General features: G+C 51.0%; 111 protein-coding genes and 4 tRNA genes (3 of these 115 cut by a window edge). 68 read left to right on the forward strand and 47 right to left on the reverse strand.

All coding sequences use genetic code 11. The annotated features are described in order from the left end of the window. Positions 1-23, forward strand: partial view of an archaeosortase A gene (gene artA, locus ACZ44I_RS04245; RefSeq protein ID WP_464548454.1) — the 3' end only. It extends 808 nt beyond the left edge of the window; the window shows 23 of its 831 coding nt (coding positions 809-831); the start codon falls outside the window, past its left edge; it ends in the stop codon at positions 21-23. Here artA and ACZ44I_RS04250 read toward each other — a convergent pair. Next, positions 1-627, reverse strand: the 5' portion of a protein-coding gene (locus ACZ44I_RS04250; RefSeq protein WP_464548452.1) for a CDP-alcohol phosphatidyltransferase family protein. The gene continues 6 nt to the left of window position 1, outside the view; only the first 627 of its 633 coding nucleotides appear in the window; the start codon lies at positions 625-627; its stop codon lies off the left edge, out of view. The genes artA and ACZ44I_RS04250 overlap by 29 nt on opposite strands. A 76-nt stretch (positions 628-703) precedes the next feature. On the opposite strand from ACZ44I_RS04250, the gene ACZ44I_RS04255 reads away from it, so the two are divergent. After that, a complete protein-coding gene (locus ACZ44I_RS04255; protein WP_464548450.1) occupies positions 704-1,393 on the forward strand; it encodes a dihydrofolate reductase family protein in 690 nt (229 codons plus the stop codon). Further along, entirely contained in the window at positions 1,390-2,178 is a 789-nt protein-coding gene (gene sppA, locus ACZ44I_RS04260; protein WP_464548448.1) for a signal peptide peptidase SppA, read from the forward strand. Before ACZ44I_RS04255 ends, sppA begins: the two co-directional genes overlap by 4 nt. A 30-nt stretch (positions 2,179-2,208) precedes the next feature. Here sppA and truD read toward each other — a convergent pair whose 3' ends face one another. Next, complete coding sequence (truD, locus tag ACZ44I_RS04265) at positions 2,209-3,474, reverse strand: tRNA pseudouridine(13) synthase TruD (RefSeq protein ID WP_464548446.1); 1,266 nt, start codon at positions 3,472-3,474, stop codon at positions 2,209-2,211. Beyond that, on the reverse strand, positions 3,471-3,833 hold the full coding sequence (gene pth2 / locus ACZ44I_RS04270; protein WP_464548444.1) for a peptidyl-tRNA hydrolase Pth2: 363 nt from the start codon (positions 3,831-3,833) through the stop codon (positions 3,471-3,473). Before pth2 ends, truD begins: the two co-directional genes overlap by 4 nt. Before the next feature lie 92 nt (positions 3,834-3,925). Between pth2 and bcp the strand changes: the two genes are divergently transcribed. Next, the gene (gene bcp, locus ACZ44I_RS04275) at positions 3,926-4,408 is read left to right on the forward strand and encodes a thioredoxin-dependent thiol peroxidase (RefSeq protein WP_464548442.1); all 483 of its coding nucleotides are present in this window, start codon (positions 3,926-3,928) and stop codon (positions 4,406-4,408) included. Here bcp and ACZ44I_RS04280 read toward each other — a convergent pair. Further along, a complete protein-coding gene (locus ACZ44I_RS04280; protein WP_464548440.1) occupies positions 4,405-5,055 on the reverse strand; it encodes a hypothetical protein in 651 nt (216 codons plus the stop codon). The genes bcp and ACZ44I_RS04280 overlap by 4 nt on opposite strands. A 128-nt stretch (positions 5,056-5,183) precedes the next feature. Between ACZ44I_RS04280 and ACZ44I_RS04285 the strand changes: the two genes are divergently transcribed. Next, positions 5,184-6,488: a condensation protein gene (locus tag ACZ44I_RS04285; RefSeq protein WP_464548438.1), complete on the forward strand. Its 1,305-nt coding sequence runs from the start codon at positions 5,184-5,186 to the stop codon at positions 6,486-6,488. Positions 6,489-6,521: 33 nt separating this feature from the next. Further along, positions 6,522-6,863: an LPXTG cell wall anchor domain-containing protein gene (locus tag ACZ44I_RS04290; protein ID WP_464548437.1), complete on the forward strand. Its 342-nt coding sequence runs from the start codon at positions 6,522-6,524 to the stop codon at positions 6,861-6,863. Positions 6,864-6,882: 19 nt separating this feature from the next. Here ACZ44I_RS04290 and wtpA read toward each other — a convergent pair whose 3' ends face one another. The 6 genes from wtpA to ACZ44I_RS04320 form a co-directional block, all read right to left on the reverse strand. Continuing rightward, positions 6,883-7,812, reverse strand: a complete 930-nt coding sequence (gene wtpA, locus ACZ44I_RS04295) for a tungstate ABC transporter substrate-binding protein WtpA (protein ID WP_464548435.1) — start codon at positions 7,810-7,812, stop codon at positions 6,883-6,885. 54 nt (positions 7,813-7,866) lie between these two features. Beyond that, positions 7,867-8,361 carry a molybdopterin-dependent oxidoreductase gene (locus ACZ44I_RS04300; RefSeq protein ID WP_464548434.1) on the reverse strand — a complete coding sequence of 165 codons (495 nt, stop codon included), beginning with the start codon at positions 8,359-8,361 and terminating at the stop codon, positions 7,867-7,869. Between the two features lie 67 nt (positions 8,362-8,428). After that, positions 8,429-9,262, reverse strand: coding sequence for an argininosuccinate synthase (locus ACZ44I_RS04305; protein ID WP_464548432.1), 834 nt, complete (start codon positions 9,260-9,262; stop codon positions 8,429-8,431). A 20-nt stretch (positions 9,263-9,282) separates the two neighbouring features. Next, positions 9,283-11,583 carry a PEGA domain-containing protein gene (locus ACZ44I_RS04310; protein WP_464576591.1) on the reverse strand — a complete coding sequence of 767 codons (2,301 nt, stop codon included), beginning with the start codon at positions 11,581-11,583 and terminating at the stop codon, positions 9,283-9,285. A 59-nt stretch (positions 11,584-11,642) separates the two neighbouring features. Then, a complete protein-coding gene (locus tag ACZ44I_RS04315) occupies positions 11,643-13,007 on the reverse strand; it encodes a hypothetical protein (RefSeq protein WP_464548430.1) in 1,365 nt (454 codons plus the stop codon). 16 nt (positions 13,008-13,023) lie between these two features. Further along, complete coding sequence (locus ACZ44I_RS04320; protein WP_464548428.1) at positions 13,024-16,977, reverse strand: molybdopterin-binding protein; 3,954 nt, start codon at positions 16,975-16,977, stop codon at positions 13,024-13,026. Between the two features lie 369 nt (positions 16,978-17,346). Between ACZ44I_RS04320 and ACZ44I_RS04325 the strand changes: the two genes are divergently transcribed. The 5 genes from ACZ44I_RS04325 to ACZ44I_RS04345 all read left to right on the forward strand — a co-directional run bounded on the left by ACZ44I_RS04325 (position 17,347) and on the right by ACZ44I_RS04345 (position 20,458). Further along, a complete protein-coding gene (locus ACZ44I_RS04325; protein WP_464548426.1) occupies positions 17,347-17,487 on the forward strand; it encodes a hypothetical protein in 141 nt (46 codons plus the stop codon). Positions 17,488-17,510: 23 nt separating this feature from the next. Next, complete coding sequence (locus tag ACZ44I_RS04330; RefSeq protein WP_464548424.1) at positions 17,511-18,323, forward strand: ABC transporter permease; 813 nt, start codon at positions 17,511-17,513, stop codon at positions 18,321-18,323. Then, positions 18,310-19,386, forward strand: coding sequence for an ABC transporter ATP-binding protein (locus tag ACZ44I_RS04335; RefSeq protein WP_464548422.1), 1,077 nt, complete (start codon positions 18,310-18,312; stop codon positions 19,384-19,386). Before ACZ44I_RS04330 ends, ACZ44I_RS04335 begins: the two co-directional genes overlap by 14 nt. Before the next feature lie 93 nt (positions 19,387-19,479). Next, positions 19,480-20,085, forward strand: a complete 606-nt coding sequence (locus tag ACZ44I_RS04340) for an HD domain-containing protein (RefSeq protein WP_464548420.1) — start codon at positions 19,480-19,482, stop codon at positions 20,083-20,085. A gap of 76 nt (positions 20,086-20,161) precedes the next feature. After that, positions 20,162-20,458: a hypothetical protein gene (locus ACZ44I_RS04345; RefSeq protein ID WP_464548419.1), complete on the forward strand. Its 297-nt coding sequence runs from the start codon at positions 20,162-20,164 to the stop codon at positions 20,456-20,458. 87 nt (positions 20,459-20,545) lie between these two features. Here ACZ44I_RS04345 and ACZ44I_RS04350 read toward each other — a convergent pair whose 3' ends face one another. Then, on the reverse strand, positions 20,546-22,585 hold the full coding sequence (locus ACZ44I_RS04350; protein WP_464548417.1) for a sensor histidine kinase: 2,040 nt from the start codon (positions 22,583-22,585) through the stop codon (positions 20,546-20,548). A 272-nt stretch (positions 22,586-22,857) separates the two neighbouring features. Here ACZ44I_RS04350 and ACZ44I_RS04355 point away from each other — a divergent pair, with 272 nt between their 5' ends. Then, positions 22,858-23,499 carry a hypothetical protein gene (locus ACZ44I_RS04355; RefSeq protein ID WP_464548416.1) on the forward strand — a complete coding sequence of 214 codons (642 nt, stop codon included), beginning with the start codon at positions 22,858-22,860 and terminating at the stop codon, positions 23,497-23,499. A gap of 192 nt (positions 23,500-23,691) precedes the next feature. Here the strand turns inward: ACZ44I_RS04355 and istB are convergent, their stop codons facing one another. The 4 genes from istB to ACZ44I_RS04375 form a co-directional block, all read right to left on the reverse strand. Next, positions 23,692-24,402, reverse strand: coding sequence for an IS21-like element helper ATPase IstB (gene istB, locus ACZ44I_RS04360; protein ID WP_464548242.1), 711 nt, complete (start codon positions 24,400-24,402; stop codon positions 23,692-23,694). Continuing rightward, the gene (istA, locus tag ACZ44I_RS04365; protein WP_464576593.1) at positions 24,399-25,883 is read right to left on the reverse strand and encodes an IS21 family transposase; all 1,485 of its coding nucleotides are present in this window, start codon (positions 25,881-25,883) and stop codon (positions 24,399-24,401) included. The genes istB and istA overlap by 4 nt, the downstream gene beginning before the upstream one ends. A 129-nt stretch (positions 25,884-26,012) precedes the next feature. Further along, positions 26,013-26,375, reverse strand: coding sequence for a shikimate kinase (locus ACZ44I_RS04370; RefSeq protein WP_464548412.1), 363 nt, complete (start codon positions 26,373-26,375; stop codon positions 26,013-26,015). After that, positions 26,372-27,973: an IS1182 family transposase gene (locus ACZ44I_RS04375; RefSeq protein WP_464548410.1), complete on the reverse strand. Its 1,602-nt coding sequence runs from the start codon at positions 27,971-27,973 to the stop codon at positions 26,372-26,374. The genes ACZ44I_RS04370 and ACZ44I_RS04375 overlap by 4 nt, the downstream gene beginning before the upstream one ends. A gap of 70 nt (positions 27,974-28,043) precedes the next feature. Here ACZ44I_RS04375 and ACZ44I_RS04380 point away from each other — a divergent pair, with 70 nt between their 5' ends. The 5 genes from ACZ44I_RS04380 (at position 28,044) to ACZ44I_RS04400 (ending at position 32,934) form a co-directional block, all read left to right on the forward strand. Further along, positions 28,044-28,589 (forward strand): C39 family peptidase, encoded by a 546-nt coding sequence (locus tag ACZ44I_RS04380; RefSeq protein ID WP_464548408.1) that lies wholly within the window; start codon positions 28,044-28,046, stop codon positions 28,587-28,589. Positions 28,590-28,859: 270 nt separating this feature from the next. Further along, positions 28,860-30,566, forward strand: a complete 1,707-nt coding sequence (locus ACZ44I_RS04385; RefSeq protein ID WP_464548407.1) for an IS1634 family transposase — start codon at positions 28,860-28,862, stop codon at positions 30,564-30,566. Positions 30,567-30,584: 18 nt separating this feature from the next. Beyond that, positions 30,585-30,746, forward strand: coding sequence for a hypothetical protein (locus ACZ44I_RS04390; protein ID WP_464548406.1), 162 nt, complete (start codon positions 30,585-30,587; stop codon positions 30,744-30,746). A gap of 208 nt (positions 30,747-30,954) precedes the next feature. Then, positions 30,955-32,316: a hypothetical protein gene (locus tag ACZ44I_RS04395; RefSeq protein ID WP_464548404.1), complete on the forward strand. Its 1,362-nt coding sequence runs from the start codon at positions 30,955-30,957 to the stop codon at positions 32,314-32,316. Between the two features lie 150 nt (positions 32,317-32,466). Beyond that, a complete protein-coding gene (locus ACZ44I_RS04400; RefSeq protein ID WP_464548402.1) occupies positions 32,467-32,934 on the forward strand; it encodes a hypothetical protein in 468 nt (155 codons plus the stop codon). 687 nt (positions 32,935-33,621) lie between these two features. On the opposite strand, the gene ACZ44I_RS04405 is transcribed toward ACZ44I_RS04400, so the two are convergent. Continuing rightward, entirely contained in the window at positions 33,622-34,674 is a 1,053-nt protein-coding gene (locus ACZ44I_RS04405; RefSeq protein WP_464576426.1) for a transposase, read from the reverse strand. Further along, entirely contained in the window at positions 34,671-34,823 is a 153-nt protein-coding gene (locus ACZ44I_RS04410; protein ID WP_464548398.1) for a DUF2080 family transposase-associated protein, read from the reverse strand. Before ACZ44I_RS04410 ends, ACZ44I_RS04405 begins: the two co-directional genes overlap by 4 nt. Before the next feature lie 139 nt (positions 34,824-34,962). On the opposite strand from ACZ44I_RS04410, the gene ACZ44I_RS04415 reads away from it, so the two are divergent. From ACZ44I_RS04415 to ACZ44I_RS04430, 4 genes are all read left to right on the forward strand, one after another. Continuing rightward, positions 34,963-35,412 (forward strand): hypothetical protein, encoded by a 450-nt coding sequence (locus ACZ44I_RS04415; RefSeq protein WP_464548397.1) that lies wholly within the window; start codon positions 34,963-34,965, stop codon positions 35,410-35,412. 150 nt (positions 35,413-35,562) lie between these two features. Continuing rightward, complete coding sequence (locus ACZ44I_RS04420) at positions 35,563-35,799, forward strand: hypothetical protein (RefSeq protein ID WP_464548395.1); 237 nt, start codon at positions 35,563-35,565, stop codon at positions 35,797-35,799. A 773-nt stretch (positions 35,800-36,572) separates the two neighbouring features. Next, a complete protein-coding gene (locus tag ACZ44I_RS04425) occupies positions 36,573-37,007 on the forward strand; it encodes a pre-peptidase C-terminal domain-containing protein (RefSeq protein WP_464548393.1) in 435 nt (144 codons plus the stop codon). Between the two features lie 84 nt (positions 37,008-37,091). Beyond that, positions 37,092-37,865: a winged helix-turn-helix transcriptional regulator gene (locus ACZ44I_RS04430; RefSeq protein ID WP_464548391.1), complete on the forward strand. Its 774-nt coding sequence runs from the start codon at positions 37,092-37,094 to the stop codon at positions 37,863-37,865. Positions 37,866-37,969: 104 nt separating this feature from the next. Here the strand turns inward: ACZ44I_RS04430 and ACZ44I_RS04435 are convergent, their stop codons facing one another. Further along, positions 37,970-38,659, reverse strand: a complete 690-nt coding sequence (locus ACZ44I_RS04435; protein WP_464576595.1) for a hypothetical protein — start codon at positions 38,657-38,659, stop codon at positions 37,970-37,972. 487 nt (positions 38,660-39,146) lie between these two features. Between ACZ44I_RS04435 and ACZ44I_RS04440 the strand changes: the two genes are divergently transcribed. The 11 genes from ACZ44I_RS04440 (at position 39,147) to ACZ44I_RS04490 (ending at position 47,782) form a co-directional block, all read left to right on the forward strand. Then, the gene (locus tag ACZ44I_RS04440; RefSeq protein WP_464548387.1) at positions 39,147-39,908 is read left to right on the forward strand and encodes a hypothetical protein; all 762 of its coding nucleotides are present in this window, start codon (positions 39,147-39,149) and stop codon (positions 39,906-39,908) included. Between the two features lie 61 nt (positions 39,909-39,969). Next, positions 39,970-40,614, forward strand: a complete 645-nt coding sequence (locus ACZ44I_RS04445; protein ID WP_464548385.1) for a LolA family protein — start codon at positions 39,970-39,972, stop codon at positions 40,612-40,614. After that, a complete protein-coding gene (locus ACZ44I_RS04450) occupies positions 40,611-41,234 on the forward strand; it encodes a hypothetical protein (protein ID WP_464548383.1) in 624 nt (207 codons plus the stop codon). Before ACZ44I_RS04445 ends, ACZ44I_RS04450 begins: the two co-directional genes overlap by 4 nt. A gap of 22 nt (positions 41,235-41,256) precedes the next feature. Beyond that, positions 41,257-42,288: a hypothetical protein gene (locus tag ACZ44I_RS04455; RefSeq protein WP_464548381.1), complete on the forward strand. Its 1,032-nt coding sequence runs from the start codon at positions 41,257-41,259 to the stop codon at positions 42,286-42,288. Between the two features lie 569 nt (positions 42,289-42,857). Next, a complete protein-coding gene (locus tag ACZ44I_RS04460; protein WP_464548379.1) occupies positions 42,858-43,055 on the forward strand; it encodes a hypothetical protein in 198 nt (65 codons plus the stop codon). Beyond that, positions 43,028-43,714 (forward strand): hypothetical protein, encoded by a 687-nt coding sequence (locus ACZ44I_RS04465; RefSeq protein WP_464548377.1) that lies wholly within the window; start codon positions 43,028-43,030, stop codon positions 43,712-43,714. Before ACZ44I_RS04460 ends, ACZ44I_RS04465 begins: the two co-directional genes overlap by 28 nt. A 143-nt stretch (positions 43,715-43,857) precedes the next feature. Then, positions 43,858-44,085, forward strand: a complete 228-nt coding sequence (locus ACZ44I_RS04470; RefSeq protein ID WP_464548375.1) for a hypothetical protein — start codon at positions 43,858-43,860, stop codon at positions 44,083-44,085. Positions 44,086-44,420: 335 nt separating this feature from the next. Continuing rightward, positions 44,421-45,260 (forward strand): hypothetical protein, encoded by an 840-nt coding sequence (locus tag ACZ44I_RS04475; protein WP_464548373.1) that lies wholly within the window; start codon positions 44,421-44,423, stop codon positions 45,258-45,260. Positions 45,261-45,265: 5 nt separating this feature from the next. Continuing rightward, positions 45,266-45,706, forward strand: a complete 441-nt coding sequence (locus ACZ44I_RS04480; protein ID WP_464548371.1) for a hypothetical protein — start codon at positions 45,266-45,268, stop codon at positions 45,704-45,706. A gap of 210 nt (positions 45,707-45,916) precedes the next feature. Further along, positions 45,917-47,245: an ATP-binding protein gene (locus ACZ44I_RS04485; RefSeq protein WP_464548369.1), complete on the forward strand. Its 1,329-nt coding sequence runs from the start codon at positions 45,917-45,919 to the stop codon at positions 47,243-47,245. A gap of 330 nt (positions 47,246-47,575) precedes the next feature. Next, positions 47,576-47,782 (forward strand): hypothetical protein, encoded by a 207-nt coding sequence (locus tag ACZ44I_RS04490; protein ID WP_464548367.1) that lies wholly within the window; start codon positions 47,576-47,578, stop codon positions 47,780-47,782. Here the strand turns inward: ACZ44I_RS04490 and ACZ44I_RS04495 are convergent. After that, positions 47,779-49,467 (reverse strand): IS1634 family transposase, encoded by a 1,689-nt coding sequence (locus ACZ44I_RS04495; protein WP_464548365.1) that lies wholly within the window; start codon positions 49,465-49,467, stop codon positions 47,779-47,781. The two genes, ACZ44I_RS04490 and ACZ44I_RS04495, sit on opposite strands and share 4 nt — an antisense overlap. Before the next feature lie 117 nt (positions 49,468-49,584). Here ACZ44I_RS04495 and ACZ44I_RS04500 point away from each other — a divergent pair, with 117 nt between their 5' ends. Beyond that, positions 49,585-49,809, forward strand: coding sequence for a type II toxin-antitoxin system death-on-curing family toxin (locus ACZ44I_RS04500; protein WP_464548363.1), 225 nt, complete (start codon positions 49,585-49,587; stop codon positions 49,807-49,809). A gap of 12 nt (positions 49,810-49,821) precedes the next feature. Here ACZ44I_RS04500 and ACZ44I_RS04505 read toward each other — a convergent pair whose 3' ends face one another. From ACZ44I_RS04505 to nifB, 9 genes are all read right to left on the reverse strand, one after another. Further along, positions 49,822-50,094 carry a hypothetical protein gene (locus ACZ44I_RS04505; protein ID WP_464548361.1) on the reverse strand — a complete coding sequence of 91 codons (273 nt, stop codon included), beginning with the start codon at positions 50,092-50,094 and terminating at the stop codon, positions 49,822-49,824. A 121-nt stretch (positions 50,095-50,215) separates the two neighbouring features. Beyond that, positions 50,216-51,205 carry a DUF4367 domain-containing protein gene (locus ACZ44I_RS04510; protein ID WP_464548359.1) on the reverse strand — a complete coding sequence of 330 codons (990 nt, stop codon included), beginning with the start codon at positions 51,203-51,205 and terminating at the stop codon, positions 50,216-50,218. 554 nt (positions 51,206-51,759) lie between these two features. Further along, entirely contained in the window at positions 51,760-51,984 is a 225-nt protein-coding gene (locus ACZ44I_RS04515) for a type II toxin-antitoxin system HicA family toxin (RefSeq protein ID WP_464548357.1), read from the reverse strand. Position 51,985: 1 nt separating this feature from the next. Next, a complete protein-coding gene (locus ACZ44I_RS04520; protein WP_460373365.1) occupies positions 51,986-52,198 on the reverse strand; it encodes a type II toxin-antitoxin system HicB family antitoxin in 213 nt (70 codons plus the stop codon). A gap of 244 nt (positions 52,199-52,442) precedes the next feature. Further along, positions 52,443-52,527: transfer RNA gene (locus tag ACZ44I_RS04525), tRNA-Leu, on the reverse strand. A gap of 232 nt (positions 52,528-52,759) precedes the next feature. Beyond that, positions 52,760-56,809, reverse strand: coding sequence for an AAA family ATPase (locus tag ACZ44I_RS04530; RefSeq protein ID WP_464548355.1), 4,050 nt, complete (start codon positions 56,807-56,809; stop codon positions 52,760-52,762). After that, the gene (locus tag ACZ44I_RS04535; protein WP_464548353.1) at positions 56,806-60,426 is read right to left on the reverse strand and encodes a vWA domain-containing protein; all 3,621 of its coding nucleotides are present in this window, start codon (positions 60,424-60,426) and stop codon (positions 56,806-56,808) included. Before ACZ44I_RS04535 ends, ACZ44I_RS04530 begins: the two co-directional genes overlap by 4 nt. Before the next feature lie 111 nt (positions 60,427-60,537). After that, positions 60,538-60,708, reverse strand: a complete 171-nt coding sequence (locus ACZ44I_RS04540) for a hypothetical protein (protein ID WP_464548351.1) — start codon at positions 60,706-60,708, stop codon at positions 60,538-60,540. A 17-nt stretch (positions 60,709-60,725) separates the two neighbouring features. Beyond that, complete coding sequence (nifB, locus tag ACZ44I_RS04545) at positions 60,726-61,640, reverse strand: nitrogenase cofactor biosynthesis protein NifB (protein WP_464548349.1); 915 nt, start codon at positions 61,638-61,640, stop codon at positions 60,726-60,728. 108 nt (positions 61,641-61,748) lie between these two features. On the opposite strand from nifB, the gene ACZ44I_RS04550 reads away from it, so the two are divergent. The 4 genes from ACZ44I_RS04550 (at position 61,749) to ACZ44I_RS04565 (ending at position 68,078) form a co-directional block, all read left to right on the forward strand. Further along, positions 61,749-62,264 (forward strand): hypothetical protein, encoded by a 516-nt coding sequence (locus ACZ44I_RS04550; protein WP_464548347.1) that lies wholly within the window; start codon positions 61,749-61,751, stop codon positions 62,262-62,264. A 6-nt stretch (positions 62,265-62,270) separates the two neighbouring features. Further along, positions 62,271-63,482 (forward strand): PEGA domain-containing protein, encoded by a 1,212-nt coding sequence (locus ACZ44I_RS04555; RefSeq protein ID WP_464548345.1) that lies wholly within the window; start codon positions 62,271-62,273, stop codon positions 63,480-63,482. A gap of 138 nt (positions 63,483-63,620) precedes the next feature. Continuing rightward, positions 63,621-67,604 carry a tetratricopeptide repeat protein gene (locus ACZ44I_RS04560; RefSeq protein WP_464548343.1) on the forward strand — a complete coding sequence of 1,328 codons (3,984 nt, stop codon included), beginning with the start codon at positions 63,621-63,623 and terminating at the stop codon, positions 67,602-67,604. 3 nt (positions 67,605-67,607) lie between these two features. Beyond that, positions 67,608-68,078, forward strand: a complete 471-nt coding sequence (locus ACZ44I_RS04565; RefSeq protein ID WP_464548341.1) for a 23S rRNA (pseudouridine(1915)-N(3))-methyltransferase RlmH — start codon at positions 67,608-67,610, stop codon at positions 68,076-68,078. A 13-nt stretch (positions 68,079-68,091) separates the two neighbouring features. On the opposite strand, the gene ACZ44I_RS04570 is transcribed toward ACZ44I_RS04565, so the two are convergent. The 3 genes from ACZ44I_RS04570 to msrB form a co-directional block, all read right to left on the reverse strand. Next, positions 68,092-69,642 carry a sodium:solute symporter family protein gene (locus tag ACZ44I_RS04570; protein WP_464548339.1) on the reverse strand — a complete coding sequence of 517 codons (1,551 nt, stop codon included), beginning with the start codon at positions 69,640-69,642 and terminating at the stop codon, positions 68,092-68,094. Further along, positions 69,632-69,754: a symporter small accessory protein gene (locus ACZ44I_RS04575; RefSeq protein WP_255331701.1), complete on the reverse strand. Its 123-nt coding sequence runs from the start codon at positions 69,752-69,754 to the stop codon at positions 69,632-69,634. Before ACZ44I_RS04575 ends, ACZ44I_RS04570 begins: the two co-directional genes overlap by 11 nt. Positions 69,755-69,933: 179 nt before the next feature. Beyond that, entirely contained in the window at positions 69,934-70,368 is a 435-nt protein-coding gene (gene msrB / locus ACZ44I_RS04580) for a peptide-methionine (R)-S-oxide reductase MsrB (protein WP_464548337.1), read from the reverse strand. Between the two features lie 100 nt (positions 70,369-70,468). Here msrB and ACZ44I_RS04585 point away from each other — a divergent pair, with 100 nt between their 5' ends. The 3 genes from ACZ44I_RS04585 (at position 70,469) to ACZ44I_RS04595 (ending at position 73,041) form a co-directional block, all read left to right on the forward strand. Beyond that, positions 70,469-71,230, forward strand: a complete 762-nt coding sequence (locus tag ACZ44I_RS04585) for a V4R domain-containing protein (protein ID WP_464548335.1) — start codon at positions 70,469-70,471, stop codon at positions 71,228-71,230. 59 nt (positions 71,231-71,289) lie between these two features. Then, a complete protein-coding gene (locus ACZ44I_RS04590) occupies positions 71,290-71,715 on the forward strand; it encodes a protease inhibitor I42 family protein (protein WP_464548333.1) in 426 nt (141 codons plus the stop codon). Positions 71,716-71,877: 162 nt separating this feature from the next. Then, positions 71,878-73,041, forward strand: a complete 1,164-nt coding sequence (locus tag ACZ44I_RS04595) for a hypothetical protein (RefSeq protein ID WP_464548331.1) — start codon at positions 71,878-71,880, stop codon at positions 73,039-73,041. Here the strand turns inward: ACZ44I_RS04595 and ACZ44I_RS04600 are convergent. After that, positions 73,026-73,949, reverse strand: coding sequence for a hypothetical protein (locus tag ACZ44I_RS04600; protein ID WP_464548329.1), 924 nt, complete (start codon positions 73,947-73,949; stop codon positions 73,026-73,028). The genes ACZ44I_RS04595 and ACZ44I_RS04600 overlap by 16 nt on opposite strands. A gap of 67 nt (positions 73,950-74,016) precedes the next feature. On the opposite strand from ACZ44I_RS04600, the gene ACZ44I_RS04605 reads away from it, so the two are divergent. Then, positions 74,017-74,262, forward strand: a complete 246-nt coding sequence (locus ACZ44I_RS04605; RefSeq protein ID WP_464548327.1) for a PspC domain-containing protein — start codon at positions 74,017-74,019, stop codon at positions 74,260-74,262. A gap of 5 nt (positions 74,263-74,267) precedes the next feature. Here the strand turns inward: ACZ44I_RS04605 and uvrB are convergent, their stop codons facing one another. The 3 genes from uvrB to uvrA are packed head-to-tail and all read right to left on the reverse strand — an operon-like array spanning position 74,268 to position 80,541. Next, positions 74,268-76,193 carry an excinuclease ABC subunit UvrB gene (uvrB, locus tag ACZ44I_RS04610; RefSeq protein WP_464548325.1) on the reverse strand — a complete coding sequence of 642 codons (1,926 nt, stop codon included), beginning with the start codon at positions 76,191-76,193 and terminating at the stop codon, positions 74,268-74,270. Beyond that, on the reverse strand, positions 76,190-77,740 hold the full coding sequence (gene uvrC / locus ACZ44I_RS04615; protein WP_464576597.1) for an excinuclease ABC subunit UvrC: 1,551 nt from the start codon (positions 77,738-77,740) through the stop codon (positions 76,190-76,192). The genes uvrB and uvrC overlap by 4 nt, the downstream gene beginning before the upstream one ends. Further along, complete coding sequence (uvrA, locus tag ACZ44I_RS04620; RefSeq protein ID WP_464548321.1) at positions 77,737-80,541, reverse strand: excinuclease ABC subunit UvrA; 2,805 nt, start codon at positions 80,539-80,541, stop codon at positions 77,737-77,739. The genes uvrC and uvrA overlap by 4 nt, the downstream gene beginning before the upstream one ends. A 281-nt stretch (positions 80,542-80,822) precedes the next feature. On the opposite strand from uvrA, the gene ACZ44I_RS04625 reads away from it, so the two are divergent. After that, on the forward strand, positions 80,823-81,497 hold the full coding sequence (locus ACZ44I_RS04625) for a flavodoxin family protein (protein ID WP_464548319.1): 675 nt from the start codon (positions 80,823-80,825) through the stop codon (positions 81,495-81,497). Here the strand turns inward: ACZ44I_RS04625 and ACZ44I_RS04630 are convergent. Further along, positions 81,473-81,967 (reverse strand): Mut7-C RNAse domain-containing protein, encoded by a 495-nt coding sequence (locus tag ACZ44I_RS04630; RefSeq protein WP_464548317.1) that lies wholly within the window; start codon positions 81,965-81,967, stop codon positions 81,473-81,475. The two genes, ACZ44I_RS04625 and ACZ44I_RS04630, sit on opposite strands and share 25 nt — an antisense overlap. After that, positions 81,964-82,968 carry an AmmeMemoRadiSam system radical SAM enzyme gene (amrS, locus tag ACZ44I_RS04635; RefSeq protein WP_464548315.1) on the reverse strand — a complete coding sequence of 335 codons (1,005 nt, stop codon included), beginning with the start codon at positions 82,966-82,968 and terminating at the stop codon, positions 81,964-81,966. The genes ACZ44I_RS04630 and amrS overlap by 4 nt, the downstream gene beginning before the upstream one ends. An 86-nt stretch (positions 82,969-83,054) precedes the next feature. Between amrS and pyrH the strand changes: the two genes are divergently transcribed. The 3 genes from pyrH (at position 83,055) to nth (ending at position 84,541) form a co-directional block, all read left to right on the forward strand. Continuing rightward, a complete protein-coding gene (pyrH, locus tag ACZ44I_RS04640) occupies positions 83,055-83,759 on the forward strand; it encodes a UMP kinase (protein ID WP_464548313.1) in 705 nt (234 codons plus the stop codon). A gap of 55 nt (positions 83,760-83,814) precedes the next feature. Further along, positions 83,815-83,889: transfer RNA gene (locus tag ACZ44I_RS04645), tRNA-Pro, on the forward strand. 7 nt (positions 83,890-83,896) lie between these two features. After that, on the forward strand, positions 83,897-84,541 hold the full coding sequence (gene nth, locus ACZ44I_RS04650) for an endonuclease III (protein ID WP_464548311.1): 645 nt from the start codon (positions 83,897-83,899) through the stop codon (positions 84,539-84,541). Here the strand turns inward: nth and ACZ44I_RS04655 are convergent. The 4 genes from ACZ44I_RS04655 to ACZ44I_RS04670 all read right to left on the reverse strand — a co-directional run bounded on the left by ACZ44I_RS04655 (position 84,524) and on the right by ACZ44I_RS04670 (position 87,706). Beyond that, positions 84,524-85,702 (reverse strand): anion permease, encoded by a 1,179-nt coding sequence (locus tag ACZ44I_RS04655; RefSeq protein ID WP_464548309.1) that lies wholly within the window; start codon positions 85,700-85,702, stop codon positions 84,524-84,526. The genes nth and ACZ44I_RS04655 overlap by 18 nt on opposite strands. 6 nt (positions 85,703-85,708) lie before the next feature. Continuing rightward, on the reverse strand, positions 85,709-86,338 hold the full coding sequence (locus tag ACZ44I_RS04660; protein WP_464548307.1) for a DUF47 domain-containing protein: 630 nt from the start codon (positions 86,336-86,338) through the stop codon (positions 85,709-85,711). A 130-nt stretch (positions 86,339-86,468) separates the two neighbouring features. After that, positions 86,469-87,323: an agmatinase gene (gene speB / locus ACZ44I_RS04665; RefSeq protein WP_464548305.1), complete on the reverse strand. Its 855-nt coding sequence runs from the start codon at positions 87,321-87,323 to the stop codon at positions 86,469-86,471. 2 nt (positions 87,324-87,325) lie between these two features. After that, the gene (locus tag ACZ44I_RS04670; RefSeq protein ID WP_464548303.1) at positions 87,326-87,706 is read right to left on the reverse strand and encodes a translation initiation factor IF-5A; all 381 of its coding nucleotides are present in this window, start codon (positions 87,704-87,706) and stop codon (positions 87,326-87,328) included. 57 nt (positions 87,707-87,763) lie between these two features. Here ACZ44I_RS04670 and ACZ44I_RS04675 point away from each other — a divergent pair, with 57 nt between their 5' ends. The 6 genes from ACZ44I_RS04675 to ACZ44I_RS04700 all read left to right on the forward strand — a co-directional run bounded on the left by ACZ44I_RS04675 (position 87,764) and on the right by ACZ44I_RS04700 (position 92,789). Next, a complete protein-coding gene (locus ACZ44I_RS04675; RefSeq protein WP_464548301.1) occupies positions 87,764-88,549 on the forward strand; it encodes a bifunctional fructose-bisphosphatase/inositol-phosphate phosphatase in 786 nt (261 codons plus the stop codon). A gap of 3 nt (positions 88,550-88,552) precedes the next feature. Then, positions 88,553-89,374 carry an NAD(+)/NADH kinase gene (locus ACZ44I_RS04680; protein ID WP_464548299.1) on the forward strand — a complete coding sequence of 274 codons (822 nt, stop codon included), beginning with the start codon at positions 88,553-88,555 and terminating at the stop codon, positions 89,372-89,374. A gap of 63 nt (positions 89,375-89,437) precedes the next feature. Next, positions 89,438-90,151 (forward strand): DUF169 domain-containing protein, encoded by a 714-nt coding sequence (locus ACZ44I_RS04685; protein ID WP_464548297.1) that lies wholly within the window; start codon positions 89,438-89,440, stop codon positions 90,149-90,151. An 82-nt stretch (positions 90,152-90,233) separates the two neighbouring features. Next, complete coding sequence (locus ACZ44I_RS04690; protein WP_464548295.1) at positions 90,234-90,725, forward strand: amino acid-binding protein; 492 nt, start codon at positions 90,234-90,236, stop codon at positions 90,723-90,725. Beyond that, entirely contained in the window at positions 90,722-91,702 is a 981-nt protein-coding gene (locus ACZ44I_RS04695) for a homoserine dehydrogenase (protein WP_464548293.1), read from the forward strand. The genes ACZ44I_RS04690 and ACZ44I_RS04695 overlap by 4 nt, the downstream gene beginning before the upstream one ends. Then, positions 91,686-92,789, forward strand: a complete 1,104-nt coding sequence (locus tag ACZ44I_RS04700; RefSeq protein WP_464576599.1) for a sugar-specific transcriptional regulator TrmB — start codon at positions 91,686-91,688, stop codon at positions 92,787-92,789. Before ACZ44I_RS04695 ends, ACZ44I_RS04700 begins: the two co-directional genes overlap by 17 nt. 2 nt (positions 92,790-92,791) lie before the next feature. Here the strand turns inward: ACZ44I_RS04700 and ACZ44I_RS04705 are convergent, their stop codons facing one another. Further along, a complete protein-coding gene (locus ACZ44I_RS04705) occupies positions 92,792-93,535 on the reverse strand; it encodes a creatininase family protein (RefSeq protein WP_464548289.1) in 744 nt (247 codons plus the stop codon). A 119-nt stretch (positions 93,536-93,654) separates the two neighbouring features. Here ACZ44I_RS04705 and ACZ44I_RS04710 point away from each other — a divergent pair, with 119 nt between their 5' ends. Together ACZ44I_RS04710 and ACZ44I_RS04715 are read left to right on the forward strand one after the other, a co-directional pair. Further along, on the forward strand, positions 93,655-94,086 hold the full coding sequence (locus tag ACZ44I_RS04710) for an FKBP-type peptidyl-prolyl cis-trans isomerase (protein ID WP_464548287.1): 432 nt from the start codon (positions 93,655-93,657) through the stop codon (positions 94,084-94,086). A gap of 235 nt (positions 94,087-94,321) precedes the next feature. Continuing rightward, positions 94,322-96,124 (forward strand): IS1634 family transposase, encoded by a 1,803-nt coding sequence (locus ACZ44I_RS04715; protein ID WP_464548285.1) that lies wholly within the window; start codon positions 94,322-94,324, stop codon positions 96,122-96,124. A 209-nt stretch (positions 96,125-96,333) separates the two neighbouring features. Here the strand turns inward: ACZ44I_RS04715 and ACZ44I_RS04720 are convergent, their stop codons facing one another. After that, complete coding sequence (locus ACZ44I_RS04720; RefSeq protein WP_464548283.1) at positions 96,334-96,858, reverse strand: hypothetical protein; 525 nt, start codon at positions 96,856-96,858, stop codon at positions 96,334-96,336. Positions 96,859-96,947: 89 nt separating this feature from the next. Here ACZ44I_RS04720 and ACZ44I_RS04725 point away from each other — a divergent pair, with 89 nt between their 5' ends. Together ACZ44I_RS04725 and ACZ44I_RS04730 are read left to right on the forward strand one after the other, a co-directional pair. After that, entirely contained in the window at positions 96,948-97,448 is a 501-nt protein-coding gene (locus ACZ44I_RS04725; protein WP_464548281.1) for a hypothetical protein, read from the forward strand. Positions 97,449-97,462: 14 nt separating this feature from the next. Continuing rightward, positions 97,463-97,768, forward strand: a complete 306-nt coding sequence (locus ACZ44I_RS04730) for a DUF3467 domain-containing protein (RefSeq protein WP_464548279.1) — start codon at positions 97,463-97,465, stop codon at positions 97,766-97,768. A 275-nt stretch (positions 97,769-98,043) separates the two neighbouring features. Here ACZ44I_RS04730 and ACZ44I_RS04735 read toward each other — a convergent pair whose 3' ends face one another. Together ACZ44I_RS04735 and ACZ44I_RS04740 are read right to left on the reverse strand one after the other, a co-directional pair. Further along, positions 98,044-99,234 (reverse strand): bifunctional 5,6,7,8-tetrahydromethanopterin hydro-lyase/3-hexulose-6-phosphate synthase, encoded by a 1,191-nt coding sequence (locus ACZ44I_RS04735; protein WP_464548277.1) that lies wholly within the window; start codon positions 99,232-99,234, stop codon positions 98,044-98,046. A gap of 76 nt (positions 99,235-99,310) precedes the next feature. Further along, a tRNA-Trp gene (locus ACZ44I_RS04740) sits at positions 99,311-99,486 on the reverse strand. Between the two features lie 95 nt (positions 99,487-99,581). On the opposite strand from ACZ44I_RS04740, the gene ACZ44I_RS04745 reads away from it, so the two are divergent. The 8 genes from ACZ44I_RS04745 (at position 99,582) to ACZ44I_RS04780 (ending at position 106,872) form a co-directional block, all read left to right on the forward strand. Beyond that, positions 99,582-101,282 (forward strand): AMP-binding protein, encoded by a 1,701-nt coding sequence (locus ACZ44I_RS04745; protein ID WP_464548275.1) that lies wholly within the window; start codon positions 99,582-99,584, stop codon positions 101,280-101,282. 282 nt (positions 101,283-101,564) lie between these two features. Beyond that, a complete protein-coding gene (locus tag ACZ44I_RS04750) occupies positions 101,565-102,509 on the forward strand; it encodes an aldolase (RefSeq protein WP_464548273.1) in 945 nt (314 codons plus the stop codon). A 69-nt stretch (positions 102,510-102,578) separates the two neighbouring features. Then, complete coding sequence (locus tag ACZ44I_RS04755) at positions 102,579-103,046, forward strand: hypothetical protein (protein WP_464548271.1); 468 nt, start codon at positions 102,579-102,581, stop codon at positions 103,044-103,046. Between the two features lie 42 nt (positions 103,047-103,088). Next, positions 103,089-103,286 carry a hypothetical protein gene (locus tag ACZ44I_RS04760; RefSeq protein ID WP_464548269.1) on the forward strand — a complete coding sequence of 66 codons (198 nt, stop codon included), beginning with the start codon at positions 103,089-103,091 and terminating at the stop codon, positions 103,284-103,286. Between the two features lie 20 nt (positions 103,287-103,306). Then, positions 103,307-103,828, forward strand: coding sequence for a hypothetical protein (locus ACZ44I_RS04765; protein ID WP_464548268.1), 522 nt, complete (start codon positions 103,307-103,309; stop codon positions 103,826-103,828). A gap of 5 nt (positions 103,829-103,833) precedes the next feature. Continuing rightward, positions 103,834-104,421 carry a hypothetical protein gene (locus tag ACZ44I_RS04770; RefSeq protein WP_464548266.1) on the forward strand — a complete coding sequence of 196 codons (588 nt, stop codon included), beginning with the start codon at positions 103,834-103,836 and terminating at the stop codon, positions 104,419-104,421. A gap of 267 nt (positions 104,422-104,688) precedes the next feature. Further along, the gene (locus ACZ44I_RS04775; RefSeq protein ID WP_464548264.1) at positions 104,689-106,473 is read left to right on the forward strand and encodes an aldehyde ferredoxin oxidoreductase family protein; all 1,785 of its coding nucleotides are present in this window, start codon (positions 104,689-104,691) and stop codon (positions 106,471-106,473) included. Between the two features lie 117 nt (positions 106,474-106,590). Beyond that, positions 106,591-106,872, forward strand: coding sequence for a ubiquitin-like small modifier protein 1 (locus ACZ44I_RS04780; RefSeq protein WP_464548262.1), 282 nt, complete (start codon positions 106,591-106,593; stop codon positions 106,870-106,872). Between the two features lie 22 nt (positions 106,873-106,894). On the opposite strand, the gene ACZ44I_RS04785 is transcribed toward ACZ44I_RS04780, so the two are convergent. Next, positions 106,895-108,214: an amidohydrolase gene (locus ACZ44I_RS04785; protein ID WP_464548260.1), complete on the reverse strand. Its 1,320-nt coding sequence runs from the start codon at positions 108,212-108,214 to the stop codon at positions 106,895-106,897. A 2-nt stretch (positions 108,215-108,216) separates the two neighbouring features. Further along, positions 108,217-108,888, reverse strand: coding sequence for an MTAP family purine nucleoside phosphorylase (locus ACZ44I_RS04790; RefSeq protein WP_464576601.1), 672 nt, complete (start codon positions 108,886-108,888; stop codon positions 108,217-108,219). Between the two features lie 949 nt (positions 108,889-109,837). On the opposite strand from ACZ44I_RS04790, the gene ACZ44I_RS04795 reads away from it, so the two are divergent. The 5 genes from ACZ44I_RS04795 to ACZ44I_RS04815 form a co-directional block, all read left to right on the forward strand. Further along, positions 109,838-111,049 (forward strand): nicotinate phosphoribosyltransferase, encoded by a 1,212-nt coding sequence (locus ACZ44I_RS04795; protein WP_464548256.1) that lies wholly within the window; start codon positions 109,838-109,840, stop codon positions 111,047-111,049. A gap of 154 nt (positions 111,050-111,203) precedes the next feature. Further along, positions 111,204-111,275: transfer RNA gene (locus tag ACZ44I_RS04800), tRNA-Ala, on the forward strand. Positions 111,276-111,709: 434 nt separating this feature from the next. Then, complete coding sequence (locus ACZ44I_RS04805; RefSeq protein ID WP_464548254.1) at positions 111,710-113,512, forward strand: IS1634 family transposase; 1,803 nt, start codon at positions 111,710-111,712, stop codon at positions 113,510-113,512. Between the two features lie 321 nt (positions 113,513-113,833). Next, a complete protein-coding gene (locus tag ACZ44I_RS04810; protein ID WP_464548252.1) occupies positions 113,834-114,835 on the forward strand; it encodes an RNA-dependent RNA polymerase family protein in 1,002 nt (333 codons plus the stop codon). 116 nt (positions 114,836-114,951) lie between these two features. Then, positions 114,952-114,967, forward strand: the start of a protein-coding gene (locus ACZ44I_RS04815; RefSeq protein ID WP_464548250.1) for an IS1634 family transposase. It continues 1,565 nt past the right edge of the window; the window shows 16 of its 1,581 coding nt (coding positions 1-16); its start codon is at positions 114,952-114,954; its stop codon lies beyond the right edge, outside the window.

Here is a 114,967-nt window from a genome sequence, read left to right on the forward strand (position 1 = left end):
AAGTCTTCCTGAAAGATAGATGATCCGCTGGATTGCCGAGAGATTTGTGCAGATCGCGATGATGATCACCGAGACCCAGATGAATCCGGTGAAGCCGCCGAGGATCAGCACAAGCAGGGTCTCGGGCCTTCCAAAGAACCCGACCCCTTCAAGCGGATCATCAATTTTGCCGCAGACACGGTCTGAATAGCCGACCTCCGCATAGACGACCGGCTTGATGAAGGTGTTCATCATGGAGCCGATGATGGCGAGTGCAACAACCCCGAAATCCGCTATCGGGGGGAGCGTGGTGAACCCTGATATAATGGCAATTCCCGAGAGTCCGACACCAAGGAGTGCTAGCACATCGATATATTTGTCGACAATCCAGTCGAGAACCGCGCCGAAATTGCTGTCATGGTTGGTTTTACGCGCGACACTCCCGTCAACGAGATCGAGGATTGCGGAGATGAAGAGGAGGAGGGATCCCAGGATGAACTGCTGATTAACAAAGGAGACAGCACACCCAATACCGAAAATAAGCGAAAGTACGGTGATCTGGTTTGGAGAGAGACCCAGACGTACACAGAGGTTTGCGATCGGTTCAAGATACCGGATGCAGTGTGGACGTAATGTGGTTATGTTCATTCTTCACCAAACCCGCTTGTGATTAACCCTATATTCTTAAGGTATTCAAAGAGATATATCAATCGAGAGGATCAGTATGAGAGCGCATCCAAAAAAACCACAGGTCCTGATGATGTCCGAGATCACCGCAGATGGTAAGCTGACATTAAAAAAGGATGCATCGAGCAAGATCCTGATGAAATATATGGCAGAAGAGACAGAGACCCTTCTCCATACGACACGGGCAGAATGCGACGCGATTATGGTCGGGTCCCGCACGATCCGGATCGACAATTCTTTTCTGACGGTCCGGAAAGTTCCCGGCAAGAGCCCGATTCGCGTCATCCCAAACAGCAGGGGTGATCTGCCGCTCACTGCCAATATCTTCAAGCCGGATGCACAGACGGTGATTGCTGTCTCGGAGATTGCATCCAGCGAACGGATAGATGCGATCAGGGCAACAGGTGCCAAGGTTGTTGTCTGCGGAGAGACCGAAGTGGATCTCCCCCTTCTCCTCGAGATACTCTATGAGCAGTATGGTGTCCGGAAGATGATGGTTGAGGGTGGACCAACCCTGAACTACCATATGCTGCACAATTGCCTTGTCGATGAGATACGGCTCATCCACCTGCCCTTCATTGTCGGCGGCGATGATACGCCTTCACTTGTCGGTGGCATGCATATCGAGACCGAAGATGAGATGATCCGGCTTGAACTCCGCACCCATTATCTCTGCGGCACCAACCTCGTCACCGAATATGATGTACTCTATCCCGCTAAATCATGAATTACATTGAACGTCAGATAAAAAAGCAACAGAGGATCAGGCAGCTCAAAAAAGGAGGCCTTATTCTTCTCTTTCTTGTACTTGGCATCTTTGCCATTGTCGGTATCTTCAGCCTCATCGATCCCATTGGCGGGACCGATGTCTCGGTGGTCAGAATTGAAGGGACGATGATCACCGGAGAAGCACGAGCCGGCGGCTACACCGGGAGTGAATATGTCGGCAGCCAGATTCGAAAGGCAGCTGACGATCCCCTGATACGGGCGATCGTGCTCAGGATCGATTCGGGTGGCGGCACCCCGGCAGCAGCCCAGGAGATCATCCGGGATATCATCTATGCAAAGGAGCGGAAGCCGGTTGTCGTCTCGATGGGCGATATTGCAACCTCTGGTGCATATTATGTTGCCTCGTATGCTGACCGGATCTATTCAAGCCATGATACCATGACCGGCGGTATCGGGGTGATGTGGATCTTCTATGATACAAGCGATCAGCTCAGGAAAGAAGGGCTTGAGATCGACGTCGTAAAATCAGGTGAGATGAAGGATATGACCCATTCGTATCGCGGGCTGACAACTGAAGAGGAAGATGTCGCCCAGAGTCTCGTTGATGCGAGTTTCAACCGGCTTTTTGCGGATATCAGCAGCCAGCGGAATATCACCCGTGAATCTATCGAAGATGCACGTATGATCCGTGGCGAACAGGCCCTTGAGATCGGGCTCGTTGATGAGATCGGTAATCTCCAGGATGCGATCGCCGGGGCCCGGGAGATCGCCCGTTCCCGCTGAATTTTCTGTGAATTACCCGGGCACCGGGGTTCAGACGAGTGATATTGGATCGCTCTTCATGAACTCCCGGCAGACTGACGTTGCATAGTGGCCGGGGGGGAGTGTGAAGGTGAGCCGGGCAGTGTCACTTTCAGTTTCTGCGTGTATCTCTGTTCTGAGCACGATTGGCCTGATCGATCCCTCAAATGCGCATTCCAGGTAACCTGCCGCTTCCCTGAATGCACCTGATCCGATCACCGCCTCTTCTGAGAGCCTGAGCATATACTCCTCCATCGGGCCGGGGTTTGAAATTGATGTTCCGCCCGGCATGAATGCCGCAATCATCGCCCTACCCCGTTTGATATGCTGCCGCGCAGTCGGGAGGTTCTTCTCTGTTACACGGTCGGATCTCCCGTTTAAGTAGACAAGGGTGTCTCCCGCTTCGGGCTCATGCAGGGGGAGGCTGCGGTCGAAGCGGTCCGAGATGGCGGCATTGAAGAGGTAGGACTGCCATGCAGAGACGAACATGGTGAGCAGTTTCGGGGGGAGGGCTTTGAGTGCTCCCCTGTGATCGCCTTCATGTTTTGAGAGATGATCAAGCATCGCCCGTTCGAACCCAAGCCTGACCGGGAGCGCATGTAATGCCTCCCTTGCATCACCTGTTTCCCTGAATGCCGCCCGTGCCGCTTTTACCTCCTCGTCTTCATTTGGGAAGGGATCGCCGATGTAGATATCGACCGCCTCCCGGTACTCGCCGCGAAGGATCGCCGATCCGACCCGGTGGGTGACAGGTTTCCGGGCCCCGAACCGCTGGAGCCCGAAGTAGTTTGGGATCCCAGCTTGTACGGTCTCTGTTATTCCGGGAAGATTGGCAAGGTTCTCCCTCTCACAGCCGCGAATGCTGATGATAAACCGGTTCCCTTCAAGATCCCCAAGCGAGAGGCCGAACTGGTGCTGGCCGACCGGCTCGACTTCCATATCCTTGAAAGAGAGTCCCCTGACCTGTTCTTCTTCGACCTTGTAGAGTGATATATAGTGGGTGGCAACGGCGTTTCTGTCCTTTGTGCCGGCCCAGCCGATACGTTTCCTGCTGATCCCAAGCCGCTTTGCGATCTCCTGGATCGCATGCTGGTGTTCCCATGAACGGCGGGTGACGGTGCAGATCAGGTACGGCCCGCTCCCGGTGAATGGTTTTGGGATCTCCTCGACAACAAAGTCTTCAGGTGAGGATCTCAACTTCCCCCCGATACCAGGATGGTCGTCTCCATAGTACCTCATCTGAAGCTCATGTTCCAGGGGATAGGGACTCTTCATCATAGCAGTTTCAGATCTGAGGTGACCCGGTCGAGGAGTTCGGATTTTGCAGGTCCAAGGCCAAGGGCGGTGACGGTTCCCGGCGAAATCTCGGTCAGACCTGCATCCTGGATGATGCATGCGGGGATGCCGTTTGCCTCTGCGACCACCTTCAGTTCATAGAGCGCCCGCTCCCCGCTCACCTTCAGGGCGACCTTCTTCTGCCCCTCATCCATCCAGGCACGTTTCGAGGCGGCAGTGGCCTTTTCATAGGCGCCGACGGCGGCATGGGCAAGCTGTGCGCATTTCTTCCCGCAGCTCATCTTCACGTCGTCCCTGACGATCAGGCATTGTTTCCATGCAAATTCGGGGCTCTCTCTCATCGTGGGTATACATTGGGCTGGATGGGAGAAATATATGCTCCCGGTTACGATCCGGCGATATGCTTATCCTCTGATCGATGCCAGAGTCTCACATGTCTGAACTTACGGTTGGAATGAAGGCTCCGGATTTCTGCCTCCCTGATATCGATGAGCATATGGTATGCCTTGCAGAGGAGCGGGGTGTCTTTGTGGTCATCTACTTCTATCCAAAAGATAACTCATCAGGCTGCACCCTTGAAGCACGTTCCTTCTCGGATGCGATGGAGGAGTTTGCCCGTGATAATACGCCGGTATTTGGGATCAGCCCGGATTCGATCGAAAGCCACCGTCGTTTCGCGGAGAAACAGAAGCTTACCGTCTCCCTCCTCTCAGATCCAGAGCACCTGGTGATCGAGGCCTATGGCGCCTGGAAGCAGAAGAAGATGTACGGCAGGGAGTATATGGGGGTTGAACGGAGCACCTTCATCATCGATCCCGATGGGAAGATTGCCCATATCTGGCGGAAGGTGAGGGTGAAGGGGCATGTTGAAGAGGTGCTCGCGAAGCTTGAGGAGCTGAGAGCAGCGGGGCGTTAGGGGCAGGCGAGCTCGCATGCCCGGCAGTGGTCTATTCTCCCGCTGTCTCTGCTTTTATCTGCATCCATCCGCTGCATGCACCGCTCCCGGCTGTATGTTCCGGTCTCAAACGCCCCCATCGGGCAGGTGCTGATGCAATACCCGGGGCATTCAGGGCAGGGGTTTGTGAGATCGACTGGTCCTGGTGGATCGGATTCGATATCCGCCCAGACTGCCCGGAACCTGATACGCCCCCCAAATCCCGGCACCAGCACGAGGTTGTTTCTCCCCATGATGCCGATTCCTGCGAGTACTGCGGCATCCTTGAGATAGATCCCGCCGTCATAGAGCTGGTAGGGGATCAATTCCGCAGTGATCCCGTGTGTTTCATTCAGCCACCCGGCAATCGATCTCCCGATCGTTCCAAGCTGCCGATCCCCCGGTGTACCACGCCCCTCTTCCCAGTAATCCATCTCCGGCGTGGCGGGATCATGGAAGAGCCCGAGGATGATGTAGGTTCCCTGATCTCTCACTGATCCCTGGTTGCCGTCTGCCTCGGCTGATGGACAGTTTTTGAGCATGGCTGCCGGGATTGTGCCTGCCACGTCCGCCCCGAGCCTGAGGGCATGCCGGACAGTTTTCCGGAGAATCTCCTCGTCATCGTTCATCAGCAAATGATGGAACCGGTGAGTGAAAAAAGATCCGGTCTCTCATCCCCTCCTTCTCTCTGGTTGCATATCTTCTCCTACCCTCCCTTGAAAAGAACCATAACATCATGGGGAGAAGTATTCAGGTGATGACTCCTCCTCCCCCCCACCACCCCGCACCTGTATTTGATCTCTTCAATGTCCTCTTCGAACAGATTTATGACCCGGCGATGACCGTCGTCCTCAGCTTTGACGCACAAGTCGATGAAGATATACTGAAGACTGCGACAATGAGGCTGATCGGATCAAATCCCTATATCAGATCGAGATTTGCGGTTGTTGATGGGCAACCGGTCTGGGAGGAGATCGGGGAAGAGGAGTGGGGAGGAGCGTTTGTTCTTCATTCCGGCGGGTCCAACGCCCCTCCGCCTGCCGTTCTCCCCCAGCCTCCTGACGTCCGGGCAGGCCCGCAGATCCGGGTGACGGTGTACCGGGGAACTGGTGGCGATACCATCTGTGTTACCTGCCACCATGGGTTCTGCGATGCAAAGGGTGTCCTCACGATGGCTGAGGATCTCTGTTCGGTATACCGGAGGGTGATGCAGGATCCCGGATTTTGTCCCCCCTCCACCGGCTGCTATGACCGGACCACAGATCGCGTCCTCTCCCTCTTTACCAAAGAGGAGTGTAGGCTGGCGATTGCAGAAGAAGAGCCCTTCATTGACCGCTGGCATTTCCCGGCCGAATGGGTCGGACGGGGTACGCAGCGAGCTGCATACCGGACACTTCCGGCGGATCGCCTTGTCCGGATCAGGGCGATTGCAAAGGAGTATGGAGCCACCGTCAATGATGTCCTGATTGCTGGTTTCTTTCTGGCGTTTTTAGCGATCAGGGATGATCCAGCAGATCGCGGCGCTCCCCGTGGCATCCTGACATCAGCAGACATGCGCCGCCTCCTGCCGGGGAAGGAACGCCTCCCGCCGATGAACCTCTCGGTTGCCTTTGAGGTGACACTTGAGGTTGAAGCCGGGGCAGGGCTTCTGGATATTCTCCCCGAAGTGACAGCCCTCATGAAGAACCGGAAGGACGGCAGGATCGGGCCGGGCTGCATTTATTTCTATGACAAGATCTATGCCGGTGGGATGGATTCGGTGGAGGCGTTCTTTGACGGGATGATCGATCGATATAGAACAGATGGCGAGAAGAACCCGGTCTTTGCAAACCTGGGAATCATCAGCCCGGAGGACTATCTTCCCATGCCCGGAAAAGACGGTACTGCCCTCTCCCTTGAACGGTTCCATTTCATCCCCTGCATCTGCTGGCCCTATGGGTTCCTAGTTGTGGCCTATACCTTCAGGGGGGAGCTTACCCTGATGACGGCATATGAGGAGGGACCGTACTCAACGAAGACGGTTGAGCGGTTTCTGGAGTATATGGATGGGTATCTGGCATGAGATCCGATATGGATCAATGGAGTATGATCTGATATGATGATGCAGACAAAAAGAATCTTCTGGTTAACACTCTTTGTTTGGCTTATTGCCTGTTGTGTGGGTGCCGGCGCCTCGCAGAGTGCCAGTGAAGCAATGGAATTCGAAACCGATGGATTTGAGGGGGGAGAGGGTGTGGTGAATGAAGGTTGGGGCATCCTCGAAAAACCAGAGACCGGAGACAGTGTGGTGTATATTGGTCCTGGAGCAGGCTCCACCTTTTCAGTTGCGTATCACCCGTCTCTTCTGTATCTTATTATAGGAATTTTGTTGCTTCTTGCTGCCGGAACTCTTCTCTGGGTATTCAGGCGGAGGTGCCGGAATGGAGATGGAGAGTAGCCCGGGGAGACTCAGGTAATTACAATGGTTCAGGGCCACCATATTGCCCTTTTTGGATAGCTCCGATCATGAAATCCAGAAAATGCTCAGCCTGCTCTGGATTCTCTGCGCAATTTGGAATTGTCGCAGCATAGACGATCGGCTCCCCAACCCGGATATTTCCAATCGATTCAAAACGTTGATATCCGAGATTCACCCGGACTTTTTTATAATTATCCTGAAAGTGTGGATCCGAGAGATCGATTTCCGGAGGCAGATCTATCCAGTGAAGGCCGTGATCGCGTGCCACACTCTTGTATTCAAATGCATAATCAATACCCCCGGCATCAAGGAGTGCTAAGAGGTAGATGCTCCCTGATCGTATGCTCACTTTGTCACCTTCCGGGAGCAGGAGTTCCGGAAGTATTATGGAGATACTATCCCCGGATCTCTCTACAGTTGCCCTCGGTTTAATATGATCTCCGATCATCCTGTCAAAGAGTCCATCATCGCCATAATACTCCCCGGCAAGCGCTGTCACCATCAGCGCCCGGTATCCACACGCATCAAGCACGGGATTTGAAAAACCGATGTGAACTTCCGGTCTTGCTAGGATCTGATACCAGTTATCCGGGGTGATCTCATCAGCATACCTGCTCTTGTCCGTATAGGCGATCACGATCTGATTGGTCGCAAAAGGAACAAATGAATCTGTATAGTTACCGTTTCCCCCATCCATCGCCCGGTACATCATATCCGGAATGAGGGCCTGGTCAGCTACCAACACCAGATCAAAGCTGCGGTTCAGATCAGTGACCTGCCTGACTGCCTGGATGCTCCCATGACCTTCAACCTGAATGTCAACTTCAGGATGAAGGGTCTCGTATGCCTCTTCAATTGCCTCAAGAGGAACAAGCATACTGCCTGCTGAGACGACCCGGACTGTCACTTCCTCGTCTGATTGATCCATACATCCGGCACAAAGCAGGAGGAAAACAGTACAAAGCAGCAGGAGCCGCATTATTCACCGCCGCTTAACCTCAATGGTATCAACCCATTTTACCCACGAACTTGCTTCGACGATGGTATTCTCCTGATTCGAGATGATGATCACCCTGAGAGGCCCTCCCCATTCTTCATCAATTATGTCGCCATCCCGCTCATATGCACATATCACTGAAAGACCGGGAGACGGGATCTCTCTGAGATCTTCATTCAGTGTCATGAAACCATCTCCCTTGATCTGGTCCGCACCAAACACCCAGAGGTAGCCATCATCTGCAGAAATATAGACGAGATCTTCCGGCCCCATACCTCCGACCCTCTCGATAAGATCGCTGATCAGAACTCCACGATAAGTATTTGGACCCACTTTGATCCCAACGGTGGAGATGCCATATCCATATCCTTCGACAGAGGGAAGCGATCTGAGCTCCTGGAGAGTGAGCACCTCTTCAGTATCACCAATGAGGGTCAGATTCCAGATCCGATCATCGGTCGGTTCAACGGGAGCGTTCATACAACCACATATGGAGAGTGCTGCGATCAGTACGGTACAAATTAATAAAGTGCTATTTTGCATTGGCTCACGTCCTGCGCAATGCAATGCAGAGTCCGATACAGACTCCTCCAAAGACCACGATCATTGAGATTGGAGTCTCTGTCGGGGCGGGAGTTGCCGCTTTGGGCACCGGCTTCTCTATCAGCGATGATGCCAGGCTCCCGCGATCACCGGTGAAACCTCCCTGGTAAATCCGGATCTCATCGACCCATTTGATAGAAAGCCCACTGGTTGATGGTAGGAGATCATAGAAATGCTGTGCTGAATCAGGGAGAGTCTCATGCATATCATAATTTCCATACACATGCAGCCCATCGGCATTTGTTGAGTTATCGGCAAAGAAGACAACCCGCATACCCATATAGTAGTCAGGAACATATCCTGTCCCCTGCCTCTCACCAGCTCCGGAATCAGCTCCATTATACCAGCAGATACCAATTGGCCCCTGACGAGGATTGGGTGTATAGACGTTGACATATGGATAAACCACATGGTAACCATCAGTTGCCCGGATCATAATGTCGTCCCCGGGTTCTGCACCTCCGACAAGGTCACAGAGATCCTTGACATCGGTTCCTTTCACAGCTCCACGATCCTTGAAGTTTGTCGTCTCTTCCGGGTCCCATTTATCTCCGTCAAAGACAGGACCCTGGTGATAGTATCGTGTCTTTCCATCTCCAAGTACAGGGAGATGTGCCTCCATCCATTGGTAATCAACTGTGATGTCATCCAGTATCGTTGTCTGATCCGGTGCAATCTTTGCCACATACACGCTTGTTGTGGGTGCTGCATGAACCACTCCCGTGGTTATCAGCAGGAGCAGTATGAGCAGAGTTGCTTTGTTTAGGTGTTGAATCATAAGAATCACTCAAATTGGTTTTATACTATACATTCTGTCAATCCGTTTGGAATCACAGTCATCATTCGTGAGATTGTTTCATCAGGACCCTGAATCTTTACTTCATAGGTTCCAATCCGCATATGTTCAAAGATATGCGGGGTCGTCTCTCCGGTATATCTCTCGTAAAGATAGATTCTCTGTCCTGTTGGTGTGCTATTTATTGAGAGTGAACCGCTCTCATATGGAGTCAGGCTTGTTCTGATGGTGCCAGCAGATCCAGTTGTTTTTGGCCGAATGGTAATTTCATCGCTTGCCGGAAGATATCCTGGCTTTGAAACCACAATACGATGTTTCCCAGGGCTGAGATTTTCTATAACTGCAGGAGTTTTCTCCTCAAGAGGGAAGCCATTGATGAAGACAGAAGCCCCAGGGGGATCTGATTCAATCAGCAGATATGCCTCTGCACTCTCATCCATCTGAATTGTAAATGTCTCACTGTCCCTTATTCGATCAGGTATGGAAATGGAATAGTACGCATTATCACAATGAATGGTAATCCATCCCCCATCTCCTTCCAGCTCAATAGTTTCGGGCAGAGTATGTAAAGGATATATGCCGTTTACCGTGAATTGTTCTCCGTCTAAATCATTGGATTCTATCGTAATGCTCCTCAGATGCCTGTGTCCAATCGTATCGATCCTGACAGGCATTATGGCATCAGCGTGAACCCATACTCTCTGGTTTGGAGTGGCATCGTACTTGCTGTTTGATTCAAACCTGATGTTGTGCAATCCTTCACGGATACCATAAAGGACAATGGGCGTGTGGTATACCGTTTTCCTGTTGTCAAGTACAATCTCCCTTCCCTGAGGATACGATTCTATATAGAGACCTCCTGAACGGTTTCGATTGACTTTTTCTATGTGTTCAGATTCTGTCTCATTTTCAGTTTCGATTGTGACCTCCTCAACTTCTATCTGGGGGTTTGTAACGGTCTTTTCTTCAGTCCCTGTTTCAAAACCAATAATGGAGAGTAAGCCGCTCCATAAAGTACCAAAGAATGAGATGATCGAGCCGAAAAAACCCTGATCTTCGATCTGCTCTTCGATTATGCTATCTTCAGTCTCCTGACTGCCATCTTCCTGACTGGTAATATCAGGTTCATCGCCGGAAAGACCCGTTATAGTGGGTTTTTGGATCGCGGTTTCATTTGACGAGATGGCAGTTGCATTTTTTGTCCTTTCGGATCGCGGGATGAAGATAGCATCGATGAAAATCGTTTCATCCTCAATTACATCGATGGTGAAGGTTTCGTTTTCGTACCCCTCCTTGACAAGGGTGATGGTTCGTTCGCCAGGATCAACCAATTCCAACACAACATCTGTCAGGAGATCTGTATTTTCATCATCAAGAAAGATCTGTGCACCGGTTGGGATCGAAGATATTTCAACAGTACCGCCAATCTTTGTCAGGTTGAAAATCACCATTTCCACTTCGTTATGTTTGATCGTTATCCATTTCTCATCCGGGATCTCATATCCCTCAAGACGAACAGAGACGGTATACATTCCTGTCTCAATATCTGTCAGTGTACAGGGTGTGTATCGGCCAGTATCCTGATCATCAAGATAGACTGATGCTCCAATTGGATCACTATCAATCTGAATGGATCCGGTTGGCTCGGCTTCGCTGTTGATAATTATCTCACTGACGAACTGAACCGAAAGTCCGGTTGTTGTTGGGTACTGTCCATTATAAAAATACCAGTACTCCTGGGGAAACGTCTCTCTTTTATCAGCGACACCAAAAACATTTTTTCCTTCCGGGTTGGTTGAGGTGTCTGCAAAAAAGATGAGACGCATACCCGTCTGATAATCCGGCACATATCCATCTTCGTGGTGATACCATGTGATTCCCATCGGTCCCTGGCGGGATTCTGGATTATAGACATTTGCATAGGGAAATGTCCGTCTCATACCATCAGACGCACGTAGTGTAACCGTCTCTCCTTCAGACATCCCTCCAACGAGTTCACAGAGATCCCGGAGATCTGTTCCTTTCACGGCACCCATATCTTTCAGATTTTCGTCTTCAGCAGGATTCCAGATATCTCCTTCAAATATTGGCCCCTGATGGAAGTAGTGTGTAGATCCGTCCCCGAGAACCGGGAGATTGGATTCCATCCATTTGTAATCCACCACTCTTTCATTAAGAATTGTCATTCCATCTGCTGCATATCTGACAAGGCGAACCTCGGTTGTTGAGGCAGAACAAACCGAAATACAAAGCCCGGCTATAATAATAAGGCAAAAAAATAGTGTTTTAATGGTTTTTGTCATGAAAACACCTGTTACTTATACCAGGTATCTGGCAATGCAAAAAAAGGATGAATGAATCCCTACCTCCTCCTCACAAGAAAGAGTAATCCCAGTGCCATTATCGGGATAAGGGGAGATAGTGGCAGGTTGTTTGTGGGGGTTGGTTCAGGTGGCTGTGTCGGAGCTGCTGTTTGCTCAGGTAGTCCCGGGCTTACTTCCTCTGAGGTTTGCTCAGCCTCAGGTGTCTGGGTGCTCACCGGTTCCGTTGGTATTGGTGTGACAGGTTGTGTTTCATATACAAACCCGGATGATGGCGTTGATGAGGATCCGCCGCCACCTGGACTCCCTCCCCCTCCGGGAACGGAAAGCCCCATAAGAGCAAATGAGGAGAGACCAACCGGAGAGTTGGCTTCAAAAATGAAATCCCCGGCATTATTGGTGCCGATCATGGTGGTTGCGAGTGATGAGGTGCTTCCATCATCTGCCCGGCGCATGATAACGACACGTTCAACCCCCCCCATTGCAGTAACCCAGGCAGGACTCACCGCCATTCGTATCTTTGCGGATTGGATAAGCCCACCATCTCCGGCATTTGCTACATTGGTCTTCTGAATGTTCAGGACATATGCAACATCAAGGATTCCATGTCCTGATTGCTGGGCTGTCAGGAGAAAGCCACTTCGTGCATTTGAATCAGGCTCTTTTGTGATGGTGGATGAAATTTTTGCATCGGAAGGTGGCATTCTGCTGAGATCCATCTCGATCTCAGCTGCTCCTGTTCCGACAGTAGTATCAATCGATGCGGTGAGGGGAGTTGTTGTTGCAGTTATTCCTGCAACAAGCCCGGTGATTGATTGAGATCCGTCTGTTGGAGTGCCGTTTGTCTGGATTGTTATCTGCTCCCAGCCATTACCAACATTCTGCATTAGGATACTGTTGCCTTCTGTTGTTACAATTGCATTTGTCTGCTGCAGGTTGATGGTTACCTGCTGTGCATCCCCAATATCCTGTATCTGGATCCCTCCTGCATCAAAGGATGATTCACCTGATGCAACCGGAGTTTGATCATCCGGCTCTCCCGAACCGGAGAATGTAAGATCAAGCTCTTTTGTCGTCCCGCTCTCAAATGGTATTTCCTGTTCGGCTTTGAGGTTGCCGATCCAGAAGGTCACTATGGGATTTCCTGATGCGATATCATCTTCTGTTGCCTGAACGATAAGCCTCGAACCGGCTATCCCGGTTTCTCCATAGGCTCCATATTCTGTGAGGGTAAATGAACCGCGTTCATTGAAATTGATCTTGGCCGTGATGACAGTTCCCGGTGGTGCACCAATTCCATCGATTGTAACGCTTCCGTAAAATTCAGCTGGAAGAGGAGGAATTGCTGATGCTGCTCCGATGATGATACTGAAGAGAAGTAAAAAAATGAGTTTTCTGGATTTCATACTACACCTTAAACATTCAGAGGCTTGCAAGCTCTCCATTCCCGGTCAGGTAGACCCAGTATCCATGTGTGGGATACATCTCCTGTGTGTCACTGTAACTTCCGGATCCGCCCCGGATGATAGCAGTCTCGTACTTCTGGTTCACCGGATCATAGCCGATCGCCTGCGTCCACCCATCTCCAAGTGAAAGGAGTGTGTCCCGTGCTGATGCTGGTTCCAGACCTGAGAAGCCGATAGCATTCCATCCTTTGTAGAGCTCCCTTGTTGGGGGGGTCTGGACGGGGTTATCATCATAGAGAAGAGCGATCTCCGATTCATCAGCCGAGTAGATCCAGTATCCATTCAGTGGCGTGATCTGATCAGTAAGTTTGACTGCTTTCCAGAGCTTCAGTGCGGAATTGTATTCCCAGATACTTCTGTCCATTGTATCTACAGAAGCAAAGATCTGAGCGGTGTTGTTTCCACTCGATAGTCTCTTTGGTACTGAGATGAAGTTCCAGCCTTCTCTGAGCTGAATGAGATCATCTGCCTCAATCTGCGAAGGAAGGTCGGTCAACTCAATCTCATCGATACTGCCGACACGCTGTTTACCTGAGGTGAGTGCAGATCCAACAAGCCTGAGGGGCCACGTTGGTTTCTCTCCATCTGCCGGGAGTGGCTGGCCGTTTACTTCATCGGCGACGATGATATTGTTATTTCTTTTCACAAAGGTGCTGTGGAATGTTGCGGAGAAGTCATCTTCGGTTCCTTTGATTCCATCCGGACCATAATCGATGACGGTTACATTGTATCCTTCATCTGCAAGATCATCACGGTAAGGATCAGATCCAAAATCATGCTTGTTCTCATCATCGACCCAGCCGACCAATGTCCAGAGAGGCATTCCTGACCAGACATTCTCATCATCATCGGTGTAGATGCCGTAATGGCTGTCTCCTGCCAAGGCACATGCCTTTCCTGATTCAAAGTAGGATCGTGATATTTCGTCTGAAATCGCGCCGTTCAGGATAAGTGTCCAGTCTTCACGTGCTCCGGTATGGATCTCGATGGTTGAGATGTGTTTGTTTGAGCAACCTGCGGCTGATGGGTACTGGATGCCGTCGGACCAGTAGTAATGCCAGTACTCTTCTTTCAGCGTTGTGCGCATATCGTCTGCTCCGAAGATGCCATCAGGTGTGTTAAAGAAGAGGCGGTATCCATCTGTGTAATCAGGGACATATCCCTGGCGTTCTGTCCACCATGCGATGATGGCCTCACCCTGGCGTTCAAGTGGCGAGTTCACGTTCGTGTCATTAAGCTTCATGATATAGCCATCAGAGGCTCTTAAGATGATTTCACTGCCTTCGGGGGCTCCGCCAACCAGATCACAGAGATCTTTGATGGCTGTTCCCCGTACTACCTCATCGACTTTACCTGGGTTTTTGTCTTCGGCAGGATTCCAGAGATCATCCGGATCAAAGGTCGGACCCTGGAAACGGAGTCTTACGCCATCGTCTCCACCAATTACGGGGAGATTCTCCTTCATCCAGAGGTAATCCTTTTCCACCTCATTGATAACGGTGACCCCGTCTGGTGCATATTTTACAATGCGTACGGCTGGTGCTTCAGTTGGTGTATCAAATTCAGTCAGCTCAATCGTCTCGATATTTCCAACGCTCTTGCTCCCCTTTGCTCCATCCCCAACAAGGCGGAGTGGGAACGCATTGCCGGGTATGGCTGTTCCATTGACTGTATTCGCAACAATATAGTTGTTTTTGCTCTCTACTATCTCCTGGCTGGTGAAATCCTTGCTATAGGGTGAGTCGCCGCCGGATGAGACGATAACCGTGTACCCGGTCTCGGCAAGTTCTTCATTAAAGAAGTTTGATCCTTTCATCTTGTCATCATCGACAAGCCCTGCAAGACGCCAGAGTGGTATCCCGGTCCATACGCTGATGCCATCATCGTAGGTTACAGCATTCTGGGCAGCTTCCTCTTCAAAGAGGCTCTGGCTGATATTGGCAGTGATCTGTCTGCCTTTCAGGGTCAGGACCCATTCGCCTTCCGAAGGCTCCTCCGGAAGACCGGAGATCGAAATTGATGCAATATTGCCAACACGCTGTCCTCCGCTTGTCAGTGCAGATCCAACCAGCCTGAGTGGATAGTGTTCATCCAGTGGGGCTGCATTCACCTTGTTTGCGATGATATAATCGTTATTTCTAGCGATATCGGTACTTGCAAAGCTTTTTGAGTAACCATCATCAGCAGTGACGGTAACGGTGTACCCATCAGCTACCCGTGCGTCATTGAACTTCCAGTGATTGTCTGCATTGATATCGTCAACCACTGCGATCAGGTACCACAGTGGCATACCGGTCCAGACATTGTCGTCATTGTCTGTCCAGTGATTGGAATGACCACAACCAACCCCCTCTTCAAATTCAGATTGTGTGAAAGTCCTCCTGAACGCACCATCCAGCGTGATTGTCCATTCGGTCTGTGGTTGTGGCAGTCCAACCAGCTCAATCTTTACGATATTGCCGATCTTCTGCCCGCTGGATACATCTGCTCCAACAAGCTGGAGCGGGAAACAGGGCTTGTTCTTCTCTCCGATGGTTGCCGGCAGTGGCTCTCCGTTGAGTTTGTTTGCAACGATGATGTCGTTATTTCGAGCTACTGCCGCGCTCTGGAAATTAATGCTATACCCATCTCCGGCGATTACCTTTATCGAATATCCCTGTTCCGCAAGTGCGTCATTGAATGCTTCGCTTCCATGTTTGTTGTCGTCATCCACATAGCCGACAAGCCACCAGAGCGGCATTCCGCTCCAGACATTTCCATCTTCATCTTCATAGGTTGCACCATGTGGGAGGGTAGAACATTCAATTGCGCTCTCAAAGTAAGTTCTGTAAATCGTTTCACTGAGTTCACCTTCAAGCTCCAGTGTCCAGTCCTCGGGTGTACTGCCGCCACCAACTGAGACTTCTATTCTAACATATGCGGTTGCAGTCTCGGGGGTGACTGGTTTTACACCAAAGAAAAATTCGACGACATCTCCATCATTCAGTTGATAGATGTTGAGTCCTTCAGTTTCATAGTTGCCAAAGTCGTCAAGGGTCTGGCCATTAACATCGCAGATCCATGTTGTCCCAGCCGTTTTGTCAAAGAGATGTTCCCCGATCCCATCCAGCAGGAGGATCCCCTTTGTGCCAAATGATTTGTCATTGACAGTGAGGTCAAGACCTGTTGCATCGAGTGCACCAAGTGGGGTGAGGCGCTCAACATTGTAAACGGTTTCGGATGTTGCCTCAAGTGGGAAGGTCTCATCCTGAAGCTCAAGGGTATCATCAAAGAGCGTATCCTTATAGTCTTCAGGTGCATCTTCATTGCTCATGATAGCAATCTTTTTAACGTATTTTACTGAGAGACCTGTTGTGGTCGGGATGCCCGGTTCATAGTAGTACCAGTACTCCTCCGGGAAGGTCTCTTTCATATCATTGACGCCAAAGACACCGTCATCTGCAAAGAAGATCACTTTCATTCCGCTGGAATAGGCCGGGACATATCCATCACCATCGAGGTACCATGTGATTCCTATCGGTCCCTGTCTGGCTTCCGGATTATACACAACAGAATACGGGAATGTCTTTGAAAAACCATCGTCAGCGATGACCTTTACCGTTTCACCAGCTGACATCCCGCCGACAAGATCGCAGATATCCGCGAGATCTGTCCCTTTTACAGCACCCTGATCTTTGAGATTTACATCTTCATCGGGATTCCATGGATCTCCCTCAAAGACAGGACCCTGGTGGAAATAATGTGTTGTCCCATCTCCAAGGACGTCCAGGTTTGTTTCAAGCCAGGTATACTCTTTTGTTGTTTCATTCAGAACGGTTTCACCGTCAGAAGCATACTTTACGATATGGAGCTCAGTAGTAGCAGTGGCTCCTGCTGCTGGCATGATGAGGAGCATGAGCGCCATCAACATACACAATGATAATGCAGTCTTTTTCAATAAAGTCATAAACTATCACCATTTTCCCATTAAGCAAATATGGAATTCTATCTCCGGAAAAGACCAGATTATATGAGGTTGATTGAAAGAATTAAATAACTTATTTTAACTAAATCAACTAAATTTAATTGACTTAAAACGATGTGTCTTTATTATAAGATGGGAGCTCTTATGTATCTCCGCCCTGAAATCATTACATATATACACATGTAAAAGGTCTGTACGCCTTTTTCAGGCCTACATCATATTTATTCGATCATTGTCAACCTGATTCAATAAATCAAATTGACATTCTAATTAAAAAGGAAAATATTCATATCTACTGTCATCACTTTCACTGGTATGAAACAGAAACAGATAATTATCATCACCCTGTTGCTTGTCTACGCTGCTCTCTTCTTCAGCGGTTTTTCAGGATCAGATGAGATGGGATCATCCACGATTATTCCGGCAGAAGCAAGGGGTCTCACAGCCTCCTTCTGACCTCTTTCTTTCTTCGATATAATATGGCTCAAATCCCAGTTCTCCGTGATCGCTGCCTCATCTCCTTCTCCCTCCTCGGCGGTCTCATTCTTTCGCTTACATTGCTTGCCCTCCTGAATATGACGGTTCGGGAACTCTCGGATATTCCCCACCTGCTGCAGGTGGCAGCCGATTCAAAGGTGATTGACTCGATCATACTCACCATGGTAGCAGGTGCAAACGCCATAGTGATTCTGGTGTTTCTTGGTATCCCGCTTGCCTATGTGCTTGCCAGGACAGATTTCCGGGGAAAGAGATTTGTCGAGACGATTGTTGATATCCCTCTGATGCTTCCCCACACGGTTGCAGGAATTCTTGTGTATATCCTCTTTATGAAACGGGGATTGATCGGGGGACCTCTCTCTAATATTGGGTTTTCATTCGAGGATGCCTATCCCGGGATTGTTGTTGCGATGCTCTTTGTCTCTTCACCTTATTTCATCAATTCGGCACGGGAAGGTTTTGAGAAGGTCCCGGTGCATCTTGAGAATGTCGCAAGGACCCTTGGCGCATCCAGGTTTTCAGCATTCCTGCATGTTGTACTGCCGCTCTCTGCACGATATATCTATAATGGTGCAATATTTTCCTGGGGACGGGCGATTGGGGAATTTGCAGCCATCATCATGATCGCCTATTATCCGATGGTGATCTCAACGCTGCTCTATTACCGCTTCACAACAGGGGGTCTCAAAGAGAGCAGCACCATTGCGTTTATTATGATAATCGCATGCTTTGCGGTCTTTTTGTTACTTCGGTACCTGTCACGCTTTATCGGGAGGCACGATGATCGAGTTTAGGCATTTATCCCTTGCACTTGGAGATTTTGCACTCCGTGATGTGAGTATCAAAATCAACAGGGGAGATTATTATTTTATCATCGGTCCATCCGGTGCCGGAAAGACCGTTATCCTGGAGGCGATTGCGGGCCTTCATCTCCCTGATAAAGGAGAGGTGCTCATAAATGGCTCCAATACAACGTTGATACCCCCGGAGAAACGCCGGATTTCTCTTGTATACCAGGATTACTCGCTCTTCCCTCATATGGTGGTTGAGAAGAATATCGGGTTTGGCATGAAGATGCAGAAACGTTCCCGTGATGAGATTGATCGCCGGGTGGATGAGCTTCTCATGCAGTTTGGGATCTCTCATCTGAGAAACCGGTATCCGGGAACCCTGAGTGGAGGAGAGCAGCAACGTGTGGCGATTGCACGTGCTCTTGCCTCTGATCCAGAAATTCTCCTCCTTGACGAACCGTTCGCCGCACTTGATCCAATCACCCGCGAACAGATTATTGCAGATCTTCTCAGGATCCACCGGGAAGAGCATCTCACGATTGTCCAGGTGACACACGCAAGGGAAGAGATCCTTCGTATGGCAACCCGTTGTGCGGTGATCATCGATGGTATCCGCGTACAGGAGGGATCGGTTGATTCCGTATTTGAAACACCAAAGAGTACGGCTGTTGCCCGTTTTATTGGTATGGAGAATATTCTCTCTGGTGTTGTGGGAGCCGGAACCTCGAGTCTTGCCTCAATTGAGATCGCAGGAGTAAAGGTTAGTGCCGTTTCAAATGTCTCTCCTGGCAGTTCTGTCGAGATTGCCTTCCGGGCAGCTGATGTGTGGCTCCATGTTGGTGATAGCCATGCAAGCTCGGCGCAAAACCGGTTCAAGGGAACAATCACCGCCGTGATCCCTCTTGGCGGTCCCCTTACCCAGGTGCATCTCAATGTCGGCTTCCCAATCATTGCCCTCGTCACGAGCCGCTCGGCAGAAGATCTTGATCTGTCACCCGGTATGGATGTGATTGCCACCATCAAGGCGAGTGCTGTCCGGGTGATTGAGAGAGAATTGAGCAGATAGATCCATTTGAACACTCGGTGACTGTCTGATCGCAGGAGAAAGAATCCCTAATCCCCCTCTTTTGTATCTTGTGATCAAAAGGAGATCCTTTTCATGCAATACATTGAACTTTATTCCATGGATGGTGGGATTGACGGAATCGTAGGTCATGTCAGGACGTTTCTTCAGGCATCCGGCTCCCACGGCTTCGATCATACCGCACGGGTCACCAGTCTCTGCCGGAGTATCGGCATCCGGGAGGGTGCGGATATGGCGATTCTGATCCCGGCCGCCCTCTTCCATGATATCGCCCGCCCCCTTGAGGAGGAGAATGGTATCCCCCATGAAGAGCAGGGGGCGGAGATGGCAGAAGCGTATCTCCGGTCAATTCAGTATCCCGGTGACATGATCCATTCAATCTGCCATGCGATCCGTACCCACCGGTACAGTTCAGGGATTGCGCCGGAAACCCCCGAGGCAGAGATCCTTTCAGATGCCGACAAGCTTGATGCGATGGGTGCAGTCGGCATCGCCCGGACCTTCATGCAGGCAGGGGAGGAGAAAAGTGGCATTCCCGGTGCTGTCGCTCATTTCCATCTGAAGCTGCTGAAGCTGAAGGACCGGATGTATACAGAGACTGCCCGTGAGATGGCCGAAGAGAGGCATGCATTCCTTGTCGCATTTCTTCAGGAGCTTGAGCGTGAGGAATCCGGGGATTAGGTGGTGGGAAGGGCGACTCCTGATTCAGGCCTTGGTAAGCTTTGGTTATATATAGTTATATGACACACCATTCTGTATGTCAGCTGCCAGTACCTCGGCACACTCTCCTACTCTTGATACAATCCGGATGATCGAGGAGTTTGTTCAGGAGCATAGCGGGGAGTTCCGGCGGCGAGCTCTCTGGTCATCTCTCCCACGGAAAATGATGTACCAGACATTCAAAACCGCTATTGAGTACCTGATTGAATCAAACAAGATCGCCCTTGATGCCGATGGAAAAGTCTGCTGGATCTTTGATCCTGAACTCATCCGGTATTATATGGCGCGTGAAGACCTGCGGATCCCTCCAAAAAAGTTATGTATCTATATATAAAGGCTTTGGGGTAGTGGGATGCCGGTTTCTGCTCTCCCGATGTAGAAGAGCTGGCCGGTAGCCTGTGATGAGTGCCTCACTCCGGCTCTATCCGATCCGGTACCTGCCTTCTGGAACAAGCATCCTGAACCGGGCGCCTTCCCCGACAATTCCGTCCTCGCGTATGGAAATCCCGGTGATCTCAAGGATCTCGCGGACAAGGAATAATCCAAAACCGGTGTTTTTGCCATATCCGCGTTCGAAGATGATCTTCTTCTCATGATCCGGGATGCCGGGGCCGTCATCTTCCCAGGTGATCATAAGCCCCCCTTCTGTCTCTTCACATGAAATCTGCACACGGGTTGCCCCTTCTGCATGGCGGAGGGTGTTCTCATAGAGGTTGAAGAACGCCCTCTCGATCATCGGGTCTGCATAGATCGATATCCGGTCACAATCACAGGCGATCGGGAGTTTTGTGTCATCGATCGATTCTATCAGGCTGCTGATGGTCTTCCATGCCGGACTTTGTATCCCGAGCTGCTCATACTCGCGTGTGAACTCGATCTGTCTTTGAATATCATCAGTCGCTTTTCGTGCCTGTTTCAGGTACTCTGCCTGCCTCGCCTCATCATGTTCCTCCTCTACCAGCCCGAGGTATCCCTTCACAACCATCAACTTGTTCAGGATATCATGGCGGGTGATGGAGGAGAGGAGCTGGAGTTTTGCGTTTGTGAGGGTCAAAGCCTCCTCTCCTCTTTTCCGCTCGGTAATATCGTGGCTGATTCCCAGAATGCCAACCGGTTCACCTTTTGTATTCCTCAGAAACCGGACAGAGTTCTCAACAAGTATGGTGGATCCATTCCTGCAGTACTCTTCGCTCTCAAATGTGATGGTTCTGTTCGGATCAGCAGAACCTGAAGCTTCTTTTTCCCTCTCTTCAGCAAAGAGTGCCATGATTTCTTTAAGGGAGGCGGGAGTAATCCTCTCCTCAACCGGCATCGCAAGCGCCTCCAAAACGGTGAATCCTTTTATCTTCATCACCGAAGGGCTGGTATAAGTGAGATTGAGGTCCATATCGCAGATATAGATGATATCAGCGGTATTCTCGGCGATAAGGCGGTACTTCTCCTCGCTTTCACGGATAACCTGCTGATCTTTCTCTATGAACTCGAGCATACTGTTTATCGAGGCTGCGAGCTCTGCTACCTCATCATCACCGTCGACTCCAACTGATGCGGTGGTGGAAAGGCTGCCGGTGATATCCTGCACCTCCCGGTTCAGGCGGGTAATTCTCCTGAGGAAGAAATGGTTGATGAGCAGGTAGAAGAGCAAGGCGGAGATGCCCAAAAAGACCAGAATTGCTACCATTCCCGACTCGTAGGCGAGAATCCCCTTCCTGTATATTGTTCGCTCCTGGGTTATCGAGAGCGACATCACCGGCTCTCCGAAAATATCGGATACTATTGTTGATCCGGTGATCGTATCCGGCTCCTTTGAGATTTTAAGATATGGTTCATCTGTTGGCAGGGGCTCGTCCGGAATATTGGTGATCCGGATAGGAATGCCGGTGAGATCCGAGAGTTCTTCGATCCATCCTTCATCCATCGCACGTCCAAAGAGGAGGGTGCCCATGACAGGACCCTCTCCCCAGCTCATCCGGATCGGCCGTATTGCAACGAGCATCAGCCCGTCTTCGGTCTCAACAATCCCGGAGAGCTCTTCGGCGCCAGATAGGAGAAGGGAGTTATGGAGTGTGTAGAGTTGCGGGGGAACATCTCTCTCCTCACCGACATCCGGATCGAATCCACGCGCATATATGATATCTCCATCTGGTCCGGTGAAGATCATTGCATTGAGGTTGAAATATTGAAATACCGATTCATCAAGGTTCTTCTGCTCATACTCAGGATCCATCCCCTGCACAAACAAGTACGTGTCATCCCAGTCTGACCAGTCCAAAACACTTGTTGAGAGGAACTGTTGCTCCCTCTCAATTGACCTGATGGTTCTCTCCATCGTGTCTTCAAGTTGATTCTCCTCAAGATCGGCAAAATCATTGAGAATGAGCGTATGGGTGGCAAAACCAAGCACTGCAACCAGAGCTGCTATTACGAGGATGATGATAATTATCTGGTTCCGGACATTCACTCACTCTACCCCCTGTCTGTTCTGCGTTTACGGTTCATTGGTTGCCGATGATCCGATGCCTTGTACTGTCTGCATATCATCGTCTTCCAGGAATAATTATCTGCCTAAATGATTCCGGAGCATGTGGTAGTGCACCCGGTGATGCATCTGTTGGGTCATCTCTCACAATCGTGACTCACCCCAGATGGATCTTATTGTCATAATCCAGGAATCAATACCATTACCTGAACAATTCGAAACCGCTTTACCTCTGTGGATGAAGAGCATGTACCATGAACACGACACATTCACGCACGACAGATCGGGAGATAGTCAACAGGTGGGCGGTGGCGGAGATTAATAACGCTATCTCCGACCTTCTCTCAGGAAAGGGGCTGCTGCAGCCGGATGCTGACAGCTGCATCGGCTATTTCTATGTAGATCATGAGGAGGGGATCAACTTCCGTATCCATTCATTGTGCCGGACCCGTCCTGATGCTCTGCCGGAGATCATTCAACATTTTGAAGATCATGGCGAGGGCCTGATAATCATATCTGATGACGTGGGGTCATATACGCTGTTATCTGGTCAGGAATTACTGGCCCTCCCGATTGATGAGGAACAGAGATGGATGCTCTATTATGAGCCAGAGATGCTGCACACATTGAGAAAGAGAGTGGATATCGACAGGTTCCGTGCCCCCGTATATTTTGATGATGTAACGGTTCTGCTTTTCACCACCGACAAGGTCATCCAACCCGAACTTGTGTGGGTTCGCCTGAATAGCCAGTCAGAAGATGGCATGTCGTTTCAGGGAACGCTCCTAAATGAGCCGTATTCGGATTATGGCGTTCATGAAGGGGATATGCTAACGGTCCGCTTAGATGAACAGGAGGGGGAGTGGGTTCTGGTGGCAGAAATCGACTTTGAGTAGCGGGTTATCTTGCGGAATTCTGATCTTCTGATTCTAATCTCCAGAATATGATCGCAATTTCGCGTTATTCTTCCCCATCCTCTCTCTTTCACCGGTTACTCTATGTATTGGCCGATCCAAATTGATCCCCTAACGCCGATCCGAACTGATCCCCCCTTTAAATACTCACTCTTGGATAATCATATTTAATGATTATGCTTTCTTCTCTCTTCGGTAACTCTTCCCGTTCATGTTCAGGATAATCGCGTTCTGGGTGATCCGATCCAGAATCGCACCGGTCAGTGCCGGATCATGAAACACTTTCACCCACTCGGAAAAACTGAGATTCGAGGTGATGATCGTTGACATCGTTTCATATCGAGTTGCAAGCAGCTGAAACAACAGTTCTGCAGCAGCAAGATCAAAACTCACATACCCAAGTTCATCCAGAATCAGCAGATCAATCTTCTTGAACTGGCGGAGATAGAGTGTCAACCGGTTCTCATGCCGTGCCTCGATCATCTCGTTGATCAGTCCTGCAGCGGTCCGAAAGAGCACACGATACCCGGCTTCACAGGCCAGAACACCTGTACTGATCGCCATATGCGTCTTGCCAGTCCCGGCATTTCCAATGAGGATCACGTTCCTTCTCTCGGGGATGAAACCAAGATTCCTCAATCCAGGCACCGCATGTTTCCCATCCTCGGGAAGGTGCTCTCCAACCAGATCCTCAAATCTCTTCATCGTTGGAAATCCTGCCTGCCTCAGAGCACGCATCTGGCGATTCACCTTTCGTTTCTCCTGTTCAGCCTCGAGTGCCGAGATAAATATCTCCTCAATATCAGGTCTGTCAGGATAATTCTCCAGGATATACGAATGAACGCCACCAATACGGAGCTCTTTGCAGAGGAAATCGAGACTCATTCTCTCCGCCTCCTGAGGAGGTCGTCATAGGTATCCAGATCTGGTTTGGGTACAGAGAAGGCATCCTGAAAATCAAAAGGTTCAATCATCTGGACTTGATTCTGGAAGAGGAAGAATCTGAGTGTATCATAGGTGATGGGCATATTCTCTTCACTCAGCAGATCCAGAACTCCACAGAACGCCTCTTCTGAAGTGTCATTGACCAGATCAAGGATGGGGAGGAACTCTTTTGGATCACCTCGACACTGATGGGTGAAGAGATGCTTGAGTCGTGGATCACATTGGTTGAAGACTTTTGAATTGGCAAGCGCTCTTGGTTTTCGGTGGAACGTCTTGATGTAATGACGGATATCCGAGACCGGCTCCGGGCTGTTTGAACGGCGGGGATGAGTAGCAATGACCTGTTCACCATCGATCAGGCGAATAGTATCGACATACGCCTGCATGGTGATTGTCCTGCCACGATAGGTTGTCGGAACGGAATAGGAGGTGTTCTCGTATCGAACCATGGAATATTTGTTCAGGGTGGCTCTTCTGGTGTGACAGTTTGTATATTCAAGTGAAGGAAGGGGTTTCATGTGTGTACGTTCAACCTCCAGCCCCTCAGCCGGTGTCAGGTCACGGCGGTATGCCGGAAGATGGTTTATCTCGTCAATACAGGTGGAGAACCACTGGCACGCCTCCTGGAACGTGTCAAATGAGTCACGTTCACCGAATGCATATCTCCGGATATAGCCAACAGTCTCTTCATCTGTGCCCTTTTCCTGAGGTGAGGCAGCATTGCATACATGAGGTGTAAACCCATAATGTACTGCAAAACGAAGGAAATTGTCATTCAGCCGTTTCAACCGGGAATTATAGACGACACCGAGCCGATCATAGAAGATAGTCTCTGGAACGGCTCCAATTTCATTGAAAAAGTCGATATGGGTCTGGACTACTTCCAGATGTCCTGAATGCCGGAATAAACGGCCAAATCGATACAGAGAGGAGGGTAAGACCATTCCTCCACAGGAGAATGTGCACTCTTCACGCCCAATACACAGCACAACGTCTGCAAAGTCGAATTCGCCACGCCATCCTACGGGAGGTTCCTGTTCAATGAATGTCTCACGGAACGAGTGTTCTCTTTTCCAGCGACGGACCTCATCTTTGACGGTAGTATAGCCGATCGAGTAACCATCTCGCGTTGTGAGGAGCTGATGGATGCGTTTTGCAGTGATACGTTGTTTCCCACGATTACACTCACTCGATTCGAGGTATCCATGGATCTTCTCTTTTACCTCATCGGTGAGGACGCGGGAAGGTTGGATTACCACAGGATTGGCTGTGAGAAAGTCAGGGAGTTCTCCATTCTCCATCTGTTTCATCTGGCGAAGATAGCGTCTCACGGTATTGATGGACACATCAAGGCGTTGTGCGGTCTTTTTGATACTCCCATATTTCTCATAACAGTCGAGGATCTCTTTGATTTCTACCATTTCTTTCACCCTTTGTGCCACCTCATACCCTATTTAAAGGGAAGTGGCGGTTTTTGGCAAAAAGGGGGATCAATTTGGATCGGCGCACCTATATAAAGGGGGGATCAAAAGGAATCGGCGAAAACAACTCTACTCCTGTCTGCTGATTGTGATGATGCTACTTACAACAGATTCAGGGTCCTCACCGGAACACGGTATTGTGTAATCGGCATACTGCTCATAAAGCGGAACCCGGCTGTCAAACATTCCCCGGAGGGTCTGGTTTGGCATGAGGACGATTCCCCGTGTGGTGATGTTTCTGATCCTCTTCTCCATCTCTGAAAAGGAGATCTCCAGGTACACAATGACCCCAAGTGATTTCAGGTGCTCCATCATCGCTCTGCTCCAGACGACACTCCCGCCGGTGGCGATTACAGAATTGCGGGGGTGAAGGGAGAGGATCGCAGGCTGGGACAAAATCCAGGCTGGGACAAAATCCCCATTTTTTGTCATGAGCACATGACCCCAACAATCCATCCCGGATCACCACATTTGATCCCCCAACGCTCATATTGGTTCCATTCATCACAGGGGGAAACCCAGATACATCGTTCATCGGTAAAAAATGACGAAAACGATCCCTCATTCGAGTATTGCCGAGACGGTAGCCTCAAACCATTGACTGAGCCAAGGTTTTGCACCTTTTGAACCGGCACACGTTTGCAGATGACACCAAGATTGTGTCCAATTGCATGAAGAATGCACTCACCTGTCACCTTCTTCTTACCCCTGTGGCTCACCTGAATCCAGCGTTTATTTACCTTCATATTTCCAAACGGTGCTTCAGCCACAGTGAGTCGTTTTGCATACTCCTTCTTCCCGTCAGGTGTTGCCAACCGCGCTCTCATCTCGTCTTTCAGCATCTCCTGGGGATGTCGTGTGATTGAACGCTTAGATGCTTTTGTACAACTCAGATGGAGTGGACACCAGGCGCAATTACCACGATACAGCCGTAATGGTTGGCTTTTGCTATCCTTCTGAATCCGGACAAAATGCATTCTCCTTCCGGCAGGACAGGTATACCAGTCGTTTTCAAGGTCATACCTGAACCGCGACTTCGGATAATATTTCGGTCTCCCGTGAGTCTCAATAAAATGCATGGAATCAGGAATCAAGCTAAATAATCCATTGTCTTTCAGAAATGCATAGTTCTCAAATGTGGCATAACCGGGGTCGGCACTGATGACAGCCGGTGCACTGGATGTATTATTCATAACCTGTTCGACCATTGGAATGAGTTGGTGATAATCGGTTTCTTCGGTTGTGACATCGACGGCAACGATGATATTGGCCATATCATCCACTGCTGTCTGCATATTATATGCTGCAAGACAGGACTGTTTGTTTTTCATGAGATGTGCATCCTCATCGGTGAGATTGATGCGTTTTTCACCGGATGCAACAAGATAGTTGTATGCGGATGCAAGTTCCTCGATCTTCTTCATCAGATCAGGGTCATCTGCACATTCCTCTGGAATGGTGAATGGGGACCCGGTTCCAAATAGCTCATCCTCTTCGTTATCTGTCCTTTTCGCTTTGCCAAGGAGCTTTTTGATCCTGCGTCGGAGTTGTTCCTGTGTCACAGATTTCTTTGAAGAAGCGTTTGCTTTGATTTTTGAGCCATCAAAGGCGATATGGTTCAGACCGATTAAACCGAGATCTTTGCAGATCGAGATAATCTGTTCAAAGAGCGGGACAAGTTCATCAAAGAATCGGGTTCGGAAACGGCTGATCGTTCGATAGGTTGGTTTCTGCATCGCGGCAAGATACATGTAGGCGGTGTCGGTGTGCAGTTTGTTTTCTATCTCTCTGCTGCTGAATACACCCTGGAATGTAGCATAAAAGAGAACTTTGACGATCATTCGAGGATCAAAAGCATTCTGACCAACGGTTGCGTTATATGTGTTGTAAAGAACGGTGAGATCCATTTTGTCGACAACAGCACTGATGATCCGGGCACTGTGATGTGCCGGAACAAATTCTTCAACAGAGAGAGGGAGCAGAAAGGTCTGTCCCTGATGGTATGGTTTGAACCCCTCTTTCTGAACCATAATAACACCGCTGGAATCTCTGTTCAGAGATTCCTGCATATATATTAGCCCTTTATACAATATAGTACTTTTGAGGAGTTATGTCCCAGCCTGTAATTCCAAAAATTTCGGTCTCTCAAAAGGCATAATTGACTATAAAAAGATCTGGAATAATAATAATTTGGTTTCTCAACCAAATAATTGGTGGTGCGCCGTTGCATCTGGAAAAATGATCGCACAGTGGTTCAACGTGGCTCATGATATGAATCATATCGCCGATGAAATGGAAGCATGGAATGATTCAATACCACCCTCGCCAACCGGTGTGAAATGGAGTAATCAACTTCATTATTATGGATATGATAGTTCACCGCCCGATCATCTTGGTCGATATCTCACTAATTATTATAATAACTATATGATTACTTGGGACACAGCCTATAATCATATTCAGACATATAACGATCCGCTAACGTCATCAATTCCAGGTCATGTAAGGGTGTGTGCTGGATGGGCTTACAATTCTGATGGAAGTCATTACTTATACATATTTGACCCGGGTCCAGTAAATGAAGAGAGTGTCAAATGGGAGAATTGGAATTCCATTACTCACATAGGATATATATTAGTTGATTGAACGAGTTCTATTACCGGTTTAGATCCTCTCCATGAGAAGATCCTTAAATCCAGTGATGATACTCATTTACCTTATTTGGAGATAATTAACATGATATCTTGTGTCTATTGGTTGGTTACTGAGGTGATACCATGACCTGACTTTGTGAGTTTCTAACTTCAACGCTATCAACCCCTTCAACATCCCGCTTCACAATCAACTCATTTTCCCGATCTCTCTTCAATAATGACAGAAATCTTTATCATGTTGTGGGTTATAATTATAACTTGCATGCACGTCAAACGGATTAAGAAGAAGGATGCCGTATACCTCGCACTCTATGAGTCATACAGGGAGGAGGGAAAGTCCAAGACCCGGTTCATCAAATACCTCGGAAAAGAAGGAGATGAACGAGGCGTGCCACTCCCAAAGAAGTCAACTCATATCGAGACACCACTGTATCCTGAACATTCAAAACGGGCAGGCGATGTCCAGCTCATGTGGTCTATTGCCAATTCAACCCTGAATATGCCGAAGACTATCGATCAGATCTGTTGTGGAGAGGGGCAGGTCGAGGGAAGATCACCCGGTAAAATCCTCACTGCATGGGCCATCAATAAAGCACTCAATCCCGATAGCGCAAATAACGTGGGTGAATGGATCCAGACAACGACTCTGCCCGATCTGATGGAACTGCCGGAAGAGTACTTCACCAAACATGCCTTCTATTCATCCCTTGACAGAGTCTGTTTCAAGGATTCTACAGCTGATGGGTTCACCGACTTCAGCCATCTCATCTGTGACTCGCTCTATACCCAATGGCGATCACTTCATCCGTTACCTGATGCTGCACAAGAGATCGTCGCCTACGATCTCACCCCGGTTCTGATCTTTGGCTCCGGCGATGAGCTTGGAGAGAGGGGTTACAATTCTAAGAAGGCGAACCAGAAACAGATCAATCTCTGTATTCTCGTCTCAAAATGGGATAAAGTGCCGGTTTCATTCTTTGTGCTGCCGGGCAATTTCAACTCAATGTCATCGGTAAAGGAGCTCCTGGTACAGCTGCTGGATCTCTCCTATGAGCCGGGGACACTGATCTGGGACCGGGGAAATACTTCGGAAGAGTCTGTCCGGGATATTGAGGCGCTTGGCTGGAACCTGATCTGTGGCGTGAAGAAAGGATCAAACCTGGCACAAACTCTCCTTCTGCAGACTGATGTTCCAACAAAGGTTACCAACCGGGTGAGATCAACCGGCACCAGTTCCTTGTATGCAACCAGGGCAAAAGGAACACTTTTTGGCAGGGAGGATGCCGGAGTTGTGTATGTCAACCATGCGAAGAGGATGGAGTCAATTGATTCAAGAAATGCGATGTTGGCTGAGCTGGATGCTGAATTGCAGGCTTTTAACGAGAATCTTAAAGGTCGAACGAAGGAGGAGGTTGAAGAGAGTATTGCTGGCATTCTTGGGCAGTATGCTGACTTTTTCACAGTTGATGTTCTTCAGAACGGGAAACGGTGTGCGATTTCATGGGAGTATAACGAGGCAGCGATTGACAGGGCAGCTGATCTGGATGGGAAATACCTCCTGTATTCGACTGATACCTCTTTGAAGGCGACAGAGGTGGTGAACGAGTATATGGAGAAGGATTTTGTCGAGAAGATATTCAGGACGCTGAAGACGCATCTGAAGATTGCTCCTGTCCGTCACTGGAAGAACCACCGGATTCGGGCGATCTTCTGTGTGAACATGATGGCACTGTGGCTCCGGAAGGTGTATGACTACCAGCTGAATCTGGTTCCAAAGAAGAAGAGGGATTATGGGTTCGATGAGCTGTTGAAACGGCTGAAACGTGTTGAATATGTCGAAGTGGTGAGTGCAGGCCAGGGGAAGGTGTTCTGGTATCTCAACCTGACGGATAAGATGAAGGAGCAGCTGAAGGCGATGGGATTCAAGGATCTGTTCAGGGAGAGGAGATTGAGTCAGAGTGGGTTATAAAACCGGAAAGTTAGGACCATGAACAGACCGGGCCGTATTGTTGTTATTGCTGCTGCTATCACGTGCATCGTTTTCGCAAGCGCCATCCTTTTTATTCCATCTCCATATTTAGCAGAGCCTGCAGATCCATACCTCGTCACTGAAGAGACTGCCCGCGATCACGCGACTGCCGACGTGTAAATGAATTGGACAGAATTTCTAAATAGATCGCCGTTCAGGTCTTTGTGTGGATGCTTCGAAATGGCGTCTGTAAAAGTGCAGGGGTAGCCCATCCCCGGTTGACGCCCGGATGACGCACCCTGTATGCACGGAGGCATGAACCGGCCACTTTCACACGGTTTCTGGGTTATGCCTCTACAATCTCAAGGAAAAGACAGAGGTAAGACCCATGAAAACACCGAAACGTAACGTCATCCTGCTTTCAGTGCTGCTTGCAGCTATGGCAGTGGTATCGATGGTGAGCGCAGCGGAACAAGGATTAAACGAACAAAATCCTGTTGATGTAGGTAAGGCACCAAATGTGCCCGATCATTACATTCCACCTGAATATTTCATGGACGCAAAACCTGCGACCCCCTTGCCGGAATCTGAAATGATAACTCTCATTTTATCCGGGAATGCTCTCGATGGATTGGGCCGGAGCAAAGAAACTGGAATTATTGAATTTCCGGCTTCATCTCAGGATCTGAATACACAATTTGTGGAATCCAAAGGATTTCAGAATCTGTTCATTGAAAAGGATATCAATCCTGAAGATGCTGTCGTCCTGGTACGAATGCCAAAGACAATGTATGAAAGGCTCCTTGCCGGTTCTGAAAATGATACCCTGACATTGCCCACATCGCATTTCTGCAGATTCTATGAGAATCTCACCGATCTTAACTCACATATGGAATTGAAAGACAATGTTTTGATAGTAACTCCCGGTGAATACGATGCGAAGGTATTGGAAGAACTTACCACTATTCCCCCGGTAATGGAAACTCCTGAAATACCGGGAATGAATGCTGATGCGAATAGTATCATCCCGGCAATTGCTCTGGATAATGGCATCTGGTTCAACGAATGGGTTCATTTTAATCGGGCCTACTGGTGGGTTACTTATGATTACTGTATCGGTCAGATAACACCAAATTATTGGTATTTTTCAGGTCAGGACAATCAATACTATGCCCCGCAGGAGAGAGAGTATTACCTCAATGATGGTCAGGATGCTATAGAAGTTGTGGTGAATTATGATCACTTTACGACAGATGGGGCAGTTTACCTATTCCCGGCAATCTATGACAATTATAACCATACGCCGACCCCTCTACTGCAATGGGAGAGCAGCGGTGACGGCATTATCGAACTTGATTCGTCATCTTTCCCCCATGCATATGGTTATCATGTCCAGATCTCTAATGGAAGATATTACATAACGTTTGAAGACATGGACACATTACAATGGTTCGCGGAATACGTATACAATGACCAGGATAATCCGAGTACTACTTTTACGAGGTTAACCGGTTCTGCTGAGCATTATCAGGCAAACCAACCGATCACTGATCAGTATGTTGCTTACACGAATCCTGTAATCGACGAATGGGCCCGCGAAATAGGCGGCACCTGGCGAAAACCACGTGAAGTCTGGAGCTATTATGAACAGACGCCTGATGTAAGCTTTGTCTCTATTGACCGTGCTTGGGGCGGATCGAACAAGCAGGATCTGATTACCCGATCCTACCTGGATTACCGGTGGGCTTAACCCACTCTTTTTATGCACGATAGGGGCTTGTTCATTGCATCGGAGGATTCAAAGATCTTTCAACAGTGTTCTGGTGGCCAAAGTTACTCCGTGAATGATGTGAGAATACCATCTGGAAAAGACTTGCAGAAATGGATGTGACCCTGTTCGATGAAACTGTTCGATAATAATAAAAAAAAGGCTGCAGTGGTGGGTATCCTTATACTCATCGGGATACTCGGCGTGTACCTGATCTACGGGCTGGTTACTCAGCAAATGAACGGCATTCCGGGGAACGACAAGCCGAAAAATGAGACCCTGTTCCGTTGCTTCATCATCGAATATAACCAGAGTTTCACGGAAGACGCCCTAGTATTCCATCTCATTGACGAGAATCTGGAGGAATATCCGGAGTACAGACGGGGAATGGAAGCAGCGTCCACCAGTACGGCTGAATGGCGCGATGGTAAACGGCTTGTTTATGAGGTGCAGGATTATTCGGAAAAACATCTCTGGTCGTTTAATCTCTGCCTTGAGGAGTATTCCCGGTCGGAGTGCCTGTCCCACTTGAAACTATATGAATACCAGGGAAGATACTTCGAGATACGGTGTATCCCATGGTATGTAGGACCAAAATAGAGCTTGACACATGCGGATGCTTCTTCCGTGAAGGGCCGGATCATTGTTTCCTTCATTTTTCATGAACATCCGCGCGATTCTGCCTGCACCGTTGCCGATGGTGGGCAGTAGTGTACCCTGCACAGCGGCGCCGTGATAAGGGTTTCATCTCCAGGAAAGGGATCAAACCTCCCACTTTCGGCAAAAACCTGCCGACGTGTAAATGAATTGGACAGAATTTCTAAATAGATCGCCGTTTAGGTCTTTGTGTGGATGCGTCAGAGCGGCGTCCGCAAAAGTGCAGGGGTGGTCCATCCCCGGTTGACGCCCGGATGACACACCCTGAATGCCCGGAGGCAAAGGGAATTTATGTGTTCTATACTCTTGAAGGTATGCTTCACCTGCTTCCGGGGAAAGAAACTGGGGGAAAACAGATGAAAGAAAACTTTGGGATGCGGGTATTCTCCGTGCTCCTGGCAATGCTGCTGGTGAGCATGGTGATAGTGCCGGCGATGGCTGCACAGAGCCAGACAAATGGATTCGCTTTTTAACACACAATATCAGTATCTCCGATCGAAAATAAGTGAGCGGCACAGTGCCCTCGATTCGCGGCACAATGGCAGTCAGTTACGACCTATCGATGGCTCCCTGATGATCCACCGACCAACACCCCCATGCAACTGTGACATGGAGATGGCAACCGAGCACCTATCGTGGCTCTTTATATCGAGCAGCGCAGAGTTCGTACATCTCCAGTAAGAACTGTTTAAAACTCACCTCATCTTTGTACAGCACGATCCAGAGCAACTGGAGCACCTGTTCATACGCGAAGTAAAAGAACCGGATTCGTGGATCCTTTGATTTCGAGGAGATTCTCGCTTCATCCTGCACCCGGAAACCGGTTTCGATTCTCCATCGTTTCTTGTAGGTTGGAATAACATATTCCAGATCAATAGACTCCTGATTCGTAGCAAATGCCCAATCATATGACTTTTCAGACTTTTTATCGAATATCTGCTTGAGAAGTGCGACTGTTGTCTCCCCTCGAAACATCGTCTTGTCTTTATTGACCTCGAGTTCATATCGGATCTTTTTCTTCTCTCCAATATCCAGCAATTCTATCTCTTTTTTGATTTTCTCGTTTTTTGGAGCGAAAATCAGATACGGCACCTCGGCATGTGTCAGAGTCAGCATCAGATCTTTGCTAAAGAATCCCCGGTCAAATACCGTGAGTTCAACGGAATTCACCAGTGGTTCAACCAGAGCAAGACACCAGGTCACTGTTGTTGCCATATTATGGCCAAGATGTACAGGAACTGATAAAAGCGGAATCTTCTGGGGAATATCAGAATTAATGATGGCGCATGAGAGGAACTTGAACTTCCCGGTAACCCCATGTTCACCCGTATATCCATGTATCCAGAACCCCTGAACATCACCATAAAAATCCTCTTCGGTATAATCAAAGGCTAAAACAACGTTTTTATTGGCAAGATCAAATCGTGTACCCAGTCGCTCGACCGTCATCCGATACTGCCAGACAATGTGTGATGTCGTGACATTCTTGATGGCGAGATGGAGTGAATCTGCCCTGTTGCCGACGGTTTCGATATAGGTATTTGCAACCGCTGCTTTGAGGAGGTCCCGGTTATACTGGAATCCAGAGAGTGTAGGTCCTTTAAACGGGAGTTTCAGTGCCCGATCGACGAATGTATCGAGTGTTTTGAGGGTCCTGAACAACCGTGCATCACTGAGTTTCATAGTATTACCAGGTAGACTGTTCTGTCCAGGTATTCCTTGGGGCAGTCCACTTTTGCGCTATTCCCGAATTTGGTGACTTTTCGAATGATAAATCCCTGAATATTCTCGATCTCGATCCGGGTAGCAGGATTTAGTTCAACTTTCTTCATTGGATATACAATGGATATCCATAATATTTAAATCTTACTGGCGCCCGGTCTGCTACAGAGGTTCGAAAAGAAGAGGTGTTAGTTCAAGTGGAGGTCATAGATCCCTTTCGGAGATACTGCAATATGGAGAAAGATTTAAATGAAAATAGACTCAAACGAGGACCCAAACAAGGCCGGTGGGACCACGCTCGGGGTGCTGCTCGGAGTACTATTAATGGTTGTCTGGGTTGGTCTTCTGTGGTTCATTGGACGTACTCTTTTTCCCCATCAAAGTATTATATCTCAAAATCCAGTCGTTGATTGGCTTTATATTGGGCCCATGCCGTTCCTTGCCATTGCCGGGAACTACCTGATGTACCATCGGAGGTCGGGTGGTGTTGAACCCCTTCAGGTCACAGTTGAACTTAAAGGTTTTTTCCTAGGCATTTTGATCTGGTTCCCCATTACAGTGATATTATATTTCATGCAGTGGGATGGACCTTGGCAACTAAGCCCAATAGGGGGCCTCCTTACCATGACCATTGTTTACTTTTTATGGAAGAGGAGTGCAACGCGGAGGGACCCTCACGCGAACGCAGGGCAGAAGTAAGGTAATCCGGCGAGATACTCACTCCGCAAACCCCGTTTACCCCGGGAGGGGGACACACCCTGTATACACGGAGGCAAAGGGAACGTACGCATTCTAAACGCTTGAAAGTATGGTTCACCTGCTTCTGAAAAAAAAACTGGAGGAAAACTGATGAAAGAAAAAATTGGGATGCGGGCATTCTTTGTGCTCCTGGCAATGATGCTGGTTAGCATGGTGATAGTGCCGGTGATGGCTTGCAAACCCCTTGAACCGGGAACCTGCCCCGGCTGTTCGTTTATTGAGAGTAATGGAGTGGCAGACGACTCCAATACCCTAGTTAGTCCGGATGAGCTCACTGGAGATGCGAAGAATGCATGGGTGGCATGTGAAGGTGCTGGGTTATGTTGAGACCTCTCCTTTTTTAATCCTTTTTGCGGTTTCCACGGTCATCCGGTTTGCTGTTCCGATTTGGTATCCGGAATACATAGGTCAGGCACATTTGTTGTCGTCGGTATTGTATGCGCTGGCAGTGGCTCTGTCGGTTCCGTTCCTGCGATCCGTTAAACTTCCTGCCGACATCTATGCTGGTGCTGGACGTTGGTATCGGTCGTTGTTGGCGGTTTTTTTCTTTGTTGCGTGCTTCCTGATAGCCTTTTACGGGAGGATGCCGTCACTTTGATGCTGGATGTGGTGGTGAAGGTGCATCAGTGTTGCTGCGCAGTTGCTGGAATCGCTTGGTTTATGGACAGGAATCCCGGTGAAATGCCTGCATTATTCGTTATAATCGGATTTTGCATCATGCTTGCATAGATTGTTGGTCCGTGACTTCCGAACCGCGGGGCGATCGCTCCCGGCCGGTGCCGGTCAGCCAGGGGCACCGGAAAAAGCCCCAGTTCCGTCGAGGTACCTTCTCGTCTAGATGGCCGCTTCCGGGATTGCCCAGCGCAACGGACAAGAAACCCGCCACGCAATACATCACCCTACTGCACCTGTTCTTCGATGAAGGTGCAGATACGGATGATTCTCTGTTGAATGTTCGAGATCTCATGCGGTGTTCCGGAAACGCCCAAGTCCCCCTCTCCCTGCCTAAGTCACCGTGCCGCCTGCGTATATAAAACGTGTAAAGAAATCGGACAGAATTTTTAAACGGAGGTCTTCCGATGTCTCTTCGGTGGATTCTAATGAAGATCAGCCGCGTTATAGGGCTTCTGGCCGTCGTCGCCTTCATCGTGCCGATGGTTTCAGCTACAGGTATCGGAAGTGAAAATGATAGAATCGCGGGACATCTCTCGCAGATGGACGGGTATGGAACCCGTGAGTTTTTTACGATCACGCAGGGGGAGACTGATACTCATCTGTTCAATGTACCAGCCGGTATGTCCTTACTGAATGTCGACTTAAATTGGTTTACTCCCGCTCACTCCCTGAGATTGGAGATCTACAGGCCGGATGGGAGCCTGTATGGTTCGTACCATGACAATTATGGCGGATGCCTGGATGGACGGATCCGCGTGGATATCAACAGCCCTGCATCAGGTACCTGGAGACTTAAAGTGTATGGAGAGAGTGTGACAGGAACGATTCCGTATGTTCTGAATTGCAATGCTTATGCTTAAATGATTACCTCTCACTTGATTTCAACAAAGCCGAACTCCTATCAAACCAAATCTTTTTATTGCTTACCGGTTTTATATAAATTCATGGTCATGCGGGTTTGGATTGCCGGAATCGCTCTGGTCATCTTCTGCCTTGCACTGTTACCGTCTGCCGCATCTGCTACTGCCGTTCATGACGCATATCCTGAGATTGTGCCTTTGGATCTGATTCAGGTGTACACTTGGAACGAACCCCTGAACATTGTGATTCTCGGACTCGTATCCGTATTTATTCCGGCGCTCTTTATCCCGATACAACTTGTATTCTCGCTGCTCGCATGGCTGCATTTCGGCCATAAGAGGGTTCTGTACCATAACGTCCTTGAGAACGAAACCCGGAATGCAGTATATCTGTGCATACGCGATAATCCGGGAATCACTACAAGCTCTCTCTCCCGGTTGCTTGGGATGAATATCGGAACCCTCCGCTACCATGTAGAGATGTTATGCAGGATGGGAACGGTCGTCCCCGAGCAGAATTGCAGAGGGATGAGATATTACGTCAACACGGGCGCCTGTTCCGGTCTGGAACGAAAGGTGGCGGGATATCTCACCGAGCAGTCAAAGAGTCGGATGCTCAATATCGTTTTGCAAAACCCGGGAAGCACGAGAAAAGAGATTGCGTCCCGGCTTATAATGTCGGGTGCGAACGTCACCTGGCATATGAAACCGCTGCTCCGGGATGGTATTGTCAGAGACGAGAAGAAAGGACGGTTCGTATGTTACTACCTCTGTGCCGATGCGAAAGAGTGTATACAAGCCCACGGATCGTGGAAGCCCGCGATCGCCGGGGGGCGTATGTCTGGCACCCATATCTGATTGCCGTTTGACAGTTCTCCATAACTACACCGTTTGTCCCTTTTTCCGGATCACCCCGCTGCTTATCGAGGAAGCGCTCTGAATCTCCGGGCTTCGCCTGCACGTCATGCATAGACGATGGTATCGGCCCGGGCGATCTCCTGCTCGGGGAAGAGAATGAGGTGATCGGATATGCCCCCTGCAGTCGTAATCCCGTCCTGCTGCCCGATCTCCGGGGAGATTTCGATGGTGTACCAGGAGGCTTCGGAGGAGAACGCGGCCTCCTTCAGGGGACGGAGCAATCCGTCTGCGAGGATGAACAGGTTACCGTGGGTTTTATTGTAGGTCATTGGACCGTCGTGTTTGAACGTTGTGAGCGTTATATTGTATTCTCCGCGAGTGAGATCGTCAAACTCGATCCTGTCGACCTCGCGTAATATAGCGAGGGGATGTATCCCCCCCTGCATCGGGAAGTCAAATATTTGGTCTTTATAGTATACGTTGCCGCTCTGGTGGGCATATACCTGGTACGCGTGCTCCTCCCCGTCTACGTAGCCGATCCAGAAGAGTTCGGTGCATTGCACTGTTCCGTCTTTGTCGATATACTGAGTCAGCTGGATGAGTACAACCGAATCGTTCGAGAAAGCCAGGTCCTGTATATATGTGTTCCAGAGGTCGACCAGACTGGCTCGGCACTCACGGGAGTCGATATGCATCGTTCCTTTCGTGATCTCGGGCTGCTCGGGCATGTAGAGATAATGCACGAAGACGAGAGCAAAAAGGATGCTCCAGATGATAATCCGGCTTTTTTTCATAGTATCTCACGATCAGAGCGTTCCGGCTTCGGCAGGTTTTGTATAGATTGATTGATTGATCTGTCGCTCATGGCTGATAGGGTTTATGCAATCGGCCAGCAGGCCTGCCTGCCCGTCCGCAGAACCCGGTCTTCGGGTACAGGGGGTGCGGCAGTTAGGGCCTTCTTGCGTTCCGTACAGCATATACCGCCGTGAGAATGGGCTCTCTCCCGTGCCCTCATCTTCCGGGGAGGGTTTTCACCGGTTCACTTTCGGCAAAAACCTGCCGACGTGTAAATGAATAGGACAGAATTTCTAAATAGATCGCCGTTCAGGTCTTTGTGTGGATGCTTCGAAATGACGTCCGCAAAAGTGCAGGGGTTGCCCATCCCCGGTTGACGCCCGGATGACACACCCTGTATGCCCGGAGGCAAAGGGAACGTACGCATTCTAAATGCTTGAAGGTATGGTTCACCTGCTTCCGGGGAAATAAACCAGAGGAAAACAGATGAAAGAAAACTTTGTGATGCGGGCATTCTCCGTGCTCCTGGCAATGCTGCTGATGAGTGTTGCGACTGTACCGGCGATGGCTTGCGAGCCGGGAACACCCTGCGTTGATGCCAAACAAGACCTGCAAAAAACCGATCTGTCGGGTTTGGAGAAATACGAAGCTGTTGCTTTTGCTTTGAACTTGGATGATGTGAAAAAACTCTTGGGGATTCCATGCTCTGAAAATTTGAGTATGATCGTCGACAACGCTGAAGCATATTCATTTGAAAAAAAACTCGAAGATGGAACTGTCAGAGAGATAAATGCCGTAGTACTCCCCATAGAATCCCTTGTTGAGAAGGACGGCTCCGTTCAGACATCGAACGTTGCCGCAATCTGGGATAGTGACAATAATCGGGTACTCAAGTCCACATATATCTTCCAGAACAAGTCCTTATACAAACTCACATTCAGCATAATTGATGCTAATGGAGATGTACTTGAAGAAGTAATTGTCAACGATGGTTTATTCGTCGAAAAAATGCCGGAGCAGTTATTTGCAACAGCGGAGGATCCGAGTTACTGGGAATGTGTTGGCGCGTGTGTCGCCATAGACTGTGCCTGTGCACTTGCTGGAATCCCCTGTCCGGGGCTGCCAATCTGTGATATTTGTGCAACACTGTTACCAGCCTGTGTTTATGTGCCAACCGTGATAACCTGCGGCCTTTTTGTAGGCTGTTTTGGAGTGGAAACAACTGCATGTATGGTCAGTTGCCTTTAAATGAGGCAAATTTCTCATTTTTGTGGAGGGCATAATGATATCACAACGACACTATCAACTCATGCTGATCGTCGCATTAATCGGACCCTTTTGCTCTGGTTGTTTAGAAACAAACGCTGATGCAGAAACGCTTCTGCGAAATACCGCAGAAAAGCAGGTGGATATCAAGAGCCTGACATATATCGAAATACTTACTTTTCATATAGGAAAAGAAACAAGGACTGTTGAATATGATGTTACTTTAAAGACGCCAGATAAATTTCGAAAAATTGAGAGGATCGACTCGATTCTACGCTCGGAAATCGTCTCTAATGGAGACATTGTCTGGATCTATGATCCAGAGGTAAATGTTGTATTCATTAGAAATTTGACGCCCTCAGAGAAGATGCCGGAACCTGCAATCTATGCGTTGCTGACTGACAACATTACTGAAACATACAGGATAGAGGATCAAGAAGTGGGATCGCTTAACTCAATTTCAGTCCGTAAGGTAAAATTGTCTCCTCATGAGTTGGACAACGAGAATATGAGGGAGTATCTAATGTGGATCGATTCTGAAAGTCTTACCCCGTTAAAACTGGAAAGTTTAGACATGGGCAAGCCTATGTTAACTCTGGAGTATCAAGATTACTCAATAAATTGCATAACGGATGATAACGAATTCACCTTTGCAATTCCTGATGGCGCGTCGGCGGTGTACGCATGAGGATTGATCATATCGCCAAAGAGGAACTCTTGCGTTCACTCGCAATCTACTGGGTATTGTTTCTCATCATCGCTATTCCCACTGTGGGTGGCTACCTGCCGCTATCCGCAGCTTCTGCATTTCCTCTGGCAGTGATCCCTACTGCAGTCTATTTCTGTGTCATGGTGTGGTACAGACAAAAGGAAAATCTGCACGACCCCAACCCCATAAGCATCTTCCATCATGCCCTCCGGTCAAGAGAGCAGCGAGAGGAGAAAACGAAGCAGAAAAGAGCCATTTTTGAGAAGGTGACCGACGCCGTCCTTGCCGTCGTGATCTTCCTGATCTATCTCTATGCGTCCCTTGCATACTCAATCAACCAGGTATTCTGGCTCCCTGTCCTTGTCATCATCGGCCTGCTCCTGACGCGCATCGTCTTCATCGATGCCGGGGAGCGCCGTGTCACCCTTGCACGATCGGTTGTCTTCTACCTCATGGCAGCCGCGATCATTGTTCTGCGCTACTTGGCACTGGGGTATCCCGTTGTCCCCCTCTTCCAGGCAATCGTGCTTGTTGGCATCGTTGCTTTTCCCATCCTCTACGTCTGGGAAAGACGATCTGCCCCGAAAGGAAAGGACTGAGGGGTGGCTTGCGGAGTGATGGATGTGCTCTGCGAATGACGGAGGGCTCATGACCGTAAAAGCAGTGCAGGTGCTTGCCGTTCTGCTCATCGCATGCACTTTGTGCATTCCTGTAGCCGCGGCCTCAACGATCTCCCTTGAATATTACCACATGGATCGGTGCCCGGACTGCAAACTGACCGATCCGTTGATCACGAATCTGGACGGCGCCTACGACGGCGTTCTCGTAATTGAATGGATCGATGTCGAGACTGTGGAAGGATTGGAACGATGGAACGCGTACGCATTTCTCGAAGTCCCGGCTGTCGTCGTAAACGGCACCGTTAAAATTCCCAAGGAGGAGATCACCGAGGAGAACATCCTGGCGGCGATCGAGCAGTCTATTGCTGGTGCTGAGCCACAAGAGGACTCCCCCTCGATAAACTGGAATATCCCGTTTGCATACTCCCTGGGCCTCTTCTCCGGGTTTTCACCCTGCCTGATGGCAATACTCGGGTTCATTCTGGTTTATGTCACCGGGTCAGGCATGGGGTTGAGAAGCAGCCTCCTGAACTCACTGATATTCGGCCTGGGACTGGTCGCCGCGTATATCGTCATGGGGTGTTGCGTCCTGCTTGCAGGCATGTCACTCGGCGGGTTTGGCCCATATCTCGCCATCGCGGCAGGGATGATCACTATACTCGCCGGGGTGAACCTGCTCGGAGGGGTAAAGCTACCGATATCCACAAACGACTATATCCAGTCCGCTATACGGAAGCATTCAACCACTCTCGCCGGGTTATTCACCCTGGGCATGCTGTTTTCGATCGTCAAGGCCCCGTGCGCCGCACCGATGATCCTTGTCCTGCTGAGCAAAATCCTGATTGACGGCACGATAGATGACCTCCCACTCTTACTGGTCTTTGGAGCCGGAGTGCTCACGCCGTTCATCGGGGTCGGCATTGTCGGCGGATACGGCTCGTCAAGCAGAATACGAGAATACCGATCTCTCGTGAAACGTGCAAGCGGAGTTATTTTGATCGGATTCGGAATCTGGATGCTTTTCTGGGTGTAATGGGGCGATTGATCCGGATCCGCCGCTCCCTACGAATTTTCGTAAAAACCGGGCAAAACCACCGCGGATACCCTCGTTAGAGCACGCTATGCGCCGGATCTTCGGGGATGAAGGTAAGAACGGTATTTGCGTACATTCCGGCAGTTTTCCGCGTGTGCCCTGCAGTAGAAGAAGATGTTTTGCACACCGGCGAATGATCCAGAGCCCGGGAAGGCGGGAATCTCTCTGCGCAAGTGCAGCAGTCAGAGGCTGTTGCGTCCTGTACGGTATATACCGCTGTGAGAATGAGATCTCTCCTGAGCCCTCGTCCTCCCGGGATGGATCTTTCCTCTCACTTTCGGCAAAAACCTGCCGACGTGTAAATGAATAGGACAGAATTTCTAAATAGATCGCCGTTCAGGTCTTTGTGTGGATGCTTCGAAATGGTGTCGTAAAAGTGCAGGGGTGGTCCATCCCCGGTTGACGCCCGGATGACACACCCTGTATGCCCGGAGGCAAAGGGAATGTACGCACTCTAAACGCTTGAAAGTATGGTTCACCTGCTTCTGAAAAAAACTGGAGGAAAACAGATGAAAGAAAACTTTGTGATGCGGGCATTCTCCGTGCTTCTGGCAATACTGCTGGTGAGCATGGTGATGGTGCCGGCGGTGAGTGCAAGAGCAACACACGTTATGCCTGAACCAGTTGGCATTGATGTGTCTGACGACGAGCTCAGAGAGATGATCAAGAAGGTGATCAAATGGAAAAAATCTCATTTTTTATCCTGAAAGTCGTGATCGTCTCCGGTCTCGTCCTGCTGGTATCAGTACTTGGAGCGAACTGGTATATTCATTTCACCCAGCCCTCGTATCAGATGTATGAGTATACCGTGAGAATTCACAATGCATCATCATACGGGGGAGGCCCCGGAACTGATATCCTGGTTCCTCTGCCCATGATTGGCGGAGAGACAGAGATCTTTCCCGAGGAGAGGGTACAGTATAAGACGTTTGGAGACTGGAAATCGATTCTCGTAATGACAGATGACGGCAAGATGCTCGCGTTGCAGTCGATGGATGCAAATTTAACGGATGTATCCGCCGGATTTACCATGGCACGAGTCTTAGATGATGGCGGGATTACCAGTGACGATCTCTCCCTCTCACCGGTGATAGACGCATCCGAAAAGGCACCCGATTCGCAGGGACCAGGCCAATGTTCTCCACACGCTTTGACCCTTGTATACGTGCCGGAAAGCATCCAACCGCTCTCGGACAACGCTCCCCCGCTGGGAATCGAGATAGAACTGGCGGTACTTGACTACCGTCTGTATGGATCTGTGACGGTATCGGCGGATACCAGGGGGCGAGTCCCTGTTCCGATTCGGGCCTTCACCCGCAGGTCGTCGACTGAGGGCGGCGGGCTGAACTGGTCGTGTGTCACCTGAGTGCAGACATTGATGCGGTGTGGCGAAAACAGGGACATATGCCGGAAGGTATTGGAAAATTGGATGTCGGGACACCGATGACCTTTGGCGGAGTCGGGTAGTATTTCGAAGTGATTTCGCCCTTATAACTGACCCGCCACCAGATGGGTGATGATCTGTTCACCTCTCTTGGGATCAAAGACATGGATATGAGACGCCTCCGCGAAGCCGGGCTTAAGTTTGTCTCGATGAGCTCGGTCGGCCCCGCCGTTGCGATCATCACCGACAGGAAAGAAGAGGAGATGCAGGCGATTGTCCGGCAGATCGGCCTTGAGATCGCAGTGACAACCGAGATCGACAACGAGGGTGTGAAGGTCTTCCCCCCGGCGTAAGCGGGGGGATAAGGTTCTCTTTTTCAGTGCACAATCCCTCTCTACACAAGTTATCCTGACAACCTTCCATCTCCAGGAAAGGGATCAAACCTCCCACTTTCGGCAAAAACCTGCCGACGTGTAAATGAATAGGACAGAATTTCTAAATAGATCTCTGTTCATGTCTTAGTGTGGATGCGTCAGAGCGGCGTCCGCAAAAGTGCAGGGGTTGCCCATCCCCGGTTGACGCCCGGATGACACACCCTGTATGCCCGGAGGCAAAGGGAACGTACGCATTCTAAATGCTTGAAGGTATGGTTCACCTGCTTCCGGGGAAATAAACTGGGGGAAAACAGATGAAAGAAAACTTTGTGATGCGGGCATTCTCCGTGCTCCTGGCAATATTGCTGGTGAGCATGGGTGTGGTATCGGTGGTTAGTGCTGAGAAAACCAGTCCCAGAATGATGAGCGATTGGGAGAAAGAACACACCATCCTCACCGAACATACTACTGACTATTACCTCGAGAAGGATGTATTACATGTTCAGGAGACATATTCGAGTCCTGAGCTGAAGTCCAGATTTGATACGGATCAACTGGTGAAAACACGTACGTATCAAATTGAATCAGAAACCGCTGAAAAAATTGGCTTTGTCGAAGGTCAGCACTACACGACAACAGAATTATCTGAGGAGATCTTTACATCAGCGGATGATCCGCCGGTCGTCATGAGAGCTTACGACTACCCCCAGTGGATTTACGAGAAGATTGGAGATACGTATCATCAGCTGGACGAACCCATCAACATTGCATGGGAGAGCAACAATCTCAACACAGTCAAATCAGAGATGCTTAATGAAGGCTGGTGGGATGCCATTGTCGAATATGTTTACTATATCTACGATAATGGGTGGATAGAGGATGATGGGGTGGCAAGCGATCCGATAAGACTCTTTGGTGGATGGCATATTCGACTCTGGCAAATGTCCGATGGCGATGTAGTTGGGGCGGCTCATCATGATTCGGCGGTACCGCACCATGCAGATGGATTCGAAAATGCTGAAGAGTATATTGCGGCTTTCTACGACCAGCCGGACGACGATCTGTGGCACGTCTACGAGGACTACTATGCTCTCAACAATTACCTGGCAAGCCCCTATAACAATGGGATGTGTACACAGATCTACTACTGGTGATGACGGTGATAGAGTTAAAGAGCTTTGACAGGAAAAACATCATTCTCTTTTGTTATGTCCTTGCTTTTACCATAGTAAATTTTGCCCTGTATTACTTCACACTTGAGAGTGGTTTGTTCTCCGGAGTGGCTGAGATCCTTGTTCTGTTCCTGTACCCCTCTGGCGCCTTCCTGTATGGATATGTCACCTGCGACGGGATCCGGTCGTTCTTCGCCGGCATACTCTCCTATGCGTCGTTCATCCTGACGGTAATGCTCGTAACGAGTATTTTGAACGATTTTAAGGAACTAAACTACTTGTTCTTGTTCGTCGGATATCATTTGATTCTTCTGCTGTTTATCGGGCTGATAGGTTTCTTCGCCTCAAAAAGGCAGAGATTCTCCTATATCGCCTCGTGTATACTGGCGGGCCTGTGGTTCCTGGTATTCTTCGCAGGTATCACCTGATGGATTAAATAAAGAGTTGCTTGTGATTGCGCCAAACGAATGAACATAGGAGGTCTATGGGTTCAGATTTATGAGAATGACCGATAGATCGTTCAAACCAGAGCTCTTCACAGGTTAAGTTAGGAAAATGTGTACATCTCCCACATAATTGGTTGCAAAAATGTGTACGGAACGCACATATTATAAACTTAAAAGTGCAAAGGTCATTTCATGAAGCGATTCATTTACGATACTTTACTCAAATGGAAAGAGAGTGGGGATCGTAAACCGTTGATTATTGAAGGAATTCGCCAGTGCGGGAAAACCTGGATATTGAAGCATTTTGGTGAGGCGGAATTCAACGATGTCGCGTATTTCAACTTCGAATATGACGGGCGGCTGCAAAAGGTATTCGAGGGCGACCTGAATGTTTCGAGAATTATCAAAGACCTCGGCATTCTGAGGAACAAATCCATCCATCCCGGAACAACCCTCCTCATATTAGACGAAATTCAGATCTGCCCCCGTGGAATAACGTCTCTGAAATATTTTTGCGAAAACCTGCCTGACCTCCATGTTGCTGCTGCCGGTTCGTTATTGGGAGTGTCCATTGCACAGATGGGAAGAAATGTCTCATTTCCGGTTGGCAAGGTACAGATGCTGAAAATGTACCCTCTGAGTTTCCCGGAATTTCTCATTTCTAAGGACGAAGAGCTCCTATTCGAGTACCTGAATGAGTTATCTCCCGATAAACGGGTGCCGGATGCCTTTACCGGCAGGCTGGAAGAGGCATATCGTGAATACCTGATTACGGGAGGCATGCCCGAGGTTGTCAGCTCATGGATGCGAAACCACGATATCGGGCTTGTAGAAACGATACAAAGCGAGATTCTCAGTAATTATGAAAAGGATTTCGTTAAATATGCGTCTGTATCCGAATTTCCAAAACTAACCCTTATCTGGAATGCAATCCCCGCACAGCTTGCAAAGGACAATCAGAAATTTATAATCTCCCATGTCAAGCAGGGGATGCGTGCACGCGATCTCGAAGATTCACTGCAATGGCTGATCTCAGCAGGGCTTATCTATAAAGTTGAAAAGATTGAGCGCCCCTATATTCCGATTCCAACATATGGTGACAGTACCAACTTCAAGATTTATTTCTCCGATGTAGGGCTTCTCCGCAGGATGAGCAGGTTCCCGCCAGATGTTGTTTTTGATACTTCTCCTTTGACCGCCGATATGCGGGGGATTTTAACGGAAAATTTCGTCCTGACAGAACTGATTGCACATAATCTCCACCGGCCATATTTCTGGAAATCCGGTGGAATGGCTGAGGTTGATTATGTCATACAGGAAGGCATTGATGTTATTCCAATAGAGGTTAAATCAGGAAAGAAGACTCGTTCCAGAAGCCTTGCAGAGTATCGGAAGAAATACAGCCCCCGTGTTAGTGTCCGGACCAGCCTGAAGAATATTGTTAGGCATTCAGATGAGCATGGCGAAATTCTGGAGATCCCGCTCTATCTTATCTGGAGGCTGAAGGCATACCTCTCCTGATTTTTTCGCTGGTCTGGCTGTATGTACCTGGTCTCAAAATCTAATCCTAAATACTTGAAAAAAAGTTGATTCGGGGTGAGAAAATAAGTATTTTCTCACATCATGATATTCTCAAAGCCTGATAGTAGACACCCCCTCCAAAAAAAAGATGTCTGATATATTGGATACATGTCATTTACCTGGATAGATGTATTCTTGACATATCAGGCTTAACCGAGGCGTGGCATGGCCACACTTGTTCTGGCTATCTCCATCTTTTTCGCCATAATTGCCGATTATCAAATCAATAATTACATGTGGCCGTAAACGTAACCTTGAAATGAACGTTCCATGGTAGATCTCACTGTTGATAAGATCGTTGAAATCCAGATCCGAATCATTGAGGAGAGTGAGGAAGAAGAAGACAAAGGGATGACGGGTCTAATTCGTGACTATGGGACGCTTGACTTTCTTGTTGACAGAGTAAACTCTATCGATGATCCATATCAGAAAGCTGCCCGATTATTGTATCTTAAACAGCGTGAAAATGATCACTAGGAATGCCTAACCCTCTCTCCGAAGAGTCCTTTCATGCCGATCTCCTCCAGTACCTTTTCAAGTTTCTTCTGGAGACCAACATACCAGATTTGAACATCATCATCCATCTGGAGATCCACCTGATGGACTCTGCCAATCTGTTTCAGGAACTTCTCTCCACTCAAATCCTTATCTTTCGCACTTTCAAGCATAGTGCGTAATGCTACCTTCAACCTGAGAGCAAGTGTACACACAAACATGATCCCAAGTATTCGTGACTCTTTCCGATGCCGAATTGGTGCAATCTCTTCAAAAAGTTTCAAATCCCGAAACACCTTCTCGACAAAGTCACGTTCAAAATACTTCATCACCACATCACTGCCTGAGAGAGACGGATCGGTTGCATACAACAGATACTTTCCATCCATACACTCGGCCTCGATTCTGGCATCTGAATTGGTACTCCATTCAAGTTCGATGCCTGCCTTTGATTCAACGAGAGAGTAATCAAAGTATTTTGCATAAGATTTGGGCAGGAACTTCTCAATCCTCTTCACTACCTCTTCTTTCTTCAACTGGGAACAGGACGTCTGCAGCTCCTTGAAATCTTCAGATATCTGATAAATTGCACAGTTTCGGGCCTTTCTATCCCTCATTCTCCTCTCGGTGTTCACGTAGACCACAACTGATCCTTTCCTGCCAAAGAGTGGAGTGTCGACCTTCTCGGCATAGATATTCATACACTGGGTTGGCACCAGGTGATCCGGATCAATTCCGGGCTCAGTTCGCGCAATAAGGTTCCTCGCCTCCTTTGTCCTCTTTGTCACGCCACAGACAAGTTTCCATCCCTCATTCTCGACACGACCGATCTCAGCCGTGGTTGTGTACCCTCTGTCCCAGACAATAGTCCCTGGAGAGACCATCATCTCCTTGAGACGGATCATCAGATCAGGAATGGTCGTTATCGAATGAAAACCGCCGGGATGAACAAAATGGGCGATTGGATACGAATCAAAGTATGACGTTATCACAGAGAGATTCAGTTGATTCAACTGTGTTTCATGAGTTTTACTACCGGGTTCGATCAGTGGACACTCTTCGCCATACGTTGGAATGGGGGTGAGATCATAGGCGATGGTTTCCGGGCTCTGGTCAGGAAGAGGATGAAGGGTACGCCATTTCTGGTAGAGTTCGGCCTCAATGAATGGAATATGACTCTGGATACGCTGGGTTTTCTTTGATGTAGAACAGATGGCATCAAGTGACTGAAGATATGCATCTTTTGAAAAGTCGAGTGGATCCATTCCCGTGAGGTCAGAGAGGATCGTCGATTTGACCCACGCATCAAGCTGGGTTGCACTCTCTGGATCTATCAGCCGGTTAATCGCCCAGGTGGTCAGGTATTTACCGGGAGATGGTCCTTGGATATCTTCAAATCCTGTGGTGTATCGATCAATGATATTAACACAATTGAGCGTTTCTGCAATTTTCCAGAGCAATAGCACATCTCCTGCACCTCGACTCTGGAGTGGATGGATTCGATCAGGGCGAACGCGTTTCGTCTTTGGTTTTGGTACCTTCTCCTGATCTCCTTCGACACCCAGGTACTGGATCAGTTTCTGTTTTGACTTTCCATTCTCCCAGACAGTTGTCACTTCGTAGAGGTAATACTGGTTACCTCTTTTGATACGTCGAATCCAGCTCATGATGACCTGAGGATCAATTGATCACTAAACATGATAAATGTACCGGTTGATATGCGGGCTTAAATTATGCAAAGAATCGGGAAGAGAGGAGATCGAAATTATTGATTATGGCACCTAGTGATCAAAAAGACGCTGATTAAGTTGTATACAATTGCTGCTCATCATCCTTTTTATCAGGGGAATAAGAGGACGGCCATCATCGTTGCAGAATTAATCCTGATACTTGAAGTTGGGTCTTATATCACAGCTGATGAAGAGGTTATTGATCTCTTTGTCTGTGAGGTTGCAAGCTATCTGCATGAACCCGAAGACATTGAAAGTTGGATTCGGAGAAATTGCTAAAAAAAAGGATAATTAGTGCTGTGCCAGCAGTTTAAGTGCCCGTTTGTGCCTCTTAATCGAGAGTTCCAGGGCAGTGCGTTCAACTGGTGTGAGACCTTTCTGCTCTTTCTCTATGGAGTGACTCCGGGTTGGATGGATTAGACCACGATCTATTGAACCTGTCGGTGTAAATGAACCGGACTTCTGGGCTGCATCTGTTGAATAATCGGATGATTTTTCCTTCAATGGCCCAAAGGTTTTTACTTTTCTTTTTTTAGCACCTTTCTCGTCGATATCCAGGTACATCTTCTCCTCCCTGCTCGGTCCTATTGTTTTAACAACTTTACATTAGTGCTACATTAACTTTAATGTTGAGATCGGGCATTGATACCGTGGCGATCTCGAACCAATCTTCATTATCCATTCTTTACGTCAGGGGAATTATAAGATCCACGCTAAACTCCCAGAGGCCTTGCTGCTCCCGGAACTGTGTAAATGTTGCATGAAAAACCTTAGCGTCAGAGGGGATGGGATCGGTTCGCCAGAAGATAAGAGTGCCGTCCCCCTCACCCCGGTAGCCATATGATTCTGTTGTCCGGAGGGGAGTGCTGTTATCGACCCGGAATTCGGCAACCGGATCGGGCGATCTGGGCGGGCTGGTTCCGCCGGGGGGCGGATCAAAGGTGGGCGAGGCGACAAGATCGACAAGGAAGACCGCCTCGCACCTCTCCGGGTTGCATTCGAGCGATACGAAGGTGACGGTGCGGTTGTCAGCCGACACCGTCTGACCAACGTCAATTGTCCTCTCCATGGGGTTTGCCGGAGGCAGGTAATCAAATGGGGGCGGTGTGCCGGGATCATAGGGGGCAGGACGGACAGACTCTGCAATGCTGATCATCTCTTCTGAGGGAAGGGTTCCCGTCAGCCGGAACGTCAGATCATCCCGGCTCCAGAAGAGCTCCGTCTTCTTCCCGGCAACGAGGGTGGCCGGTTCGCCAGCAATTGTTATATCAGCCGGAGCCATGGAAGCCACGGCGCTTCCAATAGTAAAGGCTCCCTTATCAAGGGGCTGCTGGTACAGCGTGATCCTTTCATTGCCCCGCTGGTACCCCACGCTGCGCCAGCCCGTATCTGATGCAGGCGCCCAGGCACCGTCAGTAAAGAGATATCCCTCCGGGAGATAGCTGGGGAGGGCTAGCGTCACGTCCGGATGGAGGAGCTTTTGCATCGAATGCAGGGAGGTGAAGAAGAGCGGTGTGATCTGGGCCTTTGGCACGGTGCTCATATCCGGATCACCGGTTTCATGTGCAGGTGCGGTATCTCCTGATGCGTTCCCCGCAGGCACGGTGCACCCCGCTGACAGCAGGCAGGCGGCTGTGAGGAGGAGGATGAATGGAGTGAGAAGGTTTCGGGTCATGTGGTTTTTCTCGGGTTTTTCTCAGTTTTTGGCAATGTTTTGTGGGTTTTCTTATTGCTTTTTCGTGAGTGGTATCAGATAACAGGGGATTGGTGAAAAGAGACGATAGTTCTTTTGGGTGAATGGGGATTTGATGAAGGTTGCCGAAAAAAGGGTTTGGGGGGGCTGGAACTGCCGGACAACAGGTCCTATCGTGTTATTATTGTTACTCAGCTGCATGTACAAAAAGAGGTTCCACTCTCAGTTCCGGAAAGAACCCCGTCCTTTCATTCTCTCCGATTCTACCTCTTCTGTTTGTTTCATGGGTATATAAGAAAAAGCCGCAGGGTGTGAGTGATTTATCGATCCGGACTTTATCGTGTTATTGTTGTGAGCAGTACTAGTACAAGAGATCTTTTTCTGTAGGGGAGGGTTTTTTGGGAGATGTGGGGTTTGGTGGGGTGAGGGTGGGAAGGGTGGAGATAGGATTATGGTGAGTTAATGTGACATTGTAGAGTTAGAAGCTTCCTGATTATATAATTCTACCCGCATTTGTTCATTTCAGGTTTTTATGCTTATATTAATTGTATAAACTCGTCTTTTGTGAGCCCCGCCTGTCTGATGATGCTTTGTATCGTTCCTTTTGAAATTTCCTTGTGGTTTGGAATAGTAAGCCTTCGATGAGGTTCTTTTTCCTGTCTGAGGATAATATGGCTGTCAGTCTGATGATCGACAGAGTAGCCTATCTTATTAAGTGCCTTTATTACTTCAAGATAAGACAATATTGGCAATTTAGGCATATCAGGCGGTTATCTCTACAGTTTCTTCATATATTGAAGGGGGGATTGGCTCATTATGCTTCTTCAGGCTTGCCAGATACCCTGTTGCAGCATCGTGTATATTTTCCAAGGCTTCGGCTCTGGTTTTTCCCTGGGATATGCAGCCCGGAAGGGACGGGCATTCGGCGACAAAGATCCCATCTTCGTCGACTTCAATGATCACTCTGAATTTCATATGATCTGATCTCACCAATTTGATATTTTAGGTATGAACTATTCATGTTTTTCGGTAATGTAATATTGCGATTTCTGAAATATAAAATCTGTTCTATGAACACTCACCTTTTCTGAGGATAATACATACGTTCTCGTTCAGAAAACAGGTTCTAATCGTCATCCTGGATGAGTAATCCTGAAAGAGATGGCAGATAAACCTGAGCTAATAGATTCTGTCAGTTCAGTGAAAAAAATGAGATGTATGCGAGAGGCCGGATTCGAACCGGCGGACCCCTGCGGGATCGGATCTTAAGTCCGACGCCGTTGGCCGGGCTTGGCTACCCTCGCACCGTAACATATTGTGCCGTCCATCCAGAAAAAGTATTGTGATATCCTATCATCATAGGCTCATAGAGACAACCCCTCTCCCGATCATTATTTCTCCACATTCCTGATACAGATTCGACCCGTGCCTGTCGAAATGCCACCCAGTTCCTGGCAGATCTCATCTCCGTCCATGAAGGAACATGCATCCATCCTCCCCTGTCAAAACCCATCATCTCTGGTTTCATATCAGAGATCAGCTCGACCGATTGAGTTCAAAGGTCACTCCGGTAGATCCAATGATCGGTTCATCTCCAATTCCGGTTCTGGTATCCAGCAGAATTGAGAGGAGATCATCTGCAAGAACGATACTGACCCTCTTCGTATCCGTACTATACCGAATATCATGCATCACACTTCCCGGCCACCTGATCGGCTCACGGTCTGCGATGGTAACCAGTGTTACATTGGTCGGGTAGCCGGTCTCTTCTATTGAAATAACCTCTTTGCCATCTGCTGTGATGGTGAGTTTCCATATCTGTCCCATCGGCCGATACTCGATTATCAGCCCACCAAACTCGATCCGATCCAGTGGGTTGTATCGGTTCCCTGTTCTCGAGAACTGCCAGGGGTGAGACGATGACTGAAGAGCAGCAGCAAGCCTCCGGATAATTCTTTGATGGCGATCATCCCCAACGATGATAAGGCGACTGAAATTCTCACCGATAATATCCAGCCTTTCTGTGGCAACCGGGTTCTGTTCAGCAAGCCAGAAACCCCGGACAAGAGCAGCTTCATCCGAACCAACCCCTGAACTCTCCTGGATAAACCGAACAATGAATACCGAACGTGGTCTGTTCATTGAAACAGCACCTGCATCATTCCTCACAAGAATATCTCCCGGGTGAAGGATCGTATCTGTCACAGGTTCGGCAAGAGGCAGGTATCCCGTAAGGATGGCACGTGCCTTTGCTTCATATGCTGGATCACGCGGCTGAGCCTTTGAAAAGAATACGGCTGCAATGTAGCTTCTGACCTCCTGAAGCCACGTCTGTGTATCACAGGAGAGCGCCTTCTCCTGCCGTTCTTCTGCCGCATCCAGCTCATGAAAAGGAATCACAGCCTGCCGGTGCAATGAATCCGACTCGGTGCAGCCGGTCTGTATACTCCATTGCCTGGTATCTGAAAGATCCATAATCGAGGCACCCATGCCATCGATCCCGGTGAGGAGGGATATCCCGATACAAGAATCGGGTTGCAGCGTGTAGATCACATCTCCAACCCCCCTGTCAACAGATCCGGGGAGGGTTCTGGCAAACCGGAATACACTGTCAAGACGGGGATAGATCTCATCAAGAAGGGCTGAGAGCACCTCATCATGGTACGCTCCGGGAGTAAGAACGCGGATGCGTAGCTCTCCGGCAGAATATATACCTTTACTTTCCCCACTCATTACCATTGTACCTGGCTCTCCTTTGAGAATCAGGTAAAGTGTTCTTTTGGATTCATCGAAAGCAAGGTGAAGGTACGGATCATCGGAAGCCGGTATCTGTAACAGGATATCATCCATTGAAATGAGATAAAGTCCCCCGGATCCCGACACAGCATCTCCTGACCACCCGATAACCGGTTGCCAGCACTCTTCTTTCTTTGATATCCAACGATCCAGGCGCCAGCCTCTTCCTGGATATGATATAAGCCTGATACCACCACCGATCTCCCTGATCACAGATCCCCCGGACCATACAGGATCAGTCCACGGAGATATCAGGGATGTACAGATACGGAGATGGAAGCTGGTCCCCGCCCATCCGAGGTGGGCAAGGCCCATGACAGCAGCACTGAGTGTCCTATCCCCGACAATACGCCTCCGTTCAGAACGGATGTACACCCTCAGACCCTCATCATCCACAAAGGAAGAGAGATACTCCCCATCCAGACGAGATATCGAGCGACCCATATCATGTGAGATGATGAGGGCAGGAACGTTTGTTCCGGTATGGATCGCTTCGATTGAGATCCGTGGTCTCCTCTCTTCCCTCTTCACCTGCAGAGAGAGGATCCGGTACTCTTCATCATTATTCAGGCGGATCACTGTACCTGCTTTAAATCCACTGTATATCTCAGAAAGTGCCTCATCTATTCTGTTCCCTTCAAGCAGTATCCATGCACTCCGAAGATGATGCAGCCAGTCCCTTCCTGGATGTATAGAGAGCATCGATGCATACACATCAAGGGCTGCCGTTGGTTTTCCGATGGCACGGTAGGTGCCAGCCAGGGCCAATGCCTTCTCTTCACTGTTTGGATCATCGTCCCATGCCCTTTTAAATTGAAGAAGCGCATCCTCAGCTGCAAGCACGTTTCGATCAAAACCATTGGCTTCCAGGACACTCCTGACGGCATTCAGCTCACGTGTATCCCTTGGACTATAGGATGCAGTGATCAGATCAATTAGATTGAACGGCATGTTGGGGTACTGAAGACCACGTTCAATAGCCGCCTCCTCGTTTCGCATCGTGATTGGTTCAAAGAGTGCACCACTGGAATAGAGAGGATGGAGATGATAAAATCCATCAACAACATCCCGGATAAAGTCAACATCCGCATCAGGGTACTTCTTCTTCAGTACCAAAGCAGCCTGATCAGCAGGAAGATGAACAATTGTGTGGATTGAGAACCGATCCATGAAATCAAACGAGAAGTCGTTCACCTCGTACGGAGGGCGGTTTGGGTTGATATTTACACATATTGATGCCCGTACCGCTGCTCCGACACCACCGGGCAGCCGGACGACCCGGTCCTGGAGGAGATCATTAAATGAGACAAGCACCCCCTGATGAGCTTTATTTGCCTCATCAAGGACGATGATCCACCGATGCATGGTATCTGTCAGCGCCTGAAGGCCAAGGGTTGCGGTATCACCGGTCCGACCTGCCTCCTCCTCGCCAAAACTTCGGTACGTGAGGAGATCCGAGACCCTTGTCTCACCGCTCATGCCGATGACAAGCAGATTCCATCGAAGCAGGTGTGCCAGATAACTCTCCAGCTTATTCTTGCCGACTCCCGCCTCCCCGATGAGAAGAATATTCTCCTGGAGAACGATATCTTTTAAAATCCACTCAAGATCAGTAGTATTCTGCTGCACCTCTTCGATTACGGTGTCCGGAACATACGGACCTCCGGGACCAAGCGGAGAGCTGACATTTCCGATTCTGATGACCGGGTCATCATCATCCTGACTCAGAGTGATTTGAGTCTTTCCGAAGAGCTCCGGCTCCTGATCAACGATATCGTGCAGATCCAGAAGGTTCTCAACAAGACGCACCGCTACCGGCGGATGGATTCGATCATCAAGCCAGTAGGCTTTTCGCCAGAACAGGCTTCGTAACCTGTTCAGATCATCTGGAAATCGTTGAAGATGCCGAATAATCCTGATGAGTGCGCGGGTCGTAACCGGGAACGGAACAACACCGTGCTCCTCACCATAATCCCGCCTGATGTCATTTGCAGCCGAGATAATTCTGTCGATAACGTGGTCATCGATATCCGGCCCATAATCCTTAAGCACCTCAAACTCCTGATCCGGAGGAAGATAACGGATATGCACCTTGTTTGTGAAACGGTTCAAAAACTCACCGCTCATCACCTTCCCCTCATAGATGCCCCTGCCTTCACTCTTGACAGGATTGATCGTGGCAATGAACCGTGTATCGGGATGGCTCCTGAGCACCTGTTGATGCAATGTCTTTGCTTTGTTCTCAAGCGGTTCATTAAACTCCGCCTGGACATCCTCTCCGGTCCTGTTTATCTCCGAGAGTACATTCCAGTCGCCGGTGACCATCCCATCCATCACATCGCTCATATTCCAGCCGGTCTTCTCCTCCCCCTCCTCTCCATAATGCCTTCGTTCAGTAATATCTGACCTTCGAAGATTCTCATGAAACGTAAGGATTCTTGTCTGGAAGCGTGATGCACGCTCTCTCTGGTGAGTTGCATGTACGGGATCCCTCTCTTTCGCTGCACTCTGCAGGAGAACCTGACGATAACACTCACCAAGAAACCGGATGAGTGCCGTCTTTCCGGACCCCGACTCCCCGGTGATAAGGAGGTTATTCCGTGTAGGCATCCGCAGTGCATCCCACATCTGCTGCAAATACGTAATATTTTCCGGAACAAGGAGGATATATGGATCGTCCGGAGCAGGAATGTGGATCTCTCCGATGGTGAGTGATACTGCAATCGGCACACGATACCCCTGGCGCCTCTCAGCAATACATAGTGGTCCGAGGTCTTTTAAGAAGCTCATATATCATCCTCGCTCTCGTGTTTATCCTTGTCATCACTGGAGGAGGGGTGTTCTCTCCAGCCTGTCATCGCCGGACGGCTAAGCTCCCGGCGAAGAACCTCGCCAATTGATCCCGGAAGATCAGTAATATCAGAAATCCAGGTTCCATATGGTTTGTACGTCTCTTCAATATCTTCCATATCAGGTCCTACTCCCCATCCAAATATCCGCGTATCTTTATTTCCTGTGAGTATCCGCTTCATCTGATCCCTTCCTCCAACACCAGACTGGCCATCTGAGAGGATGAAGATCACCCGGTTTGCCCTTGATGCCATACGCTGGCGGTTCATCCGGTCAAGGGCACTTCCAAGAGCCCCGACATCATTTGTACCACCGGAGGCTCTGATGATCTGTCGAATGAGGTAACAGGCCTGATGTATGTTCCATTCATCCTGATACCGTTTCAATGGGATGTATTCGGCATCTGTAAATGCCGCTATCTCAAAATCCAGATCCTCAATCCGGCTGACAGCCTCCCCAAAGAGGATGGCAGTTCTGATCGTTGCTTCCAGCTTCTTCGCAACGGTCTCATCATGCATGCTGCTACTTGCATCTATGAGGAGGGAGATGATCCAGCGGGTCTTATCCTGTTCCCGTGCCGAATCCTTGAAGATCCGCATTGTAGTCCTGACAGCAGCCAGATTTTCCTCATCAATATCATCACCGGAGAGAAGTTCATTCATCTCACGGGAAGAAGCATTCTTCTGAAGTGACTGCTGAATATTTTTCCTGGCCACTCCGACAAGACCGGCGACTGGTTGATAGAATCGCTGGTAGAGGTTATAATCATCCTCCCCGACCGAATGCGTCTCAAACAGGGCGATTTTACGTATCCGTTCCGCCTTATCTTCAATCGTCTCCCAGTCATCCCGGGTTCTCTGCTGGAGGAGAGAGATATACTGTTCTGCCTCACGGCTCAATGCCCGTTCGCTCTGCCGGTATTGCCGGTCTGGTGTATCGCGTTGCATCTCTTTGGAGACTGGCTCATCTCCCTCAGCCTCATCACCATAGATGGCATCATAGTAGGCAAGATTCTCCCAGAACTCTTCACTATCCACCGCATCGGCAATAAATGCAGGTTCATACTTCTGTCTCCGGATATTCTGCTGCAAATCATCAACTGCAAGATCATCAGGGAGATCATCAAATGAGAGTCGGGCTCTCCAATCCTCTGAGACCGATGGAAATGATTCCCCCATAAGACGTTGGAAGGTTTCTCCTGCTTTCTGAAGGGCCATTAAGGTGTCTCTGGTCATACCCGTGAGGGAGCCTGACGCACCTCCACCTGAACCAGCAGGGGTATTCTCTCTCTCCTGCTCTTCAACTACATCCTGATATCTCCTGGCAGCCTTCCTGATATCCTCAGATAATTTCAATAATTCATTCCACTCTTCTTCATGTCCGTTCTGTTTGCTGGGGTTTGATTCGAGATATCTTCTCACCTCATCCTCAAGATTGTCAACCAGATCCTGTATCGTATCTGCAAGATCCAACAATGCAGAGGAGTTGGATTCAGCATTATCGATCGTCTCTCTGCTCCGCTCACAGGCATCAACCAGTTCTTCTGCAATCTTCTGTATGCCAGCTTCCGGGCTCTGGCATTCTGATCCCCCATTGTCCCCTCCCTCAGATGGCGAAGAACCCCCACTTCCACCAGGAGGTGGTGCTGTCTGACTCCCAGCCTGTCCGGAACTGTCATTTGAAGGGCCGCCAGGTATGGATAGTCCGTCATCCTCTAAAAGGTCCGATGCATCCCCGGTTATTGTCTTGCCGGTTGTTGGATCAAGTGGTTTATGTGGACTTGGTACCGATTTATCCACTCGGGGTGCTTCCCCATGAGGAGAGATCGTCGTCTCTCTCCTGCTTTTCGCATCAGACTGTATCATCGCCCCTCTTGGGGTTTCAATGGCAGGTGGATAACAGAGCTTCATATATTCAGGCCATATCCGATCATTCAGGATACCCAGACATTCTTCATCGCTGAGCTCGGTATCAACAAGTTTCTGTCGTGCTCTCCGTGTTGCATCGAGCGCCTGCACAACTGAAACATTCGAACAATTCATCTCAACTTCTCCGGTTCGCCCCTCAAAAAGAATCGCATAGAGGAACTGATCAGGGGGGGACATGCGGTTGTATCGGGATCTCTGTATCAATCTGGATGCCGGATCATACAGGTCGATGTTCAGCTGTTCAAGCCACCTGCCCGCCCCTGGATGGAGTAATCGACCTCTGGCGACAGCTCCTGGAATAAGTGCGACCTCCATCAGGCGACGAAGCCAGGAGTCAACATTCTCTCCTCTTTCAAATGGTTGTACATACCAATGGCGATAGAGTGCCTCCATCGTTAAGGCAAGGGCTACATTCCTGTTTAAATAAAAGAGATCTTCTGGTTCATACAGGATCAGCTTCCGCTCAGGATAGAGATCCACAATCGGGTGATATGCCTCTCGTACCTGAGGGATTGGAACTCCCCTCCAGCGGTAATCTCCTGTGACGACCCGGATGAGGTGCTCCATCTCCTGAATAAGTGTGGACAGCCCCTGCACCTGTCTCTTATCCGGTTCTCTCCTTCCTGCCGGCCTTGATGCCACAGTCCGGATGAACTCAATGAAAGAGGTGATGATCTGGTCATCACCATCTTCTGCAGATGCAGCCAGATATCCGGCAAGTACGTGCCCTCCATTTGCTTCCAGCCATGATAGTGATTGGGGTTCACTCACGGCTTTTAGCACTCCCCGATATACCTGTCTGAGATCACAGAGCTCTCCTTCTGTATAAAGGATATCTCTGCCGGCATCGATCAGATCAGATGAGGACGTCCCATCATCTCTGTAAATGCGTTTAATACCGGAGCGTCCTTCGATCTGAAGTATTCCAATGTCGTGCAGGGTCTGAGAGATAGTCTTTTCGAAGGAGGTGTTGGGTAGATATCTATTCTGAACAAGGAACCAGAATAGTGCGGTATGGAGATTCCCGATGAATACTGCCGGATCATTGATGTTCTGAATGGGGATCCGCTCCTCTGTCATATTCTCCGGTCCTGTGATCAGTGATTGTCCATCTCTTGCAGCCTGAAGGAGAAGGAGAAGAGGAAAACGTTGCATACGTGTCCTTTCTGGTGAGAGGAGATCAACAAGTGTCATAGGTTTGATGGCGGCAAAGAGGAGCCTGGCCATATGTTCTGATTCGGATGGAAAGACTGCGGATGCCCACTCATTGCAGACCTTAAGAATGTGCTCCTGTTGAACTGACGAGAAGGGGATTCCCAAAAACCTTACAATCTCCTGAGGGTTGATGACTCCAATAAAATCCTTTGAGCTTTTTATATCCGCTCCGGAGAGTATTTCAAGGAGATCCTCATGGGAGAGCCTGGTTGCGGTGATATGAGAGAGATGCCTGTTTATCTCCTCAAGTGCAAAACGATATGCATCCCCCTCTTGAGATTCCATGAAGATATCATAGAGAATATCATGCTCTGAGCATGAGTCGAGCATGATCTTCAAGTGTCGGAAGATCTGATCGATAGTATACTCTGGTGATCCGCGTATATCATGCTCTGTAAGAGTTGAATGGTTCATTATCAGACCGTGTATGATGCAGGATGAGCATTCACCACATATTTATTCTGCTCAAAAGAGAGAGATCTCTCCTCTCAATGTCTCGCTCTTCTCCTTCGATTCATCCAACACTCAGGAGAAAGCGTCCTGTTCGTTTTGCTTTCTGAAGACCTTCACAACACGGAATTTCCGGCCGGTCATCCGCTCGTACCATTCGCGGTGCTGATCCGCCTCTTTCAGGGTCCGGAGCGGGTGGCGGACCCGCTGTCCGGTCTCCTCATCAACAAGCACAATTTTGCTCATCGCCTGTAATGGTGTATTTACTCGTCTTTCTTCCCGCCGCACCCGGAGGAGAGGCAGGACTGCATATCTTTTCCGAGCTTCCCGACCGCATCTGCCCGGCACCGCTGGCAGTGCTTCATCTGCTTCACGTACGGTGCGCAGCGGTCATGCATCGCCCGCTTCTCAGCCGGTGTCGGCGGGGTGATATCCTCAAACTTGTACTGAGGGATGAGGGGGATGATATTGAAGTTATAGACGCCCATTGCGCCGACCTTCTTCGCGATCTCGGGGATATGCTCGTCATTCACGCCGGGGATGTAGACGGTGTTGATCTTCACGATCATCTTCCGCTCGACTGCCATCTGAATCCCTTTCAGCTGCTGTTCGAGGAGGATCTTTGCGCCTTCCACCCCTTCGTACCTCTTCCCCTTGTAGGTGACATGCGAGTAGATCTTTGCCCCGATCTTGGGATCGATTGCATTTAAGGTCACGGTCAGGTTGTAGACATCGTACTTCACCAGCTCGTCGATGTACTCGGGGAGCATCAGGCCGTTTGTACTCAGGCAGAGGATGAGGTGGGGAAACTCCTCATGCAGAAGCCGCATCGTCTCAAGCGTCTCCGGGTTTGCAAGCGGCTCGCCGGGTCCTGCGATCCCGATCACCTTCACGTACGGGAACTTCTCCAGCACCTCCCTGACACGCTCAATCCCCTCCCCGGGGCTGAGCACCTCGCTTGCCACGCCGGGACGGGACTCATTCACGCAGTCAAAATCCCGGACACAGTAATTACACTGGATATTGCATTTCGGCGCAACCGCAAGATGGGCCCTGCCGAATGCATGGCATGCCTTCTCGGAGAAGCAGGGATGCTCCTTGATCCGCCGAAGCGTCTCGGGATCGTAGGGGATCTCCTTCCCCTGAACATTCGCTGTCGGGTAACCCTCATCCGTCATATGATCTACTAATGGACGAATGAGCAATAAATACTGCTCTTCCTGCATCCCGGATTCCATCACCCACCCATGATACCTTTTTTAAACCCCTGCGATCATCCATCTATCATGAAACGTATCGCCATCCTCCTTCTCCTCTGCCTCCTGCTGCCGTTTATCTCCGGCTGCACATCAGAAACAGAGGCACCCCCGGAGACCCCCGCACCAACCCCGACTCCGGTGGCGGCCGCCCCGGTTGAATCGCCCGTCATCGTACTCCCCCCCGAACTGGAAGGAACAACAGTTGCGCTCTCGGCATCTCCACTGACACAGGATAATGCACTCTATCTCACCTTTGAGATGAATGCACGGGGACGGCAGGCTCAAATCCCAACCGAGGGCTACCCCATGATGCTCACCTTCTTCGTATACAATACCGACCAGTTTGCACCAGGGTATGCGCCGTCAACTGCTGAGGAGGTCAGACACTCGGGTATCCCCTACAAGACACGCTCATTGCATCTTTACTCAGAGAATATCCTCACACACACCGAACAGGTGCCGGAGCGTAGCTCCCCGGCAGGGCTCTTCTATCCGGCCAAGCCATATGTCTATGGCGTTATCATCGATATCAGGCCGGTGTAATCGACAATGAAGAGGATCATCTACCTTCTGCTCGGGCTTTCCCTCCTCGCCCTTCCGGCATCAGCCGCAGTATCGTTTTCGACCCCATCACCAGTTGATCTCACCCTTGGAGACCCAATCACCCTCACCGGTACAGCAGACCATACTTCTGTTCTCTACCTCTTCATGACCGGCCCCGGACTGAATCAAAACGGGGTCTCGCTCACAGATATGCAGGCACTCGTTGAGACCGGGAACACGATCCGGGTTCCGGTCACCCCGGATGGCTACTGGGAATATACCTGGTTTACCCAGGGGATCAGCGGAAAATCCGGGCTTTCTGCCGGCACTTATACGATCTATGCCTCGGACACCCCGCAGCATGCCGGTGCGCTAGCGAAATGTACAGGATGCGCCTATGACACGGAACAGGTAGTAATATCCATCCCCGTTTCAGAACCCCCTGCCCCTGCTGCAACCGGAACCATTGACATCCGTTCAGCCTCCCCCGGACTCTCCGTTCATCTGGATGGAGCCCCACGGGGTTCAGCACCTGTGGTACTCACCGGCGTCCCGGTTGGAAACCATGTTCTCGAATTCAGATCCTCTTCTTACTACTCCCTTTCAATCGGGGTGGATGTTGCTGAAGGCACACAAACCGTTCATGCAAGCCCTGTTGTATTCCCAAAGACCGGCTCCATCTCTGTTACCTCCTCCCCGTCAGGGTACCCGATCATCATCAACGGGGCAAATACAGGGACCATCACCCCCGGCACCGTGACAGGGCTCACCGCAGGCCTCCAGATAGTCGAGCTGAGGCCGCCCGGATACAATAACTGGAAGCGATCCGTCACCGTCTATCCCGGCAAGATCGAGGTCATGGTTGCCGATCTCGTCTCTCCGGGAGCACCGGCAACTCCTGTTCCAACACCTCTCCCCTCATCCACCGGCTCGCTCCGGGCCACCTCCATCCCTGCGGGTGCAAACGTGAATGTCGGTGACCGGTATTATGGCATCACCCCGGTCACCATCCCTGATCTTGCACCAGGTCCCCACCACGTCACCATCTCACTCGCGGGATATGCCCCATGGAGCGGGACCGTCTCAATAACTGCTGGCGAGACGCTGGATCTCACCCCGACCCTGAACTCCCTGCCACAGCCAACTCCCACACCTTTCCCGGTCTTTGCTCTCTTTGCCGCCCTGCTGGCTGCACTGGTCGTCTTCCGAAGAAGGTAAACACCTCTTTTTTCTCTCCTTCGCTTCCTTGCCCTATCCCCTCGTCATCAGATCCAGTTGTATACCTCCAAAACATGGCAGATTGATCACAACACCCATCTTCTTGAAGAGCAACCTCTAATAGTAGAGTGGATAACGATGGATCTCTTTGGAAATATTCTTGGGAAAAGTGAGTCTGCCGCTCCATACATCCAGAAGGCCGAGGCGCTCTTTGAGAAGGGGAAGGTCGAAGATGCAGTGCGGCAATGCAGGCGGGCGGCTGATATCGAACCTGGCAATGCACAGGCCTGGTACCTGATCGGATCCGGTGAGCGGTATCTCGGCAATACCACCCAGGCACTGGAAGCGTTCTCGAAGGCAACAGAACTCTCTCCCAATGACCCTGCCGTCTGGATTGCAATGGCAGGTGTCTATGCCCGGTGCGGAAAGTTTACAGAGGCTGTCGCAAGCCTTGAACGTCTCCCCGCATCTGATCTGAAACGCCGGGATATCCTTCTCCGGAAAGCCGAGTGGCTTGAGGCACTCGGCCGGTATGAAGAAGGTGAGCAGGTATTGAACGATATCCTCTCCGAAACCCCTGAAGATGGAAAGATCATTGCATGGCGAATCAATCTCCTTATGCGTCTTGGCAGGTTCACAGAATCCCTTGCTGCCATCGGATCAGCACTCTCTCTTGGGTATGAGCCGGCAGTAATGCATGCCACAAAAGGCCGGGCCCTGGAAGGAACCGGGGATATGAAAGGGGCACTTGCCGCATACCGGGAAGCCCTTGCACTCAATCCCGAAGATCCCGGCACCTGGTACGCACGGGCACGGATCGAGGAATCAAACGGCGACTATGCCGCCGCAGCCGCATCCTATGCCGAGGTGATGCGTGGGGTAACAGACGACAGTGCCGCTGGTGTTGCACGATCCCACTGCCTCTTTATGGCAGGCCAGTACGAGGAGGCATACAATGGCTTTGAGAAGATCGTCACAAAAAACCCGGATTTTTACCCGGCATGGTATCTTCTCGGTGTCACGGCAGAGCGGCTTGGGCGGGTGAAACGGGCAGCAGAATGCTTTGACCACCTCCTCAAACACGACTCCACCAATGCAAACGGCTGGTACCGCCGGGGACTTGCGATGATGAGCCTTGGCCGGTACAAGGAGGCACTCGAGAGCTTCCGGAGGATGCAGCATCCCGATGGCACAAAGAAGGTCGCCTGGGTGACAAGCGACGGTGAGATGAGCCTCTTTGGGAGATCATTTGATCAGAGCGGCACAGCACAGGATCCGATCGAGATCGATTCGAAGAATATTGTCTTAATCGGCCTCCAGGCACGCTGCCTCGCAGGTGTCGGGCAATACGAAGACGCACTGAAGATGATCAACCGCCTCCCGCCTGAAGAGAAGAAGACGGTACAGATACAGCTGATATCTGCCGAATCAGAGGCTGCACTGGGAAATTATGCAGCAGCGATGCAGCACCTCGAAGCTGTCCGTGGCGATCCGCAGGCATTCTCCCAATCGCGGCGCCTCTATGCGGAGATCCTGATGAAGAACCGGAGATACAGAGAAGCTGCTGAGATCTTCGGCCAGATCCTCTCAGATGATCCCGAAGATATCAGGGCACTCCGGCGGAGGGCCGAGGCGCAGATTGCGCTTGGCTCATATTCAGCAGCCGGCGAGGATCTCAAAGCGCTCATCGACCTCTCCCCAACAGACTGGCAGGCGATTGTGCTCCGTTCCGAACTCCTCTCTCTCACCGGCGATGCACGGGGAGCCCTCTCCCTCCTTGACGATCTCCCCGACAAACTCCGCAAGACTCCGTCTGTCGGGATGATCCGGGCATCTGCCCTTGAAGCAGCCGGAAGAATGGAGGAGGCAACAGAGGAGCTGAAGCAGGTTCTGGACGTGGATCCAGAGCATGCCGGTGCCATCCTCCAGACCGCAACCCTTGCATACAGGATGGGTGATCTCGGCTATGCCGGCTCTCTCCTTGCCCGGCTGAAGGAGATCTCGGGTGAGACCGGAGGACTTGCCCTTATGCATGCGGAGATCCTCTCAGCAGTTGGGCAGTATGACGATGCAATCGATGCCTTCACCGAATCACTCTCATTCAACCCGGAGAATCCCTCTGCACTGATCGGACGGGCAGATGCATTCAGGCGTGCAGGCAGGCCCGATCCCGCACTCTCTGACTTAAACGCCGCTCTCTCCGTCGATCCAAAATCCCTCCATCTCCATGCCCTCTCCGGCAGCATCCTCATGCAGCGTTCGCGGTATGCAGAAGCAGCAGATGCCTTCAGGAGATCCGAATCCGATCTCTCCCTCTCGTTAGCAGCCGAGTCGCTCATCCGCTCAGGGAGATACCCAGACGCACTCTCGCACTTCGAGAGCTACCTCTCTTCCCATCCCGACGATCCGACCGCCCTCTATCTCGCCGGTATGGCAGCAGAGCATATCGGGAAATACCATGCTGCCATCGCATATTACCAAAAGGTCAGGGATACCATCCCCGATGCAGAGTACCGACTCGGCTCTCTCCTGAATGCAACCGGTGACTATGGCGAGGCAGAAGCAGTCCTCGGACAATTCTGTGAACGCCATCCCGAGGATATCGGGGGCTGGTGCACGAGGGCAACCGCATTCGAACACCTGGGCCGGGATCAGCAGGCAGGCGATGCATACCAGGAAGCGATGAACCTGGGTGCGGAGAGCCCTGCACTCCTCATTGCAATGGAAGGCGTCCTCTCACGGCTTGGGCGGCTGGAAGATGCAGCAGAGATCTGCCAGTCGATTGCCCGGCAGCACCCGAATATTCCGATGGTCAACCGGCGGCTCGGCGAGCTGATGACGCAGCTTGGGCGATCTGAGGAGGCGGCCGATGCATACCGGAAGGCTCTCTCAGAGACACCGGATGACCCGGTCCTCCTGATGGCAGCAACCGATGCACTCATGAAGGTCGATGCGCAGAAAGAGGCGATCAGCAACCTCAAACATGCCGGGGAAGTGCATCCCGATGATCCCCGTATCTGGCGTGCCATGGGTGATGCGCTGACAGCAGATTCCGAATATGCACATGCGGTCCGGGCATATGATCGTGCAATCGCAACCGGCAATGCCCCGCCCGAGGTGTACCGGGCACGGGCACGGTCGCTGATGCTCTCAGGAAAGTGGAGCGAGGCTTGCGATGCACTCTCCGAATACCTCAGGCAGGAGGATCACGATCTTGCGACCTGGTTCGAACTCGGTGGCCTTGCAGAATCGGTCGGGGATCTGAAGCTGGCGGAGACGGCATACAAAAAAGCCGCACAACTTCCAGGAGCCTCCTTTGCCCAGGCACGGGTACTCTCTCTTCTCGGTGAAGACGAGCGGGCCCTCGCCCTGGTTGAGACACTCCTTGCAGACAATCCCGATACGATCGAATACCTCCGGTTCTCTGCTTCCCTCCTCCTCAGGATGGGACGGTATGAAGAGGCGATCGACAGCTACTCACGTGCCCTCCAGGTGAGGCGGGACGATCACCAGCTCACCCGGGGGTATGCATCTGCCCTCGAATCTGCGGGCCGGTACCATGAAGCAGTTGAGATCTATTCACAGCTCCTGAAAGAGGAGCCGACCGGATCATCAACGATCTACTCGATCGCCTCTCTCCTCACGCATCTTGGAAAATACCGTGAGGCCGCCCGCCAGTACGATGCGATCCTGGACGATCACCCCGATGATGTTGCAGCACTCATCCGCAGGGGATCCATTGCCGAGCGGCTCGGTCAGTTCGGAGAAGCGGTCGACTGGTACGAGAAAGCCCTCTCCATCGACCCGAAGAACGGTCCGCTCTGGAGTGCACGGGGCTCGATCATGGTTGCCCTCGGCAGGTACAATGATGCACTGAAGTCATATGACCGTGCGATCGATCTCTCCCAGAATGAGATCAATGCCTGGTACTGCAAAGGTCTTGTCTTAAATTATGTGGGGAAGAAGGAACAGGCGATGTCCTGCCTTGACCATGTTACCGAGGAAGATCCTGAGCATGCACTCGCCTGGTACCAGAAATCGCGGATCTATGACAGCATTGGTGAGCGGAAGGAGGCACTGGGCTGCCTCTCACGCGCCCTTGATATCGATCCCGATCTCTGAGCTATGCAGATCAGGATTATTGCTGTTGGGAAGGTGAAAGAGAACTGGCAGAAGGAGGGGATCGCGGATCTCATCCGCCGCCTCTCCCCCTATGCAACCATCACCGTCATTGAGGTGCCTGACCAGAGATACTCTACATCCGGGGAGATGGCACCCGCCATCAGGAGAGAGGGTGCTGCTCTCCTCGCAGCAGCAAAAGATCCCGCTCTTTTTGTAGGACTCGATCCCGCAGGAAAAGGCATGCCGAGCGAGGTATTTGCCGACGTTATCCGAAACCATGAGATCTCAGGGAGAGGCGATATCGTCTTCTGTATCGGGGGGGCAGACGGGCTCTCGGATGAGGTACGCGACCGTGCCGATCTTCTCCTCTCGCTCTCTCAGATGACGTTTACCCATACGATGGCCCGCCTTCTTCTCCTCGAACAGATCTACCGGGGATTTCGGATCATCAGGGGAGAGCCATATCACAGGTAAAATGTGGGGATGGTCAGGCCATCCTGCGGTTGTGGCGGATCTGGAAGAGCACCATCACGATGAGCGATACCGGAAGCGCGATCACCAGCGGATTGCAGGCACTCCATGGTTGACCAAGTATTGAGGGGACGCCGAAGATGAACTGGGATAATCCAAGAACGCTTGATTCGGCAGCATGCACAAAGACCGTCCAGAAGAACCAGACGAGAGCTCCTGCAAGAAGCGATGCCTTTGCCCCGATGATGCAGGGGGATTTTGAGGTGATCCCGTTTACGAATGCGGGCAGGAAGGCCGATGCGCAGAGTCCCATGAAGATGACGGTTGCCCGTGCGATGATACTGCCGGGCAGCAGGAAGGCGACCAGGATTGAGATGACCATCATGATTATGATGCCCCGCCTGTTGACAGAAAGCGAGAGTGCACACTCCCGCCCCCGACCCCAGACATCACAGGCAAGGGCGGTTCCCATTGTATGGTAGAGTGAGCTTAAGGTCGACATCGCAGCACAGAGGAGCGTCAGCATGAAGATGATGACGAAGATATCAGGCATTGACTGTGCAATGAAGAGCGGGATGATCGAGTCGACATTTCCGCCTGCGGCAGTAATGGCGAGTTCTCCACTCTGCTGGTAGAAGTAGACGTTTGTCAGTGCGCCGACGGTGAATGCAACGCCGGTCATCATCAGGATGAAGGGGCCGCCGATCAGAGTTGCCCTGTGCAGTGATTTGTCATCCTTTGCAGTCATGAACCGGACAATAAGCTGTGGCTGGGCCAGAACTCCGATACCAACACCGAGCACCATCGTGGTGACAAGCGTCATCCAGATCGGCGATCCGAAGGAGGGCATGGCAGTCCACCCGTTATGCCCGGCTGCAGCAAGGCCTTCGGGAACGAGATTCGCCATATCCGTCAGTGCGGTATGTGCAACCGTAACGCCGCCGAGATACACATAGGTCAGAACCAGAAGCACAGTCATTCCGATGAGCATGATGGCACCCTGCAGCGCATCGGTGTGCATCACGGCGATGAGCCCGCCGAAGACGACATATGCACCGACGATCAGGGCAAATCCAAGGAGTGCTGTTTCGTACGGGATTGAGAGCGTGACCTCGATGAACCGTGCCCCCCCGATCAGGATGGCCGCAGTATAGATCGGCATCGAGAGGATGATGATGATCCCACTCACGTACTGGAGGAACGGGGATTTGTAGCATTTTCCCATCAGGTCGGGGAAGGTGTATGCGGAGAGCCGTTTACCGGTCTCGCGGATCTTTTTGCCGAAGAAGACGAAGGCGATGAAGATACCGATCCCGATATTTAAGACTGTCAGCCAGATCAGCCCCATACCGAGGTTGGCTGCAACACCGCCGAACCCGACGATCGCTGATGTCGAGATGAAGGTCGCACCATAGGAGAGCGCAATAACAACCGGATGGGTGTTTCTCCCGGCGACCATGTAGTCCTCGGCGACCTTTGTCTTCCGGTACCCATAGTACCCGATGCCGACGATCATCAGCAGGTAGATGGCGACAACTATCGAGAGTGTCAGGACATCAACTGCCATGTTCTGCGTCTCCATTGTTCCAGTTTAAGAGACCATACAGTACACACAAGCCTGCGAACCCAATCGCAAGCAGATATGCAATCCAGATGTAGGGATCAGGAATACCAAACATGATGATAACCTCCGGTACCTCAGCAACTGCACGGGAGACCGAAAAATAAGGCGGTCTCCCTATCTAAAGAAGAAAAAGAAGTTGTCTGCTATGAATGCAAGAGCCAGTTCCCTGTATCCTGGTAGAGCAGACATGAGGTATCCACTTAGTGTTGTTATTTTCTCCTATATATATCAAGCCTATTTCGTTCTGAGCCTGAGTGCGGCGGAGTTCATGCAGAACCGGCGGCCGTCTGGGGGTGGGCCGTCATTGAAGACGTGGCCGAGGTGTGCTCCGCAGAGGGCGCAGAGGACTTCGTCTCTGATCATGCCTGCTGATCTGTCAATCTGGATCCTGATATTATGCTCAGATACGGCTCTTCTGAAACTTGGCCAGCCGGTGCCTGATTCGAATTTATCTTCTGACAAGAAGAGATCTGTTCCGCAGCAGGCACAGGCGTACACCCCCTCTATATGGCAGTCATGGTATCTGCCTGAAAAAGGCGCTTCTGTCCCCTTCCTCCGTGCCACGTCAAAGGTGAGCGGATCGAGTATTGCCTTCCACTCATTCTCTTTCTTCTCCACCAGCTCCTGATCGATGATCCTCCCATCCCGAACCGAAAAGATCTGCACCATAGAGGAGAGATGCATCCTCTTGTATAAGAGATGATCGATTATTCTCAATCGAGCGAACAATATATAATCGATTGGGTTCTTCTATAGATCAGGTTTATTCATGAGGACCAGAGATCGATCCGATTTTTCGTTATATGGAACTGCTGCCGGGGTACAGGCAATCAGGAACCCCGTGCGGAGGCATATCCTCCAGCTCCTCGAAGGCGGTGAGATGAGTTTTGACGCAATCGTATCCTCATCGGGGCGGGCAAAATCAACCGTTTCCGCCCACCTCTCCTCGCTTGCCGACGAAGGGATCGTAGGCTCCCGTCCCGGCGAGGAGGATGAGCGGAAGAAATACTTCTTCTTAACATCCCATTTCATCGGCGAACTCTCACCCGGAGATCGGATCGCAGATGAGATAAGTAATTATGCTTTTGAGTACCGGGAAGGGGCAGTCGATCCGTTCCATCTCTATAAGCTCATCTACCGCACCTTCCGTGTCTCTCTCCTCACAGAAGGGATATCTCTGGATCCGCTTCTGAAAAGAGCCGGTGAAACAGTCGGCGAAGCGGTCTATCCTGCGGTTGCAGGAGAGGATATGGAGGGTTTCTGTCTGAATCTGGCAACCTTCTGGGAGCAGCATCGTCTCGGGAGAATTGAGCTCCTTTCGCAGGATCCGATCAGGTTCTCAGTCTATGACTGCTTCGAATGTGTCGATCTCCCGCAGCTCGGCAGACCCGCATGTTCATTTGATTCCGGTCTCCTCTCTCTCCTCTTCTCCCGGCAAACCGGCTACCTCATGAATGCGGTTGAGCGGGAGTGCTATGCAGCCGGGGATCCCTGCTGCACCTTTGAGATACTTCCTGTTCCCGAAAAATAACCCGTTTTGACCAGCAGGGTTATACCATCCCATGACATTTTTTGTTATGGTGTGAACCGATGATCCGAAAAGGTCTTTTTATTCTGCTGATAGCCACAACCCTGCTCTTCGCAGCGGGCTGTGTCAGTGAACAGCCAGATGCACCGCCGCAAACCCCGGCACCGCCGGAATCGCTACATAAGTTTGATGCGACAAATGATGGAGGAACCTACACCTTTGAACTGGGTGATAGGATCGAGATAACGCTTGCCGAGAACCCGACGACCGGGTACTCCTGGGACATGACCGTTCCTGAGGGGCTCTTCCTTGTAACTGATGCATTCATCGGTCCCGATAGTGGGCTGGCGGGCGCCCCCGGCACGCATGTCTGGGAGTTTGAGGCTGGCGCTCCCGGCACCTACACCGTTGAAGGAAAGTATCTCCGTCCCTGGGAAGCAGATGCCGAGCCTGCAGAAACATTCACCCTGATGCTTATCGTTGACTGACATACTCCCACGAGTAAAGTCATGGGCTTTCTGCTGCTATGATCGTAAATAAACGGCACGGTTGGATCCAATACTCTTTCTTTTCCTTTTTCTCTCCCACTCCGGAAAGCAGAGAAGGATCAGCATCATCAATGCTATAACTGCCATTGTGCAACAGTAATTATGCATCGCATCCTTTCCCTTGCCCTGATCGCTCTCTTTGCGCTCACTCTGGGCTGTACTGCCATCGGCGACTATGGAGAAGAAGAAACCGACCAGATCGCTATCCGCGAACCCTATCCGCTCGCCTTCCATACGAGTTTTTACTCGCAGGGGATCTCCGATATCACCTTTACCTTCCATAACTCCGGCACAGATGACCGGTTGATACGGGCATCTGCCTGGTATGACGAGTTCAGCTCAAAGACCATCACAACGGTCGAGATTCCTCCGGATGAGACGGTCGAGCTTGATGTGATGATCGTCCTGAATGAGGAGAAAGTCCGTGCCCTCACCACAACCACCCTCTTCAACCTCGCATGGGTTGTCGAGGAATGGGATGGGGATTCATGGCATGTATTTGAGGAGGGGACTGCCCCGATCGAGGTCTATCCAATGGATACAATGGTCTGGGAGATCTCAGATGGCGAGGGCGGCTCTATCGACACGACCGATTATATCGCTGTCTTTGTGACGCCGCAGGCACCGGCCGTCCGCGAGCTGCTCATTGCCTCAAAGGAGTATGTGGATCCCGCCTATGATCCGATGTACGAAACCCTCGGCCTCTCCCGCACCCTTGGCGCGTACCAGTTCGGTGATCTCCCAGAGGAGGCATGGTATATTCATACCGGCCTCCATGCGAAAGCCATCTATAATGCCCTCAAATATACCTATGATGTCAGGTACCTCGATATGACGGCAAGCTTCGGATCACTGGGGCATGTCCAGCGGGTGAACACGCCTGAAGAGTCGCTCCGTTCCACATCCGCAAACTGTGTGGACGGCTCCGTCCTCTTTGCATCGGCCCTTGAGGCACTGGGGATCCACTCCTATATTGTCCTGACTCCCACCCATTCCTATATGGCATGGAAACATGATCCGAGCCCGGCCATTGCACCCGGATATGATAATCCTAATGCCCTCCCGCTCCTCACCCCTGACGATCTCACCGCACTTGAGACGACGATGATCGGGGACTTTGCATTCGGGGAGGCGGTCGCCTATGCCGATGAACAGCTCAGGAAAGACTGGGATCTATTCAATGACTTCGAGAACCCCGATGCCCATGAGTACCGGCTGATTGATATCGGGTATGCCCGGTGGGATGGTATTCATCCCCTCCGGTGATCCTCTCTTCGAAATGGAAGGCAGTTTCCGCTCCGTATGGTAATGCCTTCAAGGATTCGCTCCTCTCCCTCGCCGGGCTCAACAACTGCAATAACATCTACATAGTCCTTCAGGGGACCGACGGCGACTTTTCTTCCGAGGATCTCCTGCACCTGGTATATCCCTGCTGAATTTGACATCATGATCTGTATCTCAACCGGACGTTCCTTTCCGGGGACAATATCCACCCTCTCAATTGAGAGTGCCGAGACGGTATGAATGGTGACACTCCCTGAATCAAAAGCCATTCTTCCCCGCCCTTTTGTCATATCCGAAGAATCACCGATGCATACCATTGCCGCTTCTTTCGTCAGGGGCAGAGGTTCTGAATGGTGCGTGTAGATGGCTGAGAGGATAAATGAAAGAATCTCTATTCGTTCTGCAGTATCCGGATAGACAACAGGAAGAAGACGGCTTAAGACTGCCTGTGCAAGAGGGATGGAGATCTCCTGGTGTGCCTCCCGGTGGATGGCATTGCCAAAATCATGACAGAGCATTGCCGAGAGGACAACCAGTGCGGCATCATCTTCACTTCCTGCACCCGCTTCGACGATATCAGGAGGGATTCCGGCTTTTTTTAGGATATCCAGAATGGTTAATGCCGATGCGGTGGCGATCTTTGCGTGTGTCTCTCCATGGTCGTTCATCCCGAGATGGCGTACAGTGAAGTAATTCGCCATTCTCCAGTATCCACGAACTTCATCATCTGCCACCAGTAGATTGTACATCTGTTCTGCTTTTGGATAGGAAGAGAGAATTGAGCTTATTTTTGCTGTCGCTTCCGCCTCCATCCCTGCATATGTCTCGGGCATCTCCATTCTGAGACCTCGCAGTCTGTCGATTCTGCAGTTCTCTTCCTCGAAATTCATGCTGATCTATCTGATCTCAGATGGTAATGAGCTCTTCCCGGAAGAAAAACAATATACATCTGTATGTATGCTCAAACAAGTACCAATGGCTGAAGAGAAGCGTCTGACACGGTCAAAGACAGACCGGCTCCTTGGAGGGGTCTGTGGTGGGATTGCAGAATATTTCGGGTGGGATTCTTCCCTGGTACGGCTTGGATGGGCTGTTGCCACGCTCTTTACCAGTGGCGGGGGAATACTGGTATATATCCTCGCCCTGATCATCATCCCCGAAGAGGAGAGCGAAAAGAAGAGCGATATCTATACCGGCGAATAGCCGGATTATCCCATCTTCTCTTTTGCCTGCCGGATCTGCTCCCTGAGCTCGATTGCATGTTCAAAATCAAGCGACTCGGCAGCGGAACGCATCTCTGACTCGAGCTGGATGATCAGGTTCGGGAGTTCGTCCTGCGGGATCTCTGCAAGCCCGACTCCCTCGACCTCCTTCTCCCGGATCGGTTTTCTGATCGTCTCCGGCACAATCCCATGCTCTTCATTGAAGGCGATCTGGAGCTTCCGCCTCCGTTCTGTCTCGGCAAGCGCCCGCTTGATCGAGTCTGTCATTTTGTCTGCATAGAGGACGACACGGGAGTTGGCGTTCCTCGCAGCCCTGCCGATTGTCTGGATCAGGCTCTTTTCGTTTCTCAGGAACCCTTCCTTGTCTGCATCCAGAATACCGACGAACCCGACCTCGGGGATATCCAGCCCTTCCCTGAGCAGGTTGATCCCGACCAGCACATCGAAGGTGCCGAGCCGAAGCTGCCTGATGATCCCGGTCCGTTCAAGCGTGATGATCTCGGAATGGAGGTATCGTGTCTTGATCCCCCGCCCGATGAGATAATCGGTGAACTCCTCGGCCAGCTTCTTAGTGAGGGTGGTCACAAGCACCCGGTCACCCTGTTCAATGGTGCGGAGGATCTCCCTCTCAAGATCCTGGGTCTGCCCGTCGATTGGCCTGACTTCCACCACCGGATCGACGAGGCCGGTCGGCCTGATGATCTGCTCGACCACCTGTTCGGCATGCTCTGTCTCATAGCTTCCGGGGGTTGCCGAGACGAAGACGACCTTCTTCATGTACCTCTCAAATTCATGGAACTTCAGGGGGCGGTTATCAAAGGCGCTTGGGAGGCGGAACCCGTACTCGACCAGGTTCTTCTTCCGTGCATAATCGCCATTGAACATCCCCCGCACCTGCGGCAGGGTCTGGTGGCTCTCGTCGATGATCAGGAGAAAATCGCCGGGGAAATAGTCGAGGAGGCAGTACGGCTTCTCGCCTGCGGATCTCCCGTCAAAATGGCGTGAATAGTTCTCGATACCTTTACAGCTCCCGGTCTCCTCGATCATCTCAATATCAAAGAGGGTACGCTGGCGGAGGCGGTGCGCCTCGATCATCCCGAGCGTCGGGAGCACCTCATCCAGTTCGGCCCGGATTGACTCAACCGCCCGCTTCCGCTCGTCTTCCGGGGTGACGAAATGGCGGGCGGGATAGACGTGAAAATACTCCATCGTGGAGAGCCGCCGCCCGCTCGTCTTCTCGATCTCTGATATCCGGTCGATTGTATCGCCGAAGAGCTCGATCCTGATGATATCATTGAAGTATCCAGGGATGATCTCGATGGTATCGCCCCGTACCCGGAACCTCCCCGGCATCAGCTCGGTGTCGTTGCGCTCGAACTGGATCTCAACCAGCCGCTCGATGATCTCCCGCTGCCGTGCCCTCTCACCGCACTGGAGCTCAAACCCGAGGTTCCTGAAATGCTCGGGGTTTCCGAGGCCGTAGATGCAGGAGACCGAGGAGACGACGATGGTATCGTTCCGTGAGAGGAGCGAGGCGGTTGCCGAGAGGCGCATCTGCTCGATCTTTGGGTTGATATCTGCATCTTTCTCGATGTACTGGTCTTTTCTCGGGAGATAGGATTCCGGCTGGTAGTAGTCATAATAAGAGACGAAGTACTCGACACGGTTCTCAGGGAAGAAGTCCAGGAACTCATTATAGAGCTGGGCTGCCAGCGTCTTGTTATGCGCAAGGACGAGGGTGGGCATCTGGAGTTCTGTGATCAGGTTTGCGATCGTGAAGGTCTTCCCCGACCCCGTCACCCCAAGGAGGGTCTGTTTTGCCATCCCCTCAGAAAAACCGCTGGTTAAGCCTTTGATAGCATCTGGCTGGGACCCTGCCGGTTTGAAGTCCGCATGGAGGGTGAAGTTCATGGAATCACCTTCTTTCTTCTCTTGATCCTGTTATAGCTGACGGCGAACCGGTGCGCCTCGTCCCTGATCTCCTGGATGAGGAGTGAGGCGGGATCGTCAGCAGGCACCGGGAGGGGGTAGGGGAGTTTCGGGAGATAGATCTCCTCCTCCCGTTTTGCAAGCGCAATGACGGGGATATCGAGATCGAGCTTATTCAGCTCGGCATATGCGGCCGAGAGCTGTGCTTTCCCGCCATCGATGACGATTAAGTCCGGCATCTCCCCGTCTTCTGCAACCAGCCGTGAGTACCGCCGTGAAACCACCTCGCGGATCGATCCGGGATCATCCCCCCCGACGGCACTCTTCAGGGAAAACCGCCGGTATCCCCGCTTATCAGGCTTTCCGCCGACGAACCTGACCATCCCCCCGACAGCGGCGGTGCCGGAGAGATGCGAGATATCAAAACACTCAATCACCTCTGGATCAGCTGCCAGCCGGAGTGCCCGCCCAAGCGCCTTCACCCGCTCAACCCCTGAGAACCAGGTGAGATCGACGTTCTTTGCAGCAAGATCCAGAAGTTCCCGTTTTGCCCCCTGCTTCGGGACGGTGATGGTGACGCTCTTCCCCCGGATCTCAGCAAGGTATCCGGTGATCGCCTCATCCACCATCTCCGGGATGATCACCTCCCCCGGCACCTCGTGATCGCTGTAGTACTGGACAAGGAACTCGGAGAGGAAACCGGGCGTCTCATTGAACCGGAACTCCTCCTTTTCGACCAGTGTCCCGTTCCTCTGGTGGAAGAGGAGGAGGAAGACCTCGCCGCCGGTGATCCGGTACTGGATGACATCCCCTTCGCTATCTTTTCTCCGGGCAGCCATCCGCCTCCCGGAGAGATGTTCGAGAGCTGTGATCGTCTCCCTGATCGTGATTGCAGACTCAAATTCGCAGTTCCGGGATAGCCGCTCCATCCGGGCTTTCAGATCAAAAATCAGCTCCCTTGTCCTGCCTTTCAGGACCTCCTCTGCCTGCCGCACCCGTTCTGCATATGCCTCTTCTGTGATCTCTCCGATGCAGGGTGCCGGGCAGGTGTTGATATGGTAGCGGAGGCAGGCACGTTTGGGGAGCCGCCTGCATGAACGGAGGCCGAAGATCTTCTTCACCATCGCCAGCAGCCGATCCCGCTCACGGGCAGAGACGAAGGGACCGAAGTACTTTCCTTCTGCCCCTGCCTTCCGGGCAATCCCGATCCTGGGGAAGGGATCGCCGGAGATATGGATGAAGGCATAGCTCTTTGCATCCTTCAGATCGATATTGTATTTTGGCTGGTGCCGTTTGATCAGGGTATTCTCTAAAATGAAGGCTTCTGTCTCATTTGCTGTTGCGATGAAATCAACAGATCTGATCGCATCAACCAGCACCGCGGTCTTTGGATCCAAACCCTTCTTTGTAAAATAGCTCTGCACCCGCTTCCTGAGGTTCTTTGCCTTGCCGACATAGATGACGGTGCCGGATTCATCCAGAAAAAGATATGAACCCGGCTCTTGTGGAATATGGGTGGTATCGATCATGATTCAAGGAGCGGCCTGAGGAACCGGCCTGTATGGCTCTCAGGGACACCTGCGATCTCCTCAGGCGTCCCTGCCGCGATGATCTCCCCGCCGCCATCACCGCCTTCGGGCCCGAGATCGATGATATGGTCTGCGGACTTGATCACATCGAGGTTATGCTCGATCACAACGACCGTATTCCCCTTCTCCACAAGATCGTCGAGCACCGAGATGAGCTTGCTGACATCATGGAAATGGAGGCCGGTTGTCGGCTCATCAAGGAGATAGAGGGTCCTGCCGGTCGCCCGTTTTGCGAGTTCGCGGGTGATCTTGATCCGCTGCGCCTCCCCGCCTGAGAGGGTGGTGGCACTCTGCCCGAGCTTGATGTAGCCAAGCCCCACGCGGCAGAGTGTCTCAAGCTTCTGGCTGATTGCGGGGATATTCTCAAAGAGGTTCCGTGCCTCCTCGACACTCATCGCGAGGACATCCGCGATCGTCTTCCCCCGGTACCGGACTTCCAGCGTCTCACGGTTATATCGCTTTCCTTTGCACTCCTCGCACTCGACGAAGACATCGGGGAGGAAGTGCATCTCGATCTTGATGGTGCCGTCACCCTGGCATGCCTCGCACCGCCCCCCTTTCACATTGAAGGAGAACCGCCCCGGCTTGTATCCCCGGACCTTCGCCTCTTTCGTCTCGGCAAAGATCTTCCTGATCTCATCAAAGACCTTTGTGTAGGTTGCAGGGTTTGATCGAGGCGTCCGCCCGATCGGGCTCTGATCGATCACAATCACCTTATCGATATGCTCGTCTGTTGCGAGTGAGGTATATACACCGGTATCTTTCCGCGAACCGTGGATTCTGTTCATCAGCGCCGGGTAGAGGGTTTCGTAGATCAGGGTCGATTTCCCGGATCCCGAGACCCCGGTGATGACGGTGAAGAGTCCGAGCGGGATCTCGCAGCTGATATCCTTCAGATTGTGCTCGCTGCAGCCTTCGATCCTGATACAGGGTCCTTTCAGCCTGCGGGTTTTTGGAACCGGGATCGTGATCCTCCCGGAGAGGTACTGGCCGGTGAGGGAGTCTTCTGCGTTGATGATATCGTCAAGGGAGCCAAGTGCGATGATATCGCCTCCGTGGATCCCCGCTCCCGGCCCCATATCCACGATACAGTCTGCGTGCCGGATCGTATCCTCGTCATGCTCGACGACGAGGACGGTGTTGCCGAGGTCGCGGAGGTGTTTTAAGGTCTCGATTAAGCGGTGGTTATCACGCTGGTGGAGGCCGATTGAAGGCTCGTCCAGTACATAGAGGACGCCCATCAGGTTTGATCCGATCTGGGTGGCAAGCCGGATCCGCTGAGCTTCACCGCCTGAGAGGGTGCCGGCGTTTCGTGAGAGGGTGAGGTATGATAGTCCAACCCGTTCAAGGAAGAGGAGGCGGGATCGGATCTCTTTCTTCACCTGCCGTGCAATCTCCTCCTCCTTCGGGGTGAGGGGGAGATCGGTGAAGAAGGCGAGTGCTTTTCCAACAGAGAGGTCGGTCACATCCGCAATCGAGTATCCGTGAATCTTGACAGCGAGCACCTCCTTCTTCAGCCGGAGTCCCCCGCAGGAGGGGCAGGGGGTGACCCGCATGAACTTCTCAAGCTCCTCCCGCCTGTACTCGGATTTCGTCTCCCTGTACAGCCGTTCGGACTGGGGGATCAGCCCTTCCCAAACCCCCTTGTGCGACCATTCGGCATCCATCCGCTTCATCTTCATCGAGAATTTGATCTGGTCGTCTGACCCATACAGCAGCGAATGGAGCTGCGCATCAGTCAGGTCACGGATTGGGGTATGGATCGTGTACCCGGCATGTTCGGCAACTGATCCGAGATACTGTATCCTGTACCCGTCGAGGAAGTTCCGATAGAGTGCAACAGCACCGTCTGCGATGCTCAGGTCCTTATCCGGGATGATCAGGTCGGGATCAAACCGCATCTGGAACCCCAAACCGTTACAGGTCTCGCATGCTCCAAACGGGCTGTTGAATGAGAAGAACCGGGGCTGGAGCTCCTCAACCGAGAAGCCGCAGATCGGGCATGCCATCGTGGCAGAGTAGGTCTCTTCTGAGCCGTCCTCAAAGGCAGCGATAACAAGCCCCCCTGATCGCTTCACGGCGGTCTCGCATGCCTCGGCGAGCCGGGAGGTCTCGGATGGATCCAGCCGGTCGATGACGATCTCGATATCATGCTTCACGTACCGTTCAAGCGGGATCTCCTCGTCGGTCCTGTGGATGATCCCATCAACCCTGACGCGGGAGAAACCTTCAGAATCGAGATCTTTTATGATCTTTGCATAGGTTCCCTTCTTCTGCCTCACAACCGGCGCCAGGATGGTGACCATCCCTGTCCCGTGTACTGCGATCGTGTCGGCGATCTGCTGGGGGGATCGGGATTCGATTGCAATCCCGTGTTCGGGGCAGTGCGGCACCCCGATCCGTGCGAAGAGGAGCCTGAGATAATCATAGATCTCGGTGACGGTTCCGACGGTGCTCCTCGGATTCTTCGAGGTCGTCTTCTGTTCTATCGATATTGCGGGGGAGAGCCCTTCGATCGCATCGACATCGGGCTTATTCATCTGGCCGAGGAACTGGCGGGCATATGCCGAGAGGGATTCGACATATCGCCGCTGCCCTTCGGCATAGATGGTATCAAAGGCAAGCGTGGACTTCCCCGAACCCGAGACACCGGTGATGACGATCAGCTGGTCCCGGGGGAGGATGACGGTGATATCCTTCAGGTTATGCTCCCGTGCTCCACGAACAATTAAGTCTTTCATCAGTGATTGTATCTGTTGATCATGGATGGTAATAGGTATAGAGATGCTGTCAACGGTAGTGATGCCGTAAAAACGATCTCACCTTCTCTGACTCGATCCACCCCCCCTCGTTCTCCCTCGCGGAGAGTTCATACCACTGCCGCTCACCGGATGGCGATTGCAGCAGGAGTTCCGATCCCCAAAGCGGGGTACTGCTCATGATGGTGGTGTACATCCTCCATTTATCATAAATAAGAAATGAATGCAAAGCTCTATATTCACTGAACCGGAATCTCTCTTTCATGAAGATCCTTGCATTCAACGGGAGCCCGAGGGTTTCATCGAGCTCGACCAGAAAACTCCTCCTCGCCGCATGTGAGGGTGCGGAAGAGGTGGGTGCCGAAACCACGGTGGTTGATATCTGTGATCTGGATATTGGGTACTGCAACGCATGTGGAAGCTGTTACATCACTGGTGACTGTGTCCTTGATGATGATTTCGAGTCTGTTTATTATCAGTTTCTCAATGCAGACGGGATCATCTTCTCCTCCCCCGTCTACATCAACTCGGTGACTGCACAGCTGAAGACCCTCCTTGACCGCCTTTCGGATGCCGTGCATTGCCAGCGGCTCTCCGGGAAATATGGGTGCAGCCTCTCAACTGCCGGTGGAGCGCTTGCAGAGGAGGTTGCTGAGTACCAGAACGGCGTGATCCGGATGCTCGGCGGCACCACCGTCGGATTGGTTGGCGTGAATATCATGGGGGATCCCGGTGCAGTGGATGCAAAGATCCCGGCTGCAAAGGCACTCGGTGCCGATCTCGCCTCAGCCATCCGGGACAAGCGGCGGTATCCCGATCAGGAAGAAGAGCACCGGATCCGGCGTGAACATATGATCGAGCTCGTCCGCTTCAACAGGGATGTCTGGAAGTCCGAGTACGAGTACTGGGAGAATCAGGGCGCTTTTTCGGACCGGTGACTGAGCGTCTCCATCCTGCCGATGATATCATCGGTATGGGATCCCATCCAGTAGAGCCGCCTGCATGAGGGGCACCAGCGGAAGCTGTGATCCCCCTGTTCTGCGGGTACATAGTCGGCGATCCGGATCTCCTCTTCGGGTGCATCTTCGAGGAGCGTATTGCAGATCGAGCAGCGGATCAGCCGGACCGGAAGGTCAATCAGCCCCCGGTCTTTCAGGAAAGAGAGCTGGTCGAGGATCTCCTTCTCCCCAATATAGATCCCCCGGTCCCCGGCCCGGCCGGCGAGCTCACGGTCCCGGGTGAGGAGGATCCTGCCCTCCCGTTCTGCCCATCGAAGGAGTTCTGTATCTTCCTTTGGATTGCCGGGGGGAAGGCAATCCGCACTCTCTGTATCATAGCCGAGGAGCCGGAGGTACCGGGTGAGGGGGCCGAGCATCCGATCCACAAGGAACCGGAGTTCAGGGGTCATCTGAGCACGACCGGTATCTGGTAGCCGCAGTTCCTGCACCGGTCACCATCAAGCCCCACGATCCCGGCAGAAAACCCTCTCCTCCGGATCAGATCCGCACCGCAGGAGGGGCACCGGGTATCTTCGTACGATGATCCCGGAATATTACCGAGATAGGGGTATTCAAGGCCGAGTTCCCGCGCCCGATGGTAGATCCGCTCAAGCGTTGCAAGCGGTGTGGCGGGGGGATCGCTCATCCGGTAATCGGGGTGGTAGCGGGTAAAATGCATCGGCGTATCGGGGCCCAGATGCTCGATCACCCAGCGGATCAGGGAATCAATCTCACCCGGATCATCATTTATGCCGGGGATCACCAGTGTCACCGTCTCGATATGCATGCCGAGTTCATCTGCCCGGATCGTTGCATCGAGCACCGGCTGGAGGCGCCCCCCGCAGACCTTTTTGTAGAAGTCCTCATTGAATGCCTTCAGATCCACCCGGAAGGCAGAGAGCATCGGTGAGAGTTCGTTCAGCGCCTCTTCGGTGATGTAGCCGTTCGTGACATAAATCGTCTTCAGATCATGTTTTCGTGCGATTCTGCCCATATCAAGGGCATACTCATGCCAGATCGTCGGTTCATTATAGGTCCAGGTGATGCTTGCAGCACCGGATCGAATCGCCTGCCGCACCCCCTCCTCCGGTCCAATCTCACGGAGCGGGAGGGAATCGATCGTTGCCTGTGATATCTCCCAGTTCTGGCAGTGCCTGCACCGGAAGGTGCAACCGATTCCCCCGAGCGAATAGGTGGTGGTGCCGGGGAGAAAATGGTAAAGCGGCTTCTTCTCGATGGGATCGAGTGCTGCTGATACGACCTTCCCATAGGTCAGCGCATAGAGCTTCCCGCCCCGGTTCCTGCGAACCCCGCAGATCCCCTCTTTCCCCTGCCGGATCAGGCAACTGTGCGGGCAGAGGCCGCAGCGTATCGCCTCATCCTCTCTCATCCAGATCCGTGCTTCCTTCATCTCCACTCATTCACCCCGTTTTGATCTCTTTCCACTCTGTGGAACACGGCATTATATGTGATCCATGATGAAATGTTTAAGGTAATATGAAGAAGGTAGTTATCTCGGTCGGCGGGTCGGTTCTTGTACCCACACTTGAGTCAAATAATCTCAGTGCATGGGTGGCAGTGCTCCGGGAGATTCAACAGGACTATTCCGTCTTCTGCGTCTGTGGAGGAGGAGGCGAGGCACGCCGGTATATATCGGTCTGCCGGAGCCTCGGAATTGATGAGGGCACCGCAGACGAACTCGGCATCATGGTGACGCGGATCAATGCGTCCCTTCTGATTGCGGCACTCGGTGATGCCGCCTATCCAACCGTTCCGGCAACCTATCGTGAGGCGAAGCAGGCGGCGCTTTTGGAGCGGATCGTCGTCATGGGAGGGGTGACCCCCGGCCAGACGACAGATGCGGTCTCAGCCGTCCTTGCAGAGGAGGTTTCAGCAGATCTGCTGGTGAATGCAACGGCAGTGGATGCAATCTATTCGGCTGATCCGAGGAAGGATGCCTCGGCAGAGCGGTACACGATGATCACCCCGGCAGATCTGATCCAGATCATCATGAAGGAGCGGATGGGCGCGGGATCGAATATGATCGTCGATCTGGTGGCAGCCAAGATCGTTGAGCGGAGCGGCATCCCCTTCATCGTGATGGATGGGAGAAAACCCGGCGATATCTTAACAGCGCTCAAAGAGGGGACATTCAACGGCACTCTTGTTGCAGAGAAGCCAGATTCAGTTCTCCCGCTCTGAGATGCGGACAAAACGATACCCTTTTTTAGATAGACCCTCAATTTAGTAAGGTCACGGGGTAGTAGGGTAGCCTGGTCCATCCTAGAGCGTTTGGGACGCTTTGACCGCAGTTCGAATCTGCGCTACCCCATTTTGAGATGGACTCAGAGACCGCTTTTCTGATATATTCACGCCTGAATGATCGCTATCCTCATACGGAGACCAATTTTCTTGATTTCGAAGATCCCTTCCAGTGCCTGATCCTGACGATCCTCTCTGCCCAGACGACCGATGCCACCGTGAATCTGGTTGCGCCGTCTCTCTTTGCACGGTTCCCGACACCGGAATCGCTTGCTTCAGCGGATCTGGTGGAGGTGGAGAGAATCATCCACAGAACCGGGTTTTACCATGCAAAGGCCCGGCATATCACCGGTGCGTCGAGGGCACTTGTGGAGCGGTTTTCGGGGAGAGTTCCGGCTACGATGGATGAGCTCCTGACGATCCCCGGTGTCGGGAGGAAGACGGCTAATATTGTCCTCAACCATTCCTTTGGGATCGATGAAGGAGTCGCTGTTGATACGCATGTCCGCCGTCTTGCCCAGCGGATCGGTTTCTCAGACTCGGCAAACCCCGATAAAATCGAGCAGGATCTGATAGCGATCTATCCCCGTTCCCACTGGGGCGGGATCACGTACCTGCTGATCCGGCATGGGCGGGAGGTCTGCCCTGCCAGAAAGCCGCAGTGCGAAACCTGCGTTCTCCGTGACCTCTGCCGTTTTGCCTCTTTAGAAGAAGAAGGGTGAGACGATTGCAAAGAAGCAGAAGGAGACGAGAGCCGCTGCCGGTATCGTGATGATCCAGGCGATGATAATCTCCCGCACCACTCCCCACCGGACGGCAGCAGACCCCTGCGTGGTGCCGACACCCATGATCGCCCCGCTCATTGCATGGGTTGTCGAGACCGGGATGCCGAGCATCGTCATCGCCGAGAGGACAAGACCGCCGGATGTGGATGCCGAGAAGCCCTGGTAGGGGGTGATCCTGGTGATCCTGTTTGCCAGCTTATCGATGACACGCCATCCCCCAAGGAGCGTGCCAATCGATATGGCGGCACAGGAGGCGAATATCACCCAGAGAGGTACCTCAAAGACTGTGATAAATCCCCCTGCGAAGAGTATGGCGGTGATGATACCCATTGCGTTCTGTGCATCATTGCTCCCATGCCCGATGGCGTGGAATGATGCCGAGACGATCTGGAGTTTCCTGAAGATATAGTTCATACGCTGCGGCGTGCTGGCGTTGCTTAAGTACCGCATGATAAAGGCGGCGAATGCATAGGCGGCGATGAACCCGAGGGTCGGGGAGACGACGATGAATAAGACGATAGCAAGGATACCCTTGATATGGACGATGCCAAGGAACATCGAAACAGGTATGATGATCGCAATTCCGATGATGGCTCCAAGGCCGAAATAGATCGGGTTTCTGTCTCCTGCATAATATGCAATTGCCCCAAATAGCAATGCACCTGCCACTGCGCCGAAGAGCGCGATTTCAATTGTCAGGGCGATGGTCTGTAAGTCCGGCCAGATCACCGCAAAGAAGCCTGCCGCCCCGATACCGGCACCCATAATCCCTCCGACAAGAGAATGGCTGCTTGAAACCGGTATGCCAAAATGAGAACAGAAGAAGACCCAGAAGACCGACCCGACAAGGCCGGTGACAAGGACAAAAGGAGTGAGTATTGCGGGATCGACGATCCCTTTTCCTATCGTCTTTGCAATGGCGGTTGAGAAGAGGAACGGGCCGACGAGATTAAAAAATGCGGCAAGCCCGACTGCCTGGAGCGGGGTGAGCACCTTGGTGGCGATGACGGTGGCGATGGAGTTTGCCGCATCATTCAACCCGTTTACAAAGTTAAAGAGGAGGGCTAGTCCGATCCCTGCAATGATAAGGAACTCCATAAAAAATCACGAATGGCGGATTGCTATATCTGCAAGGACATTTGCTGCGTCTTCGCTCTTATCGGTTGCCTCTTCAAGGCTCTCGTAGATCCCTTTGAGCTTGATGATCCTGATTGCATCCTCACTATTGAAGAGGTCGATGATCGCGTGGGCAAGGACATCATCGGCAAGGTTCTCAAGCCTGTTGATCTCAATGCATTTCTTCTCAAGAGTTTCGGGGTTTTTGAGATTCCGAACCTCACGTACTGCCACTGCCACTTCACTCGCCTGAAGATAGATGATCTTGGCAAATTCCCTCATGTAGGGGTCCGTCTCCTCAATCCCGTAGGTGAGCATCTTCCTGGCGGTACCATCAACAAAATCAAGCATATCATCCAGGGCTGTTGTCAGCCGTGATATCTCCTCGGGCTCAAGTGGGGTGATGAAACTCCGATTCAGCTCGGCATATGCCCGGTGGGCAAGGGCATCACCCTGGTGTTCGAACTTCTTGATCGCTTTGACCTTCTGCTCGACATCGGTATAGTCGTCAATAAGATCAACAAGCAGGCGAGCAGCCTCTGTTGTAGTATCCGCGAGCTGCTCGAAGATATCAAAGAAGACATGATCGTTTGGAATAATCCAGTCTCGTAAACTCACAAGACACCACTCTTACAAGGAATCTTAAAGATAAAAAGGTCTTGATTCGCATCTGCTGATGACAGATCCGTCAAATCAGATGCTGCCGGATCTGATTGCATGATGCTCCGGCTCATCTCTTCTTCCCCACTCACTGCCTGGCTGTATGCCCGCGGATGCCGATGAATTCACGGATCATCTTTGCGGCAACCGCGGCAGTCTGCTCAGAGTCATTTGGGAGCACCTCGACATAGTCGAATGCCACAGCCTGACCTGCAAGCGCCCGGATAACAGATCGGAGATCCCAGTGGGTGATCCCGAAGGGATCCGGTGTTCCAAGCCCCGGTGTCAGGCATGAGTCAACGGCATCCGCATCGATCGAGAGATAGATGGGATCGTTGCCGATCGCGGCCTTCACCTCGTCGATGATGGCGTTGATCCCCCGGTCATGCACCTCATCTGCGGTATAGATCCGGTGGTGGGAAGCGGCTTCAAACTCCTCCCTCGATCCGCTCCGCGCACCGATGATGACGATATTGTCAATGCCGAGATCGCGGACCCGTGCCGAGACACAGTCATGGTTGTAGCGGGATCCCCGGTATTCATCCTGAAAATCGAGGTGGGCATCACAGACGACATACCATTTCGGCATGGCAGCGCGCACAGCACCGATGGTGATCGAATGCTCACCGCCGAGCATCACCGGCACTTTTTCGTCTCCGAGGATCATCGAGACGGTATCCTCAACCTGGGCTGCGACCGCCTCCGGATCTGCCTCAGGATAGATATCTCCGAGATCGGTGAAGGGGATGTCAGAGAGGTCAATACCGTACTCCGGCATGTATGGCTCAAAATTGTAAGATATCGCCCGGATTGCGTTTGGGGCGAAACGTGTGCCCGGTTTGTATGAGGTTGTCCCGTCATAGGGGACACCGAATATCACATACCGTGCATCCTCATACGAGGCTTCGGCATCGGCAAAAAGAGAGTTAGAAAAGGATTGCATACTCAGATGTCAAGCTTGCGTTTACCGAGAGATTCGATGTAGGGAATCTCTTTGCCGGGCTCGATATGCTCCAGCTGTTCGTCTGTGACGTTCAGCTCGAAGTTTGTGTAGTCTTTCATATCCATGAAGGAGACGGTATTTGCGGCGATCGAGATGACCTGAGCGCTCTTCCGTTCAACGATCGGGGCATAGATCTTGGCTCCGACTGGTGATACGAAAGATCGTTTCATACCATCAAAGATACCAACTGCATCGATCCGTGCCTTTGCGGCACCGTGCTTCCCGGGCTTTGAGGTGGAGATGCTCTGAATTTTGCATGGTTCGTCATCAATGACCATGTAGCGGCCTTCCTTCAGTTTCCCAACTTCTGTCTGTTCTTTCATGATATTTTCTCGCAGGAGTAATTTATTGAATCAAAAGAACATAAAGACAACGCAGTGATGAATGAAACGCCCTTCCTTGCCGCATGCCAGGAACTCTCCAACCGGCTCCGTGCAGAAATCGGTAATCTCGTCGGTACCGAGCAGGGTGGGGCGGAGATCGGGATGGGTGCGGATCAGACGCCGACTGAGGTGATTGATGATGTTGCCGAGTCGCTTGTGCTCGATCATCTCAGGGAGGCGGATGTTGGCCGGCGGGTGATCAGCGAGGAGGCGGGCGGTGTAGATCTTCCCGGCGGGGAGGGGACGATCTACCTCGATCCGATCGATGGCACCTATAATGCCGTTGCCGGTATCCCCTTCTATGCGATATCCCTCGGATATGCGATTGATGGGCAGATGAAAGAGGGGTATGTAATGGATCTTGCATCCGGTGAGGAGTTCTATGCTGTCCGGGACGGCGGTGCGTTTCTGGATGGAATGAAAATCTCCGTATCGGATGTTTCGTCATTACATACCAGTGCGATGAGCCTGTACGGGAAGAAGTTCGATTTCGCCAGTATCATCCGGCTTGGCAGCGAGATCCGGCGCTGGCGGCTCTTTGGTGCGTCAGCACTCGAACTCTGTTATGTTGCCTGCGGCCGGATAGACGGATTTGTTGATCTCAGGAATACCCTCAGGATCACCGATGCTGCCGCCGGAATGCTCATCTGCACAGAAGCCGGAGGAGTAGTATCGGCCCCGGATGGCGGGGAGGTACGTTTCCCTGACGATGTCTCTGTCGGGCGGTGTATGGTAGCAACGAATGCGGTGATCCACCGGAAAGTGATCGAGTATCTCAGGTGAAGGATGCGGTATTTCATCGTCTCACGGATTGATCGCGAAGAAGCGGTTGCGTTTGCAAGGATGCTTGCAGAAGACCTCCGGATGGCCGGGCACACAGTGTTCTTTGAACACGATACTGCCGATACCCTGAAGCGGAATAGCGGTCTCTCCTTTGAAGAGCTCCCGGGTCGGGCAGATCTGGTGGTTGCGGTCGGGGGGGACGGAACCGTCCTCAGGTCTGTTGCAAAGATGCCGTCGCAGCTCCCGGTGATCGGTATCAACTGGGGCGAGGTCGGGTTTCTTGCGGATCTCGAACGGGGCCATGCACTTGAGTTCCTCACTGCCCTCAAACCGGGTTTTCCTGTGGAGAAGAGGATGCGCCTTGCCTTTGAGAGTGATCACGGCCCGATCGGCGATGCGCTTAATGAGGCATTGATCGTCACCTCGCGCCCTGCAAAGATGCTTCGGTTCTCGATCATAATCGATGGCGATGTGGCCGAGACATTCCGGGCCGATGGGATCATCCTCAGCACGCCGACAGGCTCAACAGCCTATGCGATGAGTGCGGGAGGTCCGATCGTTGATCCCCGGATCGACGGGGTCCTGATCGTCCCGCTCGCACCGTACATGCTCTCATCCCGGCCACACATCATCTCGACAGACCGGCAGATCGAGATCCATCTTGAGAGCACAAAGCCTGCAAACCTGGTTATCGACGGGGTTGAGGTGGAGCCGCTCGGCTTCTCGGGATCGATCCGTGTATCGAGATCGGCTGAACCGGCACTCTTCATCAAAAGCGAACGAACCTTCTTTGAGAAGGTCGAGCAGAAACTGCGGCGCCTCTGATCATCAGGTTTATCGTTTGATGGATGAATAGGGTCTTGTAGAGGATGAAGGAGTGTGAACGATATGGATCAGATGCGAACCGATCTTGATTTTGCTACGATATCAAACCTGCTGAAGGTACAACTCGGCCTGAAAGGCTCCCCTGTTGCCATCAAGCTGGCGGGATCTGAAAAGGAGATCCCGGAGGAGATGGAAGAGACAACCGAACAGATGAGGCACTGCCAGATGGTCTCGCTTGCACGGAATGAAGGGAAGTGTTTCTATGCGACAAAGGATAAACACAACTGTATGGGGGGCGCCTGGGCGCTCGGACTCCGGGAACTCACTCCCTCCCTCAAATCCGGCGAGTTCTATTTTGCCCTCGGCAAGTACGAGAGCTGGGCAGCCTGCCGCCGGACAATCCAGAATGTCCCGCACCTGCCATCAGGCGATACCTATGCCACCCTCTATGCACCACTGGAATTAGCCACCTTCTCGCCGCATGTGGTGCTGATCATAGCCGAGCCGCGTTCGATGCTGAAGCTGGCACAGGGCATCCTGTACCGGATGGGCGGCAGGATCTATTCGGAGATGTCAGGGATCCAGTCGGTCTGTTCTGATGCGACTGCCACGGTCTATATGAGCGGAAAGCCGAATATCTCGCTTGGATGTGACGGGTCACGGAAGTTCTCAGGGATTGCCGATGGCGAGATGGTGATGGGTCTCCCCGGTGAGCTGCTCGGAGAGATAGCGGATTCGATCCCGATCGTCGTCGGCGCACCAGGCTCAAAGAAATAACCCCTTTTTGATCTCCGAATCCTTCTTATCACCAGCAGACGACTAGTACAACTATAAGGTGGAATGGGCGTTGCAGATCTCGATGAAGCTTGAGTTGAAGGATACTCCGGGCCAGCTGCTCGGAGCATTGAAACCGATCTCGGATATCGGCGGGAATATTATTACGATCATCCATCAGCGCGATCAGACGACTGCCGAGAACACCCTGACGGTGGATATCGTCCTTGAACTCGCTGAAAAGAAGCTTGATGCCCTGATCGAAGCCCTCCGCGAACGGGGGTGCGGGGTTGTCAGGATCGGCAAGGAGCGCCTTCTCCAGAAACAGTCGCTGATTATGATCGGACATCTGATGCATACCGATCTCACCGATACCGTTGACCGGATCGATCAGACGGGTTTTGCCGAGGTCTCTGAGCTGCATATGGTGATGCCCGCAATCGACGAGCCGTCAACCGCCAAGATTACGCTCCGGGCGGTCTCTCCTGAAGATATGCTCCATGCTCTGCGGATCCTCCGCGAGGTTGCAGCACAGAAGGATATTCTCATCCTCGAACCGCTGGAGGGTGTCGAATGAGAGTTGCGATCATCGGGTTCGGGGCGGTCGGGCAGGGGCTTGCACGGGCGCTTGCTGATACGGGCTTTACCATCACCGCTGTTGCAGATTCCCGCTCTGCCGCCATTGATGCAGACGGCCTTAATATCCCGGAGATTCTTGCCCGGAAAGAGGAGACGGGGCTCTGCGGGGATTTGGGGATCGGGAGTGCTGATATCCTCTCTTCAGGCGCATTTGATATCCTTGTCGAGGTCTCGCCCACGAACGCAGATACAGGAGAGCCTGCCCTTTCGACGATCAGATCAGCACTTGCCATGGGAAAACATGTCGTCACCTCGAATAAGGGGCCGATCGCCTGTGCCTACCATGAGCTGAAGGAGCTGGCTGACCAGAAAGGGGTGAAGCTTGGGTACGAGGCGACGGTTGCCGGTGCAGTGCCGATCGTCTCCGGGCTCAGGCATGGGCTTGCCGGTAATACGGTCAGGTCGCTCCATGGCATCTTAAACGGAACCTGCAACTATATCCTCACCCGGATGCGGGACGAGGGGCTCACCTATCCGCAGGCGCTTCAGGAAGCCCGTGATCTCGGGTATGCCGAGGCGGATCCGACCTATGATGTGAAGGGGATCGATACTGCGATCAAGCTCGTGATCCTGGCAAATACGCTTCTTGGAATGGATGTCAGGTTGTCTGATGTCGCCATCACCGGAATCGATTCGATTACACTCGAAGCCCTCAGCCTTGCCGAGGCTGAAGGTGCGACGATCCGACTCATTGGCGAGATCCTGCCCGGGAAGAACCAGATCCGGGTCTCACCCCGTGTGATCTCACTTGACCACCCGCTTGTTGTGGACGGGACGCTGAATGCAATCTCCGTCTGCTGCGATCTGGCCGGTCCGGTGACCTTCATCGGAAAAGGTGCCGGCCCCTATCCGACCGCCAGTGCGATACTCGCCGATCTCAACTTCATCAGGGATGCATATGGCCGGGGTGCTTGAGAAGAGGAATAAAATCCTCTCCCTGATGCGTCGAATAACGCAGGATGAAGGCTTTTTTACTGTTGCAGAGATCGCCCGCCGGATCGGTATCCCGAGGACGACTGCACAGGACTGGACAAACCGGCTTGTTCTGGAAGAATGTATTCTTCTTGATGCTCCGGGAAGGGGAAGAGAGCCTGCACGCTATATTGCCCGGACCGCTCTTCCCCGGACGCTCTGTAAACGGATCTTCACAACCTGTGATGATGATCTCGTCGAGATCTACCATGAGTGCATGAGTACAGGCTGCGCCGACTTCTGCCGCCACCATCATGGGCGTGCCGGCGGCGCCCTCTCCTCTGTCCGGAGGGATGGCACCCTCCTCCGTGAAAGGGGCCGTTTTGGGGATGTTTCTGCGGATGTCGGTCTCTCCCCCCTCCCGGCTGTCAGTGTTGTTGCGATCCGGAAGGAGGGGGATCAGATCATCCAGACGATCCGGTCGTTTGGGGGCCCTTCATACTCCCTTACCGAGATGATGTCACGTGCGCGTGGTGTGCAGGCGGTGCATACCCGCAGGAACGGCAATATCGTCGAGGGGGATGTCTATACAAAGGCGCTCAGGCTGGTTGCGATTGGGATCGATGATACCGATTCGGAAGGGAGCGGTGCGACATTTGCACTTGCCTATGCCCTTCTCCAGCATATCGGCAGGATGGATGGCGTGATGCCGATTGCCCATCATGTTGCGATGCTCTCGCCTGTGATTGCCGAGAAGACGGCGGGCAACTCATGCAGCCTGATCGAGTTTGCAGCAGAAGAGCACCAGATTCCGGGGATCATCGATCAGGCAATCTCGTTTATTGCTGGAGAGTCGTCATCCCCGCACTGGGGGATTGCGGTGAAGGTCGGCCTCTCCCACTCCGAGGGGCTTCTTGCCTATGGGGTAAAAGCGAGATCTGATCGTATTGATATTGCCGAGGCGAAGTCACTGGCAGCAGAGTCGGGGATCAGGATCGCCGGCGGTCGCGGTGTGATCGGTGCGCTGGCTGCCGTCTCGCTTCACGGGTGCGGGGATGAGGTGCTCATGAACCCCAGGATCCCGATCTGATCTCAGGGTTTGTATCCGTACCTCCAGCCTGTTGTATTGAGTTCTTTCAGCATCAGGACGATCGCATCAACAAGCGCCTTCTTCATAACAAGCCCCTTTTCACTGCTTCCTTTCGTCGGGTCGCCGGTTGCGCCGCAATCGGTTATCTCCGAAAAGAGCCATTTGATCTCTCCAAACTCCGGGAGATCCGGCATCCGTCCTGCTGCATGCTCCATCTGGCAGAGCTCTTCGAAGAGGGCGAGGCTGATGGATGTTTCTCCTTCGCCTCCATGGCCAAGACCTTCCCAGACCTCGAAGAATCCCTCAGGGAGGAGGGGGGGGGCGATTGATTCCCACCAGGCCCCGAACGTGGCGATCTTCATCTCCGGGTGGGGGGCTTTCACCTTTCTCGATGCGTTCTCGATCGGTGCGATGTTGCCGTCATGGCCGTTTAGGATGAAGACGTGCCTGATTCCTTCCCGGTGGAGGGATTCAGGGATATCTCCTCCGATAATGGCAATTTCTGTCCCGAACCTGAGCGAGACGGTGAAGGGGAAGTCGCGGTAGTGTTCTGATACGCCGTAGGGGACAACCGGGAGGACGGCCGCTCCCGGTATCTGTTTTGCTACTTCTTCTGCCAGGATGGCGGCAGTATAGGCGTCGGTTGCGAAGGGGAGGTGACTGCCATGGCTCTCAAGCGATCCGAGCGGGAGTATTGCAAGGTCAAAGGGGTTCTCCTGGTAGTCATGGGCGGTTGTATGCTGCACCAGCAGGGGATTCTTCTCTATACTGAGAGAATTGCACTCATTGATTATGTATTCTCTCTTTCAGGGAGCGTTGGGAAGACCGATTCTTACTTATAATATCGACCCACACGCCTTCAGGTATGACAGCAGCAGCAATTGGTGACGTAGTTTCAGTCCACTACACCGGCACGCTCGAAGATGGCGAGGTCTTTGACTCGTCACTTGAACGTGAACCGCTGGAGTTTGAAGTTGGCGCAGGACAGGTAATCCCCGGTTTTGACCTGGGTGTTCTGGGAATGGTTGCCGGCGGGTCCCGGCGGATTGAGATCCCGGCAGCAGAGGCCTATGGCGAGCGGAACGAAGAGATGGTCTTCCCGGTGCCAAAGGATCAGTTCCCGCCGGATATCACTCCGGGTGTCGGAGACCGTTTCCAGGTGCAGGTCGGCGAAGACCAGATCATCGAGGTGGAGATTACCGAGATCACCGATGATGCGGTGATGCTTGATGCAAACCACCCGCTTGCCGGAAAGACGCTCGTCTTTGAAGTGACACTTGTTGAGATTAAAGAGTGAAGTGAGGGGGCTACCTCTCTTACTTTTCATTTTGAATTTTATTAAAAATTATAAATGTCTCTTACACTATCCAAACAAAAGAACTTTACAGGTTTGAATATATCTTGAATTGCACAATCCGCACCCCATCCACAATTCACATTTAATTATATTTTCATTTAATAATGTACCAACTAGTACAACTATTATCCAACATAATGATTAACTATAAATTCATCCTCATTCTATATCCTTCATGCCAAAACAGAGGGAGAAGAATGGCCTGACCAAAATGGATCGCCTCTACCCGAAAACCAAAATGAGTGTCACCAATCCGATCAAAGAGCTTAGTGATCTGGTGGATCGTATACCGGAATCACCCTCTCCAACACAGATAACCCCATTCATTGCCTTGGTTGTTCGATCAATCCTCGATAAAATCGGGTTTGTTGATCTGGTAAACGAAACGGTATCCTGGGATCCCAATCAATGTTCAATCAGCCCGGGAAACCGAGCACTCGCCCTTGTCCTGCTACCGTTTCTCTCCACCAAACAACGTGTTGCACTGGTTCATGTGAGCCAGCAGCTCGAAGATATCGACACAGAACTGATCTTTGGTTCGGCCATACCTGCCACATCGTTCACTGACGATTGTCTCGGAAGGTTCCTTGACAAGTTCGCAGAAGCATGTCCCTCAAACTTCTTTCAACAGCTCTCTCTCCGGGCCTATGCCACCTATGACATCCCACAATCACTGTTCCTCCATAGCGATGTCACATCACATGAGGTCTGTGGCGAGTATGATCTCGATGAAACACCAGATGCTCATGGTCCAACAATCTGTTTTGGCCTCAACAAAACCGGTCGAAAGGATCGCAGGATCTTTCAGACAGGAGTCGTCTCAGATGGCAATGGACTGATCCGGTATTGCAGAACCATGAATGGAAATCATGCAGACTCCGTCTGGAATCTGGAAGCGCTCACCGTTCTACAGGAGATCTTCGGGGAAGAGTTCAGAAACCATACCTATATTGCAGACTCCAAACTCCTCAACCGTCCCAATCTGGAGGTTTTAAACCGGCAGGGATCTGAAGTGCGGTTTATATCGCATATTCCAGCGAATTTTGCAGGGAAACTTGCTGAACGATACCGATCGATTGCCCGTGAACGGAATCAATGGACAGACCTTGGTCAATGTTGCACCGAGGAGGAGGCAGGGAAGCGGGCAACCTACCGTTCACAGCGATTTCAGGTTGAAATCTATGGATTGCCCTATACAGTTGTCGTCTATGAAACATCAGCAGCAGATGAGCGGGTGCAGAGCCAGATCGAGACGGATAGAACTGATTTGGAGAAGTTGATCAAGGAGAAGAAGTTCAAAACTCCATTTGCCTGTGAACCTGATGCACTGAGGGCAATTGAAGAACTGCACGAACAGTCCCGAAAACTGCTTGTAAAACCAGTGCTCGAGATCGAATCCGAGACAAAACAACGATGGCCACGGGGACGGAGGGGAGAGAAGACGAAACCTCTTGAAGAGTGGACGGTCTACCATGTCCGGGTGAAGGAGATCTGTGTGCACGATGAACGCGTGAGAAAATTCAGAGAGAAGAAGGAAACATTCGCTCTCCTGACAAATCATCACGAATCGGATATGGATGACAGGTCCGTGCTCCGGCATTACAAACAGCAGCACATTGTCGAGAATATTTTCCGGACAATGAAATGGTCGGTTATGGCAGACCGGATCTATCTGAATAACCCAAAACGGATCGATGCCATGATGACGATCCTGTATGTTTCGTATCTTGTGATGGGGATTCTGCAGATGGTTGCACGGATGAATATCAGGAACCTGCCGGAGCCGCCCAGGATCTATATCGATAATAAACCCCTGAAATCTCCAACCGCGGCTTTTCTGATACATTCTCTCGGCTTATTCAATATTCTCACCGAAGATGGAAACCGCCAGATCACAGGTGTTACTGAACGCAACAGGTATCGTCTTTCGGTTCTGCTCTATCTGATTGGCATGGGTTCAGAGGAAGGAGTATCCTGATTACTTCCTGAGTACATCCTAATCGCTCCCGGTGATGCACACGACGATAGCTGACGGCATGGATGTTCTGCAGGGTTGAAAAGAGGCAGAAGTCATCAGGACGGTGAGAGTGAGTGTTTATCTTGCCGGGAGAGAGATGAGAAGGGATCGAATGTCGGACTAATTGACTCTTTTTAGCCTTTAGGGGATTCTAATTCAGCTCTTTTGCCTCAGAGGGTGCGGATTCTGAATTGAATATCTTCAAATTCTTCAATGACCCAATCATTTGCCATCGTCATTACTAGACCTTTGAATACACCGCCTCCTGTTTCCAGTAGTTGTTTTTCAGTGTATACTCCAACATAATTTGCATTTAAAATGCCTATTTCACGAAGAGTACAAATTCGCTCTAACTCCATTGAAACTGACTGTATTAAATTCGGAGGTTCTGATTCCTTTCTCATGCATAAAATAAAAATATGGATGTCACTCTCATTGATAAGTTGAATACTTAAATTTCTATTAATTATTGGAGTATCAATTTGACGCTCCTCTTCGGATCGTTCGTCAAGATCCTCAGATATTCTAGCTTGTGTATAACCTGATTTGCGTAAATAATCTCTTAATTGGATTAAATCATCTTTTCGAGAATTATAAAATGAACCAAAAATTCCAATACGAATAGATTTCTTAAATGAATCCAACAATGCGAGTCTCAGATTTCTATCTGATTTCGCATGAGGGGTATTGGGCATAATTACTAGTAATTGTCTCGTTGCTTTTAAATAATTATAATGTTAATTATGGGTAGTTAGGTTTTCCTAACCTGAAGGGTGTATTGAATATGAACGAGGAAATCATTAATGAATATTTAATTCGTGTGCCTGTTGAGATACGCGAGTCAATAATGGAATTAAATAATAATAATAAATGGGCTGTTTATATTGCCCTGACTCTTGAGGGAAAAAAATATTTTAATGAAATAAAAAACCAATTTGGCGCTAATCCAAACACAATTGATACTATTCTAAAGTCATTAATTGCTGGTGGGTTAGTAACAAGGAAAGTAGAACGATTGAGTGATATTGGGTTCAAGGAAAGGAGTTATTATCAGACGACCAAACTTGGATTAAAATTAATGGATGCTTTATACGAGGCTATTTTGCCACCAGCATCAATGCAATTTAGCGTTACGCTAAAACAAGAATGTGAGGACGATGGTTGGATAAAATCTGATACTTTAGATGCACCTCTGTATGACGATTCCTATTTACAATCAAATGAAATAATTACTTTATTAGACCAGACTCAACTACCAAACTTGATACAACCAGTGGAAGTTTAATTGGAGTGAAGATAATGGATGAAGATAAAAAAAATAAAATAGAAGAGAAAGTATCTCAAGGTCAACGTAAATTAACATTTATTCAATTTATTCCTGGTGAAAACCCCATTGCTCCAGATATTGATGTGGTTCGGTATTCCAATCAAGTGCTGATCAATGTGTCTGAAAACGATGTGATGTTAGATTTTTTAGAACTCCCTGGAATAATCAGGGATGAAAAAATGTGTGTTAGGGGTACTAGGATATATCTGACACATGATAAAGCAAAAAACTTTTATGATGTGTTAGGAAAATTATTGGAAAAGAATAATCCAAAATAATATTTTTTAATATTGATTTATATATTATATCTGGCGCGCATCAAAATTAAAAAATCTCTATTCGAATATATGTTTTGATAGCCTCTCCTTAACTTCATAACTTGTACACTTATCTGTCTGTGTCGTCTCTTGGTGAGATCAAGCACGCATTAATGGTTTTAATCAAAATAGGGCACATTTATGTAGTTAAAAACTCTCAGAATGTGGGTGGAGGACTTTAGCACATAATATGAAAAAGATGGATGTTCTCTGCACTTCAGATAAAAAATGGAAATTTAAAAGTCCGTCATGATACGGAACTGGTCGATCTCTTCTGAATTAATCTCTTCGAGGAACTCTTCTGCCGCATGCTGGATATTCTTGCTTGCGGTGATGGCACGGCCGACGACGAGGATGTCCGCTCCGGAGGCGAGTGCCTTCTTTGCCACATTCACCCGGATGCCGCCTGCGGTTGCCACAAGGACCTTTCCGCCTGCTGCCTTCTTGATGGCGGGGATGTCGCCCCAGGCATAGTCGCTTCCTTCTGCATCGATTGCACGGTGCATCTCAACGACATGCGGGAGTGCATTGATCTTGGCAAGCGCCTTTACAAGGTTTAACGGTGATTCGACATTCAGCATATCGACGACTGCATAGATGCCGGTCTTCCGTGCTTCGAGGACTGCCTTCTCGATGGTCGAGATCGGGGCAAGGCCGGAGATGACGACTGCATCAGCAGATGCATTTGCGCACATCCGGGTCTCGAGGTTCCCGGTGTCGAGTGTCTTTAAGTCCGCGATGATGAAGGCGTTTGGCCTCATCTTCCTGATCTCGCCGATGACCGAGAGGCCGAACTGCTTGATCAGCGGGGTGCCCGCCTCGATGATGAGGTGGTCGTTCTGCGGAAGTTCTGTTAAGACACGTTCGACCTGCTTCATGTCGACGAGATCCATGGCAACCTGGAGGTATGGGGGGTTCCAGAGCCGCTGGACCTTGAAGCCCATGACGCCGTGTGCTGCACGGTCCTTCTCGTGGAGGATCGTCTTCTCGTCAGGGAAGGATTCGAATGCCCGTGAGAGTGAGAGTTTCATGGCCCCGTAATTGTACCGGTAGATCCGGTTGTAGTCTTCTGCATCCGGTGCGAGGTAGACACTGGCAATGATGACGATGTCATCAATATTGATACCATTAAAGAGCCCTTCTTCGAGGCAGTCTGCAACGGCCTTTGCCACTGCTGCCTGAACAGGCCCAAACATCTCTTTTACCTGCTCGCCCTTCTTCAGGGTCACCTTCGGGATGATGACGGTTGCTGGTTTTGTCAGGAGGTTTGGCCTGATCACTGCAAGCAGCGGGGTGTGTCCGGCCGAGAGCTGTGAGAGTGCATTTGCAAATGCGGACCCCACCGGCCCGTTCTTGTCTCCTACTAACAGGTCGATGTGCGCGAGTTCCGGCCCATCGCCAACTAAAGCTTCACCTATTGAATACATACAAAAGTTCCTGCCTTGCTCATAACTATGGATCGAAGATCTATAAAATAAAGAGCGTTTTCAGAAGAATGAAAGGTGGGGTCGGTGAGATTTGAACTCACGATCGACGGGTCTCTCCGACAAGCGTATGAGCGGATACATCAGCATCAGCGCTCCAACGGGTCATCATCTCAATCAATCAGCAGACCCGATTGTTCATCATACGCCAAGACCGCTGGAGCCCGTCGCCATACCGGACTAGGCCACGACCCCGATCCTGTCTTGTAATAATGGCTGTATCGTAATTTATATGTTACGAACTCATATTTCGATATCTTTTTTCCTCTTGAGCCGGTACGTCTTAAGGAATGGTGGAAGGCAGCTATACATGCGGGGTCTCTAAGATACCCCTGCGAGGAGAGACGATTGGCGCAATGCTCAATCAGATTGCGGCAAAATACCCGGATACCGAAGCTCTCGTCTCGGTTCATCAGGGGATCAGGTATACGTACAGGGAATTCCTCGAAGAGGTTGAGGTTGTTGCCCGCGGCCTGATGGCCCTTGGGGTGGAGCGCGGGAACCGCGTTGCGATCTGGTCGCTCAATTATGCGGAATGGGTGGTTGTCCAGTTCGCAACCGCCAAGATCGGCGCAATCATGGTGAACATCAACCCGGCATACCGGACCTATGAGCTTGAGTATGCCCTGAAACAGTCCGAGGTGCAGACCCTGATCATCCAGGGGCAGTTCAAGACCTCAGATTACATCGGGATGTTCTATGAGGCATGCCCTGAGGCGGCATCGTCGCGGCCGGGCCGGATCAATTCAGATACCTTCCCGTATCTGAAGAATGTGATCTTCCTCGGAGATGAGCCAAAGGATGGTATGTTCCTCTGGAAGGAGATTCATGAGATGGCAGAGGGTATCTCGCCCGGAGAGCTGAAGGAGCGGGAAGAGGTGCTTGAGTTTGATGATCCGATCAATATCCAGTACACTTCAGGGACAACCGGGTACCCGAAAGGTGTCGTCCTCTCCCATCACAGCATCTTAAATAACGGGTTTGTGATCGGGGAGGGGATGCGGTTTTCCGAGAAGGACCGGCTCTGTATCCCGGTGCCGTTCTACCACTGTTTTGGGATGGTGCTCTCAAATCTCGCCTGTGTCACCCATGGCTCGACGATGGTGCTCCCGGCCCCGGTCTTCAATGCCGAGGCGGTGCTGAAGGCTGTCCAGGATGAGCGGTGCACCGCTCTCCACGGTGTTCCGACGATGTTCATCGCGGAACTCTCACTCCCTGACTTTGATTCATACAAGCTCGATTCCCTCCGTACCGGGATCATGGCCGGCTCACCCTGCCCGATCGAGGTGATGAAGGAGGTGAATACCCGGATGCATATGTCCGAGATCGTCATCGTCTATGGTCAGACCGAGACCTCGCCCGGTGTGACGATGTCCACCGTTGAGGATCCCCTGGAACGGAGGGTCTCGACGGTCGGCCGGGTGATGCCCCATACCGAGCTGAAGATTGTCGATCCGCAGACCCGGCGGCTTGTTCCCCGCGGTGAGCCGGGGGAGATCTGTGCACGCGGCTATATGGTGATGAAGTGCTATTATAATAATCCAAGCGCTACCCACTCCACGATCGATCCGAATGGCTGGAATCATACCGGGGATCTCGGCGTGATGGATGAGGAGGGTTATATCCGGATCGTCGGCCGCCTGAAGGAGATGGTGATCCGGGGCGGCGAGAATATCTATCCCCGAGAGATTGAGGAGTTCCTCCACCACCACCCAAAGATTGCCGATGCCTACATCATCGGTGTTCCTGATATCAAATACGGTGAGGAATTGATGGCATGGGTGAAGGTCGAGAATGGCGAAACCCTCACAGAAGAGGATATCCGTGCCTTCTGCAAGGGAAAAATTGCCCATTACAAGGTGCCGAAGTACTACAAGTTCGTCGACAGCTTCCCGATGACGATCTCAGGCAAGATCCAGAAGTTCAAGATGCGGCAGCAGGCCGTTGAGGAACTCGGCCTCCAGGATGCCGAGAAGGTTGAGACGGCCTGAGGCTGATCTCTTCATCTCTCCTCCCACCTCTCTTCAGATTGTATATTCCCTAAAAGATTCTGTTCTTAATGACCCTTTCATGCTTTTCTGCCTTTAATGTATGCTAATATTCCGGGTAGGGTGTATCCTCTCCTGCTCTCTCACTCCTGGTATTCCTGAGTGTCTCCCCTACATTCTGCATCTTGTTTTTTAGGGGATGAATGACTGGGAATCTTAGTGAATAGTTTCTGTTCCCTTGCCGTGGGGGAGATTCATATCAATTGAGGGCTCAACTACCTCATCATGGGGTATGATATTGTTCTGATTGATTCGGCTGAGAAGGATTCTTTGTTAGCTGCTGTGAACCATTCAAAGCTCTATGAAGTCCGGTCTGAGATCTATGGCTGCTGTATCAAGCTGCTCACCGATTCCAATCTCGTGCGGCTTCGGTTTTCAGAGAACTTCTTCTTTGCATCGCAGTCGATCCGATCGCACGGGCGGCTCTTTGTCCTGCATAATGCGGCATTTCCCGAAAATGCGGTGCGGTACGATCCCGCCTCAAAGACTGCATTCCTCTTCAATATGACCTATTACGGGTGGATCAAGTCAATAGCTCTTGCACTGGCAGGGGATATCCTTGAGGACGGCCATGGGATCGCCTCCTGCCATGGCGCCTGCCTTGATCGCAGGGGAGAAGGGTTTGCAATTGTGGGAACCTCCGGTGCCGGGAAGACGACCCAGACGTACGGTCTCCTCCTCGACCCGGCGGTCCGGGCGATTGCAGATGACTGGTTCTTCTTTCGGATCTTCGGTGATGAGGCGCTTGCGTACTCGAGTGAGAAGAACTTCTATATCCGATCTGATCTCGCCGCTGCCTGGCCCGAGTTTGCCCCGCTCCTGGAACGGTCCGACTATGATTCTGAGGGCCGGGCGGTTGTGGATCTCCGGTGGGCGATTGGAAAAGGTCGGATCTTTCCACTGACTACACTCAGGCGTATCCTTGTGCTGACACCAGATGCCGAGGGTGTCAGGCGGCTCTCTACCGAAGAGGCACTGAACCTGCTTGAGACGAACTCCTATTTCAATCCCCACCTGCTGGTAAAGAGCGGGTACAAGGCAGAGCTTCGGCAGCAGTATTACCGACAGCTCCTCGAACGGGTGGAGGTGCTGCTTGTCGGGAGGAAGGGAACGCCTGCCGAGACGCTGGCGGTGCTTGAGGAGATTATCGAAGGGAAATATACTGTTTGATAATTGGGACAGAACGTATAATAGAGATCAAATCAAGGCTTTAGTATATGATCTCTACGAGGGATGCAGATGCCTGATTCCAATCAGGTTGCTCCCGTTGATGGAAGAGGAGAAACACAGGATCCGGAAAGGAGGGTTGCTCTCCTTTATGGAGGTTTCCTCGTTGGATTTCTGGTGCTGGTTCTGATCCTCTTCAATACGATCTTTACTTTTCATGGTCCTTACGCGGTAATCTCGCCCGGATCGTTTGTCCAATGGCTTTTATTAGGTACTATTCCGTTTATTGTCGGATTCTTCGGCATTCTAAACATGAGGCGGGAGGATATCTTTGGCCGCCCGGTCTATAATGAAACACTCCTGAAGAGCAGTTTTTACGGCTATCTCATCTGGTCTGTCTTCCTGGCAGGAACGTTTCTTCTCCAGCTGGATTTTGGCTGGTTGATGGAGGGCGTAATCCCAAACATTCTCGGTTTTATCCTGATCTTCTGTATTTACGGACTCTGGAGATTAAAGGATTCACAGGGGAGGAAAGAATAATGGAGATCTTTCGCATGCAGGCAGGTATATCCGGGGTGTTCCATGGATCGTAAGCGTCTGATCATGTTTCTCAAAATCCTGGCATTTTTGTTGATCCTGGGAGTGATTTATATTCTCATTGGGATTTGGGAGGAAGGTGCAAAGCGGGGATTTGCGGGGATGTTTTTTTATGTGGGTGTCCTGTTTGGCATGGCTGGCATGTACATGGCAATGAAGCTTGAATCAAACCTGAAGTCCTGAGCATATTTTTGGAGAACTCTATGTCATCAAAAACCATATTCAACACTATTATCCGCTCTTTTGAGCAGATTGAACAGAAACCGCTCCGGGATGATCTCCTCCTGTACTTCGGGATTGTGATCCTTGTCTACTGCGCATCATTTTTTTTGATGCTTCATGAAGGAGGTGCCGGTGGCTTCCTCTTTCTTCTTCCATTCATTATTGTCCTTGCTAGCGGGCTTCTCACCGGGGCAGTTCTCCTGCTTGGAACGAGCCTTATCGAGCACTTCTTCCTGCTCTTTGTTGATGTCAGAAAAAGCTTTGAGATGACGATGAAAACCGCCGTCTATGCTCTTGCGGTTGTTTTCCCATTGGCCTGGGCAGCTCTTCTCATTCCAAATCTCCTCCTTGCCGTTCTTCTGATTGTCATATTTGTCCTGCTGACATTCTGTGGCATCCGGGTCTTCCATTCCCTCTCAATCGACCGGTCGGCCTTTGTCTCGCTTGCAACAGGGGCAGTCCTCCTCTTCTTCTCATACCGTTGGCTGATCGGACAGGGGTGATCGGGATGGCCTATCACATTCTTTTTGCACTCGCCGCGATTCTGCTCTCTCCGTTTCTGCTCTATCGGCTCTTCGGTATGGTTGTGCAGATTCGTTCCCGGCAGATTGTGTATGTAGCTGTTCTTCTTCTGGCATTCCTTGGAACAATTGGCGGTAGTCTTCTGGCAGATATCCAGTATCCACAGGGCCCGGCTGATATGGGGCTGACACTTGCCATCCTCGGATCATATGGACTGATCTCCGTAACGGCACTTCTTCTTCCCTATCTTCTCTTTTGGGAGCAGCTTTCCCGTAAGATCCGGTTGACTGCACTCTCCATCGGATCCGTTCTTCAGATCCCGCTCTTCTTTGCCTTCTTTGTCAATCCAGAAATCCGTGACGGGGGTCCCCTCCCGCTCTTTGCAGACCGGCTGCCGCTTCCGGGGATGCTCTTTGATGCCATTGCCGGGCTCCTTGGAACTGCCGGGGAAACCGGATATGGTATCTGGTTCACAATTGCCCTTTCAATTGGCCTTTTTATCCAGATGGCTCTCATATCGCTCTTTCTCTACTGGGGTGGGACGATTCTCATGGGGGAGAAGAGCCAGGATTGAGCGTGTCCAAAAAACCGGGTTCCCGGCTGGATCTCTCTGCCGTGTTCATCTACCTCTCTTAAGAGAATGGTTTTGATTTTTTATCTTACAATTCAGGCTCTTTTTGTTCACGAAGGGGTTAATTTCCCTTTCTCGCTGTCTGCCGTAACCAAAGAATATATTAGGTTGATTAACTTAACTCCCAAACGACGGTGCCCACGGGGTATCCGGAGGGTGGGCATACAAACCGAGTCAACATTCCCATCCTTTATACAGGAGGTATTTGTTATGACACAAAACGACGGTTATGCAGGAAAAATTGCCTGGGTCGATCTGACGAAAGGGACGATCGATATACGGGAGACGCCCACAGATCTCAAGAGAGATTATCTTGGCGGACGTGGATTTGGAACAAAGATCATCTCAGATGCAATGGATCCACTTGTTGATCCGCTCTCGCCTGAGAATATGTTCGTCCTGGCGGCCGGTCCGACGACCGGGATCAGTATCCCGTTATCAAGCAGGTATGAGGTCAGCACGAAATCTCCACTCAATAATACCCTGATGTCCGCAAACAGTGGCGGAACATTTGGCTGGAAGCTGATGAAGGCTGGCTTCGATGCTGTTGTTTTTGTTGGGCGATCACCAAAGCCGGTATATCTCTACTTAAACGAAGGGTCTGCAGAACTCAGGGATGCCTCCTCCTACTGGGGGAAGGATGTCGATGAGACGACAGATGCACTCCTATCGGATCTCGGCGATAAGATGGCCCGGGTTGCCTGTATCGGTCCGGCAGGGGAGAACCAGAGTCTTCTTGCCTGTCTGATGAATGATAAGAATCGTGCAGCCGGCAGGGGAGGGGCCGGAGCAGTACTTGGCTCCAAGAATCTCAAAGCCATTGTTGCCACCGGAAATATCAAGCTGAAAGCAGCAGATGAAGTCAGGTTAAAAGCTGTGAAGGAGCGGGTACAGGCAAAACTTGATGAAAATGGCATCTGCCAGGCACTCACTGCCTATGGAACTGCCGTCCTCGTCAACATCGTCAACGAGAACTATATCCTCCCGACGAAAAACTTCCAGAGCGCTCATTTCGAAAAAGCAGAGAATATCTCGGGTGAGCGGATGGCAGAGACCATCCTGAAGAAGAATGCCGGGTGTTTCGCATGCACGGTGAAGTGCGCCCGTGTCTGTGAAGTAGACGGGGTTTACGGCGAAGGGCCTGAGTATGAGCCGCTATGGGCGTTTGGAGCGAACCTGGGTATTGATGATCTCAAGGTTATTGCAAAGGCATCCTATGAATGCAACAAGCTCGGCCTTGATGCGATCGGTACCCCGACTTCAATTGCCTGTGCCATGGAGATGCGGGAGAAGGGCTATATCAAAGAGGGACCAAAATTTGGAGAGGCTGATGGTATTGTCGACCTGGTCAGGCAGATTGGTCTCCGGGAAGGCTTTGGAGCTGAACTGACTGATGGCTCATACCGGTTTGCCGAACGGCATGGCCATCCCGAGCTCTCAATGAGTGTCAAGAAACAGGATCTTCCGGCATATGATCCCCGTGGGCTGCAGGGGCATGGCCTCTCCTATGCGACATCAAACCGTGGAGGAGATCATGTCTATGGATATATGATCGCTCCCGAGGTGCTTGGCTCGCCGGAAAAACTCGATCCTTATGTCAATGAAGGCAAGGCCGCCTGGGTCAGGACTTTCCAGGATTTCACTGCTGCAATTGATGCATCGGGGATGTGCCTCTTCAGCTCCTTTGCACTTGATGCCACCGACTATGCCGAGCTGACTGCCGCCACAATGGGAATTGATCTCGATGCCGCCGGGTTCCTGAAGATCGGAGAGCGGATCTGGAATCTCCAGAAGCTCTTTAATATCAAAGTAGGCTACACAAAAGCAGATGATACCCTCCCCAAACGGCTGCTCACCGAACCGCTCCGGGAAGGCGGTCCGAAGGGCCGGGTATGGGAGCGTGAACCTCTCCTCAGCGAGTACTACAGTGTCCGGGGCTGGGATGCAGACGGTGTACCAACAGAGGAGAAGCTGCGTGAACTTGGCCTTGCATAATAATCCGGTATCTGCCCGGTTCCCTGTCTGGAGCTGAACCGGGGCAAACCCCCTCTGATGCATCGCCGGGTTTTGGGAAAGAGGAATATACAGAATATACAGGGAGATGGATTCAGCATGCAGATAACTGTCAAGGCATTTGCCACGCTCAGGAATATCATGGATTCAAAGTGTACAGAGGAGATACAGGAGAATTCAACCATCTCCGATCTCCTTACTATTCTTATGGAGAAGTACCCCGGTCTGTCTGATGAGATCTTTCATGATGATACGCGTGAGCTGAAAGATTTTGTGAATATACTGATCAATGGCCGGAATATCAGTTTTCTTGATGGCCTTGATACCAGACTCAAAAACGGCGATCTCGTCGTCCTCTTCCCCCCGGCTGGCGGAGGATAAGGGAGTTAAAAAAAGTGGTTTTTCAGGACTGATTCTTCAGCTCTTCTTCTCTTCGTGCCACCAGTGCGGCAGCTGCTGCTTCTGCACCGGCGAGGATTGCGTCTTCTCCCGGGATCTCGCGGTCATGCATCAGGATGGCACCGTCGCAGATGACTGTTCGAACGGCATTGCCGCCGCAGGCATAGACGATATTTGAGATTGGATTATGGAAGGGGGTATTGCAGATTGCGTTCCTGTCCACCAGGATGATGTCGGCGGCATATCCGGGTGCGATGATACCGCCGCCCGTTCTGAGTGCCTCTGCACCTGCATGGGATGCGATCTGAATCGCTTCTTCTGCGGGGAGGATCGTCGGATCGCCTGTTGCGAACTTCTGGAGGAGGCCTGCGATCTTCATCTCCTCAAAGAGATCGAGGTTGTTGTTCGAGGCGCAGCCGTCGGTTCCAAGCGTCACCCGGGCGCCAGCACCTTTCAGTGCCTGGTAGGGGATTGCTCTTCCGCCTGCGAGCTTCATGTTGCTTGCGGGATTGTGGGATGCTGCGGTCTGTCTCTTCCCAAGCAGTTCGCATTCAGCCTCATCGAGGTAGCAGCAGTGGGCGGCGACGGTTCTCTCTGTCAGGATTCCGTATTTGTCGAGGTGGGCGGCTGGAGAGACGCCGTTGTTTTTGATGCAGTCATCTACCTCCTGTTTTGTCTCTGAGAGGTGGATGTGGATTCCGGCATCATGCTCCTTTGCGTACTCGGCACACCAGGTGAGCCCCTCAGGCGAGACGGTATAGAGGGCATGGGGGCCGGTGGCAAAGGTGATCTTTGGGTTGTTCCTTGATTTGATGTGGTTGTGGAGATTGATGGTTGCCTTGATCTCTGCCTCACGCTTCTCTTCGGTGAAGAGGTCGATGAATCCGTGCGAGAGGCAGGCCCGCATCCCGGATTCTTCAACGGCATCAGCTGCCCGGTCCATGAAGAAGTACATGTCGTTGAAGGCGATGGTTCCGGTTTTGATCATCTCAAGGCAGGCGAGTCGTGTTCCCCAGTAGACATCGTCTCCGGTGAGGTGTGCCTCAAGCGGCCAGATCTTCTGTGAGAGCCATTCGAAGAGGACCATGTCATCTGCATATCCCCGGATCAGGCTCATTGCGGCATGGGTGTGGGTGTTCACAAGCCCCGGCAGGATGACGTCGCCTCCCGCATCGATCTCAAATGCGGCTGTGCCTTTGTACTCTGATCGGATCCCCTCTCCAACTGCCTGGATCTTCCCCTGGTCGATGAAGATATCGGTCTTTCTGCAGTTGTGGGTGGCGCCTTTGATCAGAATCGATGTCTGCTTGTTAAATGGTATCATGCTTATCCAAACTCCTTAACAATCCTCTCAAGGATAATGCTTGTTCTCCTGCCCCCTTCTTTTGCCGCAGCGACGATGGTCTCATAGCTGATTGCTTCGTCGCCGATCCCGTTTCCATAATTGTCAACGGTGCAGACAGCGGCAATCGGCAAACTCATCTCTGCTGCGAGGGTGGCTTCGCTTGCAACCGTCATCCCGACGATATCCGCGATCTTTGCGAGTGCCCGAACCTCTGCCTCTGTCTCAAACCTGGGCCCGATCGTCTGGATATAGGTGCCGCCGATTTTTATATCCGGGTGTAAGGTGCTGAGGCCGACGATCAGGTCATGATCGAAACCGGGCATCACGTGGGTGATGGTGGTGTCATGGAATGTCGGGATGCCGCCCCAGCTGATGAAGTCTTTTGGGATGACGATTGTGCCGGGGGGATACTCCAGTTTCAGGGATCCGACTGAACCGAATGCCACGATCCGGTCGACCCCCATGATCTTCAGTGCCGCCAGATGTGCCCGGTGATTGATCTTGTGGGGCGGAAGGGTGTTCTGGTGGCGTGGCACCATGCAGATCTCCCCGCAATGGACGGTTGCTTTCCCATACGGTGTTGCAATCACCTTCTCTTCAAGCGGGGGGAGATCCGCAAAGAGGAGACTTGTTCCACCGATTATTCCGAGCATGGTCTCTGCTCCTTCCACAGGTATCCTGCCATCTGAAGTAGTGTTTCACTTCAGGATTATTGAATGAGATGGTTTTTGGTATTCTCCGTGGTGGTAATGTCAGATCCGGAGTATCTTGATCTGATGCCTGAGGGGGGATTTTGGTATGCCTTTTGGGAATGCACCAGCCCGGCATCCCGGATGTTGCATGAGAAAGCCGGATTTCACTCTCCGGAGGCTATTAGTGCCTGAAGATCCTGATCATCGGTGGAATTGCTGCCAGAACGAAGATGATTCCATATCAGTACCACTCAAGACTCAGGATCGGCTCCCAGAGTTTTGCCACCCTGAGCGCAAAGGCAAAGATACTTGAGTTTCACCAGCCCCATGTCGATCCAGCTGAGCTTCTGAACCCGGTCATCCATCCAATCTGTAAAACCTGCCATTATGCTCTTTCCTCTCGCCTCTCAGTTAAGGCAGATGGATCTCTTGTCTTCCAGATGTTAAGGTTTTCTGACTCTCAGGAAAGTGGATCTCGACCTGCTTTTCCCAACAGTCAGGAAGCCCTATCGTGTGGTATTCATCTATCAAACTGTTTTATGCTCTTCTTTTCGTATTGATGAAGCTGATGCATAGCCTCTTATACCGGGAAAGATAATTACCATTTCAGGGGGGACCTTTTGCTCCAATGCCCTGTGCAGCCGATGGTTTTGGTCACCTTCACCATCTGGCGGGGCAGGTCTTTTCCCCTGTTTTTGAATGGGCTGTTTTTAGGATTTTTTATCAGTCCTGAGGTTCTTCCGTATTTTTCCGGTAATGGATATTGCCAACTACTAATATGGTAGTAATTAGTAGTGGTTAGTAGCTGGGTGGTGATGATCTAATAGTAATCCCCTCCTCTCCCTCTCTTCTCCCATCTCCCCGGTACCCTTCGCAATCTTTCTATCCGATTGCGTTCATCTGTACTTCCATGAGCCGGTTTGGGAGTCTTGATCCTGATCTGATACAGAGCGGTGGCTGCACCGACATCTACTTCCCCCGCTGCGAGGCGGTGCTTGAGAAGGCGGGAGTGAACCCGTTCGTTGTGATGGAGGTCTCGGTTGCATCGCTTCCCCTTGGGTTTGGCATCCTGGCTGGGCTTGACTCGGTGATGGAGCTCTTTGACGGCAAGCCGGTTACGATCCACTCTCTTCCCGAGGGATCGATCTTCTATGAAGGCGAGCCGGTGATGGTGATCGAGGGGTACTACCGGGATATTGCACGGTTCGAAACAGCCCTCCTCGGCTTCCTCTGCCATGCATCTGGTATTGCAACCGCTGCCGCCCATATCGTCTCCGTCGCAGCCGGGCGGCCCATCTTCTCCTTCGGCTCAAGGCGGCAGCACCCGGCGATCGCCCCCATGATCGAGCGGGCTGCCTGGATCGGCGGGGTTGCAGGTGTAAGCAATACGGCCGCCCCCGCCGGGATTCCTCTTGCCGGGACGATGCCCCACGCCTATGTCCTCTCGTTTGATACTCCTGAATCGGCGTGGGCAGCATATGCGGAGTATGCCGATCCCGATGTGCCCCGGATCATGCTCTGCGATACCCTCTCTGACGAAAAGGCCGAGGCCCTTGCCGCCGCCCGGATCGGCTGCTCGGCGGTCCGGCTCGACACCCCCCGGTCACGCCGGGGCGATATCGGCTCCATCATCGGGGAGGTCCGGTGGGAGCTTGACACCCATGGATATAAGGATGTGAAGATCTTCCTATCAGGCGGCGTCACCGCAGCCGACGTCGCCGCCCTCCGCGATATCGTCGATTCGTTTGGAGTCGGCGGCGCTATTGCCAATGCACCTGTCATCGATTTCTCGGCCGACATCGTCGAGAAGGATGGCACCCCAATCGCCAAACGCGGCCGCCGCAGCGGAAGAAAGCAGGTCTGGCGGCTTCCTGGCGACGCTCCGGGTGATGAACCAGATCAGGCCGGCGGCAAGGGCGTAGGAGAGAGCAGCCAGGGCGGCAGCCACCGGGGCAACCCCCACACCGGCCGCCGCGTCCTCCTCCACACCCAGACCCCACCCACCGGGGCGGCCCCCCTGCTTGTGGAGCTCATCCAGGCCGGCCGCCCGGTTACAACCGTCAGTACAGAGGAATCCCGGCGGCGGGCGGCAGAGGAGATGCGGAGCAGGGAAGGGATGTGAAGGGTCGGGGCTCTATCTGATACACGAGGAGAGGCATTACCGGAGACTCCGTGGTATCCAATAAACAATCTATTTATGCGACTCCTGCGAATAGTATAAGGTCAGTGGGCGTCGTTGCCGCTGGATACAATCATCTCAGGACGCAATCGTTGCTGGGCCGATAGATCAGGGGTAGATCGCTACCTTGGCATGGTAGAGGCCGCGGGTTCAATTCCCGCTCGGTCCATTTTGTTTTCACTAGTAATATTATGATAAATTATTTCTTTGAATCAAAGAGTCATTTTTTCTAATGATAATACCTAAGTCGATATGATCTATTACCTACTCATTGGAATTCTAATAAGGGCAATCCTCGGGGGTTTCAGATTTGCATTTTTCAGTATTATAATACTCACATTGCTCGCAGATTCTATCAAGATATTCAGCTGTTTCACCCATTGGTCTCACTCATTGGAATATTGATATTGAGTTATAATAAATATTATTGTACTTTATAAGTCAAATTGAAAGAATATTGATACAATATTGTTTGTATTGCACAATCCGCACCCCATCCACAATTCACATTTAATTATATTTTTATTTAACAATATAACAACTAGTACAACTATTATCCAACATAATAGTTAACTATAAATCCATCCCCATTCTATATCCTTCATGTCGAAACAGAGGGAGAAGAATGGCCTGACCAAAATGGATCGCCTCTATCCGAAAACCAAAATGAGTGTCACCAATCCGATCAAAGAGCTTAGTAATCTGGTGGATCGTATACCGGAATCACCCTCTCCAACACAGATAACCCCATTCATTGCCTTGGTTGTTCGATCAATCCTCGATAAAATCGGGTTTGTTGATCTGGTAAACGAAACGGTATCCTGGGATCCCAATCAATGTTCAATCAGCCCGGGAAACCGAGCACTCGCCCTTGTCCTGCTACCGTTTCTCTCCACCAAACAACGTGTTGCACTGGTTCATGTGAGCCAGCAGCTCGAAGATATCGACACAGAACTGATCTTTGGTTCGGCCATACCTGCCACATCGTTCACTGACGATTGTCTCGGAAGGTTCCTTGACAAGTTCGCAGAAGCATGTCCCTCAAACTTCTTTCAACAGCTCTCTCTCCGGGCCTATGCCACCTACGACATCCCACAATCACTGATCCTCCATAGTGATGTCACATCACATGAGGTCTGTGGCGAGTATGATCTCGATGAAACACCAGATGCTCACGGTCCAACAATCTGTTTTGGCCTCAACAAAACCGGTCGAAAGGATCGCAGGATCTTTCAGACAGGAGTCGTCTCAGATGGCAATGGACTGATCCGGTATTGCAGAACCATGAATGGAAATCATGCAGACTCCGTCTGGAATATGGAAGCGCTCACCGTTCTACAGGAGATCTTCGGGGAAGAGTTCAGAAACCATACCTATATTGCAGACTCCAAACTCCTCAACCGTCCCAATCTGGAGGTCTTAAACCGGCAGGGATCTGAAGTGCGGTTTATATCGCATATTCCAGCGAATTTTGCAGGGAAACTTGCTGAACGATACCGATCGATTGCCCGTGAACGGAATCAATGGACAGACCTTGGTCAATGTTGCACCGAGGAGGAGGCAGGGAAGCGGGCAACCTACCGTTCACAGCGATTTCAGGTTGAAATCTATGGATTGCCCTATACAGTTGTCGTCTATGAAACATCAGCAGCAGATGAGCGGGTGCAGAGCCAGATCGAGACGGATAGAACTGATTTGGAGAAGTTGATCAAGGAGAAGAAGTTCAAAACACCATTTGCCTGTGAACCTGATGCACTGAGGGCAATTGAAGAACTGCACGAACAGTCCCGAAAACTGCTTGTAAAACCAGTGCTCGAGATCGAATCCGAGACAAAACAACGATGGCCGCGGGGGCGGAGGGGAGAGAAGACGAAACCTCTTGAAGAGTGGACGGTCTACCATGTCCGGGTGAAGGAGATCTGTGTGCACGATGAACGCGTGAGAAAATTCAGAGAGAAGAAGGAAACATTCGCTCTCCTGACAAATCATCACGAATCGGATATGGATGACAGGTCCGTGCTCAAGCATTACAAACAGCAGCACATTGTCGAGAATATTTTCCGGACAATGAAATGGTCGGTTATGGCAGACCGGATCTATCTGAATAACCCAAAACGGATCGATGCCATGATGACGATCCTGTATGTTTCGTATCTTGTGATGGGGATTTTGCAGATGATCGCACGGATGAACATCAGGAACCTGCCGGAGCCGCCCAGGATCTATATCGATAATAAACCCCTGAAATCTCCAACCGCGGCTTTTCTGATACATTCTCTCGGCTTATTCAATATTCTCACCGAAGATGGAAACCGCCAGATCACAGGTGTTACTGAACGCAACAGGTATCGTCTTTCGGTTCTGCTCTATCTGATTGGCATGGGTTCAGAGGAAGGAGTATCCTGATTACTTCCTGAGTACATCCTAATCGCTCCCGGTGATGCACACGACGATAGCTGACGGCATGGATGTTCTGCAGGGTTGAAAAGAGGCAGAAGTCATCAGGACGGTGAGAGTGAGTGTTTATCTTGCCGGGAGAGAGATGAGAAGGGATCGAATGTCGGACTAATTGACTCTTTTTAGCCTTTAGGGGATTCTAATTCAGCTCTTTTGCCTCAGAGGGTGCGGATTCTGAATTGTATCTTCATTTTTGATGTTTCTATCCAAGATAAATAGAAAAATCTAGTTATCAAAATGTATATATTAATAAATAACAATTAAGAAAATGTGGATTCTTTAGAATTGGTGTATGTTGCCTATAAAAAACTTAAACAATACATCTATTATGAACAACTTGATATTTTCTTAAAGGAAAAAATCGCGGAATTTGAGTGTGATGAAACATTTGAAAGTAATTTAAAGATAATTTCGAAAATAATTAATGATATATCTGTTGGTCTTAGTGATACTGCTGAAATAAACTCTTTACTAGATAAAATTAGTTTTAATTTAATTCCAAAATCGCTTGAATCTTTCCCTAAGTCCTGTTTTAATAATAATTATATTACAAATGATGACTCTTCTGAGGAATATAATCTCAATGGGTTTAATTATTTTATAAATGCTCCAATTGAAATTCATCTTCTATGTGTAGTGTGGGTTATGAAGGTTGGGGTATGTCTTGACTCGGAACTTTCTAATAACTGTTATTGGTATAGGATAAATGAGAGACTAAAAAAACCTAATGATAAAAGCAGTCATCTTTTTGAACTTTACCACAAAAAATATGCTGAATGGAGGAATAATGCCCTTCAAAAGGCAGAAGATCTATTAGATAATGAAAAGAAAGATGTTGCAGTACTAAGCCTTGATTTAAAACAGTTTTTTTATTGTACTCATCCTGATTTTGATGCATTAATTAGTTACATTCAATCTAAATATGGCGATAAATCCTTTTATAATGATGAAAGTATTTTTGCTGAAACAATTACACGAATAATCGAGAAAATTCATCAATCATATCAATCAGTTATTGACCAATATTATTTTAGTTATTCTCATTGTCATATTGAGAGAAACCCACATCGATATATCGTTCCAATTGGGTTGGTGTCATCAGGATTGATCTGTAATTGGCATCTGAGAATGTTTGATAATGATGTTGAAAAAGTATTGAATCCTGCATATTATGGTCGTTATGCTGATGATATTTTAATCGTCATTAGTAATCCGGATATTGATAAATCGAAAAAGGATAAGGATTATATCCTGAACTCCCGCTTTTTATAGGCACTGGATCACAATAGGATCCCACATAACCATCCATTTCCTCAATTTATCCTCGATATGGGCTTGTAATCGAAAGTACTTTATACTATCATGTGCCCATATTGTGTAGGCACACCATGAAACCGATTCGAA

The organism is Methanocalculus pumilus (assembly GCF_055382585.1).

Excerpts from the sequence above, each read along its gene's own strand:
- ACZ44I_RS04530 (WP_464548355.1), bottom strand. The coding sequence starts at position 56,809 with ATGAGCTTCTTAAAAGACCTCGGACCACTATGTATTGCTGAGAGGCGC.
- ACZ44I_RS04675 (WP_464548301.1), top strand. The coding sequence starts at position 87,764 with ATGAATGAAACGCCCTTCCTTGCCGCATGCCAGGAACTCTCCAACCGG.
- ACZ44I_RS04520 (WP_460373365.1), bottom strand. The coding sequence starts at position 52,198 with ATGAAATTCAGAGTGATCATTGAAGTCGACGAAGATGGGATCTTTGTC.
- ACZ44I_RS04595 (WP_464548331.1), top strand. The coding sequence starts at position 71,878 with ATGCATCGCATCCTTTCCCTTGCCCTGATCGCTCTCTTTGCGCTCACT.
- uvrC (WP_464576597.1), bottom strand. The coding sequence starts at position 77,740 with ATGATCGATACCACCCATATTCCACAAGAGCCGGGTTCATATCTTTTT.
- ACZ44I_RS04455 (WP_464548381.1), top strand. The coding sequence starts at position 41,257 with ATGTGCTCTGCGAATGACGGAGGGCTCATGACCGTAAAAGCAGTGCAG.
- ACZ44I_RS04330 (WP_464548424.1), top strand. The coding sequence starts at position 17,511 with ATGGCTCAAATCCCAGTTCTCCGTGATCGCTGCCTCATCTCCTTCTCC.
- ACZ44I_RS04495 (WP_464548365.1), bottom strand. The coding sequence starts at position 49,467 with ATGAGCTGGATTCGACGTATCAAAAGAGGTAACCAGTATTACCTCTAC.
- ACZ44I_RS04570 (WP_464548339.1), bottom strand. The coding sequence starts at position 69,642 with ATGGCAGTTGATGTCCTGACACTCTCGATAGTTGTCGCCATCTACCTG.
- ACZ44I_RS04470 (WP_464548375.1), top strand. The coding sequence starts at position 43,858 with ATGGGTGATGATCTGTTCACCTCTCTTGGGATCAAAGACATGGATATG.
- ACZ44I_RS04775 (WP_464548264.1), top strand. The coding sequence starts at position 104,689 with ATGACACAAAACGACGGTTATGCAGGAAAAATTGCCTGGGTCGATCTG.
- ACZ44I_RS04370 (WP_464548412.1), bottom strand. The coding sequence starts at position 26,375 with ATGACAAAAAATGGGGATTTTGTCCCAGCCTGGATTTTGTCCCAGCCT.
- wtpA (WP_464548435.1), bottom strand. The coding sequence starts at position 7,812 with ATGGATCAATCAGACGAGGAAGTGACAGTCCGGGTCGTCTCAGCAGGC.
- ACZ44I_RS04390 (WP_464548406.1), top strand. The coding sequence starts at position 30,585 with ATGAACAGACCGGGCCGTATTGTTGTTATTGCTGCTGCTATCACGTGC.
- ACZ44I_RS04765 (WP_464548268.1), top strand. The coding sequence starts at position 103,307 with ATGTCATCAAAAACCATATTCAACACTATTATCCGCTCTTTTGAGCAG.
- ACZ44I_RS04435 (WP_464576595.1), bottom strand. The coding sequence starts at position 38,659 with ATGAAAAAAAGCCGGATTATCATCTGGAGCATCCTTTTTGCTCTCGTC.
- ACZ44I_RS04550 (WP_464548347.1), top strand. The coding sequence starts at position 61,749 with ATGAAACGTATCGCCATCCTCCTTCTCCTCTGCCTCCTGCTGCCGTTT.
- ACZ44I_RS04710 (WP_464548287.1), top strand. The coding sequence starts at position 93,655 with ATGACAGCAGCAGCAATTGGTGACGTAGTTTCAGTCCACTACACCGGC.
- ACZ44I_RS04715 (WP_464548285.1), top strand. The coding sequence starts at position 94,322 with ATGCCAAAACAGAGGGAGAAGAATGGCCTGACCAAAATGGATCGCCTC.
- ACZ44I_RS04625 (WP_464548319.1), top strand. The coding sequence starts at position 80,823 with ATGAAGATCCTTGCATTCAACGGGAGCCCGAGGGTTTCATCGAGCTCG.
- ACZ44I_RS04655 (WP_464548309.1), bottom strand. The coding sequence starts at position 85,702 with ATGGAGTTCCTTATCATTGCAGGGATCGGACTAGCCCTCCTCTTTAAC.
- ACZ44I_RS04450 (WP_464548383.1), top strand. The coding sequence starts at position 40,611 with ATGAGGATTGATCATATCGCCAAAGAGGAACTCTTGCGTTCACTCGCA.
- ACZ44I_RS04575 (WP_255331701.1), bottom strand. The coding sequence starts at position 69,754 with ATGTTTGGTATTCCTGATCCCTACATCTGGATTGCATATCTGCTTGCG.
- ACZ44I_RS04720 (WP_464548283.1), bottom strand. The coding sequence starts at position 96,858 with ATGCCCAATACCCCTCATGCGAAATCAGATAGAAATCTGAGACTCGCA.
- ACZ44I_RS04555 (WP_464548345.1), top strand. The coding sequence starts at position 62,271 with ATGAAGAGGATCATCTACCTTCTGCTCGGGCTTTCCCTCCTCGCCCTT.
- ACZ44I_RS04600 (WP_464548329.1), bottom strand. The coding sequence starts at position 73,949 with ATGAATTTCGAGGAAGAGAACTGCAGAATCGACAGACTGCGAGGTCTC.
- ACZ44I_RS04385 (WP_464548407.1), top strand. The coding sequence starts at position 28,860 with ATGCACGTCAAACGGATTAAGAAGAAGGATGCCGTATACCTCGCACTC.
- pth2 (WP_464548444.1), bottom strand. The coding sequence starts at position 3,833 with ATGAGAGAGAGCCCCGAATTTGCATGGAAACAATGCCTGATCGTCAGG.
- ACZ44I_RS04745 (WP_464548275.1), top strand. The coding sequence starts at position 99,582 with ATGGTGGAAGGCAGCTATACATGCGGGGTCTCTAAGATACCCCTGCGA.
- ACZ44I_RS04285 (WP_464548438.1), top strand. The coding sequence starts at position 5,184 with ATGACTCCTCCTCCCCCCCACCACCCCGCACCTGTATTTGATCTCTTC.
- ACZ44I_RS04400 (WP_464548402.1), top strand. The coding sequence starts at position 32,467 with ATGAAACTGTTCGATAATAATAAAAAAAAGGCTGCAGTGGTGGGTATC.
- ACZ44I_RS04420 (WP_464548395.1), top strand. The coding sequence starts at position 35,563 with ATGAAAGAAAAAATTGGGATGCGGGCATTCTTTGTGCTCCTGGCAATG.
- ACZ44I_RS04485 (WP_464548369.1), top strand. The coding sequence starts at position 45,917 with ATGAAGCGATTCATTTACGATACTTTACTCAAATGGAAAGAGAGTGGG.
- ACZ44I_RS04510 (WP_464548359.1), bottom strand. The coding sequence starts at position 51,205 with ATGACCCGAAACCTTCTCACTCCATTCATCCTCCTCCTCACAGCCGCC.
- ACZ44I_RS04430 (WP_464548391.1), top strand. The coding sequence starts at position 37,092 with ATGGTCATGCGGGTTTGGATTGCCGGAATCGCTCTGGTCATCTTCTGC.
- ACZ44I_RS04685 (WP_464548297.1), top strand. The coding sequence starts at position 89,438 with ATGGATCAGATGCGAACCGATCTTGATTTTGCTACGATATCAAACCTG.
- ACZ44I_RS04780 (WP_464548262.1), top strand. The coding sequence starts at position 106,591 with ATGCAGATAACTGTCAAGGCATTTGCCACGCTCAGGAATATCATGGAT.
- ACZ44I_RS04795 (WP_464548256.1), top strand. The coding sequence starts at position 109,838 with ATGAGCCGGTTTGGGAGTCTTGATCCTGATCTGATACAGAGCGGTGGC.
- pyrH (WP_464548313.1), top strand. The coding sequence starts at position 83,055 with ATGAAGAAGGTAGTTATCTCGGTCGGCGGGTCGGTTCTTGTACCCACA.
- nth (WP_464548311.1), top strand. The coding sequence starts at position 83,897 with ATGGACTCAGAGACCGCTTTTCTGATATATTCACGCCTGAATGATCGC.
- ACZ44I_RS04395 (WP_464548404.1), top strand. The coding sequence starts at position 30,955 with ATGAAAACACCGAAACGTAACGTCATCCTGCTTTCAGTGCTGCTTGCA.
- ACZ44I_RS04375 (WP_464548410.1), bottom strand. The coding sequence starts at position 27,973 with ATGGTTCAGAAAGAGGGGTTCAAACCATACCATCAGGGACAGACCTTT.
- ACZ44I_RS04605 (WP_464548327.1), top strand. The coding sequence starts at position 74,017 with ATGCTCAAACAAGTACCAATGGCTGAAGAGAAGCGTCTGACACGGTCA.
- istA (WP_464576593.1), bottom strand. The coding sequence starts at position 25,883 with ATGGTAGAAATCAAAGAGATCCTCGACTGTTATGAGAAATATGGGAGT.
- sppA (WP_464548448.1), top strand. The coding sequence starts at position 1,390 with ATGAATTACATTGAACGTCAGATAAAAAAGCAACAGAGGATCAGGCAG.
- amrS (WP_464548315.1), bottom strand. The coding sequence starts at position 82,968 with ATGAAGGAAGCACGGATCTGGATGAGAGAGGATGAGGCGATACGCTGC.
- ACZ44I_RS04410 (WP_464548398.1), bottom strand. The coding sequence starts at position 34,823 with ATGAAGAAAGTTGAACTAAATCCTGCTACCCGGATCGAGATCGAGAAT.
- ACZ44I_RS04515 (WP_464548357.1), bottom strand. The coding sequence starts at position 51,984 with ATGCCTAAATTGCCAATATTGTCTTATCTTGAAGTAATAAAGGCACTT.
- ACZ44I_RS04305 (WP_464548432.1), bottom strand. The coding sequence starts at position 9,262 with ATGATTCAACACCTAAACAAAGCAACTCTGCTCATACTGCTCCTGCTG.
- ACZ44I_RS04315 (WP_464548430.1), bottom strand. The coding sequence starts at position 13,007 with ATGAAATCCAGAAAACTCATTTTTTTACTTCTCTTCAGTATCATCATC.
- ACZ44I_RS04690 (WP_464548295.1), top strand. The coding sequence starts at position 90,234 with ATGAAGCTTGAGTTGAAGGATACTCCGGGCCAGCTGCTCGGAGCATTG.
- ACZ44I_RS04700 (WP_464576599.1), top strand. The coding sequence starts at position 91,686 with ATGGCCGGGGTGCTTGAGAAGAGGAATAAAATCCTCTCCCTGATGCGT.
- ACZ44I_RS04405 (WP_464576426.1), bottom strand. The coding sequence starts at position 34,674 with ATGAAACTCAGTGATGCACGGTTGTTCAGGACCCTCAAAACACTCGAT.
- ACZ44I_RS04590 (WP_464548333.1), top strand. The coding sequence starts at position 71,290 with ATGATCCGAAAAGGTCTTTTTATTCTGCTGATAGCCACAACCCTGCTC.
- ACZ44I_RS04425 (WP_464548393.1), top strand. The coding sequence starts at position 36,573 with ATGAAGATCAGCCGCGTTATAGGGCTTCTGGCCGTCGTCGCCTTCATC.
- ACZ44I_RS04680 (WP_464548299.1), top strand. The coding sequence starts at position 88,553 with ATGCGGTATTTCATCGTCTCACGGATTGATCGCGAAGAAGCGGTTGCG.
- ACZ44I_RS04310 (WP_464576591.1), bottom strand. The coding sequence starts at position 11,583 with ATGACAAAAACCATTAAAACACTATTTTTTTGCCTTATTATTATAGCC.
- ACZ44I_RS04725 (WP_464548281.1), top strand. The coding sequence starts at position 96,948 with ATGAACGAGGAAATCATTAATGAATATTTAATTCGTGTGCCTGTTGAG.
- istB (WP_464548242.1), bottom strand. The coding sequence starts at position 24,402 with ATGAGTCTCGATTTCCTCTGCAAAGAGCTCCGTATTGGTGGCGTTCAT.
- ACZ44I_RS04785 (WP_464548260.1), bottom strand. The coding sequence starts at position 108,214 with ATGATACCATTTAACAAGCAGACATCGATTCTGATCAAAGGCGCCACC.
- truD (WP_464548446.1), bottom strand. The coding sequence starts at position 3,474 with ATGATGAAGAGTCCCTATCCCCTGGAACATGAGCTTCAGATGAGGTAC.
- ACZ44I_RS04325 (WP_464548426.1), top strand. The coding sequence starts at position 17,347 with ATGAAACAGAAACAGATAATTATCATCACCCTGTTGCTTGTCTACGCT.
- ACZ44I_RS04735 (WP_464548277.1), bottom strand. The coding sequence starts at position 99,234 with ATGTATTCAATAGGTGAAGCTTTAGTTGGCGATGGGCCGGAACTCGCG.
- ACZ44I_RS04790 (WP_464576601.1), bottom strand. The coding sequence starts at position 108,888 with ATGCTCGGAATAATCGGTGGAACAAGTCTCCTCTTTGCGGATCTCCCC.
- ACZ44I_RS04750 (WP_464548273.1), top strand. The coding sequence starts at position 101,565 with ATGGGGTATGATATTGTTCTGATTGATTCGGCTGAGAAGGATTCTTTG.
- ACZ44I_RS04355 (WP_464548416.1), top strand. The coding sequence starts at position 22,858 with ATGAACACGACACATTCACGCACGACAGATCGGGAGATAGTCAACAGG.
- ACZ44I_RS04335 (WP_464548422.1), top strand. The coding sequence starts at position 18,310 with ATGATCGAGTTTAGGCATTTATCCCTTGCACTTGGAGATTTTGCACTC.
- ACZ44I_RS04300 (WP_464548434.1), bottom strand. The coding sequence starts at position 8,361 with ATGAACGCTCCCGTTGAACCGACCGATGATCGGATCTGGAATCTGACC.
- ACZ44I_RS04540 (WP_464548351.1), bottom strand. The coding sequence starts at position 60,708 with ATGAGCAAAATTGTGCTTGTTGATGAGGAGACCGGACAGCGGGTCCGC.
- ACZ44I_RS04535 (WP_464548353.1), bottom strand. The coding sequence starts at position 60,426 with ATGAACCATTCAACTCTTACAGAGCATGATATACGCGGATCACCAGAG.
- ACZ44I_RS04805 (WP_464548254.1), top strand. The coding sequence starts at position 111,710 with ATGTCGAAACAGAGGGAGAAGAATGGCCTGACCAAAATGGATCGCCTC.
- ACZ44I_RS04460 (WP_464548379.1), top strand. The coding sequence starts at position 42,858 with ATGAAAGAAAACTTTGTGATGCGGGCATTCTCCGTGCTTCTGGCAATA.
- ACZ44I_RS04255 (WP_464548450.1), top strand. The coding sequence starts at position 704 with ATGAGAGCGCATCCAAAAAAACCACAGGTCCTGATGATGTCCGAGATC.
- ACZ44I_RS04320 (WP_464548428.1), bottom strand. The coding sequence starts at position 16,977 with ATGTTGATGGCGCTCATGCTCCTCATCATGCCAGCAGCAGGAGCCACT.
- ACZ44I_RS04340 (WP_464548420.1), top strand. The coding sequence starts at position 19,480 with ATGCAATACATTGAACTTTATTCCATGGATGGTGGGATTGACGGAATC.
- ACZ44I_RS04630 (WP_464548317.1), bottom strand. The coding sequence starts at position 81,967 with ATGACCCCTGAACTCCGGTTCCTTGTGGATCGGATGCTCGGCCCCCTC.
- msrB (WP_464548337.1), bottom strand. The coding sequence starts at position 70,368 with ATGGTGCAGATCTTTTCGGTTCGGGATGGGAGGATCATCGATCAGGAG.
- ACZ44I_RS04695 (WP_464548293.1), top strand. The coding sequence starts at position 90,722 with ATGAGAGTTGCGATCATCGGGTTCGGGGCGGTCGGGCAGGGGCTTGCA.
- nifB (WP_464548349.1), bottom strand. The coding sequence starts at position 61,640 with ATGACGGATGAGGGTTACCCGACAGCGAATGTTCAGGGGAAGGAGATC.
- ACZ44I_RS04415 (WP_464548397.1), top strand. The coding sequence starts at position 34,963 with ATGAAAATAGACTCAAACGAGGACCCAAACAAGGCCGGTGGGACCACG.
- ACZ44I_RS04475 (WP_464548373.1), top strand. The coding sequence starts at position 44,421 with ATGAAAGAAAACTTTGTGATGCGGGCATTCTCCGTGCTCCTGGCAATA.
- ACZ44I_RS04770 (WP_464548266.1), top strand. The coding sequence starts at position 103,834 with ATGGCCTATCACATTCTTTTTGCACTCGCCGCGATTCTGCTCTCTCCG.
- uvrA (WP_464548321.1), bottom strand. The coding sequence starts at position 80,541 with ATGAAAGACTTAATTGTTCGTGGAGCACGGGAGCATAACCTGAAGGAT.
- ACZ44I_RS04345 (WP_464548419.1), top strand. The coding sequence starts at position 20,162 with ATGTCAGCTGCCAGTACCTCGGCACACTCTCCTACTCTTGATACAATC.
- uvrB (WP_464548325.1), bottom strand. The coding sequence starts at position 76,193 with ATGAACTTCACCCTCCATGCGGACTTCAAACCGGCAGGGTCCCAGCCA.
- ACZ44I_RS04755 (WP_464548271.1), top strand. The coding sequence starts at position 102,579 with ATGCCTGATTCCAATCAGGTTGCTCCCGTTGATGGAAGAGGAGAAACA.
- ACZ44I_RS04560 (WP_464548343.1), top strand. The coding sequence starts at position 63,621 with ATGGATCTCTTTGGAAATATTCTTGGGAAAAGTGAGTCTGCCGCTCCA.
- ACZ44I_RS04585 (WP_464548335.1), top strand. The coding sequence starts at position 70,469 with ATGAGGACCAGAGATCGATCCGATTTTTCGTTATATGGAACTGCTGCC.
- ACZ44I_RS04505 (WP_464548361.1), bottom strand. The coding sequence starts at position 50,094 with ATGTACCTGGATATCGACGAGAAAGGTGCTAAAAAAAGAAAAGTAAAA.
- ACZ44I_RS04465 (WP_464548377.1), top strand. The coding sequence starts at position 43,028 with ATGGAAAAAATCTCATTTTTTATCCTGAAAGTCGTGATCGTCTCCGGT.
- ACZ44I_RS04670 (WP_464548303.1), bottom strand. The coding sequence starts at position 87,706 with ATGAAAGAACAGACAGAAGTTGGGAAACTGAAGGAAGGCCGCTACATG.
- ACZ44I_RS04565 (WP_464548341.1), top strand. The coding sequence starts at position 67,608 with ATGCAGATCAGGATTATTGCTGTTGGGAAGGTGAAAGAGAACTGGCAG.
- speB (WP_464548305.1), bottom strand. The coding sequence starts at position 87,323 with ATGCAATCCTTTTCTAACTCTCTTTTTGCCGATGCCGAAGCCTCGTAT.
- ACZ44I_RS04445 (WP_464548385.1), top strand. The coding sequence starts at position 39,970 with ATGCTGATCGTCGCATTAATCGGACCCTTTTGCTCTGGTTGTTTAGAA.
- bcp (WP_464548442.1), top strand. The coding sequence starts at position 3,926 with ATGTCTGAACTTACGGTTGGAATGAAGGCTCCGGATTTCTGCCTCCCT.
- ACZ44I_RS04280 (WP_464548440.1), bottom strand. The coding sequence starts at position 5,055 with ATGAACGATGACGAGGAGATTCTCCGGAAAACTGTCCGGCATGCCCTC.
- ACZ44I_RS04760 (WP_464548269.1), top strand. The coding sequence starts at position 103,089 with ATGGATCGTAAGCGTCTGATCATGTTTCTCAAAATCCTGGCATTTTTG.
- ACZ44I_RS04490 (WP_464548367.1), top strand. The coding sequence starts at position 47,576 with ATGGTAGATCTCACTGTTGATAAGATCGTTGAAATCCAGATCCGAATC.
- ACZ44I_RS04290 (WP_464548437.1), top strand. The coding sequence starts at position 6,522 with ATGATGATGCAGACAAAAAGAATCTTCTGGTTAACACTCTTTGTTTGG.
- ACZ44I_RS04440 (WP_464548387.1), top strand. The coding sequence starts at position 39,147 with ATGAAAGAAAACTTTGTGATGCGGGCATTCTCCGTGCTCCTGGCAATG.
- ACZ44I_RS04730 (WP_464548279.1), top strand. The coding sequence starts at position 97,463 with ATGGATGAAGATAAAAAAAATAAAATAGAAGAGAAAGTATCTCAAGGT.